General features: G+C 55.3%; 117 protein-coding genes, 4 tRNA genes, 1 CRISPR repeat array and 1 riboswitch (2 of these 123 only partly in view). Of the genes, 41 read left to right on the top strand and 80 right to left on the bottom strand.

Features of this window, described 5'->3' with window-relative positions; translation table 11 throughout:
* The 10 genes from J7J49_RS02625 to J7J49_RS02670 all read right to left on the bottom strand — a co-directional run.
* Positions 1-1,393, bottom strand: partial view of a VRR-NUC domain-containing protein gene (locus J7J49_RS02625; RefSeq protein WP_215089959.1) — the 5' portion only. 299 nt of this gene lie to the left of the window's left edge; only the first 1,393 of its 1,692 coding nucleotides appear in the window; the start codon lies at positions 1,391-1,393; its stop codon lies beyond the left edge, outside the window.
* 52 nt (positions 1,394-1,445) lie between these two features.
* Positions 1,446-3,221 carry a M14 family metallopeptidase gene (locus tag J7J49_RS02630; RefSeq protein WP_215089961.1) on the bottom strand — a complete coding sequence of 592 codons (1,776 nt, stop codon included), beginning with the start codon at positions 3,219-3,221 and terminating at the stop codon, positions 1,446-1,448.
* Positions 3,218-4,072: an ABC transporter permease gene (locus tag J7J49_RS02635; RefSeq protein ID WP_215089963.1), complete on the bottom strand. Its 855-nt coding sequence runs from the start codon at positions 4,070-4,072 to the stop codon at positions 3,218-3,220. The genes J7J49_RS02630 and J7J49_RS02635 overlap by 4 nt, the downstream gene beginning before the upstream one ends.
* Positions 4,073-4,074: 2 nt before the next feature.
* Entirely contained in the window at positions 4,075-4,998 is a 924-nt protein-coding gene (locus J7J49_RS02640) for an ABC transporter permease (protein ID WP_215089964.1), read from the bottom strand.
* Between the two features lie 95 nt (positions 4,999-5,093).
* Positions 5,094-6,623: an ABC transporter substrate-binding protein gene (locus tag J7J49_RS02645; RefSeq protein ID WP_215089966.1), complete on the bottom strand. Its 1,530-nt coding sequence runs from the start codon at positions 6,621-6,623 to the stop codon at positions 5,094-5,096.
* Positions 6,624-6,659: 36 nt separating this feature from the next.
* Positions 6,660-8,516: an ABC transporter ATP-binding protein gene (locus J7J49_RS02650; protein WP_215089968.1), complete on the bottom strand. Its 1,857-nt coding sequence runs from the start codon at positions 8,514-8,516 to the stop codon at positions 6,660-6,662.
* Positions 8,517-8,835: 319 nt separating this feature from the next.
* A complete protein-coding gene (locus tag J7J49_RS02655) occupies positions 8,836-9,171 on the bottom strand; it encodes a hypothetical protein (RefSeq protein ID WP_215089970.1) in 336 nt (111 codons plus the stop codon).
* A 102-nt stretch (positions 9,172-9,273) separates the two neighbouring features.
* Complete coding sequence (locus J7J49_RS02660) at positions 9,274-10,308, bottom strand: histone deacetylase family protein (protein WP_215089972.1); 1,035 nt, start codon at positions 10,306-10,308, stop codon at positions 9,274-9,276.
* A 9-nt stretch (positions 10,309-10,317) separates the two neighbouring features.
* Positions 10,318-10,617, bottom strand: coding sequence for a GIY-YIG nuclease family protein (locus J7J49_RS02665; protein WP_064235034.1), 300 nt, complete (start codon positions 10,615-10,617; stop codon positions 10,318-10,320).
* Positions 10,610-11,083, bottom strand: coding sequence for a YchJ family protein (locus tag J7J49_RS02670; RefSeq protein ID WP_215089974.1), 474 nt, complete (start codon positions 11,081-11,083; stop codon positions 10,610-10,612). Before J7J49_RS02670 ends, J7J49_RS02665 begins: the two co-directional genes overlap by 8 nt.
* A gap of 185 nt (positions 11,084-11,268) precedes the next feature.
* Between J7J49_RS02670 and J7J49_RS02675 the strand changes: the two genes are divergently transcribed.
* Positions 11,269-11,580, top strand: a complete 312-nt coding sequence (locus tag J7J49_RS02675; protein ID WP_064235036.1) for a hypothetical protein — start codon at positions 11,269-11,271, stop codon at positions 11,578-11,580.
* Between the two features lie 108 nt (positions 11,581-11,688).
* Here the strand turns inward: J7J49_RS02675 and argE are convergent, their stop codons facing one another.
* On the bottom strand, positions 11,689-12,852 hold the full coding sequence (gene argE, locus J7J49_RS02680) for an acetylornithine deacetylase (protein ID WP_215089976.1): 1,164 nt from the start codon (positions 12,850-12,852) through the stop codon (positions 11,689-11,691).
* A gap of 248 nt (positions 12,853-13,100) precedes the next feature.
* Here argE and ugpB point away from each other — a divergent pair, with 248 nt between their 5' ends.
* The 8 genes from ugpB (at position 13,101) to J7J49_RS02720 (ending at position 20,339) form a co-directional block, all read left to right on the top strand.
* On the top strand, positions 13,101-14,426 hold the full coding sequence (gene ugpB / locus J7J49_RS02685; RefSeq protein ID WP_215089978.1) for a sn-glycerol-3-phosphate ABC transporter substrate-binding protein UgpB: 1,326 nt from the start codon (positions 13,101-13,103) through the stop codon (positions 14,424-14,426).
* 66 nt (positions 14,427-14,492) lie between these two features.
* Positions 14,493-15,377, top strand: coding sequence for a sn-glycerol-3-phosphate ABC transporter permease UgpA (ugpA, locus tag J7J49_RS02690; RefSeq protein WP_064235039.1), 885 nt, complete (start codon positions 14,493-14,495; stop codon positions 15,375-15,377).
* Between the two features lie 11 nt (positions 15,378-15,388).
* Positions 15,389-16,231 (top strand): sn-glycerol-3-phosphate ABC transporter permease UgpE, encoded by an 843-nt coding sequence (gene ugpE, locus J7J49_RS02695; RefSeq protein ID WP_215089980.1) that lies wholly within the window; start codon positions 15,389-15,391, stop codon positions 16,229-16,231.
* Between the two features lies 1 nt (position 16,232).
* Positions 16,233-17,288: a sn-glycerol-3-phosphate import ATP-binding protein UgpC gene (locus J7J49_RS02700; RefSeq protein ID WP_215089982.1), complete on the top strand. Its 1,056-nt coding sequence runs from the start codon at positions 16,233-16,235 to the stop codon at positions 17,286-17,288.
* A gap of 128 nt (positions 17,289-17,416) precedes the next feature.
* Positions 17,417-18,661 (top strand): RNA polymerase sigma factor, encoded by a 1,245-nt coding sequence (locus J7J49_RS02705; RefSeq protein ID WP_215089984.1) that lies wholly within the window; start codon positions 17,417-17,419, stop codon positions 18,659-18,661.
* Positions 18,662-18,742: 81 nt separating this feature from the next.
* Positions 18,743-19,588 carry a YciI family protein gene (locus J7J49_RS02710; protein ID WP_064235043.1) on the top strand — a complete coding sequence of 282 codons (846 nt, stop codon included), beginning with the start codon at positions 18,743-18,745 and terminating at the stop codon, positions 19,586-19,588.
* Entirely contained in the window at positions 19,585-19,968 is a 384-nt protein-coding gene (locus tag J7J49_RS02715) for a YciI family protein (protein ID WP_215089986.1), read from the top strand. Before J7J49_RS02710 ends, J7J49_RS02715 begins: the two co-directional genes overlap by 4 nt.
* Before the next feature lie 2 nt (positions 19,969-19,970).
* Positions 19,971-20,339 (top strand): DUF1428 domain-containing protein, encoded by a 369-nt coding sequence (locus J7J49_RS02720; RefSeq protein WP_064235045.1) that lies wholly within the window; start codon positions 19,971-19,973, stop codon positions 20,337-20,339.
* A gap of 125 nt (positions 20,340-20,464) precedes the next feature.
* Here the strand turns inward: J7J49_RS02720 and J7J49_RS02725 are convergent, their stop codons facing one another.
* Positions 20,465-22,096: a bifunctional metallophosphatase/5'-nucleotidase gene (locus tag J7J49_RS02725; RefSeq protein WP_215089988.1), complete on the bottom strand. Its 1,632-nt coding sequence runs from the start codon at positions 22,094-22,096 to the stop codon at positions 20,465-20,467.
* A 230-nt stretch (positions 22,097-22,326) separates the two neighbouring features.
* The gene (locus tag J7J49_RS02730; protein WP_215089990.1) at positions 22,327-23,331 is read right to left on the bottom strand and encodes a porin; all 1,005 of its coding nucleotides are present in this window, start codon (positions 23,329-23,331) and stop codon (positions 22,327-22,329) included.
* Between the two features lie 382 nt (positions 23,332-23,713).
* Between J7J49_RS02730 and J7J49_RS02735 the strand changes: the two genes are divergently transcribed.
* From J7J49_RS02735 to J7J49_RS02765, 7 genes are all read left to right on the top strand, one after another.
* Positions 23,714-24,877: a glycosyltransferase family 4 protein gene (locus tag J7J49_RS02735; protein ID WP_215089992.1), complete on the top strand. Its 1,164-nt coding sequence runs from the start codon at positions 23,714-23,716 to the stop codon at positions 24,875-24,877.
* The gene (locus J7J49_RS02740) at positions 24,840-25,379 is read left to right on the top strand and encodes a phosphatase PAP2 family protein (RefSeq protein ID WP_215089994.1); all 540 of its coding nucleotides are present in this window, start codon (positions 24,840-24,842) and stop codon (positions 25,377-25,379) included. Before J7J49_RS02735 ends, J7J49_RS02740 begins: the two co-directional genes overlap by 38 nt.
* A gap of 171 nt (positions 25,380-25,550) precedes the next feature.
* Complete coding sequence (locus tag J7J49_RS02745; protein WP_215089996.1) at positions 25,551-27,002, top strand: sodium/glutamate symporter; 1,452 nt, start codon at positions 25,551-25,553, stop codon at positions 27,000-27,002.
* Between the two features lie 1,037 nt (positions 27,003-28,039).
* Complete coding sequence (locus J7J49_RS02750) at positions 28,040-28,168, top strand: entericidin A/B family lipoprotein (RefSeq protein ID WP_215089998.1); 129 nt, start codon at positions 28,040-28,042, stop codon at positions 28,166-28,168.
* Positions 28,169-28,173: 5 nt separating this feature from the next.
* Positions 28,174-28,704, top strand: a complete 531-nt coding sequence (locus J7J49_RS02755; protein ID WP_082906681.1) for a YqiA/YcfP family alpha/beta fold hydrolase — start codon at positions 28,174-28,176, stop codon at positions 28,702-28,704.
* Positions 28,705-28,823: 119 nt separating this feature from the next.
* The gene (locus J7J49_RS02760; protein ID WP_121499403.1) at positions 28,824-28,997 is read left to right on the top strand and encodes a DUF6435 family protein; all 174 of its coding nucleotides are present in this window, start codon (positions 28,824-28,826) and stop codon (positions 28,995-28,997) included.
* Positions 28,981-29,859 (top strand): ChaN family lipoprotein, encoded by an 879-nt coding sequence (locus J7J49_RS02765; RefSeq protein WP_251048106.1) that lies wholly within the window; start codon positions 28,981-28,983, stop codon positions 29,857-29,859. The genes J7J49_RS02760 and J7J49_RS02765 overlap by 17 nt, the downstream gene beginning before the upstream one ends.
* Positions 29,860-29,881: 22 nt before the next feature.
* Here the strand turns inward: J7J49_RS02765 and ntrC are convergent, their stop codons facing one another.
* The 4 genes from ntrC to glnA all read right to left on the bottom strand — a co-directional run bounded on the left by ntrC (position 29,882) and on the right by glnA (position 34,668).
* Positions 29,882-31,309 carry a nitrogen regulation protein NR(I) gene (gene ntrC / locus J7J49_RS02770; protein ID WP_035582763.1) on the bottom strand — a complete coding sequence of 476 codons (1,428 nt, stop codon included), beginning with the start codon at positions 31,307-31,309 and terminating at the stop codon, positions 29,882-29,884.
* On the bottom strand, positions 31,306-32,364 hold the full coding sequence (glnL, locus tag J7J49_RS02775) for a nitrogen regulation protein NR(II) (RefSeq protein ID WP_064235099.1): 1,059 nt from the start codon (positions 32,362-32,364) through the stop codon (positions 31,306-31,308). Before glnL ends, ntrC begins: the two co-directional genes overlap by 4 nt.
* Positions 32,365-32,627: 263 nt before the next feature.
* Positions 32,628-33,179 carry a DUF4124 domain-containing protein gene (locus J7J49_RS02780; protein WP_215090002.1) on the bottom strand — a complete coding sequence of 184 codons (552 nt, stop codon included), beginning with the start codon at positions 33,177-33,179 and terminating at the stop codon, positions 32,628-32,630.
* Positions 33,180-33,261: 82 nt separating this feature from the next.
* Entirely contained in the window at positions 33,262-34,668 is a 1,407-nt protein-coding gene (gene glnA / locus J7J49_RS02785; RefSeq protein ID WP_064235054.1) for a glutamate--ammonia ligase, read from the bottom strand.
* Between the two features lie 532 nt (positions 34,669-35,200).
* Here glnA and J7J49_RS02790 point away from each other — a divergent pair.
* Positions 35,201-35,824, top strand: a complete 624-nt coding sequence (locus tag J7J49_RS02790) for a glycosyltransferase family A protein (protein ID WP_215090004.1) — start codon at positions 35,201-35,203, stop codon at positions 35,822-35,824.
* Between the two features lie 148 nt (positions 35,825-35,972).
* Here the strand turns inward: J7J49_RS02790 and J7J49_RS02795 are convergent, their stop codons facing one another.
* Positions 35,973-37,001 (bottom strand): acyltransferase family protein, encoded by a 1,029-nt coding sequence (locus J7J49_RS02795; protein WP_215090006.1) that lies wholly within the window; start codon positions 36,999-37,001, stop codon positions 35,973-35,975.
* A gap of 152 nt (positions 37,002-37,153) precedes the next feature.
* Between J7J49_RS02795 and J7J49_RS02800 the strand changes: the two genes are divergently transcribed.
* The 3 genes from J7J49_RS02800 (at position 37,154) to J7J49_RS02810 (ending at position 39,523) form a co-directional block, all read left to right on the top strand.
* Complete coding sequence (locus tag J7J49_RS02800) at positions 37,154-38,110, top strand: alpha/beta hydrolase (protein ID WP_064235057.1); 957 nt, start codon at positions 37,154-37,156, stop codon at positions 38,108-38,110.
* Positions 38,111-38,190: 80 nt separating this feature from the next.
* The gene (locus J7J49_RS02805) at positions 38,191-38,496 is read left to right on the top strand and encodes a hypothetical protein (RefSeq protein ID WP_215090008.1); all 306 of its coding nucleotides are present in this window, start codon (positions 38,191-38,193) and stop codon (positions 38,494-38,496) included.
* Positions 38,497-39,202: 706 nt separating this feature from the next.
* Positions 39,203-39,523 (top strand): DUF29 domain-containing protein, encoded by a 321-nt coding sequence (locus J7J49_RS02810; protein ID WP_251048121.1) that lies wholly within the window; start codon positions 39,203-39,205, stop codon positions 39,521-39,523.
* 210 nt (positions 39,524-39,733) lie between these two features.
* A CRISPR array of direct repeats spans positions 39,734-41,383; the repeat unit is 28 nt; unit sequence TTTCTGAGCTGCCTGGGCGGCAGCGCAC.
* 129 nt (positions 41,384-41,512) lie between these two features.
* On the opposite strand, the gene cas6f is transcribed toward J7J49_RS02810, so the two are convergent.
* The 6 genes from cas6f to cas1f form a co-directional block, all read right to left on the bottom strand.
* Complete coding sequence (gene cas6f, locus J7J49_RS02815; protein WP_215090009.1) at positions 41,513-42,082, bottom strand: type I-F CRISPR-associated endoribonuclease Cas6/Csy4; 570 nt, start codon at positions 42,080-42,082, stop codon at positions 41,513-41,515.
* Positions 42,083-42,085: 3 nt separating this feature from the next.
* Positions 42,086-43,111 (bottom strand): type I-F CRISPR-associated protein Csy3, encoded by a 1,026-nt coding sequence (gene csy3 / locus J7J49_RS02820; RefSeq protein WP_215090011.1) that lies wholly within the window; start codon positions 43,109-43,111, stop codon positions 42,086-42,088.
* 15 nt (positions 43,112-43,126) lie between these two features.
* Positions 43,127-44,095 carry a type I-F CRISPR-associated protein Csy2 gene (csy2, locus tag J7J49_RS02825; protein WP_215090013.1) on the bottom strand — a complete coding sequence of 323 codons (969 nt, stop codon included), beginning with the start codon at positions 44,093-44,095 and terminating at the stop codon, positions 43,127-43,129.
* Positions 44,088-45,449: a type I-F CRISPR-associated protein Csy1 gene (gene csy1, locus J7J49_RS02830; protein ID WP_215090015.1), complete on the bottom strand. Its 1,362-nt coding sequence runs from the start codon at positions 45,447-45,449 to the stop codon at positions 44,088-44,090. Before csy1 ends, csy2 begins: the two co-directional genes overlap by 8 nt.
* A 397-nt stretch (positions 45,450-45,846) precedes the next feature.
* Positions 45,847-49,191 (bottom strand): type I-F CRISPR-associated helicase Cas3f, encoded by a 3,345-nt coding sequence (gene cas3f / locus J7J49_RS02835; protein ID WP_215090018.1) that lies wholly within the window; start codon positions 49,189-49,191, stop codon positions 45,847-45,849.
* Complete coding sequence (gene cas1f / locus J7J49_RS02840; RefSeq protein ID WP_215090253.1) at positions 49,188-50,162, bottom strand: type I-F CRISPR-associated endonuclease Cas1f; 975 nt, start codon at positions 50,160-50,162, stop codon at positions 49,188-49,190. Before cas1f ends, cas3f begins: the two co-directional genes overlap by 4 nt.
* Before the next feature lie 155 nt (positions 50,163-50,317).
* Between cas1f and J7J49_RS02845 the strand changes: the two genes are divergently transcribed.
* The 5 genes from J7J49_RS02845 (at position 50,318) to J7J49_RS02865 (ending at position 54,210) form a co-directional block, all read left to right on the top strand.
* Positions 50,318-51,007 (top strand): hypothetical protein, encoded by a 690-nt coding sequence (locus tag J7J49_RS02845; RefSeq protein ID WP_215090020.1) that lies wholly within the window; start codon positions 50,318-50,320, stop codon positions 51,005-51,007.
* A gap of 196 nt (positions 51,008-51,203) precedes the next feature.
* Positions 51,204-51,353, top strand: coding sequence for a hypothetical protein (locus tag J7J49_RS02850; RefSeq protein ID WP_007111964.1), 150 nt, complete (start codon positions 51,204-51,206; stop codon positions 51,351-51,353).
* Complete coding sequence (locus J7J49_RS02855) at positions 51,350-52,084, top strand: metal ABC transporter ATP-binding protein (RefSeq protein WP_215090022.1); 735 nt, start codon at positions 51,350-51,352, stop codon at positions 52,082-52,084. Before J7J49_RS02850 ends, J7J49_RS02855 begins: the two co-directional genes overlap by 4 nt.
* Positions 52,068-52,958, top strand: coding sequence for a metal ABC transporter permease (locus J7J49_RS02860; protein ID WP_064235071.1), 891 nt, complete (start codon positions 52,068-52,070; stop codon positions 52,956-52,958). The genes J7J49_RS02855 and J7J49_RS02860 overlap by 17 nt, the downstream gene beginning before the upstream one ends.
* Positions 52,959-53,031: 73 nt before the next feature.
* Positions 53,032-54,210, top strand: coding sequence for a metal ABC transporter solute-binding protein, Zn/Mn family (locus J7J49_RS02865; protein WP_215090024.1), 1,179 nt, complete (start codon positions 53,032-53,034; stop codon positions 54,208-54,210).
* A gap of 24 nt (positions 54,211-54,234) precedes the next feature.
* On the opposite strand, the gene J7J49_RS02870 is transcribed toward J7J49_RS02865, so the two are convergent.
* Positions 54,235-55,110: a LysR family transcriptional regulator gene (locus J7J49_RS02870; protein WP_064235073.1), complete on the bottom strand. Its 876-nt coding sequence runs from the start codon at positions 55,108-55,110 to the stop codon at positions 54,235-54,237.
* Positions 55,111-55,259: 149 nt separating this feature from the next.
* On the opposite strand from J7J49_RS02870, the gene ampC reads away from it, so the two are divergent.
* A complete protein-coding gene (gene ampC / locus J7J49_RS02875; protein ID WP_215090034.1) occupies positions 55,260-56,456 on the top strand; it encodes a class C beta-lactamase in 1,197 nt (398 codons plus the stop codon).
* A gap of 131 nt (positions 56,457-56,587) precedes the next feature.
* A complete protein-coding gene (locus J7J49_RS02880) occupies positions 56,588-57,253 on the top strand; it encodes a cupin domain-containing protein (RefSeq protein ID WP_215090035.1) in 666 nt (221 codons plus the stop codon).
* Here the strand turns inward: J7J49_RS02880 and J7J49_RS02885 are convergent.
* Entirely contained in the window at positions 57,250-57,618 is a 369-nt protein-coding gene (locus J7J49_RS02885) for a DUF6164 family protein (protein ID WP_215090037.1), read from the bottom strand. The genes J7J49_RS02880 and J7J49_RS02885 overlap by 4 nt on opposite strands.
* A 9-nt stretch (positions 57,619-57,627) precedes the next feature.
* The gene (gene gloA, locus J7J49_RS02890) at positions 57,628-58,164 is read right to left on the bottom strand and encodes a lactoylglutathione lyase (RefSeq protein WP_215090039.1); all 537 of its coding nucleotides are present in this window, start codon (positions 58,162-58,164) and stop codon (positions 57,628-57,630) included.
* 252 nt (positions 58,165-58,416) lie between these two features.
* On the opposite strand from gloA, the gene J7J49_RS02895 reads away from it, so the two are divergent.
* The 6 genes from J7J49_RS02895 (at position 58,417) to J7J49_RS02920 (ending at position 62,650) form a co-directional block, all read left to right on the top strand.
* On the top strand, positions 58,417-58,761 hold the full coding sequence (locus tag J7J49_RS02895) for a hypothetical protein (RefSeq protein ID WP_064235078.1): 345 nt from the start codon (positions 58,417-58,419) through the stop codon (positions 58,759-58,761).
* A gap of 54 nt (positions 58,762-58,815) precedes the next feature.
* Positions 58,816-58,914: riboswitch (TPP riboswitch) on the top strand.
* A gap of 23 nt (positions 58,915-58,937) precedes the next feature.
* Complete coding sequence (gene thiM / locus J7J49_RS02900; RefSeq protein ID WP_215090041.1) at positions 58,938-59,747, top strand: hydroxyethylthiazole kinase; 810 nt, start codon at positions 58,938-58,940, stop codon at positions 59,745-59,747.
* Positions 59,737-60,369, top strand: coding sequence for a thiamine phosphate synthase (gene thiE / locus J7J49_RS02905; RefSeq protein ID WP_215090043.1), 633 nt, complete (start codon positions 59,737-59,739; stop codon positions 60,367-60,369). Before thiM ends, thiE begins: the two co-directional genes overlap by 11 nt.
* A complete protein-coding gene (locus tag J7J49_RS02910; RefSeq protein ID WP_215090045.1) occupies positions 60,366-61,286 on the top strand; it encodes a LysR family transcriptional regulator in 921 nt (306 codons plus the stop codon). The genes thiE and J7J49_RS02910 overlap by 4 nt, the downstream gene beginning before the upstream one ends.
* A 78-nt stretch (positions 61,287-61,364) precedes the next feature.
* A complete protein-coding gene (locus J7J49_RS02915; protein WP_215090047.1) occupies positions 61,365-61,799 on the top strand; it encodes a DoxX family protein in 435 nt (144 codons plus the stop codon).
* A 113-nt stretch (positions 61,800-61,912) separates the two neighbouring features.
* Positions 61,913-62,650, top strand: coding sequence for a DODA-type extradiol aromatic ring-opening family dioxygenase (locus tag J7J49_RS02920; protein WP_215090049.1), 738 nt, complete (start codon positions 61,913-61,915; stop codon positions 62,648-62,650).
* 8 nt (positions 62,651-62,658) lie between these two features.
* On the opposite strand, the gene J7J49_RS02925 is transcribed toward J7J49_RS02920, so the two are convergent.
* The 48 genes from J7J49_RS02925 to J7J49_RS03160 all read right to left on the bottom strand — a co-directional run bounded on the left by J7J49_RS02925 (position 62,659) and on the right by J7J49_RS03160 (position 98,879).
* Positions 62,659-63,534 (bottom strand): DMT family transporter, encoded by an 876-nt coding sequence (locus J7J49_RS02925; RefSeq protein WP_353048328.1) that lies wholly within the window; start codon positions 63,532-63,534, stop codon positions 62,659-62,661.
* A gap of 81 nt (positions 63,535-63,615) precedes the next feature.
* Entirely contained in the window at positions 63,616-65,004 is a 1,389-nt protein-coding gene (locus J7J49_RS02930; RefSeq protein ID WP_251048107.1) for an SPOR domain-containing protein, read from the bottom strand.
* A gap of 276 nt (positions 65,005-65,280) precedes the next feature.
* A complete protein-coding gene (gene rplQ / locus J7J49_RS02935) occupies positions 65,281-65,667 on the bottom strand; it encodes a 50S ribosomal protein L17 (protein ID WP_008959150.1) in 387 nt (128 codons plus the stop codon).
* Positions 65,668-65,706: 39 nt separating this feature from the next.
* Entirely contained in the window at positions 65,707-66,702 is a 996-nt protein-coding gene (locus J7J49_RS02940) for a DNA-directed RNA polymerase subunit alpha (protein ID WP_064235085.1), read from the bottom strand.
* A 98-nt stretch (positions 66,703-66,800) separates the two neighbouring features.
* On the bottom strand, positions 66,801-67,421 hold the full coding sequence (gene rpsD / locus J7J49_RS02945; protein ID WP_008959152.1) for a 30S ribosomal protein S4: 621 nt from the start codon (positions 67,419-67,421) through the stop codon (positions 66,801-66,803).
* Between the two features lie 12 nt (positions 67,422-67,433).
* The gene (rpsK, locus tag J7J49_RS02950; RefSeq protein ID WP_007111985.1) at positions 67,434-67,820 is read right to left on the bottom strand and encodes a 30S ribosomal protein S11; all 387 of its coding nucleotides are present in this window, start codon (positions 67,818-67,820) and stop codon (positions 67,434-67,436) included.
* 39 nt (positions 67,821-67,859) lie between these two features.
* A complete protein-coding gene (gene rpsM, locus J7J49_RS02955; RefSeq protein WP_022520863.1) occupies positions 67,860-68,216 on the bottom strand; it encodes a 30S ribosomal protein S13 in 357 nt (118 codons plus the stop codon).
* Between the two features lie 122 nt (positions 68,217-68,338).
* On the bottom strand, positions 68,339-68,452 hold the full coding sequence (gene rpmJ / locus J7J49_RS02960; RefSeq protein WP_008959154.1) for a 50S ribosomal protein L36: 114 nt from the start codon (positions 68,450-68,452) through the stop codon (positions 68,339-68,341).
* A gap of 62 nt (positions 68,453-68,514) precedes the next feature.
* Positions 68,515-69,846: a preprotein translocase subunit SecY gene (gene secY, locus J7J49_RS02965; protein WP_064235086.1), complete on the bottom strand. Its 1,332-nt coding sequence runs from the start codon at positions 69,844-69,846 to the stop codon at positions 68,515-68,517.
* Positions 69,847-70,281 carry a 50S ribosomal protein L15 gene (gene rplO, locus J7J49_RS02970; protein ID WP_040479525.1) on the bottom strand — a complete coding sequence of 145 codons (435 nt, stop codon included), beginning with the start codon at positions 70,279-70,281 and terminating at the stop codon, positions 69,847-69,849. It abuts the gene before it with no gap.
* A gap of 3 nt (positions 70,282-70,284) precedes the next feature.
* Positions 70,285-70,467 carry a 50S ribosomal protein L30 gene (gene rpmD / locus J7J49_RS02975; RefSeq protein ID WP_064235087.1) on the bottom strand — a complete coding sequence of 61 codons (183 nt, stop codon included), beginning with the start codon at positions 70,465-70,467 and terminating at the stop codon, positions 70,285-70,287.
* A gap of 6 nt (positions 70,468-70,473) precedes the next feature.
* Positions 70,474-70,974: a 30S ribosomal protein S5 gene (gene rpsE / locus J7J49_RS02980; protein WP_007111990.1), complete on the bottom strand. Its 501-nt coding sequence runs from the start codon at positions 70,972-70,974 to the stop codon at positions 70,474-70,476.
* An 11-nt stretch (positions 70,975-70,985) separates the two neighbouring features.
* Positions 70,986-71,336 carry a 50S ribosomal protein L18 gene (gene rplR, locus J7J49_RS02985; RefSeq protein ID WP_008959159.1) on the bottom strand — a complete coding sequence of 117 codons (351 nt, stop codon included), beginning with the start codon at positions 71,334-71,336 and terminating at the stop codon, positions 70,986-70,988.
* Positions 71,337-71,345: 9 nt separating this feature from the next.
* A complete protein-coding gene (rplF, locus tag J7J49_RS02990; protein WP_215090051.1) occupies positions 71,346-71,876 on the bottom strand; it encodes a 50S ribosomal protein L6 in 531 nt (176 codons plus the stop codon).
* A gap of 9 nt (positions 71,877-71,885) precedes the next feature.
* Positions 71,886-72,278 (bottom strand): 30S ribosomal protein S8, encoded by a 393-nt coding sequence (gene rpsH / locus J7J49_RS02995; protein ID WP_035582690.1) that lies wholly within the window; start codon positions 72,276-72,278, stop codon positions 71,886-71,888.
* Between the two features lie 32 nt (positions 72,279-72,310).
* A complete protein-coding gene (rpsN, locus tag J7J49_RS03000) occupies positions 72,311-72,616 on the bottom strand; it encodes a 30S ribosomal protein S14 (RefSeq protein ID WP_022520866.1) in 306 nt (101 codons plus the stop codon).
* A gap of 10 nt (positions 72,617-72,626) precedes the next feature.
* Positions 72,627-73,166 (bottom strand): 50S ribosomal protein L5, encoded by a 540-nt coding sequence (rplE, locus tag J7J49_RS03005; RefSeq protein ID WP_007111995.1) that lies wholly within the window; start codon positions 73,164-73,166, stop codon positions 72,627-72,629.
* An 18-nt stretch (positions 73,167-73,184) separates the two neighbouring features.
* A complete protein-coding gene (gene rplX, locus J7J49_RS03010; RefSeq protein WP_007111996.1) occupies positions 73,185-73,499 on the bottom strand; it encodes a 50S ribosomal protein L24 in 315 nt (104 codons plus the stop codon).
* A 14-nt stretch (positions 73,500-73,513) separates the two neighbouring features.
* The gene (gene rplN / locus J7J49_RS03015; RefSeq protein WP_008959163.1) at positions 73,514-73,885 is read right to left on the bottom strand and encodes a 50S ribosomal protein L14; all 372 of its coding nucleotides are present in this window, start codon (positions 73,883-73,885) and stop codon (positions 73,514-73,516) included.
* Positions 73,886-73,934: 49 nt separating this feature from the next.
* Positions 73,935-74,195, bottom strand: a complete 261-nt coding sequence (rpsQ, locus tag J7J49_RS03020; RefSeq protein ID WP_007111998.1) for a 30S ribosomal protein S17 — start codon at positions 74,193-74,195, stop codon at positions 73,935-73,937.
* Between the two features lies 1 nt (position 74,196).
* Positions 74,197-74,388, bottom strand: a complete 192-nt coding sequence (gene rpmC, locus J7J49_RS03025) for a 50S ribosomal protein L29 (protein WP_007111999.1) — start codon at positions 74,386-74,388, stop codon at positions 74,197-74,199.
* On the bottom strand, positions 74,388-74,801 hold the full coding sequence (gene rplP, locus J7J49_RS03030) for a 50S ribosomal protein L16 (RefSeq protein WP_007112000.1): 414 nt from the start codon (positions 74,799-74,801) through the stop codon (positions 74,388-74,390). Before rplP ends, rpmC begins: the two co-directional genes overlap by 1 nt.
* Positions 74,802-74,816: 15 nt before the next feature.
* Positions 74,817-75,518: a 30S ribosomal protein S3 gene (gene rpsC / locus J7J49_RS03035; RefSeq protein ID WP_009288141.1), complete on the bottom strand. Its 702-nt coding sequence runs from the start codon at positions 75,516-75,518 to the stop codon at positions 74,817-74,819.
* Between the two features lie 10 nt (positions 75,519-75,528).
* On the bottom strand, positions 75,529-75,861 hold the full coding sequence (gene rplV / locus J7J49_RS03040) for a 50S ribosomal protein L22 (RefSeq protein WP_007112002.1): 333 nt from the start codon (positions 75,859-75,861) through the stop codon (positions 75,529-75,531).
* An 18-nt stretch (positions 75,862-75,879) separates the two neighbouring features.
* Positions 75,880-76,155 (bottom strand): 30S ribosomal protein S19, encoded by a 276-nt coding sequence (gene rpsS, locus J7J49_RS03045; protein WP_009098993.1) that lies wholly within the window; start codon positions 76,153-76,155, stop codon positions 75,880-75,882.
* A 33-nt stretch (positions 76,156-76,188) separates the two neighbouring features.
* The gene (rplB, locus tag J7J49_RS03050) at positions 76,189-77,019 is read right to left on the bottom strand and encodes a 50S ribosomal protein L2 (protein WP_008959166.1); all 831 of its coding nucleotides are present in this window, start codon (positions 77,017-77,019) and stop codon (positions 76,189-76,191) included.
* A 17-nt stretch (positions 77,020-77,036) separates the two neighbouring features.
* Complete coding sequence (gene rplW, locus J7J49_RS03055; RefSeq protein ID WP_008959167.1) at positions 77,037-77,333, bottom strand: 50S ribosomal protein L23; 297 nt, start codon at positions 77,331-77,333, stop codon at positions 77,037-77,039.
* Entirely contained in the window at positions 77,330-77,935 is a 606-nt protein-coding gene (gene rplD / locus J7J49_RS03060; protein ID WP_215090053.1) for a 50S ribosomal protein L4, read from the bottom strand. The genes rplW and rplD overlap by 4 nt, the downstream gene beginning before the upstream one ends.
* Positions 77,936-77,950: 15 nt before the next feature.
* Positions 77,951-78,589: a 50S ribosomal protein L3 gene (gene rplC, locus J7J49_RS03065; protein ID WP_215090054.1), complete on the bottom strand. Its 639-nt coding sequence runs from the start codon at positions 78,587-78,589 to the stop codon at positions 77,951-77,953.
* Positions 78,590-78,750: 161 nt separating this feature from the next.
* Positions 78,751-79,062 carry a 30S ribosomal protein S10 gene (rpsJ, locus tag J7J49_RS03070; RefSeq protein WP_007112007.1) on the bottom strand — a complete coding sequence of 104 codons (312 nt, stop codon included), beginning with the start codon at positions 79,060-79,062 and terminating at the stop codon, positions 78,751-78,753.
* Between the two features lie 159 nt (positions 79,063-79,221).
* Complete coding sequence (gene tuf / locus J7J49_RS03075; RefSeq protein WP_064235089.1) at positions 79,222-80,415, bottom strand: elongation factor Tu; 1,194 nt, start codon at positions 80,413-80,415, stop codon at positions 79,222-79,224.
* Between the two features lie 28 nt (positions 80,416-80,443).
* Positions 80,444-82,567 carry an elongation factor G gene (fusA, locus tag J7J49_RS03080; protein WP_064235090.1) on the bottom strand — a complete coding sequence of 708 codons (2,124 nt, stop codon included), beginning with the start codon at positions 82,565-82,567 and terminating at the stop codon, positions 80,444-80,446.
* Positions 82,568-82,797: 230 nt separating this feature from the next.
* On the bottom strand, positions 82,798-83,268 hold the full coding sequence (gene rpsG / locus J7J49_RS03085; RefSeq protein WP_008959172.1) for a 30S ribosomal protein S7: 471 nt from the start codon (positions 83,266-83,268) through the stop codon (positions 82,798-82,800).
* 172 nt (positions 83,269-83,440) lie between these two features.
* Positions 83,441-83,815, bottom strand: coding sequence for a 30S ribosomal protein S12 (rpsL, locus tag J7J49_RS03090; RefSeq protein WP_008959173.1), 375 nt, complete (start codon positions 83,813-83,815; stop codon positions 83,441-83,443).
* 228 nt (positions 83,816-84,043) lie between these two features.
* Positions 84,044-88,258, bottom strand: coding sequence for a DNA-directed RNA polymerase subunit beta' (gene rpoC, locus J7J49_RS03095; RefSeq protein ID WP_215090057.1), 4,215 nt, complete (start codon positions 88,256-88,258; stop codon positions 84,044-84,046).
* 10 nt (positions 88,259-88,268) lie between these two features.
* Entirely contained in the window at positions 88,269-92,345 is a 4,077-nt protein-coding gene (gene rpoB, locus J7J49_RS03100; protein WP_215090059.1) for a DNA-directed RNA polymerase subunit beta, read from the bottom strand.
* Positions 92,346-92,645: 300 nt separating this feature from the next.
* Positions 92,646-93,014, bottom strand: a complete 369-nt coding sequence (rplL, locus tag J7J49_RS03105) for a 50S ribosomal protein L7/L12 (RefSeq protein ID WP_133731701.1) — start codon at positions 93,012-93,014, stop codon at positions 92,646-92,648.
* A gap of 112 nt (positions 93,015-93,126) precedes the next feature.
* On the bottom strand, positions 93,127-93,633 hold the full coding sequence (gene rplJ, locus J7J49_RS03110) for a 50S ribosomal protein L10 (protein WP_133731702.1): 507 nt from the start codon (positions 93,631-93,633) through the stop codon (positions 93,127-93,129).
* Positions 93,634-93,953: 320 nt separating this feature from the next.
* Positions 93,954-94,646, bottom strand: a complete 693-nt coding sequence (rplA, locus tag J7J49_RS03115) for a 50S ribosomal protein L1 (protein WP_215090061.1) — start codon at positions 94,644-94,646, stop codon at positions 93,954-93,956.
* A gap of 2 nt (positions 94,647-94,648) precedes the next feature.
* Positions 94,649-95,080 carry a 50S ribosomal protein L11 gene (gene rplK / locus J7J49_RS03120; RefSeq protein ID WP_007112017.1) on the bottom strand — a complete coding sequence of 144 codons (432 nt, stop codon included), beginning with the start codon at positions 95,078-95,080 and terminating at the stop codon, positions 94,649-94,651.
* Between the two features lie 166 nt (positions 95,081-95,246).
* Entirely contained in the window at positions 95,247-95,780 is a 534-nt protein-coding gene (gene nusG / locus J7J49_RS03125; protein ID WP_215090063.1) for a transcription termination/antitermination protein NusG, read from the bottom strand.
* A gap of 8 nt (positions 95,781-95,788) precedes the next feature.
* Positions 95,789-96,172: a preprotein translocase subunit SecE gene (gene secE / locus J7J49_RS03130; RefSeq protein ID WP_022520874.1), complete on the bottom strand. Its 384-nt coding sequence runs from the start codon at positions 96,170-96,172 to the stop codon at positions 95,789-95,791.
* Between the two features lie 73 nt (positions 96,173-96,245).
* Positions 96,246-96,321, bottom strand: a tRNA-Trp gene (locus J7J49_RS03135).
* 196 nt (positions 96,322-96,517) lie between these two features.
* Positions 96,518-96,592: transfer RNA gene (locus J7J49_RS03140), tRNA-Thr, on the bottom strand.
* Positions 96,593-96,605: 13 nt separating this feature from the next.
* A tRNA-Gly gene (locus J7J49_RS03145) sits at positions 96,606-96,679 on the bottom strand.
* A gap of 134 nt (positions 96,680-96,813) precedes the next feature.
* Positions 96,814-96,897: transfer RNA gene (locus tag J7J49_RS03150), tRNA-Tyr, on the bottom strand.
* Positions 96,898-97,047: 150 nt separating this feature from the next.
* Complete coding sequence (locus J7J49_RS03155; RefSeq protein ID WP_215090065.1) at positions 97,048-97,887, bottom strand: type III pantothenate kinase; 840 nt, start codon at positions 97,885-97,887, stop codon at positions 97,048-97,050.
* Positions 97,884-98,879, bottom strand: coding sequence for a biotin--[acetyl-CoA-carboxylase] ligase (locus J7J49_RS03160; protein ID WP_215090067.1), 996 nt, complete (start codon positions 98,877-98,879; stop codon positions 97,884-97,886). The genes J7J49_RS03155 and J7J49_RS03160 overlap by 4 nt, the downstream gene beginning before the upstream one ends.
* 235 nt (positions 98,880-99,114) lie before the next feature.
* Here J7J49_RS03160 and typA point away from each other — a divergent pair, with 235 nt between their 5' ends.
* From typA to J7J49_RS03190, 6 genes are all read left to right on the top strand, one after another.
* Positions 99,115-100,965: a translational GTPase TypA gene (gene typA, locus J7J49_RS03165; RefSeq protein WP_215090069.1), complete on the top strand. Its 1,851-nt coding sequence runs from the start codon at positions 99,115-99,117 to the stop codon at positions 100,963-100,965.
* Positions 100,966-101,253: 288 nt separating this feature from the next.
* The gene (locus J7J49_RS03170; RefSeq protein ID WP_215090072.1) at positions 101,254-102,699 is read left to right on the top strand and encodes a sodium-dependent transporter; all 1,446 of its coding nucleotides are present in this window, start codon (positions 101,254-101,256) and stop codon (positions 102,697-102,699) included.
* 49 nt (positions 102,700-102,748) lie between these two features.
* Positions 102,749-103,519, top strand: a complete 771-nt coding sequence (locus J7J49_RS03175) for an ABC transporter ATP-binding protein (RefSeq protein WP_215090074.1) — start codon at positions 102,749-102,751, stop codon at positions 103,517-103,519.
* A gap of 77 nt (positions 103,520-103,596) precedes the next feature.
* Entirely contained in the window at positions 103,597-104,316 is a 720-nt protein-coding gene (locus tag J7J49_RS03180; RefSeq protein ID WP_088702061.1) for an ABC transporter ATP-binding protein, read from the top strand.
* Positions 104,317-104,332: 16 nt separating this feature from the next.
* On the top strand, positions 104,333-105,337 hold the full coding sequence (locus tag J7J49_RS03185; protein ID WP_215090076.1) for a branched-chain amino acid ABC transporter permease: 1,005 nt from the start codon (positions 104,333-104,335) through the stop codon (positions 105,335-105,337).
* The gene (locus J7J49_RS03190; protein WP_215090078.1) at positions 105,337-106,662 is read left to right on the top strand and encodes a branched-chain amino acid ABC transporter permease; all 1,326 of its coding nucleotides are present in this window, start codon (positions 105,337-105,339) and stop codon (positions 106,660-106,662) included. Before J7J49_RS03185 ends, J7J49_RS03190 begins: the two co-directional genes overlap by 1 nt.
* A gap of 112 nt (positions 106,663-106,774) precedes the next feature.
* On the opposite strand, the gene J7J49_RS03195 is transcribed toward J7J49_RS03190, so the two are convergent.
* From J7J49_RS03195 to J7J49_RS03215, 5 genes are all read right to left on the bottom strand, one after another.
* A complete protein-coding gene (locus J7J49_RS03195; protein ID WP_215090080.1) occupies positions 106,775-108,406 on the bottom strand; it encodes a dihydroxyacetone kinase subunit DhaK in 1,632 nt (543 codons plus the stop codon).
* 87 nt (positions 108,407-108,493) lie between these two features.
* A complete protein-coding gene (locus J7J49_RS03200) occupies positions 108,494-108,718 on the bottom strand; it encodes a winged helix-turn-helix transcriptional regulator (RefSeq protein ID WP_353048329.1) in 225 nt (74 codons plus the stop codon).
* A gap of 21 nt (positions 108,719-108,739) precedes the next feature.
* Positions 108,740-109,948 (bottom strand): ABC transporter substrate-binding protein, encoded by a 1,209-nt coding sequence (locus J7J49_RS03205; protein WP_215090082.1) that lies wholly within the window; start codon positions 109,946-109,948, stop codon positions 108,740-108,742.
* Positions 109,949-110,090: 142 nt separating this feature from the next.
* Positions 110,091-111,650: a phospholipase D-like domain-containing protein gene (locus tag J7J49_RS03210; protein ID WP_251048109.1), complete on the bottom strand. Its 1,560-nt coding sequence runs from the start codon at positions 111,648-111,650 to the stop codon at positions 110,091-110,093.
* Positions 111,625-111,879: a hypothetical protein gene (locus J7J49_RS03215; protein ID WP_215090084.1), complete on the bottom strand. Its 255-nt coding sequence runs from the start codon at positions 111,877-111,879 to the stop codon at positions 111,625-111,627. Before J7J49_RS03215 ends, J7J49_RS03210 begins: the two co-directional genes overlap by 26 nt.
* A 193-nt stretch (positions 111,880-112,072) precedes the next feature.
* On the opposite strand from J7J49_RS03215, the gene J7J49_RS03220 reads away from it, so the two are divergent.
* Positions 112,073-112,876, top strand: coding sequence for a TlpA disulfide reductase family protein (locus tag J7J49_RS03220; protein WP_215090086.1), 804 nt, complete (start codon positions 112,073-112,075; stop codon positions 112,874-112,876).
* A gap of 113 nt (positions 112,877-112,989) precedes the next feature.
* Positions 112,990-113,494, top strand: partial view of an RNA polymerase-associated protein RapA gene (gene rapA, locus J7J49_RS03225; RefSeq protein ID WP_215090088.1) — the start only. It continues 2,441 nt past the right edge of the window; the window shows 505 of its 2,946 coding nt (coding positions 1-505); its start codon is at positions 112,990-112,992; its stop codon lies off the right edge, out of view.

Raw genomic sequence — 113,494 nt, forward strand, 5'->3', positions numbered from 1 at the left:
TTGGCCAGTGGATAAAGGGCGATGCAAGACCAAACTTCTCTTGCCAGATCGCCTGAATCACCTCGCGGTAGCTGCCGTCTTCCAGCCGCGCCAGGCAGGCATCGAAGATGTCACGCCGCCGCGCCACGAAATCGTCGCGGTATAAATCCGCGGGGCCATGATGAAAGGGATGGAAGAAAGCACCGGGCAACGGCGCAAATATCGCGGGCCAGCAGAGCAGGCCAAACAGCCCGGTGATCAGGCTGTTTTCCACATAGTAGACCGGCGCGTGCGGCTCACTAAGGGCTTCCACCACAGCCCGCTCGACAAATTGCGCCCCCGGCAGGGTGAGATCCCAACGCTCATGGGCCGGCTCAATGTCGCTCGGCACAGCAGGCAGCTTAAGCCGCCGCCGCAGACGGGGCAGCATCCGCGCCAGCGCCTGGCGCTCGGTTTCGTTGGGGCTGCTCTCAAGAGCTTGGGTGGCCAGCTCAAACGCCGTTTGGTGCTCGCCCAACCGCTCCAGCACCCGCAGTTGGCGAATGCGTGCCTCACTACTGCCCGCTTCGTCATAGAGCGTCAACGCGAGCACCGATTCGCCACTACGCTCCGCCTCGCGGCCCAACTGCAACAACAGCCTTGCGCGCCGCGTGGCCAGCCAGCGGTTATCCGCAGGCGGCGGCACTTCAGGGTGAAGATCGGCGGGAAGCTCGCCCTCATCGAGACGTTGGCGCAAATAATGGAGCGCCAGGTAAGTATCGACTTCCTGGCGCGTTTGAAAGGCGCGGGATTGCGGCGTAAAAGGCACCACCTCAAACCGCTGCAGGCCAAGCTCGGTCAGCACGAACTCCGCCCAATCCTGGCGCAAGTTGCCAAAGAACATTAGGCGCAGCCGGTCACAAATCTCCATTACCTTGAGGCAGACGATTTTATCGTTGCTGTCGGGCCACCATGTTTGCAGCGGTGAGACGCGTGTCAGTTGGCTCGCTAAGGTGTCATAGAGTGCCGTTTTGGCACTCGACGCGCTAAGCCCAGCGGCACGTACCTCATCGGCTAAGATGTGGCGAAGTTCAGCCAGGCGCAGTTGATTAAACAGCTCGTCAATCCCCAGCGCTGGCTGATCATCGACCCACTCCAGCGCTATCAATGGCGCCATCGCAGTCGCGCTGTCGCCAATCTCGGCATAGCTGAGTTTGCTGAGCCGGAACAGCTCGCCTTTGCGCATCACCATGCGCACCAGCAGCGCCTGGGACGCGCGCGGCAAGTTGTCGAATTGATTCAGGAAGTCGCGCTCGCCTGCCGAAAGCAGATCAGCGTGGCGCTCCCCTACCCAATCCACAACGAAGCGGAAGTTCGTCAGGTAGTAGAAGGGATCATCAAGGGAGGCAGTAGGTGTCGCGAAAGCACTGTTCATTTATCCATTGTAACAGTGCGACGCCATTGTGACAGTCTCCCCGTCATGGAGATTAGCGATTCAATGTGAGCGTTTGAAAAGCGTTATAGGCCGCTACCACCGTTGCCATTTGCGCGCTATGCGCCTTTACAAACGGCTCGCCGGTCAGGGTCTCGTCAGGGTATTCGGTAATCAGCATCAGCGGCGTTAACTGATCGGTATCTTCGGATATCAGGTAAGGAAAACCATTTAATACCGGAAAAGTTAACGCGCCAGCGTGGGTTTCAAACAAGGCAATTTGCAGGGCATTAAACTCGACTAACCCAGGCACTTTAGCCAGTTCTTGGGTAACGGATTCAACTAACTGTTGGGCCGGCGATTCCCAACCCGGCTGATAGCGCAGAATCAAAAAGAAGCCCTTGGGGATCGTCCACATTTCAAAGCCGCGGGGCACGTAGCCGTTCAGCGGGCGCGTCCATTCGTGGGCGGGGTAGCCGTGCAAATTAACATGTAGTCCAGCGCCGCTGGCCGCGAATGCCTGTTCACGAATGGCGTGTTCGAAAGGTTGGCCCAACGGCTGGCTCTGTAAGTCATTACCAAACGCAGTGTAGCGCGCAGCATGGTGCATATGACGCGGTTGGGTGGCGATCAGCCTGCCCTGTAGTGCGTAGCCATCAGGGTTCTCTAGCGGCGAGATAACGAAATGGGCTTCTGGCTGACGACTAAGCGTTTGGGCTGCGCGCAAAGCCCCCACCACACCGGAGGTTTCGTTGGCATGCTGGCCAGCGCTGATGATCACAGCGCGGTCACACCCTTCCATATAGCGCGCTTCTACGACTCTGCCAGCTCGGGTGGTTGCATATAGCGATCGACCTTCAAGGGCCACCAGTAACTGCGTAATTTGCTCAGTACCGATGGCCTGCTGGGCGCTCTCCAGCTCGACCAATTCACGCTGGGGTTGGGAAGTACCCAAAGGCCGCAGGCTTACCCTCAAGTAGGGTTCGTTACCTTGAGTCAGCACCTCCGGCACAATCTGACCCGGTTGAATCGAGCGATCCCCCAGCGCTAAGCCTGCGCGGTGTTGGAAGTATTCCAACGTGGAGAAATACAACTCTTCATGGAGCGCTTCGGCGAGGCTGATATGTTCGTCAGCCCACGCTAAGCGGCGGTCTTGACAGGGTAAATGCACCGTGAAGTTGAGTTCTTCAAAGCAAGGAGACGCTGACTGCCATGGGGTTGAAGAGAGCAGTTCCATCGCTGTTCGGAATAGCGCCTCAACGTCGGTCTCGACGATTATTTCCCTAACATCGCCCTGGGGAGAAGTGAGCCGCAGCCATCCGCAGGGAGAGCACTGTGCTTCGCCTACATGATCTAAATGTTGGCGATTAGGCGCTTCAACAAGATAGGTCTCGTGACTCCCTGAAGTACGCTCCACTCGAACGCAATATTGAAGAGGTCTAGAGGCAATAAGTGTGGTCTCAACTTCCTCCCAGCGTAGCGATACGCCTTGGGGAATCAGCGCTGATAGCGGATAGGCTTCCAGTAAAAAGCGCCGCGGTGCTTGTTCCAATACCGGGTGCTCAATCACTAGCGACTGCAGCGAGTCCCAGGAGAATTCCTCTAAAAAGAAATGCACCAGGGGCTTATAGGCACTACGCAGGCGCGCGTTAATGCCAGCGGCATTGAACGCCGTTTCGGTCGCGTGGCGCTCGGCCTCGTCATCGAAGACCCACGCCTCCAACCGATAACCTTGATAGGCAGGTTTCGCGTACTCCTCAAGCAAACTACGCGTGGTGCGCGGGAAAGAGCGCTCTAGCAACGCCTCAATCTGAGAACTGTGGGTCGTCATAGGGAAGTACGTCCAGTGGGATCCAGAGCGTCGCGCAGCCAGTCACCGAGCAGGTTCAGCCCTAACACGGTTAACAAAATGGCCACACCAGGAAATACGCTAACCCACCATGCTGTTTGCAGATAAGTGCGCCCTTCCGCCAGCATGCCGCCCCAACTGGGAATCACCGGATCAACACCGAGCCCCAAAAACGTCAGGCTGCTCTCCAGCAGAATATTGTTAGCTACATTGAGCGTCATCAATACGATGACCGGGCCGATCAAATTGGGCAGCAAATGCTGGAACAGAATACGAATATCTTTCACGCCGATCGCTTTGGCCGCCAGAATGAATTCACGATCGCGCAGTGATAACACCGAGCCGCGCACCAAGCGAGCGTACTGTACCCACTGGGAAATAATCAGCAGGATGATCATATTGGTCAGCCCGCCACCAATCACGGCAATAAAGGTAATCGCCAGCAGGATAAAGGGCAGCGCCAGCTGCACATCGGCAAAGCGCATTACGATCATATCCAGAAAACCACCGTAGTAGCCGGATACCAAGCCCATAATGATACCGATCACCACCGCACCCAGGGCTGAGTAGACCCCGACCTTTAGCGAGATCTCTCCACCAATAATCACCCGCGCCAGCACATCTCTACCTAACGGGTCTGTGCCTAGGGGAAAGCCAGGCTCCACCAACGGTGGCGTTAACCGATAGGCTAGATTGAGCTCTGAACCACCGCCGGGGAATAGCCAGCCGGAGAAAATCACCGCCAAGCCAATACCGCCGACGAGTAGTACACCGAGGATAAACTCCAGGTTCTTAAAGCGTTTCAATTTGTTGGTTTTGATAGCTGCCGTCATGGTTATTCCTTACGCACCCTGGGGTCGACCAGGCCATAGGCGATATCAACGAGAAGGTTGATGAAGATGATCATTAGCGAGAGCACGGTGATAACGCCCTGTAAGACTGGATAGTCCCGGGCCGATACGGCTTCAAAGGCCAAGGTGCCAAGCCCCGGCCAGTTGAACACTCGCTCGACAACGACAATACCGCCCAGCAGCCCGCCGAACTGCAAACCAAAATAAGTGATCAACGGAATAGAGCAGTTACGCAGCGCATGCTTGTAGAGCACCACACTGTTGGAAAGACCTTTTGCACGCGCGACCATAATGTACTGGGAGCGCAAGGTATCCAGCATGGTGGTACGCACCAGGCGCACGTTGGTCGCGGTCAGAATTATACCCATCGTCGCGGCAGGCATAATGAAGCTAGCGAAGCCTTCCATACCGCTGGGCGGCAATAGGTTGAAGGTGATGGAGAGCAGTAGCACCAGCATGATAGCCAGCCAGAAATTGGGAAAAGAGAGTCCGATCAGGGAAAAAATCCTAATCATCTGATCGGGCCATCTTCCTCGCGACACTGCTGCTTTAATCCCCAGCGGAATCGATACCACGATAGACACAAATAGCGAAGCAAACGCTAGCGCCAAGGTGGCGGGCAAGGCACGAGCAATCAGGTCGCTGACGGGAGTGCCGCCCATAAAACTGCGACCAAAATCCCCCACTACCAGACCTTGCAGAAAGCCGATGTACTGAGCCAGGAAAGATTGATTCAATCCGAGGGCTTGACGGATTCTTTCCAGATCCGCCTCGGTAATACTGCCCGCCCCTTGGGCCAGCATCACCGCCGGATCACCGGTTAAACGGATCGCAAATGACACGATCAGCGTTACGGCGATCACCACAAAAATCGCCTGCAGTATTCGATACAAAAGGAACTTTGCCACTATGACCTCTTAGCTCTTAGTCCGTAACGCCATCAAACGGAGTGACTGTTGTTACTCTTCCGGCCGCTCTTTCAAGCGGCCGGAATAAGTCCCCGCTAGTCGGCGACATCTACGTCGGTCAAGCGCATGCGGTTATCCGGAGCCGGCTCGAAGTTCTCAACTCGGTCACTTACGCCATACAGGGCATTGATGCTGTACAGCGGCATTTCCAAGGCGCGATCCTGGGTGTACTGCGCAATGGCTTGGAGCAGCGTTTCACGCTCATCCTGGTCGGTGATACTGCGCTGGGCTTCGAGCATTTCATCTAACTCAGCGTCGCTATCATAAGGGTTCCAGCGCTCACCAGTGTGGTACATCAAGTAAGCAGTATTGTCGAAGTCAAACGTCCAACCACCCCACTTCTGCTGGAACATCTCACCAGTTCGGCCTGCCGGAATAATGTCGTTAAGCAGCACGTTGGTTTCATATGGCTGAATAGAGGCGGTAATACCTACTCCTTGTAAGTAGGAAGCGACCACCTGGGCAACTTCGCCAAAGGTTGCGTCGTTACCGCGCACATCAATCTGTACCGTGGCGCCGGGCTCTACCCCCGCTTCATCAAGCAGTTGGCGAGCCTGCTGCGGATCAAACGGCAGCGGCTCCATTTCCGGGTCGTTACCAAAAGATTGGGCGCCCTGGAAACTGGCGATCATCTCGCCTTCACCGGCCAGAATAGCGTCGATGATGGCCTGCCGATCCACAGCCATGATCATGGCTTTCCGTACACGTTCGTCGGCGGTGATACCTGACTGGGTGTTAAAGCGAAGCGCTTCCACGGTCGGCGAGGGTACGCTGACAATGCTGATACCATCGTGGTTATTGATCGTATCGATCATGCCAATAGGAATCGTCGGCGGAATAACGATATCGACCCGTCCAGCCTGCAACTCTGCTACGGCAGTAGAGGGCTCAGAGATAAAACGATAGGTCACCTCATCAAGCTTAGGTGCTCCGCCCCAGTGATCCGCGAAAGCCTCCAGTTGGACATCCTCACGAGGGTTGTACTCCACCACCTGAAATGGCCCGGTGCCTACCGGATGGGTATTGAAGTGGTCATCGCCATGCTCAGCCAAGTACTCTGGCGGCACAATCATCGCACCGTAGCCAGCCAGCTTGGTCAGCAGTACCGGATCGGGTTCATTGAGATGGAAGTCGACCGTGTAGTCATCAATCACTTCCACGCTTTCAATCGCCGTGTAGTTGGAGCGCTGCGGGCCTTGGGCACCTTCATCACCGAGTAGGCGATCAAAGGTGAACTTTACCGCTTCAGCATTGAAGGGTTCACCATTATGGAATGTGACGCCTTCGCGCAGGGTAAACCTGATGCGAGTGCCGTCATCCAGTTCTTCCCACTCGGTGGCAAGACCAGGCACCAACTCTAAATCAGGGCCTCGGTACGTCAAACCATCAAAGATATTAGTCGCCACCGACGCCCAGTTAACTAAAAAAGTATCGATAGGATCCCAAGTGCCCGGATCTTGTGGCGAGGCGACAGTTAACGAACCTGCTTGAGCAGAGGCAGAGAAAGCAACGCTCAGTGCCATACCTGCAAGTGCGCCATTGAGAACACGTTTATTTTTCTTCATCGGATTACTCCTGTTTTTGTATCATCTAAAGACCAACTATGACGCCAAACGCTCGGCACTGCTCACTTCCTGGGCAACGAAATGGCCTGGAGACATCTGCACTAACGGCAGATGCTCCGGTTCATCACCCACCTGGCGAATGGGACTGAGAATATCGCCTTGTAGCAGCGCCCGCTCTCGGCGCTGGCTAGGATCGGCCACGGGCACCGCACTTAAGAGTTTTCGGGTATAAGCGTGTTGAGGTGAATCAAACACCGCCCGACGTGCTCCTAACTCAACGATTTGACCAAGATGCAGCACCGCTACGCGGTGGCTCATTTTTTCCACCACCGCCATATCGTGGCTAATAAACAAATAGGCCAAGCCTTCCTCTTGCTGCAACTCCATCAGCAGATGAATAATCTGCGCCTGAATGGAAACATCCAGGGCGGATAGCGCCTCATCAGCGATGATCAACTTAGGTTTGGAGGCTAAAGCGCGAGCAATACAGATTCTTTGCCGCTGGCCGCCGGAGAACTCATGGGGGAAGCGTTCGGCTTGGTCAGCGCTTAAGCCAACGCGCTCCAGCAATTGGTCAACTCGTTGTCGAATGGCCTTTGAACCGTGCAGCAAGCTATGGGTAAGAATGGGTTCGGCAATCGAAAAGCCGACGGTCTTGCGTGGATCCAAGGAGGCAAAAGGATCTTGAAAAATGTACTGCACTTCCTGGCGCAGACGCATCTTCTCTGCTCGCGACATATCCGCCACCGCCTTACCGCCAAAACGTATCGTGCCGCTAGTACTTTCCTGCAGTTGCTGAATAGTGCGCCCGATGGTCGACTTGCCAGAGCCTGACTCTCCTACCAGCGCCAAAGTTTCGCCAGGAAAAATAGTGAAGCTAACATTTTCCACCGCGTGCACCCGGTGGCTAACTCCGCCAAAAAAGCCTTTACAAATATCGAAACGGGTAACTAAGTTTTCTACTTCCACGACAGGAGCGGCATCGGTTCTAGCGGTATCCTGCTTTCGGCTTTCACCACGCGTACGCGCAATATCACCCTCCAGCTCGACCAGTGGATCCATACGCGGTAAGTCTTCGCCCTGCATGCTTCCCAGTTTAGGGACTGCCGCCAGTAATGCTTGGGTATAAGAGTGTTGCGGGCGAGCGAAGATCTCCTCCACTGAGGCTTCTTCAACCTTTTCGCCATGACGCATGACCACCACTTGATCGGCCATTTCAGCCACCACCCCCATATCGTGGGTAATGAAAATGACCGCCATTCCCAGTTCCTGCTGCAGGTCGCGCATGATGGTTAGAATTTGCGCTTGAATGGTGACATCCAGTGCGGTTGTGGGCTCGTCCGCCACCAGTACTTTAGGACGGCAGGCCAATGCCATAGCGATCATTACCCGTTGACGCATGCCACCAGAAAGCTGGTGAGGATAGCGTTTTAACAGCGCTTCGGCATCGGCTAGCCGCACCAGCTTCAATAGTTTTACCGCTTCAGCGCGCGCCGAAGCTTGGGTATGCTTTTCATGCAAAACCAGCACTTCGGTAATCTGATCGCCGATAGTGTAAACAGGATTCAGCGACGTCATCGGTTCCTGAAAGATCATGGCAATTTCCTTACCACGTATCTGACGCATCGCCTTATCGGAAAGTTGGGTAAGATCCTGTGGTTGGGAGCCACCAACACCGCGTTGGAACAGTATCGTGCCGCTGGTAATCTCGGCGTTCATGTACTCCACCAAGCGCATAATAGCTAGTGAAGTAACCGATTTTCCTGAGCCAGATTCGCCAACGATGGCCGTCGTTTTACCTGGATAAACATCAAAACTCAGATTTTTTACAACCTGGTTGGAACCAAAATTAACGCTCAAGGAACGCACCGATAGCGCTGGTATAGTTGTCACAAGATTTCTTGCCCCCTGCCCTAGATAGCGTTTTTGTAGATGGAGTAGCGTTTTTATAAATTAGGACACTCAATACCGATTGCTTTTTAAATCACCTGCAAGCTTAGAACCTTTATAAAACGTTAGTCGTATATGCTTGCTACCTCAAACTACTCATCTTGTTAAACTATTGTCAACACATCATTATTAAGCGCCCACTAATCCACCTGCCCTTAAAAATTCTACTGTCCGCTGAGCAATACGCTTCACGAACAAAAAAGCCCCCACGATGGGAGCTTTGGATATCGTTGCTGGTTGATTAGCGCTACTTATTTGAACATCACCCCACCCGATGCTGCTTAAGCACGGTGAGGCTTCGCTCTTCTTCGTTTTGCGGCAGGGAGGGCGCTTGGCGGGTGCCGACCAGCACATACCACTCTGCCTCACTTAGATAGTTTTCGCACCAGCAGCCAAGGGCGGCGGCACTCTCTTCGCGGCTGGACTCACCGCAGCGGTAGTCGTTAGCCAGGTGGAGAAGATCTTGACGGGCGGTACGCGCACGGGCATTGCCACCGTGCACTTTTACCAGCGGGCAGCGTCTATCGTAGGCGGCGTTGGTTAACGCATTAAGCCAACGTTCCAGTTCGTGCGCCTGAATTCCACCATACACTGCCACGCTTGAGCTCCCTGCCCCGTTGAAAGGGCAATAGCCTGCCCGAATTAGGGGCCGCTGTCACGGTTAACCTTTACCCTTGTGTCAATGCTGTTCAAGACCTTGTTAAAGGGTCTGTTCAAAACCTTGTAACACGTTGACTACATTGACACCTATTTCATCTACCGCATAGCCCCCTTCCATCAGAAATACGCTGGGCAAGCCTGCTTGGGCCAAGCGTGCACCTAAAACGGTGAAATCTGCGCTGGTAAAGGTGAAGGCGCTGATCGGGTCATCCTCAAAGATATCGACCCCTAGCGATACAATCAGCAGCTCGCACTCGGCGGCTTTAATCTGCGCCAGCGCCTGTTCAAGTGTCGCCATCCACGTAGTCACGCTAGTGCCCGGCGGTAACGGGTAGTTGACGTTAAAGCCCTCGCCTCTGCCTTCGCCATTTTCATCAGCGTAGCCCAAATAGTAAGGAAAGGTGACCTCCGGGTCGCCGTGTAACGAAATGAACAGCACATCGTCACGCTGGTAGAAAATCTGCTGGGTGCCGTTGCCGTGGTGGAAATCGACGTCAAGAATCGCCACCCTGCGTTTGCCTGCATTCAGCGCTCGTTGGGCGGCAATGGCGGCGTTATTAAAAAAGCAGTAACCACCAAACTGATCAAAGGCGGCGTGGTGACCTGGCGGTCGGCATAAACCAAAACTGGGCTCGCCAGTTTGTAGCGTATGTTCTACCGCGCCTAACGCCACGTCTTTGCTCGCCATGGCGGCTTCAAAGGTACCTTCTGAGATCGACGTTTCTGCCGCCAACGCGTAGTAGCCTAATTGGCCGCCAATGGAACGCGGAATGCGGTCTCCTCGCATGGTGCGCGCAGGCCAAATATTGGGAATCGCCTCACCCTGATGCCCGGCCGCGCCCCATGCTTGCCAGCAGTTGGCTAGAAACGTCACGTAATCCTTATCGTGCACCGCCAACACCGGCGCTAGCCCATACACTTTGGGCGCACAAATATCGCCAAGCCCAGATTGGCGAAGGTGCTTAAGCACCAGATCAAGGCGTTCAGGGCACTCAAACGGGGTCACCAGCGCGCCGTCATGTAACTCGGTTCGCGCTTGGCGTAAACGGCTATCCTGTGAGTAAAAGGTCAGCATTGCGGCTCCTTAATCGGCATCTAGCTGGATAGGCCACTGTTTGGCCCAGCGACGTTTTTGGCTGGCGGTTTGTTGCTTTAACTGATATTCAGCCCGGCTTGCAGCGGCGCGATCTTCAAACGGTTCGGCGCCCAGCAGCGCGACAGGGGGATTTGCACGGGTATAACGCGCCCCTTTGCCTGTGCAGTGGGCTTGATAGCGCTTCGCCAGGTTATTGGTAATGCCCGTATAGGTGCCGCGCTGGCACTCCAGTAAATAGAGATACCACTGAGGTTCGGTTTTCTGAGGCTGAAAGATGCCACTATTCACCGCAACATACCTTTAATTTGCGCCCACTACCACATAAGCACGGGTCGTTTCGGCGTGGCTTCAGGCGGGTAAGCGTGGGGGTGCCATCGATATACCACCAGCGCTGTTGCTCTTTAACAAAGCGCGACACCTCGGCTAATACATGCCAGCCTTTTTGCGCTCGCCCTCGCCCATAAAAACAGGCGTTAAAATGTACATAACCGGTATTGTCGAGCGGCGGTTTTGCGCCAACAATGGATAGCGATTTCCACTCGGTTTCAGGATCAGGCGCGAGCTCTACCGGCCGAGTAGTGGGGTGCCATGTAGCTAACAGATAGTCATTGAGCCCAAGCACAAAAGCCGCATAGCGCGAGCGCATCAAGGCCTCAGGCGTGGGGGCAGGCTCGCCGTGATGATGACGGCCACAGCACTTATCTAGCGTTAATTGGCTGCCACAGGGGCAACGTTGATCCATCGTGGGGGTCATAAAGAAGCTCGTTAACTACATCACCTATAGCCTAACCGATACATCCTATGCACGTCGCCCGGCATATATCACTATTGTTTCGATATTTTTACTGAGTTAGGTATATAGTGGTCGAGCAACATATTCAGACGATGGGGTACAAATCACGATTGATCATTCTTTCCAAAATTTCTGGAGGTTCTCCTATGAAGGTCTTTAAACCGGAATGGCAGTGCACGTTTAGCGTAAACGAAGGCGCGGAAGAATCAGCAACTTGGAAAGAGAAAATCGCGTGGCGACTCAGGGGAGTTGCGGATCGGCTGGAAGGTGGCGGGCGCACGGTGAAAATCGATTACCGAGTGACGCCAGCGGTCAGCCAACATGAAGTCGACACTTGCTTAGGCAAGGGCTTCGAAGTAACTCAGCGTCTGCTGACGCAATTAGCCCAACAGCAGGCGTGCGAAGATGTGATGCGCCATGCCAAAGCTGAGCTGTTTGAAGAACATCCTCAGCACTGAAATAGCATTAAAATCAGCATGGTATAAAAGCAGTATGCAAGCGCTTTGAAAACAGTCCCACTCCTTAATAAAGGGGTGGGATTTTTTTTGAGCGGGCACTGGGTTTATTCAATCAGACCGTTCCAGCGCTTTGCCCATTTTGGCTAGGAAATCCTCACACGCTTCAAGCTGCTCAATATCAATATATTCATCGGGCTGGTGCGCCTGGGCAATGCTGCCAGGGCCGAGAATGATGGTTTGCAGGCCTTGGCCCTGGAACTGCCCCGCCTCCGTGGCGTAAGCCACCGCGTGGTTGCAGCAGGCGGTAGGCAAGTGATCTTTAGCCAGGCGAAGCACATGGTCATTATCACGGTCGGCCAGCCCCGGTACCGTTACATTAAGCGGCTCGGTGGTGATTTCCACCTGCTTGCCCTTGGCCTGTAGCTCAGCGCTTAGCTGGGCACAATAGGTCTCAAACCGCGCATAAATCTCGTCAAAAGTATCGGTCGGCAGATGGCGGATCTCCCACTCGAACTGGCACTCCCTGGCCATAATATTGATCGCCGTACCGCCTTTGATTTTACCAACGTGCAGGCTGGTGTGAGGCACATTAAATGCCTCATCGACTCGACCTTCTTCCACCAACGCCGCCATGGTGTCTTCAATAAAGGTGACCAAGCGCGCGGCGACATGAATGGCCGAAGTGCCCTGGTTGACCTGGCTGCTGTGCGCCTCTCGGCCTACCACCTTGGTACGCAGATTGGTGGCGCCCTTTTGCGCAACAACCGGCTGCATACTGGTGGGCTCGCCGACAATCACATGGGCGGTGGTGGAGTAGTGCTCGTAGAAGCGCTTGATCAGGCTCGGCGCACCCACGCAGCCAATCTCTTCATCGTAAGAGAAGCCAAGATAAATAGGCTGCTGCAACGGCGCTTTCGTCCAAGTGGGCACCATCGACAATACGCAGGCGATAAAGCCTTTCATATCGCAGGTACCACGCCCATAAAGTCGCCCATCGCCGCCATTGCGCAGAGCGAAGGGATCACTCGACCACGGCTGCCCCGCCACCGGCACCACATCGGTATGCCCGGAAAGCATCACACCGCCCGGCGCCGCTGGGCCAATTCTTGCGATCAGGTTGGCTTTGGTACCGCAGGGGCTCATCACCCGCTCGGCGATAACGCCGTACTCGGCCAAATAGCCTTCCACATACTCAATCAGCGCCAAATTGGATTCGCTGGAAGTGGTATCAAATGACACCAGCTTCGCCAGCAACGTGGTCACGTCAGTCATGCTGTTCTCGTTCGTTGGATTCTTTGTATCACCCTACCTTATATCACCCTATCACCGCCCTCTGTCTTTTCCTACTCAGCAGACCTGCTGGCAGCGTAATGTTGACTGTCACGACAGGTTCATCGTGCATTCACTAAAACGTCATCTACACTTCTTACTGTTCAGTGCATCTAAAAATCTTAACAAACGCATTGTCGCGAGCTTATGAGCTACTCAGCTGATTAAGCTCAATCCCACAAGGAGCTGTTATGTCTCGTTTTACACTACACGCGCTAGCCGTAGGGGTGGCGACGGCCAGCCTAAGCCTGTCTGCTCAGGCAGCAACGGAGATTAACTGGTGGCACGCCATGGGCGGCCAGCTAGGCGAAATTCTCGAAGAGATGACCCAGGACTTTAACGCGTCCCAGGATGATTACCACGTTACCCCCAGCTATCGCGGCACCTATACCGAAACGATGACGGGCGCGATCGCCGCCTTCCGTGCCAATGAGCAGCCGCATATCCTGCAGGTATTTGAGGTCGGCACGGGCACCATGATGAACGCCAAAGGCGCCATCTACCCAGTGTACGAGCTGATGGAAGAGCACGGCCGCGCTTTCGATAACGATGCCTTCCTGCCCGCCGTTGTCGGTTACTACACCGACACCAGCGGCAATATGCTGTCGTTCCCGTTCAACTCCTCTACGCCGATTATGTACTACAACCGGGACATGTTTGAGGAAGCGGGACTGGATCCCGAGCAGCCCCCACAAACCTGGGAAGAAGTGGCCGATTTTTCACGTCAAATCGTCGACGCTGGTGCAGCCAGCTGTGGTTTTACCACCTCCTGGCCTAGCTGGGTGATGCTGGAAAACTTCTCCGCTTGGCATAACGTGCCGCTAGGTACGTTGGAAAACGGTTTTGGCGGCATGGAAACCGAGCTGACCTTTAACAATGAGCTGGTCGCTCGCCATTGGGACAACCTCCACGACTGGCAGGAAGAAGGTGTCTTTAAATGGGGTGGCCCCGGTTCTGGCCCCGACTCAGAGCCGCTGTTCTACTCCCAGGACTGCGCGATTTTCTTCGGCTCTTCTGCTTCACGTGCGGACGTCGCCGCCAATTCAGAATTTGAAGTCGGCTTTGGCATGCAGCCCTACTACGACGACGTAGAAGGCGCACCACAAAACTCGATTATCGGCGGCGCCACCCTGTGGGCACTGCAGGGCCATAGCGACGATGAGTATGAGGCCGTTGCGGCGTTCTTTGAGTACCTCTCCCAGCCAGAAGTACAGGCGCAGTGGCATCAGCAAACCGGCTACTTGCCCATCACCCAAGCCGCTTGGGATTTGAGCAAAGAGCAGGGCTACTACGAAGAGAACCCCGGTGCGGATATTTCGCTTAAGCAGATGACGCTCAACGAGCCGACCGAGAACTCCAAAGGCTTACGTTTTGGTAACTTCGTGCAGATTCGCGACATCATCTCCGAAGAGATGGAAGCCGTGATGACCGGTGGCAAATCGGGCCAGGAAGCGGCTGACGACGCAGTGGCACGCGGCAATGATCTGCTGCGCGATTTCCAATCCGCTAACCAGTAAATAAGCACTCACTTCGCCGCTTACCCTTTTGGGTAGGCGGCGATTTCGTTTGGATGCGAGCTGCCCATGCAAACTAAACGCATGACCTACCCTGGTCGCTTTTTGCCCTACGCGCTGTTGGCGCCCCAGGTAATTGTGACGCTGATTTTCTTTATCTGGCCTGCGGGCCAGGCGCTGTATCAGTCGCTACTGCGCGAAGACGCCTTTGGGCTTCGATCGACGTTTGTGGGGCTTGAGAACTTTGCTCGCCTGTTCCGCGACGGCAGCTATGTCAATTCGCTATCGGTAACGGCGGTATTCGCCGTCGGCACCACACTGCTGTCAATGACGGTGGCGCTTTTATTGGCCAGCACCGTCAACCGGATGATTCGCTCACGCAGTACCTACACCACCCTACTGGTGTGGCCCTACGCCATTGCGCCTGCGCTGGCAGGCGTTTTGTGGTGGTTTATCTTCAACCCCTCCATCGGCATTGTGCCTTATATGCTGGAGATGGTGGGGTATCAGTGGAACCACCGTAACTCGGGGAATGATGCCATGCTGCTGGTGATTTTTGCCGCCGCCTGGAAGCAGATTTCCTATAACTTCCTGTTTTTCCTGGCGGGCTTACAGTCCATCCCACAATCGCTGATTGAAGCGGCCTCTATTGACGGCGCCAGCCCAACCAAGCGCTTCTGGACGATTATTTTCCCGCTGCTCACGCCGACCACCTTCTTCTTGTTGGTGGTTAACGTGGTGTACGCCATGTTCGACACCTTCGCGATCATTCATGCCACCACCGCGGGCGGCCCCGCTCAGGCCACTAACATACTGGTTTACAAAGTATATGCCGACGGTTTTGTAGGGCTCAACCTGGGTTCTTCTGCGGCTCAGTCGGTGATTCTGATGGTGATTGTGGTGGCGTTAACCATGATCCAGTTCCGCTTTATTGAGCGCCGAGTCAACTACTAGAGAGAACGTTAATGGTTGAAAACCGCCCTTGGGCTAACCTGATTGCCCATATTGTTTTGCTCTCTGGCGTCGCGCTGGTGGCTTTTCCGGTATATGTCGCGATTGTCGCCTCGACCCACTCCCTCTCGGGTTTACTGCAGGGCACGCTGCCGCTGCTGCCCGGCGGCCACGGGATCGAAAACTACACGCGCATGTGGCAGTCCGGCGTCTCTAATGCCGGTGCCCCGCCCGCCGCCCTAATGCTGTGGAACAGTTTTATCATGGCCATGGCGATCACCGTGGGTAAACTGTCTATTTCGCTGCTCTCCGCCTTTGCCATCGTCTACTTCCGTTTCCGCTTTCGGATGTTCTTTTTCTGGATCATCTTCATCACCTTGATGCTGCCGGTGGAAGTGCGCATTATTCCGACGTTTCAAGTGGTGGCGGATCTCAATATGCTCAATAGCTTTGCCGGGCTGTCGATTCCGCTGATTGCCTCGGCCACCGCGACGTTTCTGTTCCGCCAGTTCTTTATGACCATTCCCGAAGAGATGCTCGAAGCCGCTCGCGTCGACGGCGCCGGGCCGCTGAAGTTTTTTAAAGACATCTTGATGCCGCTATCGGTGACCAATATCGCCGCGCTGTTTGTGATCATGTTTATCTACGGCTGGAACCAGTACCTCTGGCCGCTGATTATCACCACCGACCCTGACTATTACACCATCGTTATGGGTATCCAGCGCATGACCTCGGAAGAGAACCCCCAGTGGCAACTCGTCATGGCGGCAGTCGTCATGGCAGCGCTACCGCCGGTATTAGTGATTCTGTTTATGCAACGCCTATTTGTGAAAGGCCTGACCGAGACGGAGAAATAGCATGGCCAGCATTACCTTGGAAGGGCTAAAGAAAACCTATAGCGGCGATGTTCACGCCGTCAAAGGCATCGACTTACAGATTGAGGATGGCGAGTTTGTGGTGCTGGTCGGGCCTTCCGGCTGCGGCAAATCCACCCTGCTACGCATGGTGGCAGGTTTGGAAACCATTACCGAAGGCACGCTCAAAATCGGCGATCGGGTGGTCAACAAGCTAGAACCCGCCGAGCGCGATATCGCCATGGTGTTCCAGAACTACGCGCTCTACCCGCATATGACGGTGTACAACAACCTCGCCTATGGGCTGAAAAACCGCGGCTTTAAAAAAGACGAGATTGATCAGCGCGTTCAAGTCGCTGCCAAAATGCTCGAGATCGAGGAGTTTCTAGAGCGCAAGCCGCGCAAGCTCTCCGGCGGCCAGCGGCAGCGCGTCGCCATGGGCCGTGCCCTGGTGCGCGACCCGGCGGCATTCTTATTCGATGAGCCACTCTCGAATCTGGATGCCAAACTGCGCGTGCAGATGCGTGTGGAGATCAAGCAGCTCCAGCGGCGTTTGAAAACCACCAGCCTGTATGTGACCCACGACCAGTTGGAAGCCATGACCCTGGGTGATCGTTTGGTCGTGCTCAACGCCGGGCAGATTGAGCAGGTGGGCACGCCCATGGAGATCTACGCCCGCCCCGCGACCATGTTTGTGGCCGGGTTTATCGGCTCCCCCGCCATGAACATGCTGCCTGTGGATTACCTGAAAACACCCGGCGCCAATGGCCTGCTGGATAACCTGCCCGAAGGCACCGATACCGTCGGCATTCGCCCGGATGATATGCACTTAACGCCGCCCGCAGCGCCTCACTTAACCGTCGACTCTACGCTTGCGCTGTTTGAAGCCGCCGGGGCCGAAAGCCACCTGTACGTGAACCTCGCCGGTAGCGACCAGCCCACGGTGATCCGCGTCTCGGGCCAACCCCCGGTCGCCGAAGGCGAAACCCTGCGATTTTTCGTGACCCGCGACGCGCTGCATCCTTTTAACAGCGCCACGGGTAAACGTACGGGGGATTGAAAGCTGATCACCAAAAAACAAGACAACAAAAACGAGTCAACGGCTAAACCATGCGCTACGTTTGAGATAACGAGCAGCACGCGTGTCGGCTGCTCACCTCGCCTGTTATCCAAGTAGCGTACGGATCGATGAGTACTGAACCTTTATACGTGGATGGCCTGTATCGCGATCACTCCCGGCGCGTGCAGGCTACGTTGATCCGGCTGCTGGGCGATTTTGAGCTTGCCGAAGAAGCCATGCAGGATGCTTTTGTGGCCGCTGTTCAGCAGTGGCCGGTTAACGGCACACCTGACAACCCCACGGCATGGCTCATTCGCACCGGCTACCACTGCGGAATCAATCAAATTCGCCAGCGCAGCACAGCACGCCGCCGGGCCCACTTGCTGCTACCCACAGAGTCGTTACTCTCAGAAGAGACGCCGGATCTTGAGCCCACCACCATCGAAGACGACGCCTTGCGGCTGCTGTTCACCTGCTGCCACCCAAGCCTAAGCATAGAAGCACGCATTGCCATGACCCTGCGTGAGATGTGCGGCCTCACCACCGAGCAGGTCGCCAGCGCCCTGCTGATGAAGCCCACGACGTTGGCACAGCGTATCGTGCGCGCCAAACGCAAGATTCGCGATGCACATATTCCTTATGCCGTGCCACCCCAGGAAGAGCTGCCCGAACGTTTGCCCGATGTGCTCCAAGTCATCTACCTGGTCTTCAATGAAGGTTACTCGCGCAGCACTGGCGCCAGCGTGGTCGATATCAGCCTAACCCAAGAGGCTATGCGGCTGGGCAATGAGCTGGCACGGCTACTGCCTCAGGGGGAAGTATTTGGGCTAATGGCCTTGATGCTGCTTAATGATGCCCGCCGGGATGCGCGCCAGGATAGCGACGGGGAGCTGGTCACCCTGGATGTGCAGGACAGGCGCCTATGGCGCCAGGAAGATATCCACGCAGGTATAGCGTGGTTGGAAAAAGCGCTGACGCTCACCCCTACCGGGTACTACACCCTTCAGGCGTCGATTGCCGCCGTACATGCCCAGGCCAGCCGAGCAGAGCAGACCGATTGGGGGCGTATCGTCAGGCTCTACGATGCTCTCTGCCGACGCTTTCCATCGCCGATCCTGGCGTTAAACCGTGCGGTCGCCATTGCCATGAATGGTGCGCCCGATGCCGGCCTGAAGCTACTCGACGACATCGCCCATCACCCACAACTGTCCCGCTATCATCTGTTTCATGCCGCTAAAGCGGATTTGCTGCGTCGCCAAGGCCAGCATGAAGCCGCGCGCAGTGCTTATCACCAAGCGCTGCAATTGGCCACCCTGGATCCAGAAAAGCGCTTTTTAAACAGACGGTTGGCAGAGCTCGAAAATATCCCATAAAAAATGCTCAGACTATGTCGATTCAAGACGCTGCCAAACGACTAAAGAGAGTCACTACCCTGACCAACCAGGAGACTCTCAATGAAATTCATGCTGATACGCCGTGCTGATGCCAGCACCGAGAATGGCGCTATGCCCTCTCAGGAGATGCTTGCCGACATGGCTGCTTATAACCAGCGCATGACCGAGGCAGGCGTGTTTTTGAGCGGCGATGGCTTACATCCGACCAGCAATGGGTGTCTGATCCGTTTCGAAAACGGTGAACCCACCATCATCCCCGGGCCGTTGTCGCCAGCCAGTGAGCGTATTGCCGGTTACAGCGTGCTAGAAGCCCCTTCCCTGCAGGCGGCCATTGAGTGGGCCCAACAATGGCCCACCCAGGATGCCGATGGCAACGTGACTCTTGAGCTACGGCGCTACTTTGCGCTGGAAGATTTCGAGCCCGGCGCCGGACTTGAGCAGCACCGCACCCTGGCGCGTGTACCCGATGCCATGAACGTGCACGTTGCCTTTCCCGGTACCTGTCGGGAAGCCATGCAGTTTTATGCCGACGTGACCGGCGGGCAGTTGGAGTGTCTGTTGACCTATGCTGACACGCCCGCCGCTGAACACTCCCCACCGGAACTCCATGACCGCATCATCCACGCCTCGCTGAACCTGCGTGGCCGTCGCTTAATGGGCGCGGATATGGCGGCTGACTGCTATACACCACCCCAAGGGGTAGAGGTTCAGTTGGAGTATCAGGATATAGAACAGGCCGCACGCACCTTTGCCCAACTGGCAGAGGGTGGAAAGATCACCATGCCGTTCGAAGCGACCTTCTGGTCACCTGGGTTCGGCATGACGGTAGATCGTTTTGGCGTGGGCTGGATGGTGAACGTTGCGTCAGATAACTGCCCCTTAGCCACTGAAGGAGATGCCCTATGAAGTACGTAGCGCTGGTGTATTACCAGGAACAGATTATCAACGCCATGAGCGAACAGGCGTGGCACGACCTTAACCAGGAGTGTATCGCCGGGGTAGAACGCCTAAGCGCCAGCGGCCACTACCTAGCCGGGCAGCCGTTACAACCGACGGAGACGGCGACCACCGTGCGCGTGCGCGATGGTGAAACGTTAATCTCGGACGGCCCCTTCGCCGAAACCAAAGAGCAATTGGCGGGTTTTTATCTGATTGAAGCCCACGACTTGAATGAGGCGCTGCAGCTGGCTAGCCGCATACCACCGGCCCGGCTGGGCAGCATTGAAGTACGCCCCGTTCGAGAACTGCCACCTAAAGCAGCACCACAAACAGAAATAGGAGAATAATCATGAATAATAACGCCTACCCCTATGTCGATGGTTTCGTCGCTGCCGTGCCCAACGCTAATAAAGCTGAATTTATTGAGCATGCCCGTGCCGCGGCCGTTGTGTTCAAGGAACACGGAGCGCTCCGCGTGGTGGAGTGCTGGGGCAACGATGTGCCCGAAGGAGAAGTGACCTCCTTCTCTATGGCGGTTAAGCGCAAGGATGACGAGACGGTTATTTTTTCCTGGATAGAGTGGCCATCCCGCGCCGTGCGCGATGAAGCCATGCCCAAAGTCATGCAGGATCCACGCTTACAAATGGACGTTAACCCGATGCCATTTGATGGCAAGCGGGTCATCTTTGGCGGCTTTGAAAGCGTCATTAATGAGTAAGCTTTAATAAGTGGCCCAGGAATTTACTCAGAATCATCCTGGGCCACATCCTCTTCAGCTACAGCCTCTCCAACTACAGCCTCTTCAGTTGCAGCCTCTTCAACTGTAGCCTCTAGAACTACAGCCTATTGAGCTACATCAGTGATCCGCCCTTCAACTTGGTAGAACACTTCTTTGCGTTCCAGCATATATTCGCGCAGCATTTCCCAATCCGTATTGCCGACAATGGTGTTACGGCCATCAGCGTAGGCTTCTCCGAGTACCGTATGGCTGTCCCCACCGGCGGCAGTAAAGTTATTGGTGGCGATGGTATAAGTACGCTCTGGATCAACCGCCTGCATCGCGCCTTCCCGGGCAATATTGAGGCTGATCACCCGCTCACCTGGTGGCTCGCTGCTGTCATAGGTCAACGCCACGCCTGCTGACACCTGCAGAAAACCGCCGTTCTCATCGGGCGCATTGGCCAGAGCAATTTCAAAGGTTTCCAGCAGTTCGGCGCCGGTGACGTCAAGCAGCGTTAGGCGATTGCCAAACGGCTGTACGGCGATTAAATCGCCTACGGACACATCGCCCCGCTCAATCGCTTCGCGGATACCGCCGCTATTTTGGATCGCCATGACCGTCTCGGGCGCCACCTGCTGCGCAGCATGCAGCTGGGCATCGGTGATTAAGTTGCCCAACGCTGTTTCATTGGCTCGCACACTCTGCTCATCACCGCTGCCGTGGCGGGGGTTGGGCAGCTCTGAGATTGCCTTGGCGCCAACCAAGGTATCCCGCAGTGTTTCAATCTCAGCGGTGTAAGGCTCAAGCCGCTGAGCCGCGTCAGAATCCGCCTCGCGGTCGTCGGCGGCGAGCAGCTCGCCGCTGGCATCCACCACCACGCCGTTCTCGTCGAAGGTGACCTGCATCACCCCAAGATGCTGGCCATACTCGCCTGCCTGGCAAATCACCGTGGGTGATGGGAGCGCCTCACCCGCGCGACTCTCACTAAGCAGTCTAGGCGGCGAAACCTGGCTATGGCTGTGGCCGCCAATAATAATGTCGATACCGTCAACGTGCTCCGCTAGCAGCAAGTCGTTACCCACGCTGGGGTCGCTGTCATAGCCCAGATGGGTAAGGGCAATAATCTTGTTAATCCCCTGCTCTTCAAAACTTGCCACCATGGCTTCAGCCGCCTGGCGATAATCGCTAATGGTGACGTGACCAGGACTGGAGATCGTCTCGCTGTCCTGGGTGCTTAACCCAAATATGCCGATTGGCTCACCGTTATGCTCAACCACAATACCGTCATAGAGCTGCCCGGCTTGCGGATCTGCGCTAATTGACTCACCCAGCATGTCAGCAAACTCAGGGCCTTCTGAGAAATCCAGGTTAGCGCCTAGAATGGGAAACTCGGCACCTGCAAAAAATGCCGCTAACGCCTGATGCCCCTCTTCTGGGTCACCCAAATCAAACTCATGGTTGCCGGGCACAAAGGCGTCGTAGCCCATTAAATTCATGAATTCGAGGGCATCCTGGCCCTGAAACTCAGTGAAATAGAGCGTGCCAGAAAAAATATCGCCCGCTTCCAGCAGTAATCCTTCGCCGTAGGTCTCCCGCGCCTCATTCAGCGTGGTGATCAAATGGGGATACTGATCGGTACGCCCGTGTAGATCATTGGTGTGAAACAGGGTAAGGGTGTAGTTATCGGCAAAGGCGGGGGGAACGGTGACGAATAACGCTGTCCCTAGCGCCATGCCATAGTGATGAAAACGCATTTAAATGACTCCTTTCATATCAGTGTTCAGACACCTTAGCAGTAAAGGTAGCCTACCAGCGACGTTTCGTCTCCATGATAATTACCACCTTCACTAAACGCCAAAAACCGGTGTGGAATTATCCACACCGGTAAAGATCGAAACATGCGAGCTAACTAAAAGCTAAAGAACTATTACAAAAGCGAATACAAAAAACTAAAGCAACACTATCGCTAACATCACGCTACGAATTAGAAGTGATAGCGAGCGCCTAATGCGTAGTACATATCTTCTTCAAAGTCATTAACAGCATCCAGGTTACGATCGTTCAGCTCAAGGAACATATCGAAATTGCTAGACAACTTGTACATGGAGCCTAGCGCCCAAGCGTTACGCTCATCGCTAGCGCCATCTACATCGATGTTGTAGTAATCGGCGAAGAACTTCCAGGAATCGATAGCGTATGTAGCACCAACGCCGATTTTATCGAAACCGCCACCGTTAACATCGTCATCACCGCGGGTTTCATAACCTACACGAGCAGCGAAAGAATCTGTAATAGCAAACTCGCCCGTAGCGCCATAACGCACTTCACCGTTGCCGCCACCGCGTACCGTATCTTCCACATAACCAAGCGCTAAACGAGCGGGGCCTGTTTCGTAAACAACACCACCCTGAGTGGCGATAACAGATCCTTCGGAAGTCTGCTGGGCTTCAGTCAAACCACGCTCAGAGAAGTGCTTGGCAGAAATAACCGCCTGAAAACCACTCATTTTAGGCGTTTTATAGCCAATCGAATCGCCGCGGGCCTGCAGGCCGCCACCAGCGAACTCGTAGCCGCGCTCAACGTAAACATCGAACGGCGTCATTACGTTTTTATCGTAGAAGCTATCGTAGTTACCGGCCATAAAGGTACCGAACTGCTGGCTTTCCAGACCCAGGTAGCTATTACGCACCTCATCGAAACCAGAGGATGTATTACGCTCATCCCCCGTAAAGCGCCACTCTACACGGGCGAACGCACGCAGATCAGAGGAGATCTGGTGGCCGGCGGTAATCCGTAAACGCGAGCCGAAATTGCGGAACTCTTCGCCGTTATCAACACCATTGTCGATACCGCCGCCTTCAATCCCCATAGCGATACGACCATAAATTTCCAGATCGGTACCGTCTTGATCATAAACGGTGGCGGCTTGTGCTGCAGAGGCTGCCAATAAACCGCTAACGGCTAACGCCAGTGTCGTTTTTTTAAACATGATTGTTCCCATTGAAGTAGTTAATGCTTGCGCTTTGCGAAGGCACAATGAAGGACGAATAACGCCTCAACGCAGGGAACCTTAAAGGAGTTATATTTCATTAATTTTAAAGTTTTATTTTTTAGGGAACTTATTTTCAATATACTTATTTAATAAAAATGCCATTCAAATTTAACATTTCACTGATATTAAGAACTGGTATTAAAATGGGCACTAAGCAATGACCCTAAGAACGGATGCTCAGCACTGACCTTCAAATAAAACAGTTGCCCTTATCCTACAACCTATTTAAGCGTGTCATCACTTATTCACTTGTTTGTCTCGGCAGTGTCATTCGCCCCGCCCACACTGTTTGAAAACGTGATAAAGGGATGAATCGCTTATGCGGCTCTGCATCGTTAGTGAAACATGGTCACCGGACATCAATGGCGTTGCCCATACGCTCAGCCGGCTAAGCTATGAACTTAACCGGCAAGGAGTGCCGGTTGATGTGGTTCGCCCACGCCCAAGGGGCGCGGGTAATGCGACCGGTATTAACCGCGAACTACAGGTGCAGCGCTTTGCCTTACCCGGTTACACCGATGTACAGGTGGGGCTAGTCAGGCCCGCCACGCTGCGCCGCTTTTGGCGTAAGCATCGGCCAAACATAATCTACGTTGCCACCCAGGGCCCTCTAGGCTGGGCGGCCCGCCAAGCGGCGCGGCAGCTCAATATTCCTTTGGTAGCGGGCTGGCACACTAACTTTGACCACTACTGTGAAGATTACGGCGTCAACTGGCTAGCCTCGACCACACGGCGCTACCTGCGCTACTTCCATAACGGCTGCGATCTGACCTTAGTGCCTACCCACCAGCAGGCAAAAGCGCTGCAGCGTCAGGGGATACGAGATGTCCATGTGCTGTCACGGGGCTTGGATGGTGAGCGCTTCTCACCCGCCCACCGTGACCCTGCATTACGCAAAGGCTGGGGGGTAAGCGAGCATCAGCCGGTGGCACTTTATGTTGGCCGATTAGCCGCAGAAAAAAACCTCACCTTGTTACATGAAAGCTTTCAGGCCATGCGCGAGGTGCGCCCCGATATCGCCCAGGTGATCGTCGGCGATGGCCCCGCACGGGCACAGTTGGAGAAGGCGCTTCCCGATGCCCATTTTACCGGTTTTGTGGGGCAAGAATCGCTTGCGCGCCACTATGCCAGCGCTGATATGTTTATTTTCCCTTCACTTTCCGAAACCTGGGGCAATGTGGTGGCAGAAGCCATGGCTAGCGGCTTGGCCGTGGTGGCCTATGACCATGCGGCCAGCGCCGAACTGATTCACAGCGGCCGTAACGGTGTCACCGTGCCGGCTGGCAATAGCAGCGCGTTTCAACAGGCCGCGGTGGAACTATGCCAACACCCCGCTGACTACGCTCGTTTAGGCCGAGTGGCGCGCTTACGCGCACTTGAGCAGAGTTGGACGGGTATTGCCGAGCAATTTTTGCGTTATTTAAACCAAGCCCAGGAGGCTCATCATGCGCCCGCGTCCGCTTGTCGTATTCGACCGTCTTGACCTGTTGGAGTGGCAGCTCTGCCAGCGAATATCGCGGCTATCGATCTACCGCCCCTGGCGCATCACGCTTCAGGCCGCCAGCCGTTTAGGCGATTGGCCTGTTTGGGTGCTACTGATTCTCGCCCAGCCCTGGCTTCAGCCCAATGGCGCCTGGCGTGTTTTGCAATACAGCGTTATCGCCCTGTTTGCCGTGGCCGTTTATCGGCTGGTGAAAACCCGCTTATGCCGTGAGCGCCCCTTTATTACTTACGCTGAAGGCATTGAGTGCTGTGAACCGGCCCGCGACCGTTACAGCTTCCCCAGCGGCCACACCATGCACGCGGTGATGTTTAGCGTCTTAGTCGCCGCCCACACGCCCTGGCTGCTGCCAGTGGTGTTGCCATTAACACTACTGATAGCGATCTCACGGGTCGGGTTAGGGCTGCACTACGTAAGCGATGTACTCGCAGGGGCCGCGATGGGCTACGCTTTTGCCTTGGCCAGCCTGTATTGGATGGGGTAATGCTCCCTGTTTTCCCATAACTGCATTTCCATAAATGCATTTCCATAACTGCTTTCGCATGACTGTTTTCGCGTAATTGGCCACTAAGCGCTATGGTTAATCCAACCTTGTCTTTTCTAAACGCACCCGCCCAGCATTAATCGCGGCGTGTCAGCATCAAGGAGTGATGTGATGACCATGACGGTTGGTGAATTATTTATAGCGCTAGTCACCATTGCGTTAGTGCTTTTAGCCAGTAATGTACTGCGTCTATGGCTTCCCTGGTTAAGACGACTCTTCCTACCTAGCTCCGTCATTGGCGGCTTACTGCTTTTACTAATGGGCCCTGATGTGCTGGGCCGAGCTCTACCCACTTTTTTTGAAGAAAGCCCCGGACTGTTTCCTGCCTATGTGCAGGAGAGCTGGGCAGCGCTGCCGGGGCTATTGATTAATGTTGTCTTCGCGGCATTGTTTATTGGAAAAGCGATTCCCGGACTCAGGACGATTTGGTTGCGCGCAGGGCCGCAAGTCGTCGTCGGCCAAACCATGGCGTGGGGCCAGTATGTGGTTGGGTTGAGCTTGGCGCTGCTGGTGTTGGTGCCGGTGTTTAATATGAACCCTATGGTGGGGGCATTAATCGAAATTGGCTTTGAAGGCGGCCATGGCACCGCAGCGGGCATGGCAGACACTTTCACTGAATTGGGCTTTGAAGAAGGCGCCGATCTAGCCCTAGGGCTGGCGACAGTAGGCATCGTCTCAGGGGTACTGATTGGTACGCTACTGATTAATATTGCCGCGCGTCGCGGCATCATCAAACTCAATGATGACAACCACCAGCCAGAAGATCCCGATGAGTTAATGCGTGAAGATGAGCGCCCTTCTACCGCAGAGTTCAGCGAATTTAAAAAAGACCTGGTGCAAGAGTCAGGCACCACCGATCCGCTCAGCCTACATATCGGTTTAGTGGGTATCGCTATTGTGATCGGCTGGCTAATACTGTCGGGCTTGCAATGGATTGAGCAAGTCACCTGGGCACGTGACGGCGGCTTGGAAATCCTCGCCCATGTGCCGCTTTTCCCTATTGCCATGATTGGTGGGGTAATTGTGCAACTGATTGTGATGCGGTTTGGATTAGAACGCCATGTATCTAGCCGTACCATGTCGCGCATTGCAGGTACCGCGCTGGACTTTACTATCGTGGCCGCACTCGCCACTCTTTCACTGACTACTTTAGGCGAGTACTTCCTGCCCTTTTTGCTGCTCGCTGTGACGGGAATTGCCTGGGGACTGTTCGTGCTGATCGTTATAGCGCCCCGAGTGATTCCAGAAAACTGGTTTGAGCGAGGGGTAGGCGATTTTGGGCAATCAATGGGGGTGACCGTTACCGGCCTGCTGTTGATGCGCATGGCAGACCCCAAGAACGAGTCTGGCGCGCTAGAGAGCTTTGGCTATAAACAGCTTATGTTTGAACCGATTGTGGGTGGTGGGCTTTTTACAGCCGCGGCCTTACCACTGATTGCCGAATTTGGCGCCTTAGCCGTACTGATTTTTGCCGCCTTATTAACAGTCGGATGGCTCGCGTTTGGCTTGCTCTATTTCGGACGCATGGTGCCAGATCGCGGGAAGGGCCGCTGGAAAAACTAACCCGATCCAAAAGTTCTATCCAAAAACTAAGCTCAAAAGCCCTGCCCAAAAGCTCGGCCTCAAAAACTGAAACGCCCGCATCAGCGGGCGTTTCAGTTTTTCCTTTCAAAGCAAAAAGTTAGATATCGGGCGGCATATCATCACACTCATCAGCTCTAGCCATGAATGATGTCTTAAACATCATATACACGCCCAGTCCTGAGAACCCTAAGAACAAAACAAACATGCACAACATCAATGCCATTGCCATAATCTTGTCCCTGATAGTAAGCGGTCGTTACGTTGACGTTTTCTAACCGCAGCATTTTGATTTCATCGAAGGATAGACTAAAACAATCCATTAATCTGTGCGGTAGCGATCCGTGCAGGTACCGCGCAACAAGATTCGTCGAAAAAGTAATTTAAAATTAATGACTTATTAAAAATTACGCACGCGAAAAAACCACCTCATTTTCATGAGATGGTCGTTTCGCATCAGTCCACTCCTGTGTTTGATGAACAGCGCCTCCCTGCGCTGTAACCAGTGAGTGGGCTAATTGTCCTTTAACATCCTGTTGGTCTTTCGGCGTCCTGCCTTCCTTTTGCTTGTCAGCCCACTCACTCAGTTACTGGTTAAACATTTCAAAATGGCTAGTGCTAAGTAACTGAATTTTTAGCTAACTGGCTAGCGCTTAAACACTCACATAAGTACATGCAGGCAGTGAGCCAACCCATGCCAATATAAACAAAATCTATTAATAAACAGAACCTTATAAAAATAAAAATTGATAAGAAAATCTATTTCAACCCTCTTTACCATGTATAGAAGTGACACATGCGACATGAGCACAGGCCTTAGGGGCACACTTTTCCAGCTGGGCTATAGCGAAAAGTCCGCGCAGGTATTATTTTGGCTAGGGCCTGTTGACGTTTCATCGCGGCCGTGAGTGAAACGTCAACAGGCCCTAAATTATCACTCAGCTTTTCACCAAATTTCAGGCTTCAAAAGCCGCCTCTTTACTTCCTACGGTTGACCCCATACGTTCGAGGAGAGCTATATGAAACGTCCAGTTGCTCTAAGCATACTCATCATCACCCTACTGCTGGTCAGTGGCTGTAATACCCTCCGCGGTGCGGGTGAAGACCTTGAACAGGGTGGCGAAGCTATCCAGCGTGCAGCGAGTTAAACGCTATGATGACTGTTTATTTATCCCATGGCCTTGAGAGCGGGCCAGGAGCACTAAAAACCCAGGCGCTGAAAGGCGTAGCGGAAAAGCTGGATGACTGTGAACCGGTGGTCATGGACTATCGAGACATAGCAGAGCCTAAGCTGCGCCTGCAACATCTGCTGAGGGTATTAGCCGAGCGCGGTGACGACCCTGCCCGGTGTGTGCTGGCAGGCTCAAGTTTGGGGGGCTGGCTAAGCGCCGCGGTGAGTGCACAACAGCCGGTGTTGGGCTGCTTTCTGCTGGCACCCGCGCTAGGCTTAGCCGACTACCCAGAAACGTCACCGACTATTCAGGCCCGGCACACGCATATCATTCACGGCTGGCGGGATGATGTCGTCGCCCCGGAACCGGTCATCGAGCGGGCCCGCCTGCAGCGTCTATCGCTGCGAATGGTAGACGACGATCATCGTTTGCATGCCAGCCTGGAGACTATTTTGTGCGATTTTGAGCGCTTTTTACGTCAGTGCAGCGCGCCTGAACAATACGCTTCGTAAACCTAGATAAAACAAACATTCGACACGAGCACTCAAAACCTATACAAATGGTGTACATAAAGCGGATATTGCACCAGAGTTTATATAGCTCTAGAGCTTATAGAGAAAGGAGATTGCTCATGTTAGGCATGTTTAAGCGCGACCCCAAAAAGAAACTTCAGCAAGAGTATGAGCGTAAACTTCAAGCGGCCATGGAGGCTTCACGCAATGGCGATATGCGCGCCAATGCCACGCTTACCGAAGAAGCAGAAGCGTTGCTTGCCGAGATACGGCGCATTGAAGCGACAGAATAGTCGTTTCGGCAGTAGACAACGCTACAGCTTACTCGCGGCTTTTGCGCTTGTTAGCCTACAGACCAGCGTAGCGCTGGCGGGGTGCCCCAGCCCAGGGCAGTGGTGGCAGAATGAGCGGCCGCTCGCGAACAGCGATTTGCTAACTACGGCGGCCCAGCAGCAGGTGGTATTGCTCGGTGAACAGCACGATGACATTGCCCATCACCGCTGGCAGTTGCATACCCTAGCGGGATTGCATGCCCTTCGCGATGATTTAGTGATTGGCCTGGAAATGCTACCGCGCAGCGCTCAGCCTGCTCTGGATGCCTGGATAGCCGGTGAATTGGATGACAATACGCTGCTTGAACAAACCCAGTGGGACGAGGCCTGGGGATTTGATTCAGCCCTGTATATGCCGATTTTAGCGTTTGCCCGAATGGCACAGATACCGTTGGTTGCGCTTAATATCGCCCCGGAGCTGCGCCAGCGGCTGGTCACTGATGGCTGGGAGCGCGTACCCGCGGATGAGCGCTTTGCGATCCCGCCGCCACAGCCCGCCAGCGCTAGTTACCGCTCACGGCTCACCGAGGTGTTTAATCAGCACGCCATGGGCGAGGATCCGGAGTCGCTTGAGCGTTTTATTCAGGCGCAGCTCACCTGGGATACCGCCATGGCCCAGCGCTTGGCCGAAGCCACAGAGAGCGGCGCCCTGGCGGTGGGCCTAATGGGGCTAGGCCATGTGATCTACAACGAAGGCGTTGCCTATCAGCTCAATGCCATGGGCATTAACGACACCGCTAGCCTGCTGCCCTGGCAAATGAGCAACTGCACCTTGCCCGACCCCACCCTAGCCGATGCGGTATATATACTCGCTGACGATTAGGAGTCTGTCTGACTTCTAACAATTACTCGTCAGCGAGTGCCGGTAGCAACGTTTTCAGTTTACGCGTGAGCGTATTGCGCCCCCAGCCTAGCAGCTCGGCGGCTTCACCTTTGCGTCCACCGGTGTGTTTTAACGCCGTCTCAATCAGAATCCGCTCAAAATCCGGCACCGCTTCTTCCAACAGGTGGGTATGGCCTTCAGCCAGAGCATGATCCGCCCAATCGCGAAACGCCGTGCGCCAATCGCCGTGGGCACTGCTTTCGGAAGCGCTGGGTGAGCGCAGTTCCGGGGGTAGATCTTCAACCAGAATTTCACGCCCCGAGGCCATCACGGTCAGCCAGCGGCAGATATTCTCTAACTGGCGCACGTTACCGGGCCACGGCAAGCGCGTCAGATGAGCCTCAGCTTCGCTGGTCAGCACCTTGATATCAGTGGTCAGTTCTTTCGCCGCCTCGGCTAAAAAGTGCCGTGTTAAGCGGGGAATATCTTCCCGCCGCTCGGCAAGCTTGGGCAGGTGAATACGGATTACGTTCAAGCGGTGAAACAAATCCTCCCGGAAGCGTCCGTCGTCCACCAGCACTTCTAGATTTTGGTGGGTAGCGGCGATGATACGTACGTCCACTTTGACCGGCGTATGCCCACCAACGCGATAGAACTCGCCATCGGCCAATACACGCAGTAAGCGCGTTTGGGTTTCAGACGGCATATCGCCAATTTCATCTAAAAACAGCGTGCCGCCATTGGCCTGTTCAAAGCGCCCCTGGCGCTGCTGGGCCGCCCCGGTAAACGCGCCCTTCTCGTGACCAAACAGCTCAGACTCTATTAGGTCGCGGGGGATCGCCGCCATGTTGAGGGCGATAAACGGCTTACCCGCCCGCGGGCTGTGCTGGTGAAGCGCCTGGGCAACGCGCTCTTTACCGGTACCCGACTCGCCGTTAATCAACACCGTGATATGGGAGTGGGAGAGGCGGCCAATGGCCCTAAACACCTCCTGCATCGCCGGCGCTTCGCCAATAATCTCAGCGTTTAACCCTTCCGGCACGGTGACCGGACGCTGACGTTCACGGGCGTGGGCCACGGCGCGACGCACCAGTGCCAGAGCCTCGTCAACATCAAACGGCTTGGGCAGGTATTCAAATGCCCCACCCTGATAAGAAGCCACGGCGCTGTCCAGGTCGGAGTGCGCGGTCATCACGATCACCGGCAGGTCGGGATGCGCCTCGCGCACGCGCGCCATCAGATCAAGTCCGTCGATACCCGGCATACGAATATCGGTGACCAGCACGTCCGGAGGGCTTTCCAGCAAACGCGTCAGGGCAACGTCGGCGCGCTCAATACACTCAACGTCCAGGTCGGGTTGCGCTAATGCGCGCTCCAGCACCCAGCGGATAGCGCGGTCATCATCGACAATGACCACCCGCGCAACATCATTACGTGCAGCCTCAGTCATGACGCTTCTCCGGTGAAATTAATAACCATGGGAATCAGTAAACGAAATTCGGTGTGTCCAGGGCGTGAGTCGCATTCGATCAATCCTTGATGTTGGTGCAAAATCGACTGGGCGATAGAGAGCCCAAGTCCGCTGCCTTCCGCACGCCCCGACACCATGGGGTAAAACAGCGTTTCCTGCAGCGCAACGGGAATGCCGGGGCCGTTATCGATCACCGCAACTTCACTGACCAGTCGGTGGCGTTCAGCGCCAAGGGTAAATTGGCGGCGGGCGCGGGTGCGCAGTATTAAAGAAGGCTCCGGCGTTTGCGCATCGCTCATGGCCTGCACCGCATTGCGAGCCACATTGAGCACCGCCTGAATCATTTGCGCCTCATCGCCGGAAAGGTCGGGCAGGCTGGGGTCATAATCGCGGCTGATCGTTACGCAAGGGTGCTCGGCAATCAGCAGCGCTCGCACACGCTCAAGCACTTTGTGAATATTGACCGGCTCGTGCTTAAGAATACGGTTAGGGCCAAGCATGGAGTCGACCAAATCGCGCAGTCTATCCACCTCTTCCACAATGATATGGGTATATTCGCGCAGCGCCGGGTCGTCCAGATCCCGCTCTAATAGCTGGGCGGCACCACGGATGCCGCCCAGGGGATTTTTGACTTCGTGGGCAAGCCCGCGGGCAAGCACCTTGATGGTCTCCTGACGGGTGGTGAGCGCTTCTTCACGGGAGATCTGCATCAAGCGATCCCGCGGCTCAACTTCTAACAGCAACTCATCGTCAGATAGCGGCGTCACCGTGTAGTCAACCGTAAGCGGTTCACTATTAAGCGGCGTAATGCGCGCTTCGCGCTGGGTATAAGGGTGAAACGCATCCCGCGCCTTAGCCAATACATCGTCAATGCTTTCATCCCCGCCGAGCAGCGTATCCAGGCTGATCCCGTGAACACGGCTAAGGCTGACCGCTAACAACGCTTCAGCGGCAGGGTTCATCCAGCGCACACGCAGCTCGCCGTCTAGCAGCAATACCGCCGTGGTGAGATGTTCAAGCAAACGCTGATGCATGGTGGTGTCCTGAAAAATCACGTCTTCCATCGCCGTTACAGACCTACAGGTGGATGATCAATGAGGGAACTGCAAAAAGCGCGCCAACTATGCATCTATGCCCAGTTGCACGGCTTGCGGGCATCGCCGGGTACAGGGACGAATCGTTTTAGCGCACCCACAACGGCAAATGCACCTATTGATGCACCACTTTAGTGCATACAGGCGATGGTAGGGAATTCTAATGCCGGATTTACTCATAAACCGCGTTTAAGAAACGAGCATTAAGGCACCGTAATCGTCACGGCTGCTGTACGGTGCTGCAAACGTTGGTGGCTATCCAGCAACTCTGCCTGAAGTTCGTGCCGCCCTGCGGCAAGCCCCGTTAGCCAGAAAACGTTGCTGTGCAGCGCTGTCTGGCTAATATCGCCATTCACTAGCAGCCGTACCTGGTGGTCGTCGCGCAGCGGTGGCGCAATAGCCACTTCCACCGCGGTCATACCGTTTTCCACCCGTGCGCCCTGCTGGGGCAGCGCAATCGAGAAGTGGTCATAGGGCATAAAGGGCTGCCCCGGTTTACCGCGCAGTCGTGCAGCAGCCGGTGTTGGGGCGCTAGGATTGGCGAGCGCAGCGTTTAACCCAGGCGGCAGGCTTGGCAACGGCGTCAACTCCAAGGCCTCGCCACCGCGGCCAGGGTTATCGGTGAAGGTAACGTTGCCGTGCTCATCGGTCACCCGGTAAACCGTTTGCCCGAACGCCGTTGCTGCACTGCCAGCGAGCGCTGCGCCCAACAGGGCTACCCGCACGCCGCGCATCGCTACTGTATTAATGCTCATCGCACCCCTTGCAGCGCTGCTCAGCCCCCAGTAATAAAAAACCCCGCCGGAGCGGGGTTCTATTAACAATCACCGTGACTCATTAACAGCTGTAGTACATATCAAACTCAATCGGGTGCGTGGTCATACGGATACGCTCCACTTCTTCCATCTTGAGTTCAATGTAGGCATCGATCATTTCGTCGGTGAACACGCCACCTTCGGTCAAGAATGCACGGTCAGCGTCGAGGGCTTCCAGTGCTTGATCCAGGCTGTGCGCGACAGTCGGTACTAACTTGCCTTCTTCTGGCGGCAGGTCGTACAGGTTTTTGTCCATGGCGTCGCCAGGATGGATCTTATTCTTGATGCCGTCGATACCGGCCATCAACATGGCAGAGAAGGCCAAGTAAGGGTTGGCGGTCGGATCAGGGAAGCGCGCTTCTACGCGTTTGCCTTTCGGGCTTGCCGTGTAGGGAATACGGATTGAAGCAGAACGGTTGCGGGCGCTGTAAGCCAGCATAACCGGCGCTTCAAAACCTGGCACCAAACGCTTGTAAGAGTTAGTAGAAGCGTTAGTAAAGGCGTTCAGTGCACGAGCGTGCTTGATGATGCCGCCGATATAGAAAAGCGCCATTTCAGACAGGCCAGCGTACTCGTCACCGGCAAACTGGTTTTGGCCATCTTTCCAGAACGACTGGTGCACGTGCATACCCGAACCGTTATCACCTACCAGCGGCTTCGGCATAAAGGTCGCCGTTTTGCCGTAAGCATGCGCTACGTTGTGGATCACGTACTTCATTTCCTGAACTTCGTCAGCTTTCTTCACCAGCGTGTTGAATTTGACGCCGATTTCGTTCTGACCCGCGTTAGCAACCTCGTGGTGGTGAACCTCGACGGTCTGACCAATCGCTTCCAGGGTATTACACATCGCACCACGAATATCGTGGAAGCTGTCCACCGGAGGAACCGGGAAGTAGCCGCCTTTAACGCGCGGACGGTGACCTAAGTTGCCGCCTTCTACCTGACTATTGGTTGCCCAGGCACCTTCGTCAGAAGTAATTTTATACATGGAACCCTGAATGTCAGACTTCCAATGCACTTCGTCAAAGATGAAAAACTCAGGCTCAGGACCGAAAAACGCGGTATCACCCAGACCCGTAGACTCTAGATAAGCTTCGGCGCGCTTGGCAATGGAGCGCGGATCACGATCGTAGCCCTGCATAGTGGCCGGCTCGATGATGTCGCAACGCAGAACCAGCGTTGCATCCTCGGTGAAGGGGTCGAGGTAGCCTGTACCATCTTCCGGGCTCAGAATCATGTCGGATTCGTTGATGCCCTTCCAACCTTCGATAGAAGAGCCATCAAACATTTGGCCATTCTCGAAAAATTCTTCGTTCACATCGCGAGCGGGCACGGTAACGTGCTGTTCTTTACCGCGCGTGTCGGTAAAACGCAGGTCTACCCATTTAACATCGTGTTCTTCAATTAGCGCGAGAGTCTTGGCTGACATAGTGTCCTCCGGTATGAGCGTGGCTTAAAGCTAACGACAGTAAGCTACCGATAAAAGTGTTGTTCGACAAAATACGTGCTAAACCGCACGTTTGTCATTCTTGTTCGCTCAACGTTTGCCTGACATTTTTCACAAATCGCTCAGCGAGCATTTCAGACCGGCTATCGTTTTAGCACGCCGCAAGGCTTATGCCTACGGCCCGCTAGCCGCTTCCAAATATAATGCAGAGAGCATGCCAACACTGCACCAATATGGCATAAAAAGACAACAACTAACTGTTTTATAACTATTAAAAAATGGATCTCAATGCCTCTTGATGACGCATAATTGTTAAAGCAGGCTTCTAAAGCCGCTTAAAAAAACCATAACGCACCAAAATAGAACAAAAATAATTCTTTATGCGCACTTTTAGTGCATTAAATATACTGAATACTCTTTTGGGGCTCGCAAGTTTTTTTACTTGCTACCCAAATAAACCAGATACTACAATAAATTACAATTTGATAGGTTTGCTCACAGTCGGAGTCGGCAAATGGGATCGGTCTGCTTTATTGTTGACGCCATGGTGACGGGTGAAATGTTGCCACGCCACTTAAAATCCATACGTGAATCCGGTGTTGCCGACCATTTGCTGCCTATTTTGGTGACGGCCACTCATGCCCAAGAACGGCTGAGTGCTATCGAGCAGCGTTACCACACTCACTCGCTAATTACCCCGGTGCGGCCCCTAGGGGCTCGCCTCAATAAAGCGGCGTCTGCCAGTCAAGCAGAGTGGCTAATCATTGCGCTGCAGAAAAAACCACTGCCATCCGACCTCTGGGGTGCGCTCTACCCACAGCTCAACACCTACAGTCTTGACGCCTTAATTATCGGTTTCACCCAACCATCGCTGCCGGAACGCATTCTACGGCGCTTATTGGTTAGCGCCTTGATATTCCCGCCCTACATTGCCGTTAGGCGAGCGTGGCTTGAACGCTTGGGCGGCTTTGACCCTGAGCTGGACGATAGCAGAGCGATAGATGATTTCCTGCAGCGTTTACACGCCTTCCCCACCCGTTTGAAAAGCTACAGCGGACATTTGCTTAGCCAAGCAGAAGAGCCAGCTACCCGCACGTTGCCTAACGCACCCGATACGATTTGCACGCCTCGTCCCTGATACGCTTTCTGCCGCTACTCACTAGCGCTTTCTTTACCGGCCTGTTTTAACTGGGCTGTCTTTACTGGCTTATCTTCACTAACCTAGCTTTACTAACCTAGCTTTACTAACCTAGCTTTACTAACCTTGTTTTACTAACCTTGCTTTACTAACTTACCTTCAACCGCTTGCCGAACAGCATCGCGCCAAGTGTGGTGGTATTAGCCAGCTTATTAAGCGACGCCGACCCCACTACGCCCACCACCAAAAGCACCAGGGCATACGCTCCTATCGGTAGCGACAAAGGCTCAATAGCCAGATCGGCAAGCACAAAGAACATCGGGTGAGCCAAGTAGATACCAAACGAATACGCATTGATGTGGCGCACCCACATAGGCGCAGGCCGCCCGGCCAAGTAACGCATGGCGCAAAGCGTAAATAGCACGAAGAAAGGAATCACCCACACCTCTTTAGAAGAGAATGCCAGCCAGCCCGCAAAGGTCGCGGCAATAATCAGCGCCACCAGCAGCGCCAGCCATACCGGGCGTGCCATTTGCTGCATCCAGGCAGGCCGCGCCAGAAACAAGCCCTCAGGAGCTAACGGGTAGTAGCGCACCAACACCAGCGCCAGGAAAAATACATAGATCCACCCCAGCGGGGCAATCCACAGCAGATAGCCGGGCCAGTCAACGTCAAACCAATAAGCCAGGCCCCAATACGCCATGCTGATGACACAAGCGCCCCACAGCCACGGCACCGGGTTCAAGCGCCACAGCTGCCAGCGGGTAAACAACCAATAGGCGGCATAAAACTGCATGGCAATGATTAGAAAATAGCCATGCCAGCCCGCATAAATATAATACTCAACAGCGTTGGCCACGAAGCCTACCGGCTCGTCTGATGCCTGCAACCTTACCCATTCAGCCGTCGAATAAATAAAGCCATACACAAAATACGGAACCATTACATACTTCACACGCTGGGCCAGAAAGCCTTCCGGCACGGCTTTGTCGTAGCGAACGGCAAACACAAAGACAGCAATAAACAGGAAAATCGGCGTGCCCAACACCAACGGTATGCGCATCAAATCGGTAGCAACGTTATCGAGGCGTTGATTGACGTGATCTAATAAATGAAACAAAAAAACGGCCATACAGCCGTAAGCACGCAACCAATAGATCTCTTCAATTTTCCGCATTGGGCCTCCCGCCGCTACCTATTCCTACCCTGGCATTTTGAATGGCGATGATGAATGACTATGCTAACTGACTGTCTTATATGGCTATGATGAACAATGAGGGCCTTCACGCTGTCCGACCCTATTGAACAGTTTTAATTCCCGGAGGAAACGTGTTCATCCCCAAGCCACCGCTGCTTTCGTACCGATTTAACGCCCTACTCACTGCATTTATTGGGTGGCTAACATTCAGTGGCCATAGTTTAGCCAGCGAGGTTGAGCACCATCAGTTTTTCTCGCCCACGCTAGGTTACGACTACCCCTACAGCGTTTATTTACCTGACAATTATGACGCCCAAGCGACAGACGCCTATCCCGTTGTGTATATGCTGCACGGCTCGTTTAATACTGACCGCGATTGGGTTTCTCGCGGCAACTTGCAGCAGGTGGCGGATAGGTTAATTAGCGCCGGACATATTCCTCCGGCCGTTTTCATTATGCCCGGCAGCCGCAGTTGGTGGGTGGATGGTCACAACGAACCTGCCCGTAGCGCGTTTTTTAACGACCTAATGCCTCACGTGGAAGCAACCTATCGCGTGGGACAAGAACGCCACCTGCGTGGCGTGGCGGGCTATTCGGCCGGCGGCTATGGGGCACTCAACTTCGCTCTGGAGCGGCCTGAGCTGTTTGCCGCAGTCGCCGTGTTAAGCCCCGCAAGCTACGCTCCCCTGCCGCCGCGTAACTCCACCGCCTGGCGCCACCCCTCATTTATCAATGATCAGGGGCGGTTTGATCGCGAACTTTGGCAAAGCCTTAACTACACCGCCTATTTGGAAGACTACCGCCTGCGCGTAACTCCCCGCGGTACTGAGGAAGAGGGCGATCTTCCCCCCGTGCCGCTGTATATCAGCGCGGGACGTAGCGACGTTTATGACGCGGAATTTCACGCGCGCATCCTGCGTCAAGCCATGGAACGCATCCAGCCCAACGATGTGCGGCTTGATCTCTACCCCGGCGGCCACACATGGCAGGTATGGCGCGCCAGCCTACCGGCAGCGCTTAACTTTCTATTTCAGTACGTGGGGCAGGAAAACAGCCCACCGGCGGTGGAAGAACAGAACCTTGGATAAACAGAACACAACCCCGTTGAAGGCACTACACTAAGGCAATGCGCTTCAAAAACACGCTTATTTAACCAAGGAAGACAGCGATGCATCAGCATATTGAATGGGACGAACCCGGCAACGCCAGTATTGTGCTGTACTTTAAAAAGCACCCGGAGCAGAGCGGCCAACCTGACCCAGGCGACATTATTTCCGCCCGCTATCAAGGCGCCATGGTTCGCGTCAAAGTAGAAGCCTACCGAGAAGATGACGCCGTCAGCATCGGCGAAGTCGCCGCGATCATCGATACCAAAGGCGGCCGCCACCAAAGCCACCACAAGCTGGAAGTCGGCCACATCGTCCGAGTACCCGACGATAAACGCGCCATGGAAACACCCCCACAAGAAGATTAGGGTTTTGCGTTTTCTAAACTCACCAGACAAGCCACCACCGCGGTGGCTTTTTTTGCGCAAAGTTAACCAACCAAGCAACACATCGAGTAGCGTCAGCGCAGCGGTGCCACGGGCACACACCTTAAAGCCAGCTTTAAAACTGCCTTGGCTGAAACGCACTGCGGATGGGGAGACTCGAACCCCCACATTTCTCCTAAGAATCCTGAGCAGCAACGCTCACTTGCCAATTATTACCCGTTATGCAGATTCCGAGTAGCGCGCGGTAAGCCTCAGGCGCACCCGCGAAAGCACCGCGCAGCGGTGCCAAGGGCACATATCTAACCACAACTGCCTGGGCGGCAGCGCACTGATCTCTTGAGGTGGGCCAACGTTTAGACATTTTCTGAGCTGTCTAGGCAGCAGCGAAAAGGATGCTGGGGTGATAGCTTTTGTCGCTTTGATTCTGAGCTGTCTGAGCATTAGCACAAAACTAATTATAACCACACAAATTAGCAGGCAGACTATCCCCGCATCCCGCTTTAACAGCAGTAAACAGAAGCCATCCCGTTAACTTATATTCACTTCAAGTTTTTCGCCGGCTGTCGTCTTACGTTTACACTAAACAGATGCAAAGCGGTTTTAGAGGAGTATCACTATGGCCGTACATTATGAACACGATGCCTAGGCCTGGGCGCTTGAGCAAGCAGGATTTCTGCGGGCAGGAAAACTGGAACAACTTGATCTTAAGCATCTGGCCGAGGAGATTGAAAGCATGGGCAAAACCGAACGGTGCGTGCTGGTCAGCCAAATGGCTCGCCTGTTAATGCACCTGCTTAAATGGGATCACCAGCCTGAACGGCGCCCACGTAGCTGGCGGTTGACCATCATCGATGCCCAAGCCAAAACAACCCGCCTGCTTAACGACAACCCCAGCTTGAAAGCATTACTACCTGAGCTGATGAACGAAGCGTATGGAGATGCCCGCCGCGCAGCAGCGATTGAGACTGGTAGCGAGCTTTCCAGAGCAATGCATGTACGGTTTCGATGAAGCAGTCACATTTCAATCTGTCGAGCATTAAGTCATATCATCGTTAACAGACCATCTTGCTCGCCCAATGCACATTCCGAGTAGCGCGTAAGCGTCAGTGCACCCACGGAAGCACCGCGCAGCGGTGCCAGATGCACATACCTTAAATCTATCTGAAACTGCCTGGGCGGCAGCGCACGGTGCCGCTAGAGCAACTACCGCTTACGGAGTTTTCTGAGCTGCCTGCGCGGCAGCGCACAGAAGGTTGGGGATTCCTGGCCGTACCCGCAATTTCTGAGCTGCCTGCACGGCAGCGAGCTCTAACACCGAAATGCACACCTCATGACGATATTTCTGAGCTGCCTGGGCGGCAGCGCACACTTCAAGCGCTTTTCGGGTTTCGGCGGGGCTTTTCTGAGCTGCCTGGGCGGCAGCGCACTGCGTTCGCAAGGCGACAGGCGGCTCTCTTGATTTCTGAGCTGCCTGGGCGGCAGCGCACGTACTCGTCAACACGGCAAAGCTGATCTACCATTTCTGAGCTGCCTGGGCGGCAGCGCACTCTCGGGCGAACTGCACTACTTCCATGAGTGCTTTCTGAGCTGCCTGGGCGGCAGCGCACGCGCACGGTGCCGAAGTTATTCAGCGTGGCTATTTCTGAGCTGCCTGGGCGGCAGCGCACAATTTTCTGGCAATGAAGATACCCAGGCTGCTTTTCTGAGCTGCCTGGGCGGCAGCGCACGGCGATTCAGCGGAAATTCGTCGGCTTGAGCTTTTCTGAGCTGCCTGGGCGGCAGCGCACTCTCAGTGTGATTATGCTTCCGCGCTGTTCGCTTTCTGAGCTGCCTGGGCGGCAGCGCACATGAACCCCTAAACCTGAACCCCTCTCTTCACTTTCTGAGCTGCCTGGGCGGCAGCGCACTTTGTTCATGCCCTAGCATCTGTTGAATAACGTTTCTGAGCTGCCTGGGCGGCAGCGCACGGATAGCTTCGTTGAACGCAATGTCGACGCTATTTCTGAGCTGCCTGGGCGGCAGCGCACCGGACACCCTTTGGCGTGCAGGTGAGCTCTTTTTTCTGAGCTGCCTGGGCGGCAGCGCACGACACCGGCGACACCCCTTGACTCTACCAATATTTCTGAGCTGCCTGGGCGGCAGCGCACCAGGGGTGCAACTGCGGACTCCTGGGGGCCATTTTCTGAGCTGCCTGGGCGGCAGCGCACTTTTTGCCATGCGCGCCGCGTTTTAGCCGGGGTTTTCTGAGCTGCCTGGGCGGCAGCGCACCTTGAGAGTGGCGTGTAGGGCAGCGTTACAGTTTTCTGAGCTGCCTGGGCGGCAGCGCACGATTTGACAAGTAATGCCGCCGAACATGAGCGTTTCTGAGCTGCCTGGGCGGCAGCGCACTCCGTTCCCGTAGCTCAAGCGCTTGGAGTGCATTTTCTGAGCTGCCTGGGCGGCAGCGCACCGGCATCATCCTCTAGCGTATCGAACAGACTGTTTCTGAGCTGCCTGGGCGGCAGCGCACCAGCAGGTGGCCGAAGATCGAGGCGTGGTGGCTTTCTGAGCTGCCTGGGCGGCAGCGCACTCAGTACCACTAGGGCCAACTAGATCCATATTTTTCTGAGCTGCCTGGGCGGCAGCGCACCGGCGATTCAACCAGAACCCCGCGCCCGTTCTTTTCTGAGCTGCCTGGGCGGCAGCGCACATCAATTACAGCGAGTTCAATAAAGCGTTTGATTTCTGAGCTGCCTGGGCGGCAGCGCACTGATTGATAGAGTCGGAGATAGTTTTAAGCGATTTCTGAGCTGCCTGGGCGGCAGCGCACCTTGTACTGCAGCATTCATGCGCAAAATCTCATTTCTGAGCTGCCTGGGCGGCAGCGCACTAGAGCATATCAAAATTAATGTGCTGATTGTTAAAGAGCTTTAGCCGAAAAAAGCGGTATCACCCTTTTTTGAGCGATACCGCTAAGTGGTTGATTATTGGTGGCCTAATTTATTGCTGAGAAAAAGGGTCAAAACCAGGGCACCGTGGCGTTGGGACTTAGCCCGTAATGGCTGAACGTGCCATCCGTGGCAGACGCGGCCGGTTTGCCATGTTCAATAAACAGGCTAAAACGCTGCTGTGTGGAGCGGCTATTGATCTGCACAAAGGGGAGCTCAATGCGCCGTTCGGCCAACTTAGCGTAAATTTTCCGCGCCTCTTCTTCGGAAATATCATGCCGTTTAGCGTAGCGCTTGGCTCGGCTTTCACTGCCCGTATTGAACTGCTTACGCGCCACGTTGACGTGTTGAGCATCAGCAGGTACTGCAAGCACCTCGCTCACCTGGGTGTGATCGCGCATACCCGTTAGCCAGTCGGCGCTCATTAGCTGCTGCAAACGCGCTTGCGTGCTGTGTAGGCGAAGATGGTCGCCTAGTGTCCGGGAACGAACACCGTGCTTATGGCCTGGGAAACTGACGCCTACATCCACAGCCTGAAAATCAAACAGCGCCCGGTGCAGCTTGTTATAAAGCGCGCCCATCAACATTGCCGGGGCGAAGTCAGGATCGGGCCTTAATCGGATATCGATATAGTGATCCATGGCTTACCCCGCTTCGCCGAATACGCCACCGCGAATCAGCGTTGCCATCACAAAGTGCTGATCCTCTTTGGAAGGCACTTGGTCTTTGATCATCCAGTTATCCAGCAGTGAGTAGAAATCAGCCTTCTGCTTGGGCTGGCGGTACGCTTTGCCCTGGGTAGTCACCGAACCATAGGGCTCCACAGCAATAGGCCCGAGGTCTTCATCGTTCTCATTGGGGTACCAGGTATCGATGGTGCGAATGGCGTTACCCAGTTTCTGCGAGTGAATACCGGCAATTTTGCTCACGTGATAAAGCGTTTTGCTCTTATCGCCTCGGCCCCGGTCTAGAATCAGCTCTTGAGATGGGAACACCTCTTGGCCACTGCCCACGCGCACATAGGCCACTACCTCTAGCAGCAAGTGCTGCTCACCGGCCAACGCGGCGGCGATAACATCGGCGAGTTCTTTAAGCTCGGCGGTATTCTCGAAAGCCCGCAACGAGAGCGACAGTGCATCAAACGTCCACTCTTTGGTGGTTTTGCCCTGGGCCAATTGGCGAACACTGACCTCGACTTGCTCTGCGCCCATGCGGTTGCGCCATAGGAACCGACCATTCGCGAGGTTATTGGCATAGCGATGCGCCAGCTCGCCAAAGCCTTGCGCCTGCTTATATTCGGCGACGGCTTGTTCCAGCTTGGCTTGGTACTCGGCGTTGTTACAGGCTGAAGGCGTTCCGGCACCGGCCAATACACGTAGCGTAAAACGAGTAACTAAAGTATCTGCATCGTGGGGCAGCGTGGCGACATCGACAGTTTGCAGGTTGGGATTTTCAATCGCCGCGTCTAGCTTAGCGGGGTCTTGGTCTTTGGCTTTCAGGCGGTTGGAAATGGTGCCGCGCACCGATTTTTCGCGCACTTCTACCGGCTGCCACTGCTGATCATCTTGCCGCTTTTCCCAGTTGCTGGCGTAAAGCAGGGCATCGGAAGGGTCAAGCTTGCGTTCAAAGGCGAGGACGGAAGCGGTTTTAAGGGTGTCGTTTTTAGCCATGATTAAGCTCCTTGTTTACTGTGCTGAGGCGCGAAGGTGGTAATCGTTGTTGAGTCGGTAAAGTCCCGCTTCTTCGTCGTTTTCAACGTACCAAAGCAGGTCTTCAGGTTGCTTCATGCGGTGGGGGCTGACCCATTCGCCAATGGAGTAGAGGCTTTCAACAAAGCGAAACTTAGTCTTGTTATCCCGGGCGTTAGCCACTTCTCCAGGATTAAAAAGATCAGAAATAGCGCCGTAACCTACGGGGATAGGCACCAGCCAGCCGCGATAGGGGCGCTGCACCTGCCAAACAGGCTTTTCGTTGGATTCACCTTTATTTTCAAGGGCGCAATAGTGGTTAAGCCGTGAAAGGTCTAGCCACGCATCCAGCAAACTGGCCTCCGGGTTTTGCTGTTGCAGCGTCTGATGGTGTTCGGTGAGATAGTCATCGCGCAGAGTTAACGCAAAGCCCGGCAGCCAGCGGCGTTTTAGGCGCGCGAACTGCTTTTGACGCTCGTCTTCATCGTCATCAAGTGTGACCCATTGCGGGCGTTGTTTGTGGCTTGGCACGGCGAGATTGGGGATGACGCTGCCTCCAGCAATACGCATACCCGCAACGATCTCACCAATTTTTTCGGCAATGTGCTCGTGCTCACTTTCCGCCGCCGCTGAATCAATTGTGAAGATCAGCGTAATATCCAGATGGACGCGCCCTTCTTCTACAATCGCTGCCGTGCCGCCGGTTTTATCCACTGGATTACGGGTCAGATGAAAGCCTCGGATATAGCCGCCCTCTGTGGCTTGGGCGTCAAAGTCGTGGCAAATAACGCCGACGTTACCGAGCGAAACGTTGATACCTGCTGCATAGAGTTTGCGCTCCAGGGCGTGCATCAAGCCTACAAAAGCACTCATGGCAGGAAAGCCCCAGGTCATTGGGCTGGAAATCGCGTTGGCGTTTTGTACCCGCAGGCGTGGTAGAACCAGGAGATTTTTTACTTCACTCATCGTCTAGCACTCCTTGCCATGCATCTAATTCTTTTTCCAGCGATGCCATCCAGCGGCGATCACGATCCAAAACGCGCTGATGGGTAGAGTCTTCTTTCAGTTTTTTCTGCCAATGGCGAAACTCAACATCACCTAAGCTCAGTTTTTTACTTAATTTTCCATTAAGCCAATTGGAAAACCTTTGGCGCACAGTAGTTGCCCAATCGGTGTTCTTGCGAGCTTGTCTAAACTGTTCATCATCTTCCGCACGCTCTGGATCAAGCCAGTAAGTTTCCTCGTCTGGCAACTTGCACTGGTCGTTATTACTCCAACCTGCTGGCAACTCATAAAACTGGCTTGTGAAAACCATCAGCTCATCTATCAGAGAGCCGTGAATATTATCCACCCGAGAACGGGTATGAACATTCGGGGATGGATCGCTTGCTAGGAACCAGGAGAGAGTGCTTAAAATTTTCTTAACGCTGTTTAATTTTTCAAAACGCTGAAAAATAGAATCCACGTTATATGGCGGGCTGACCTTTTGCTTTTCCCAACTAGGCGGCATTGAGGCTAAGAGATAATTATTGCCGCCCCGTTCGCTATTCAGTTGCGAAATATTCTGCGGCTTGGTGCCACCCATTTTCTGTACAGCTAAGTTGGGGTAGCTGTGCACGGGTTGCTCGGCGTATTTGCCTTCCCGCTTGGCTTTACGTGCCTCTTTAGCCTCTTCGCTAAAGCGGTCATGGTTAATGGTTTGGAATACGCGGTGGGCCAGCGAGGTGGCATAGAGTGGGGCTAGCAGATGGAAGTCTCCATTTTCCAAGGCCTCATCACCCACCAGCCAGTAGAGCTGTTTGCCTCGGGTATGTGAGGCGTGCTCACCGCGCGGCTCGGTAATCGCCGCAAAGGCGTTGATCCACACCTGGGCTTGTTCGGGTTTATCGCTTAATGCTTTGGCAAACTCGCTATCATTTTCTAGCGCACGCTCAAGAAGCGATTTTCCCTCGAACTGGAGCTTCAAGAACTTATACACATCCAAGGCTGCGGCGTTCCCAACAACATCGCCAGCAAAATCAGCGGGTAGCACGTGGCTGCCGACAAGACGATGGTTGATTAGCGATTCGGGAGGAGCGTAAAGGTTGGAGCCTTTGGCATCGGGGTGGATAGGTTTGAGGGAGTGGGTAACGACTTGCAGCTGACCAACGCGCCTTGCTGCATCGTTGATCCAGTTATCGAACTGGAACTGCTCAACCAGTGCCTGATATTTCGGATCATCGGGAAGTAGCTTTTCACTCTTTAAGCGAAAACGTTCGCCCAAAAACTCTTTTATTGTAAATTCTAAACTCGATTGTTGCTCACTTGCGGAATCAGACATAAAGCAGAGCCTCTTTGCATCAATGCGGATATCGTGCAAAATATGCCCCGAGGTCGAAACCTCTGGGCATAAGCGGGTTGTTAACTAACCCGCTGCTCTACTCTTCTAACGATGTGGTAATTAACCACACTAGCATCCTCCTTCTCTTCCTCAACTGGGAGAGTCAGATACAGTCAATTATTCCTTACTTTTTTTGCCCGTGAGCGTTGCAGCGCTCACGGGTTTACTTTAGTGTGCTCTAAGATCTACGTCAAGCACATTATGCTAACTAGATTGCATACGCACCTATAGGTGTAATGGATAAAAACCGAACAGGTAGCTTAGAAAATTACCCCTTTGGGTTCATTTGCTACGATACTCTGCCGCACAGGCAGCGGGCCGGTATCTTTACCGGCCCTCATTTGCTCCGCCAAAACCCCAACACTGGGTGATACCCCCACCGCTGGTTTCTAGCCGAGGCCGTTACCGTGCCGAAGGTTCGGGCGGCGCGATCCAGGGAGATATCCAGGTCTTCTGCTAAGTCGGCGAGCGCTGCTAAATAGTCGCTGGCACCCCAAGGCTGAATCCGCTCGCCCTGCTCTTTTGTTAGGTCTACTCGCACCAGCAGGCTCTCTTCTACCGGCACATAAAGCTTTTCACCCCGCCTTGCGCCGTCGTCTACGCGGTGTAGCGTCCAGCTTTCGCCGCCTTCATCGGGCAGCAGCGCTAGGGTTATTTCAGGTTCGAGCTGCTTGCGAAATGGATCACGCTGAATCAATACACCGGTTAAGTGCAGTTGCGGCATGACATGCCAGCTGTATGCGCCTAGCGGCGGTGGCTTGGGCTGCTTTTTTAATCTTATGTCTTTTTTGGTTAACGGCTCGGCGGGCTGTTCGATCATCAGTTGATGCAGCCGCTCATGCTCCAGATCGACGAGGCTCTCCTTGGCCTGCAGCGTTTCCCGCGCCAGCACGCGGGGGCGAGCATCAATCACCTGGTACTCATTCGGCGTTAACAAGGTGTTCAGTGAGTGGTTTTTGAGACGCCAGGTAGCGTTTGTTTCAAAGCCTGGCTTATGAAAAGCAGGTTCTCCCGGTCGCTCAAGGTCTTTTAGATTGGTCTCTAACAGCAAAATATTGGGTACTTCGCAGGACTGTTCACGGTGACGACGCACCCGGCCCGCTAACTGGATAATCGAGCGCATGGAAGAAGGTTCGACTATCGCCCAGTCGTAATCGTGGTCGCGACCGACTTCCGTGACCGGCGAGCCCAGCACAATAAACAGGTGGTCGTTTTCTTCGCTGCTATCCAGCAGGCGGCGGATATTGGGCTGCTGGAAAACGCGCTCGGGCTCGGCCCGTTGCAGCGTTTTATCCAACCGGCGTTCAATTTCCGAGCGCATCACCAACGGGTGACGAGAGTGGTAGACGCAGAGGTGGATGCGCACACCTTCAGGAGCGCCCTGCTGAAACAGCGCCCTGGCCACATCCACCCAGGGGTCGATATTGGCCATGCGAATCAAACCGAAACTGACGCGTTTGCTGGTGTGGGGATCAACGGAGTGGTGCTGCTGGTGCAGCGCCAGCGCATGCTCGCGTAGAAGCGCTGCAACTGCAGGCCTTATTTCTTCTGGCCGTTTACCCAGCGACGGCAACGCTAAAATCTCGCCACGGCGGCGCACCGGGCTAGTCGATAGACGCTCTAACCGACGCTTGGCAAAAGCATGATGCGCGGTCTTGAAGGTCTCACTACTGGCGCAGTTTTCATGCTGACGATCGTGCTCGTCGAACCAGGCGCAGCAGATATCCACTGCCAAGCCCGGTTCGCCTCGGTGGCGTTGAAAGGCTTCGCGGCCGCTGCGGTAGGCTTCATACAACCCTTCGACCAATGCGGGCGGCAAGGTGGCCGATGACAGCAGCACCCGCGATCCCAACAGCCCCGCCCAATTTACTAATCGAGTCAGTGCAGGCAGGTCGTTGATATCGAAATCGTCGATTTCATCGAGCACTAAATCACTGCTCATTAGCCGCAGCATGGGCACGATCTGCCGCCCGCCGCGGGTGCTCTCCGTAGCAGGCACCAGGTGGTCAACGGTACATACCAAAATGGGCGCGGCAATCAGGGCGCGGGTGCCCGGTTCATTATTCAGGCGGCGCAGCACCGGGTGATTATCGAAATTGCCGTCAAACACCACGTGGGCGTCTTCTTCGATCAGCGCCTGCTGAGACGCCGAGCCACTGGCTTCGGCTTCTTGTTCATAGTGCTCAAACAACGTTTTATTGGCACTACCACCCACACGAACAGCGAGTTCATCCTCCCCCAGATGCAAGCGTTCACGAAGAGCTTGACCGGTCTGCAGCGTTAACGTGCGCAGCCCCAGCGCAATGCTGAAGCGCGCGCCCTGCTGAGGGTCAGCCAGCGCGTACATAATGCGCCCATTCGCCAGGGTCTTACCGCAGCCAGTGGAGGCCATATTGATGCCAAAAAAACCTTGGCGCTGACTGCGTTCCCTTAGCGATTGAGCAAGGTCAAAGGCTTTATCCTGCCAGCGAAAGCGCGGGTGGCTGCTGCGTTTACGAAAGCCTTTATGGCGCGCTAAACGCGGCAGATGGCTGTCGACGCTAGGCAGTGCGCGAGCAATCGCGGCGGCGTGTTTTTCCACGCCCAATATATGTTCATCCAAGGGCTGATTGGGCTTGCCAGTTTTGCGCACGGTATTGGCTATTAGCGGATAGTTGGGTTCGCCACGCACGCGATGCTGTAGGTCTTCCAGGCTTGAGTAGTGATGGTCGGCGAGCATTAAGCTTAGCCGCGCCAAGTGCATGACGTAGTGACTTTCCAGCCAGTGACGATCCACTTTTAGCCGTGCCTGTAGCCGCGTGGCAAGTTTGGCGGCACGTTCACGCCAGCGTGACGTACTCAACGGCAACCCACCGCTGAATTTCCAGTACGGGGCGATACGCTTAGGGTCTTGGGTTTCGGGAATCTCATTCCACTCGGCATGAATAGACGCAAATAGCCCGCCCAGATGCTCCGCCTGAAGGGGCGCCTTTCCTCTTCCCCAGCGCCTTTCAGTATTGCCATCCTTTTCCGGCGGCTGTAACGGCAGGCGGTGGTGGCTAAGCACTAACCAACCCAGTGCAGCAGCCAGCGGCGGCAAGCGACTAAACACCGCCGAGGTGGGGCTATCTAATCCGTCACGCTCTAAACCCTCCAGCCAGTCCTGCTCTTGATAGCCGCCTTCGGCCAGTCGCGCCAACCAAGTAGCGTCGTCATCACTCCCCACAAACGCTTGGAACAGCCTTAACGATATCCACTCATGGCGGTATAAGTTGCGCCCTTCCAACTTGCCTTTAAGCCGCTGCTGAAAGGCGTCGCAGGCTTTGCCCAGGTCGTGCAATAACGCAGCAAGAGCGGTAAGCAGAAGAATATCTTCGCCGTTGTGCCAGTCGTTTTCATCCTGGCGGCGCAGAATATCCCGGGCAGTGGTATTGGTCGGTACTGCACCATTGAGATTGAACTGAGCGGCATCCCCCACCACCCACATCAGCTCGCTATGGTCGTGGCCTCGAATCCAGTGGCATGCAACGGCGGTATTCTTGCGGGCGGTTTTACGCAGCAGTTTGCGCAAGGTATCCAGCCCGGCTTGGGTGATCGGTGTCTGCCAGGTGCGGTCGCCACGGCGTTCGGCAAACTGATCTAGTACGCGGCGGGTTTGTTTGAGGGCGTTCTTGTTGCACTGGGAAATCAGCAGCACGTTCATACTTCGCCGCTCCCCAGCTCTTGGGCGACTTCTTTGAGCGTGTCGATCATAAAATCGAGGGATTCGGTGCGGGTTAAGCGCTCGATACAGGCTTGGCGAAACTCCTGCTCTTCATCGCCACGCATAGCAGAAATAAACGCCTGGGGCAGAATCACCCCGTCTTTGACTAAATCGGCCACATCAAACACTAAGCCACCCCGGCGGGTTTTACCGTGGAGTACCGCAAGCCCGTGTGGAATACCCAGCACCCAAGTGGCGGTTGCCGCCAGGCCGTAGGCTAAATAGTTGCCGTGATCGAGAAAGCGGTTAGCGGGGTCGGTGCCCGAACCTCGCTTGGCGCGGGTGAAGTCACCGTAGTCGACGGCGTTCACCGCCAGTTTGAACAGCGTTTTGGTTAACCGCGCTTCCAGGGTGAGCAGATCAACGGTGCTGGGGGCTTTTTTGATCGCTTCGCGGTGGTGAGTCAGTGCGCTGTGCAGGTGATCGGTGGAAATACTAAAGCCTGCGTCTTTCATCACGCGGCTTGTCCATAGGGCTTCGATGCGGGCAAGGCGGGCTTGCTGAAAGGCGCGGGCGGCATCCAGGCGTTTTACATCGTCAAACCAGAAGCGCACCCAATATTGCAGATATTCCGTGGGTCGGTACTCGCTTTGCGGGGTCAGCCAGGCAACGTCTACATCCACCTCATTGGCGGCAAATAGCGGCGTACCTCCACCACCGCAAAACCCGACCAATACACCGGCTTTAGCAAGCTCGCGCATCGCCGCCTGGGTAATCGAGGTGCCGGTGCCCAGCAATATCGAAGTAGTATTGGCAATGGGGATGTTCCAGTAGCGGGATTTGCTGCCCTCATCGGTGACGTACTCTACGCGACCACCGTTCACCAGCACCCGACAATGTTGCAGGTAATAGAGGTTGGCGCGCTTGGAGTGAAGAATGGTTTTTAGGTCACTGGGCGAAAAGTCATCCATGCGGCGCTCCTGGTTGTCATTTTCCATATCTAATCATCCTTTATAGTGCAACGCCATTGACCTTAGTCATACTTCGCCAACCTTCAATCCTCCTCGTCTGATTGGTTTTGCGTGCTACGCTTAGCGCTACTGCTCCCCTATATAGGCACCTCTTCATGCATGCTTCTCGTCTTCTCGCCGCGTTGGTGACCACCCTGGTGGTCGTTCTGCCTGTCTCTCTACAAGCACAAGCCCAGGCACAAACGCCGACTCAAACCGGCGTGCAGTGGAGTGAATACGATGCGGTATTTGAGAACGGCGCTAGCCACGCCAACGTTTGGCAGTGGGGCTGGACGGGCATTTACGCCACCAGCCTGGCGGTGAATGCGTACCAATCCAGCGAGGCGAGCGCCCCAGATGACCGCTTTGATGCCCGGGTAGGCGTGGTGAAATCAGCCCTGGCCGTGGCCGGTATGCTGACGGATCGCCAGCCGCACCCGGCGGCGTTGGCCGAGTATGAGCGTTTGAAAGCCAGCGGCGATTTAAGCGGCGTGCAGGCGCTGGGCTTGCAGCTCGCTCAAGCCGAGCGCGAGCGGCGTGGCTGGGGTGCTCGGGTAAGTTCGTTGTTGGTGAACGGTGTGGCGGGCGCGGTGATTGCCGCCGATGGCCGGGAAAGCGACGGCGCCATTAACTTTGCTACCGGCATGCTGGTCAATGAGGTGCAGATTTGGTCGCAGCCCAATCAGGCATCGTCAGCGATTAATCGCTTCCAGCCCGCCAACCTCTCGCTGGGGCCGATCACGATTCCCGGTGAATATGCGCTGCATGTGGCGCCTCAGCAAATTGGCGCTACCTGGCGTTACTAGCTTTCAGGCAAACGGCCTACGCCACTCCCCCCTTTTTTGTGCACCTCTAAAGCGCTGGCGGCAAATCGTCGCCAGCGCTTAATTATTGCCAGCTCGGTATGGAGGAGTACGGTATGGGGGAGTAAAATACCCAGCAATTTTTTGGCTTTGCCAAACGTTATGTTATAACCTATTCGCCATTATACGAGGCCGCTTGATGAGTGAGCATACGCACCGCCATAACAAGGAGGGCCCCTGCCACTTCTCCTTGATGTCGCTATCAGCTACTAAACGGCTGCTGTTTGTTGCCGTGCCGCTGTTGGCACTATGGGGTTTGGTGGTTTGGGCTGGCGGGTGGTTGGGATGAGACAGCGCGCTTTATCTCGCTTGCAGTTGCACAATCTGCACTTGGCCCAGGCGCGTCGCACGGTGCTGGAACACCTTGAGGGTGACTTCAAGCCGGGCGCCATTACCGCGCTGATCGGCGCCAACGGTGCCGGCAAAAGCACGCTAATTCAGGCCATTATGGGCGAACTTCGGCCCATTAGTGGCGAAGTGGTGTGCACCGTGCCCAAGGAGCGCCGGGCGTGGTTGCCCCAGCAGTTGGCGTTAGACCTGACCTTCCCCATGAGCGTGGAAGAGTTGGTGATGACGGGCAGTTGGCCCAGCCACGGCGCGTTAACCGGCTACTGTGCGGGGCATTACCGCAAAGGCCGCGAGATTATGGCGCGGCTGGGTATTTCCCATTTAGCCCACCGCCCGCTGGGCGAGCTTTCCGGCGGCCAGCGCCAGCGTGCCCTGATTGGCCGCACGCTAATGCAGGAAGCCGAGCTGTTACTGCTCGATGAACCGTTTGCCAATGTGGATAGTGAAACCGTGGATATTTTAATCCGTATCCTACGCCAGATGGCGGATGACGGTGCGACGATTATTGTCGTGCTCCACGATATGGATCACCTGCGCCGCCTGGCCGATGAAGTGCTGATGCTTAACGGCGGCCATGGCCGCTGGGTGGCGCCCAGTGCGCTTAATCCCCAACATGCACCTGCTCAAGTGGTGCCGTTTATCATGGGAGGACGCCATGTTGGATCTGCTTAACGCCTGGTTTGTCAGCCCGTTCGATTACGGTTTTATGCGCCGGGCGGTGGTGGGTGGTTTAGCGCTTTCGCTGGCCGCCCCGCCGCTGGGGGTATTTTTGGTACTGCGCGGCATGAGCCTGATTGGCGACGCCATGGCCCACGCGATTTTGCCCGGTGTGGCGCTGGGCTTCCTGCTGGCAGGGTTTTCGCTGCCGATTATGAGTATTGGCGGGGTGCTGTTTGGGTTAATGGTCGCGCTGCTGGCCGGGGCAGTGTCGAAAATGGGCGGCCAGCGTGAAGATGCCGCCATGGCGAGCTTTTTTATTATTTCACTAGCCGCGGGCGTGATGCTGATTTCGCTGGGCGGTAGCAGTGTTGATCTTACCCACGTGCTGTTTGGCTCGATTTTGGCGATCAACTCTACCGCGCTGCTGCTGATCGCGGGTATCAGCACGCTAATTGTGGTGACCCTGGCGGTGGTGTTCCGTGCCCTGGTCGTGGAGTGCCTTGACCCGCTGTTTTTACGCGGCCAGAGCCGTCGCAGTGGCTGGGTACACAGCGTGTTTTTAGGCCTGCTGGTGCTGAATCTAACCGCCGGTTTTCAAACCCTGGGTACGCTGATGGCAGTGGGGCTGATGATGCTGCCCGCCACTTCGGCGCGCTTTTGGAGCAAACGCTTAGAGGGCTTGATCGGCATTGCGATTGTGCTGGCCATGGTGGCGAGCACAGGCGGCCTGCTGCTGTCGTTTCATTTGGATATCCCTTCGGGCCCCAGCATTATTTTGCTGGCCGGGTTCGGTTACCTCTTCTCAGCCCTGTTTGGTCGTTACCACAGCTTGGCAGCCAAACTGCGGCGTAAAACAACGCCGCTAACTGTTGAGCACGGGGCTTAATTTTTAGCCCTTATGTTTACCTTATGTCTAAACATGAGGTTTAAACGTAAGGCTTCACTGTAAGGAGTGCTGTATGTCTTTTGCCTCTTCATCGCGCTGGTTAGTCGGCGTCTCCGCCATGCTGGCGCTGCCTGCGGCCGTCGCCAATGAGCGCGTTCAGGTGGTGACTAGCTTCTCTATCCTGGCGGATATGGTGAAAAACGTAGGCGGCGAGCACGTTGATGTGACCTCTCTGGTCGCTGCCGATGGCGACGCCCACGTTTACTCCCCTAGCCCTGGCGATGCCCGTTCCCTGGCCAATGCTGATTTAGTGGTTTTCAACGGCCTACTGTTTGAAGGCTGGATGGAGCGCTTAATTAGCGCCAGCGACTACTCGGGCGCGTTGGTCACCGCCACTGACGGTATTGAGCCGCTCTCCTACGCTGGGCATAACGAGCATGGGCATGACCATGAAGAGCATGCCCACGAAGAGCACGACCACGATCATGAAGACCATGACCATGACCATGACCATGATGAGCATGATCACGCAGAACATGCGGATGAGCACGCCGGTCACGATCATGGCAGTCAAGATCCCCACGCCTGGCAGGATATGCACCAGGCCGAGGTGTATGTGGCCAATATCCGCGATGGTTTAATCGCTGCGGACGCTGACAACGCCGACGAATATCGCGCCAACGCGGAGCAGTATTTACAGGAAATGGCTGAAGTAGACGCCGAGATTCGTGCGCTGATTGACGAGATCCCGGCCTCCACCAGCGTGATTACCGGCCACGACTCCTTTGGCTACTTCTCAAGCGCCTATGGGGTAACCTTCCTCTCTCCGGTAGGGCTTTCTACGGAAGCCGACCCCAGTGGCGCCAGCATGGCGGCGCTAGTGGATGTGATTGAGCAGGAGAACGTGCAGGCGCTGTTCCATGAAAACATGACCAATCAGTCGATCATCACCCAGCTCGCCGAAGAAACCGGCCTGCCGATCGCCGGCACGCTTTACGCCGATGCGTTAGCTTCGGAAGGCGAAGCCAGCACCTACCTGGGCATGATGCGCCACAATGCCCATGTGCTGCACGATGCGCTGGCCCAGCCTGGTGGTCATAAAGACGGGCATGAAGAGGCTGGCCATGACGATCATGCGCACAGTCACGATCACGAAGACCATGACCATGACCATGACCATGACCATGACCATGACCATGACCATGACCATGACCATGACCATGACCATGACCACAGTGAGCATAGCCACTAAGCGGGCCGGATAAACAAGCGCTGCTCAGGCATTAATCGCCGTGAGCAGCCACTCCCGGAAAGACGCCATAGCGCGGGTTTCCGGGCGTGTTTGCAGGCGAGTCAACCAGTAACCTCCCAAACTGACAGCAGTGTCAAAAGGCTGTACCAGCGCGCCGCTGCTCAGTTGGCGGGGGAACATAAGAGGTGGCGCCAGCGCCACGCCTACCCCTTGTATCGCGGCTTCTACCATGGCGATGGAAGAGTCGAACACAATGCCGTTGGTCATCGCAACGCTGCGCGGTAGCCCCGCCGCTAATAGCCACTCAGTCCACTCATCGGCGCGGTAAGAGCGCAGCCAGGTCTCGCCTAATAGATCGGCAGGCGTGTTAAGCCGTGCAGCAATGGTAGGCGTGCACATGACCGACAGTGACGCCGGTAGCAGCGGCTGCGCCGCGGTGCCGTGCCAGGCCCCCGTGCCAAAACGTATAGCAAAGTCGAGCCCTTCACCGGCAATATCTGCGCGGTTGTTATGGGTGGAAAGACGCAAATCGACAAACGGGTACTTGTCCTGAAAATCCGCCAGCCTTGGCAGCAGCCAGCCGACGGCAAAGGTTCCCACCACCCCGACGTTTAACACTTCCCGGTAGCTGCTCTCGCCCACCCGTTCCAGGGTATGGGAGATCTGATCAAATGAACTCTTCAATACCGGCAGCAGCAGCTCACCCTCCTGAGTCAGCATTAGCCCCCTAGGCAAGCGCTTGAACAGCGGCACCTTCAGCTGCGTTTCGAGCAGCTTGACCTGATGGCTGACCGCCGCCTGGGTGACATGCAGCTCTTCAGATGCTCGGGTAAAGCTTAGATGCCTGGCCGACGCTTCAAAGGCGCGCAACGCTTTTAACGGCAGGTAGGGACGCACCACCTTGACCCCCAAATTTTTCTAATAGCTCGGGCAAAATATCGCTGTTTGTGAATTCACACAGCGCGCCGTAAATTAACTCCTGCCACGCTCTTTACGGCGGGTGATAACACCCAGCTTTCTCTCAACGCTAAACACAACAGGATATTGGTATGGGTAAGATATTATCAGCAAAATCCGGACTTATCATGACAGGTTCTCTTCTTATCGGCAGCTATGCATGGGCATCTGATACTGCTGAAAACGCCGATGTCGAGGCGCTGGTGAACGACACTATTGCGCCTTTGATGGCGGAGCACCGTATTCCAGGCATGGCGGTCGCTGTGAGCATCGGTGGCCAACAGCATTACTTTAATTATGGGGAAGCTGACCAAGAAGCGGGCATTCCAGTTACCGATGAGACGCTGTTCGAGCTCGGCTCCATCAGTAAGATCTTCACGGCGGCGTTAACAGGCTATGCCCAGTCCAGCGGTGCCCTTTCGCTTTCCGACCCGGCCAGCCAGTATCTGCCCGCCCTTGAAGGCAGCGTCTTCGATGAGATCACCCTACTGGAACTGGGCACCTATACGGCAGGCGAGCTGCCGCTGCAGTTTCCTGATGCGGTACAAAGCGAAGCGCAAATGCTCGACTACTATCACCAGTGGCAGCCTGAATCTGCCCCCGGCAGCCAACGCCTCTACTCCAACCCGAGCATAGGCCTGATGGGCTATCTAACCGCCCAACGCCTTGGCAAACCGTTCGAGACGCTGATGGAAGAAGCAGTGTTCGCCCCGCTAGGGCTTGAGCATAGCTATTACCAGGTACCGGAAGCGCAGCAGGCGCACTACGCCTATGGTTACTCAAAAGAGGATAAGCCCATTCGGGTCAACCCAGGCATGCTGGATGCTCAAGCTTACGGTTTGAAATCAACAGCCGCCGACGTGCTGACGTTCGTGGAAGCCCATATGAGCGGCGCGGGGCTTGAGACAAAAGATGCGAGCACGCCCGACGAGACACTTAGCCAAGCCTTGGCAGCTACGCGCACAGGCTACTTTGAGTTCGGTGATATGACCCAAGGGCTGGGTTGGGAAAGCTATGCCTACCCGGTGGCTCTTGAGCAATTACTGGCGGGCAACTCGCTTGAGATGATTTTGCAGCCCAACCCTGCCAACCGCTTAACCCCGCCGCTCGCCCCCAGACAGCAAGCGCTCTACAACAAAACCGGCGCGACCAATGGCTTTGGCGGCTATGTGGCCTTTGTGCCCAGCGAGCAAATTGGTATTGTGCTGCTGGCCAACCGCAACTACCCCACCCCAGCACGCATCGAGGCAGCCCACCATATCCTTTCCGCGCTCACTGAAGCGCCCTGAATAAGCGTTCAGACACCTTGCCGCCGCCTTCGGGCGGCTTTTGGGTTGCATTTTTCGCTGTTGATAAGGAGACTAGCAGCCTGCTAACACCCCTTCCCGTTACTAACCTTCACCGCGAAGAGCCCTTTCCCATGCGTTTAAACGCCGATTTTAGCCACTTTGCCTGTGTTACCCCGGAAGAGTATCAGTGGGTCGACTCCCCCAGCGCGGGGGTAGAACGCATGATGTTTGACCGCATTGGCGACGAAGTAGCCCGCGCCACCAGCCTTGTTCGCTATGCCCCCAATACCCAGTTTGAGCGGCATACCCACGGCGGCGGCGAAGAGATTCTGGTACTGGAGGGCGTGTTCGCCGATGAGCATGGACGCTACGCGGCGGGCAGCTACCTAAGAAACCCCATCGGCACCGGGCATACGCCAACGATTGGAGAGGAGGGTGCGCTGATCTTTGTCAAACTACACCAGTTTGACCCTAACGACACGCTACAACTGGCGGTGCCTGCCCACCGACTGCCCTGGCAGCCAGACCGGCGCCCGCGCATTGCCTATAAGATGCTGCATACCTATAAACAGGAACGCACCAGTCTGGAACGCTGGTCGGCAGGCACGTCTATTGCCTACCCCACCCTGCGCGGCGGCCTGGAGTTTTTGATTCTGGAAGGCACACTGAGTGATAGCGAGCAGAGTTACACGGCGGGCACTTGGTGTCGTTACCCTAGCGGCGCGGCACCGGCGTTAACCGCCGGCGATGATGGCGTGATGATGTACCTCAAGCGTGGCCACCTGCCAACGGCTTAGGCACGCGACAGGCCCAGAAAGGGCAGCAGCGTTAGGGCCGCAATCAGGCCCACCGCTAACAGTACCAGCACCACCTGCAGCGGGTGGGCTGCCAAACGTTTCCATAGCGTCATTTGCTCGCCCCGCTCAACCGCTGCCTGATGTTCCCGCTGGGCACGCTCAAGGCGCTCCGCCTGATAGGCTTCTAACGCGGCGATGGCCGCGTCGTGCTGGTGCGGGTTGCGCAGCCAGATAGCATCAACGCCCAGGCGGAAAAAACCCGCCTGGGTTTCATAGGTATCGAAGCCATGGGCGGCGAGCAGGTCACGCACTTCCATGGCTTCTTCGTCGGTCACGTGGCGCAGCCGGAACAGTAGTTCAGCCATTGGTGTGCCTCAAGCGTCGCCCTTCCCCGCCATCAGGTCTGCCTGAATCACTTCGATCCAGTAGCCGTCAGGGTCTTTAACGAAGATAACATCTTTCATCTTGCCCTGATCGGCGCGTTTCACAAACGTGACATCATGCTGGTCAAACCACGCTTGGGCCGCCGCTAGATCCGGCACGTTAAAGCAGATATGTCCGAAGCCTTGGGGTTCGGCGTTGCCATCGTGGTAGGCAAAGTCGTCCTTATGCTCGGTGCCCCAGTTATGGGTCAACTCTAACAGCCCCTTCTGACTAAACGTCCAGGCAGTACGCGCTTGCGCATCTTCCGGCACGTTGTCGTTGGGCTCCACGTTGGCCAGGAAATACAGCGAGAACTGCATCTCTTCAAAATCCAGCCGCCGCATCACCTGCATGCCAAACACCTTTGAGTAGAACGCCAGCGCTTGCTCAGGGTCTTTCACCCTCAGCATGGTGTGGTTTAAGCGAAACCCTTGGGTTTGGGGTGGTGTGGCGACGACGCCGGGATGCTGCTCGCCTTGAAAACTCATTTCGCTCTCCTATCGTTGATGTGAACCATTCGTTGATGTGGATTATCGTCTCTTACATACCGCTTACCATGGGGGCTTTAGCACCATAATACCAGCCCCTACAAGCACATAGGCAGCGTCACATCAGACTACCAATAAGCGCACTGGCAATCATAAACAAAACCCCTACACTTATTATTCACAAGCTTTACAAAAATGGTGCCTGCCACATAAGCGACGCTCTTCATTGACAGCGTCCTCTAGGAGTTTTCCATGAGTGCAATTGATATGACGCTGGGTGACCAGCTGACGTTAAAGCAACTTTCCAATGCCCTGCATAACGGCTTTTCACCCATTGTAGAAGTCGAGTCCATGGATGGTATTTACAAAGTGCGCTTTCATCACGCTAACGGCGTGTCTGACCTGAGCGACAACAAGGGCCATGTCAGCACTTTTCTGGGTACGGGTGAGATACGCGACACCCTCGGCCAACTCGGCCTAACCCACGGCGTGCTGACCTTCGCCGACCAGTGCGGCGATGAGATGATTGGGGTTGAGGGTAAAGCCATAACACCTGACGAGATGCTCACCTACGGTACCCGTATTTCGTTTCGCTAGATGGCCATCGTCCGCATCCGGGGCTTTACAGGGCTACTTCAGGCAAGGATAGTAAGCCTTCGACAGGGGCGCCCTCCGTTACGGCTGGGCTGAGACGCACCCTTTGAACCTGAACCGGATAATACCGGCGTAGGGAGTCGTGGTACCGCTTACCACCTCCCTGCCGGGAGGATGCTATGACCCTACGCCCGCTTGGCGATCACCTTGAGACGCTGCGCGCAGTGACACCCCTGGTTCACTGCATGACCAACTATGTGGCCATGAACAGTACGGCCAACCTGCTGCTAGCCACTGGTGCATCGCCTGCTATGCTGCATGCGCCAGAAGAAGTCGCCGAATTTACGGCTATTTCTGCAGGGCTTTCCATTAATATCGGCACGATCTCTTCCCACTGGGCTGACGCGATGCTGACCGCCACAGCAACCGCCCATCGACACGCGATCCCCTGGGTATTAGACCCCGTCGCCGTTGGCGCGACGCGCTATCGCCAAACGCTCTGCACGCAGCTGCTTGCGTCTAAACCCAGCGTTATTCGCGGCAATGCGTCGGAAATCCTTGCCCTGAACGGCTTAGCCAGCCAAGGCCGCGGCGTGGATTCCACCGCTGCCACCGGCCAAGCCGTCGACGCAGCGATAGCGCTGGCGCAACAACACGGCTGTATTGTGGCGATGACCGGTGAAAGCGACTGGGTGACGGACGGCACGCAGCACTACCTTATTAATGGAGGGCACCCTTTGATGCCCCGCGTGACAACCCTAGGCTGTGGGCTAAGCGCGCTGGTAACGGCCTTTGTGGCTGCCAATCGTGAGGCACCTTTGGCAGCCACCACCGCCGCGCTGGCCTGCTTTGCTGTCGCAGGCGAGCGTGCCGGCAGCAACGCCCAGGGGCCTGGTAGCTTTCAGGTCGCACTGCTGGATGCGCTGTATCAACTCACCCCTGACGACCTCACCACCCATGCCCAGCTGGAGGCCCTTCATGCCGCTTGATCTATCGCTCTATTTAGTGACCGACGCAACGCTGTGCCGCAATATTGGCTTGGAGCAGACGGTCGAAGAAGCGGTAATGGGCGGCGTGACCATCGTGCAGTTGCGTGATAAGCATGCCAGCGATGAACACATGATTGCCCAAGCCAAACGGCTCAAAGCAGTGCTGGCGGGCACCGGTGTGCCGCTGATCATTAACGACCGCTTGCAAGTAGCGCTGGAAAGCCAAGCGGATGGCCTGCATGTCGGCCAGAGCGACGCCGCCGTTCAGGAAGCGCGCCGAGTGTTAGGCGAGCAGGCGATTATCGGCCTGTCGATCAATACTATCGCTCAGTTGCAAGCCACTCCGTTTGAGCTGCTTGATTATGTGGGGATTGGCCCAGTGTTTGCCACCGAGAGCAAGCAGGATCACGCCCAGCCTATCGGCTTTGGCGGCTTGGCATCGTTAGTCAAGGCCTGCCCGCTGCCCAGCGTCGCCATTGGCGGGTTGAAAGCCAACCATGCGATTAGCGTGCAGCGCGCGGGAGCCAACGGCCTGGCGGTAATCTCGGCTATTTGTGGCCAGCCCAACCCTTATCAGGCAGCGCGGGCTTTTCAGGTTTTTCAAGCCGTTACGGCGCCATGAACCAGCTAGAGCATATCGTCGCTTTTGTGCGGGTGGCCGAGCTGGGCAGCTATACCCGCGCTGCTGAAGCGCTGGATATTTCGCGCACCCGAGTATCCCGCCAGGTCATGGCACTGGAAGAGGCATTGGGGGCGCGACTGATACAGCGCACTACCCGGCGACTGCATCTCACGGAAGCCGGGGAGCGCTATTTAGCCCGCGCCCAAGGAGTGCTGCTAGCACTCGATGAAGCCGCCGCCGAAGTAGGCCAAGGCACCAGCGATGTGCGTGGGCGGCTGCGTGTTAATGGGCCGATGAGTTTTGGTACCCGCTACCTAGCGCCTCTTGTTGCTCAATTTATGCAGACCCATCCGGCGCTTGAAGTGCGCTTGGATCTAAATGACCGCCGCGTTGATCTGTTGGAAGAGGGTTACGACGTTGCAATTCGCATCGGCAGCCTTCCAGACTCAAGCCTGGTGGCGCGCCGCTTGACCCGTTGCCGTCTGCTGTTTTGCGCATCGCCTGAGTATCTTGCCACCTACGGTGAACCCAGCAGCGTTAAAGCCCTCGCTGAGCACCGCTGCCTACGCTATCGCAGCGGCCAGCAAAGCGCTGACTGGCAAATTGACACGCAGTCATTGGCAGTCAGTGGCCCGCTGGAAAGCAATAACGGCGATGTGCTCACCCACGCCGCAGAAGCGGGCCTAGGTATCGCTCAGCAGCCCAGCTTTCTGGTCACGGAGAGTATCGCCAGCGGGCGTTTAGTGCCCATTTTGATCAATGAGCCACCGGTGCGGCTCGATGTTCACGCGCTCTACCCCGCCCGGCGTTACCTGCCTGCCAAGGTGGAGCGCTTTATCGACCTGCTCACAGACGCGTGGGGCGATCCGCCGGTGTGGGAGCAGAACATTGGATTATCGCCAATATCGCAACAGTGATGTGCATAATGCGCTGATTATCCCGATCTTGTTCGGCTGTAAAGTAGCGTCATCAACCACTCGCTGGAAGCTACTACGATGACCACACATACTCACTCCTCCTCTCTACAGCCCTTTCTACAACCCTCTCTACAGACCCATGCCATCTCGCTACTGCGTATCGCATTGGGTGTTATGACCCTTTCCCACGGTTTACTCAAGGTGTTTGTGTTTACCCTGCCGGGCACCGTCGGCTATTTTGAATCACTGGGTTTACCAGGCTTTCTGGCCTACTTGACCATTGCTGCGGAAGTCGGCGGCGGTATCGCCCTGCTGCTTGGCGTGTATACCCGCTGGGTGAGCCTAGCCCTGGTGCCGGTGCTGCTTGGAGCTGCTTTGGTGCACTTTGGCAACGGTTGGATGTTTTCTAACCCCGGCGGCGGTTGGGAATTCCCCGTGTTCTGGGCAATTGCTCTGATCGTGCAAGCGGGGCTGGGTAGCGGCCGCTGGGTGATAAGCCCCCGCTTCGCCTAACACCTAACACCTAACACCTAACACCTAACACCTAACACCTAACACCTAACACCTAATCCTATCGCCAGCGCTTGCCTCACCGCCAGCGCTGGCACTGCGGTGGAGAGTGACGCATGTTACCTAGCCTATTTATTTCCCATGGTTCGCCTATGCTGGCGCTTAATAAAACACCGGCTCATGCCTTTTTACGCGAACTGGGCAAACAGCTTTCGCCCAAGGCAGTCGTAGTGGTCTCAGCGCACTGGGAGAGCCTGGCGCTCAAGGTCAGTATCAGTGCCAAGCCAGAAACCATTCACGACTTTGGCGGCTTCCCACGGGCGCTTTTCGAGTGCCAGTACCCTGCAATCGGCGCACCTGAACTGGCTGAGCGGCTGGCCGTGTCACTGGGCGCAGAGCGGGTAAAGCGCGGCCTTGATCACGGCGCCTGGGTGCCCCTTTCGCTGATGTTTCCTGATGCCACTGTGCCGGTTGTTTCGCTGTCGCTTCCGGTGCGCTGGAGCAATGCAGAGCTGATAACACTGGGCGAGCGCCTGTCGGCACTGCGGGAAGAAGAGATTTTGGTGATCGGTTCGGGCAGCCTGACCCATAACCTATATGAAATCATGCCTCAAGACAGCCCTATGCCCGCCTGGGTAGATGAATTTGCCACTTGGGTGAGCGACCGCCTTATCGCCAACGATCGTGAGGCACTGCTTAGCTGGGAGCGCGCACCCAACGCGCTGAAGAACCACCCGACCCCTGAACACTTCCAGCCGTTGATGGTGGCCATGGGGGCAGGAGGAGAAGCCCGCCAGCTACACCACAGCGTGGAGCACGGTGTGCTTGCTATGGACGTCTATCAATTCGCTTAAGCGTTTTGCTATGCGCTGGGGCGGCGTTTTAGGGTCGTCCGGCGGTCGTGGTACGCCACCGCTAGCCCGCTGCCCATTATTAAGGCGCTGCCTACCCAAACCCAGAGATCCGGCATTTCGCCCCAGAACCACCAGCCCAACAGTACCGCCCAGAGCATGGCGGTGTAATCAAACGGCGCGGCGATGGCCGCAGGCGCAAACCGAAAGGCCAAGGTGATAAAAGCAGTGGCAGCGACACCAAGCATGCCAGACGCGAAAAAACCCATCCAGTGCCAAGGCTGCGGCGTTTGCCACACCCACGGCAGAGTCAGTCCCGTCACGATTAATGGCACAAAGGTCATGTAAAACAGCATTGCCCATAAGTGCTCGCGAGCGCCGTAGCGACGAGCGGTAATCATCATCAGTGCATAAAATAGCGCGGCGGCCACGAGCACTAATGCGCCCACCTGAAAGGCATCACCGTTAGGGCGAACCACAATCAGTACCCCAGCAAACCCCACTAAAGACGCAATGAGAACCGGCGGATCAATTCGCTCACCCAACAATGGCACCGAGAGCAGGGTTACAAACAGCGGCGCCACAAAAGCGATGGCCGTGGCTTCAGCCAGGGGTAACAGCGTTAAGCCCCAAACGAAACAGACCATGGTGGCGGTATAAATTAATCCGCGCAAAAAGTGCACGCCCGGTCGTTTCGTTCGCAGCTTGCGCAAACCACCGGCAAAATGGGCCAACACTGCAATCATCGGTAGCGAGACTAACGCACGGAAAAAAATAATCTGCAGCGGCGAATGCACCTCGCCTAGCCATTTGGAAACGGCGTCGCCTAGGGCTAAAAACAGAACGCCCAAACACATGCAGAGTATGCCCTTGAGTGACGTTGTCACCGCAACCTCCTTTTTTATTATCGCTTAAAAGCAAAAAACCCCGCCAACTTGCCATTGGCGGGGTAATAGCCACACACCAGCTTATAGGCTGGCGTTAACCACCATACAGTCCATCCCCTGAGAGTGTAGTTCGCGACACGCTTGGCGGGCACGCTGTTCATCTAGCGCCATTAGCCGGGCGCGATACACCGGGGTTTGGCCCTCTACGGTGTCGACGGCTACTCGCCCACCTAAGTTCTGGGCGATGCGCTGAGCCGCCTGTTGAGCCAACTGACGCGCCTGGGCTTCTTGACTGAAGGCACCGACCTGCACACCCCAGGCTCCACCAGTTTGGTTGGCAGCAGCTAACTGCCGCTCGCGCTCAATAAAGGCCTGCAGTGGGTCGGGCTGCGGAGCCTCGCTTTCGGGGGCGGGCCGCTGAATCGTGGCGATACCTGCCAACTGCTCTTCAAGGTCTACAACGGGCGCGGCAGGTGCCACGTTCGCTGAGCGTGACAAGGTGGTGGTTTCGACAACGGCAAGCAAGGGTTGGCGTGGCGCAGGCTGCTGTGGCGAAACCGGCTGCGCACGTGGCGCGAAGGCCATAAATTCGCGCGCGAAATCAGTGTCGCCCATCCAGTTTTGCTGGTCGCGCAGCGAGGCACGTAGAAAGCTGCGATCGAGCAGGTTAGCCATATGGGTATCCCGGGACTGGGATGAAAAACCGCCCATTACAACGCCCACCAAACGCCGATTACCACGCATCGCAGTGGTCGCAACGTTAAACCCTGAGGCGCGAATAAAACCGGTTTTTAAGCCGTCGGCTCCTGGGTAATCACGTACCAACCGATTGTGGCTGGTATGCCGGGTACCCCGATAGCTGAACTCTTGGAGACCAAAATAGTGGTAGTACTGGGGGAAATCCTGCATCACCCTTACCGAGAGCGTTAACATATCCCGTGCGGTGGTAATTTGACCGTCATCCGGCAAGCCGGAGGCATTGCGAAAAGTAGTGGCGTGCATGCCTAATTCGCGCGCCTTGGTGGTCATCATTTGCGCAAAGTGCGCTTCACTGCCACCCAGCGCTTCGGCAACCACAGCGGCTACGTCATTGGCTGAGCGAACCGCGAGTGCGCGAATAGCAGTATCCACCGGGATAGAGCTACCTGCCGCCAACCACAGTTTGACGGCAGGTTTGGCGGCCGCATAAGGGGAAACAGGCAGGGGCTGATCTAAGCGCAGTGTCCCTTCCTCTAACGCTTCAAACGTCAGATAGAGCGTCATCATCTTAGTGAGTGACGCGGGATAGCGCTGATCGTCAATATTCTCGGCGTAGAGTACTTCACCGTTATCCAAGTCCACGACAATCCCCGCGTAGCGTGGGTTATCGGCCTGAACGCTGGAGGCCATCGCCAGCGTAAGCAGCAATGCCATACTCAGCGCCCATACCACCGACATTCCACCGGCGGTCTGTTTTACCCTCGCATACATATCTGCCCCTTGCCTGTTATCAATGCGCTAATTTCAATCTCTGTATAACCAATCCACCGACGCTTAACTACCATGCCACACTCTAGATACAACGCAAGGCTTTCCCCTGGCGGAAAGGTAACGCTCACTGCGTTTAATAATAAGCCGAGTATAGGTGATTAATACGTAGTTAAGCGTAGAAAAAACGCAGATAAATGGCGGCATAAAAAAATAAAAAAAACCGACCCTCAAGAGGGTCGGTTTTCATTCGCTACCAAAGAGGCCTAGCGCAGAGGATTACTCTTCTGCAGCGGCTTCTTCAACAACCGGACGGTCAACTAGTTCAACGAACGCCATAGGCGCGTTGTCACCGGTGCGGAAACCGCACTTGAGAATACGGACGTAACCGCCCGGACGCTCGGCATAACGCGGGCCTAGCTCGTTAAACAGTTTACCGACGGCTTCTTTAGAGCGCGTGCGGGCAAATGCCAAACGACGGTTTGCAACGCTATCCTGCTTAGACAAGGTGATCAGCGGCTCGATAACGCGACGCAGCTCCTTGGCTTTCGGCAGGGTTGTCTTAATGACTTCATGTTCGACCAGCGAGACAGACATGTTCTTGAACATGGCCTGACGATGCGAGCTGGTGCGATTCAGATGACGACCACTCTTACGATGACGCATGGTTGTAATTCCTTACCAAACTGGGACTCAAGTCGACGCTCACGCGGAGGCTTTGTCGTCCTTCAGGCTTGCCGGTGGCCAATTTTCCAACCGCATGCCGAGGGACAAGCCGCGAGCCGCCAATACGTCTTTAATTTCATTCAAAGACTTTTTACCGAGATTCGGTGTCTTCAACAGCTCAACTTCTGTGCGCTGAATAAGATCACCGATATAGTAAATATTCTCGGCTTTTAGGCAGTTCGCGCTGCGAACGGTCAACTCAAGATCGTCTACGGGGCGCAATAGAATTGGATCAACATGATCCTCTTCCTCTTCGACTTCCTGTTCTTTATCAGCTTCCAGGTCGACGAAGGCGGCCAGCTGCTCTTGCAGGATGGTCGCACTGCGACGGATAGCCTCTTCCGGATCCAGGGTACCGTCGGTTTCCAGATCGATAATTAACTTATCGAGATCGGTGCGCTGCTCTACACGAGCGGCTTCAACCGAGTAGGAAACACGGCGGACAGGGCTGAAGGTGGCATCCAGCTGCAGGCGGCCAATGGCACGTGTCTCTTCATCAGAGCCACGCGCGTCAGCCGGCTCGTAGCCACGACCCAGCGCTACCTTAAGCTGAATTTTCAGCTCGGCACCTTCATTGACATGAGCAATGACGTGATCCGGGTTGACGATTTCGACGCTATGATCAAGCGCAATGTCGCCAGCGGTGACGACGGCTGGGCCCTGCTTGTTCAGCGTGAGCACCGCCTCATCGCGGCTGTGCATCTTGATCGCAACATCTTTCAAGTTCAGGAGGATTTCAATGACATCTTCCTGCACCCCTTCGAGCGCACTGTATTCATGCTCGACGCCAGCAATTTCAGCCTCTACCACGGCACAGCCGGGCATAGACGAAAGCAGAATGCGACGCAGTGCATTCCCCAGGGTGTGACCAAAGCCACGCTCGAACGGTTCGAGCACGATTTTGGCGTGATGTGCGCTGATTTCTTCGACCTTGATGTCGCGAGGACGGAGAAACTCTGTCACTGAACGCTGCATATGAACACCTTTCAGGCTGCCAAACGGATACTTGGTACTCGGTACGATCTGGCACGGGTATTAAACCGGCACCAGACCGACAAGAAACAGAAAACTGCTTACTTGGAGTACAGCTCGACGATCAGGTTTTCGTTGATGTCGGCAGACAGGTCACCGCGTTCAGGCAGAGCCTTGAAAGTGCCTTCCATCTTCTTGGCGTCGATTTCGATCCAAGCGATATCGCCACGGTTGGCCGCAATGGACAACGCGCTTTGGATACGTGCTTGGTTTTTCGCCTTTTCGCGAATGGAAACAACGTCACCGGGCTTCACTTGATAGGAAGCTACGTTAACGGTGCGGCCGTTCACGGAAATCGCCTTGTGGCTGACCAGCTGACGCGCTTCAGAGCGAGTCGAGCCGAAGCCCATGCGGTAGACGACGTTATCCAGTCGGGATTCGAGCAACTGCAACAATACTTCACCGGTCGCACCTTTCAGGCGAGCGGCTTCTTTGTAGTAGTTACGGAACTGTTTTTCGAGTACGCCGTACATGCGACGTACTTTTTGCTTCTCGCGAAGCTGCAAGCCGTAGTCTGAAAGACGCTGACGACGCTGGCCGTGTACACCCGGGATTTGCTCGGATTTACACTTTTTCTCGAAGGGAGTCACACCACTCTTTAAAAAGAGGTCGGTGCCTTCACGACGAGACAGTTTGCACTTCGGTCCAATATAACGAGCCATGAATCTGTCTCCTTAAACGCGGCGTTTCTTCGGCGGACGGCAGCCATTATGGGGAATGGGCGTCGCGTCTACGATGCTTTGCACGCGGAAGCCGGCGGCATTCAGTGCGCGCACGGCGGATTCACGACCGGGACCTGGGCCTTTAACCAGTACGTCTACGTTTTTCACACCATACTCGGCTGCAGCAGTTGCTGCACGTTCGCTTGCCACTTGAGCAGCGAACGGGGTGCTCTTGCGAGAACCACGAAAACCCGAACCACCGGCTGTTGCCCATGAAAGAGCATTGCCCTGGCGGTCTGTGATCGTCACGATCGTGTTGTTAAAAGAGGCATGGATATGCGCAATCGCATCCACTACCTGCTTTTTAACCTTTTTACGGTTACTACGCGGGTTAGCCATGTTGATGTCTATTCCTGTCTTTACGCCAGAACGTGCGTGTTATTTGCGGATCGGCTTACGCGGACCCTTACGGGTGCGCGCGTTAGTCTTAGTCCGCTGACCACGCAGCGGAAGACTACGACGATGACGCAGACCACGGTAGCAGCCTAAGTCCATGAGACGCTTAATGTTAAGCGTGACATCACGACGAAGGTCGCCTTCTACGGTGTACTTACCAACTTCAGAACGCAGGGTGTCGACTTCTTCAGAAGACAGATCCTGGATCTTGGCAGTAGGCGCGATACCGGCTGCAGCACAGATGTGCTCAGCACGAGTACGGCCAATCCCGAAGATATAGGTCAGCGAGATCGCCGCATGCTTGTTGTCCGGGATATTGACGCCTGCAATACGGGCCATCAGCTTACTCCGAAATTTGAGCGGCTTGCTCGTTTATTCATCTACAAAAGGCGCAACAGCATACCCCTTTGGTTGCCCTAAGGCAAGGGGTATGCTGGCACCGCTAAATACAGCCCAGGCTATTAACCCTGGCGCTGTTTGTGCCGTGGCTCGCTGCAAATGACGCGGACAGCGCCATTGCGACGAATGATCTTGCAGTTACGGCACATTTTCTTTACGGAAGCTCGAACTTTCATCGATCTTTCTCCAAAAACCGGCTCGCGGCGCGCCCCTCTAACTTAATAGGGTGGACGGCGCCTCAGCGCATGATACCGCCGCTACCGTAGCCTTTCAGGTTGGACTTCTTCATCACTGAGTCATACTGATGCGACATGAGATGCGACTGCACCTGGGCCATGAAGTCCATGATGACCACGACTACGATTAACAACGAGGTACCGCCGAAGAAAAACGGCACGTTCCACGCCACAATCAAGAACTGGGGCATCAAGGAAACCGCAGTGATATACAAGGCACCGAACAGGGTCAGACGTGTCATGACCTTGTCGATATAGCGAGCGGTCTGCTCGCCGGGGCGAATGCCCGGCAGGAAAGCGCCTGACTTTTTAAGATTGTCAGCCACATCCTTGGGGTTGAAGACCAGCGCTGTGTAAAAGAAGCAGAAGAATACCACTGCCGCCGCGAAAAGCAAGATGTAAAGCGGTTGACCTGGACCTAATGCCTGAGATGCACGCTGCAACCACTCCATACCTTCACCTGCACCTACCCACTGACCAATAGAGGCCGGGAAGAGCAGAATACTGGAGGCAAAGATCGCCGGGATAACGCCGGCCATATTAACCTTCAAAGGCAGGTAGCTACTTTGCCCTGCATACATCTTATTGCCCACTTGCCGCCGAGGGTAGTTAACTTTGAGGCGGCGTTGGCCGCGTTCAATGAAAACCACAAAGGCGACTGTCGCAACACCTAACACTGACAGCGCTAACAGTGGCAGAACATTCCAGGCCCCTTCATTACGGGCAAGCTCAAACGCTTGGCCCACGGCACTGGGTAGTCCAGCAACAATACCGGCAAATATCAGCAGCGAAATACCGTTGCCGATGCCTTTCTCGGTAATCTGCTCACCTAGCCACATCATAAACACCGCACCTGATACAAAGGTAATCACGGCGGTGAAATAGAAGCTGAAGTCTGCAGTGTACGCGATGCCTTGGCTGGCCAGGCCGACGGACATGCCGACAGCCTGGACAAACGCCAGTATCACCGTGCCGTAGCGAGTGTACTGGCTAATCTTGCGGCGGCCAGCCTCACCCTCTTTCTTGAGCTGTTCAAGATGAGGGGAGACCGCAGTCATGAGCTGCATGATAATCGACGCTGAAATGTAGGGCATTATACCCAGGGCGAGGACACTCATGCGCTCCAGGGCGCCACCCGAGAACATGTTAAACATGCCCAAGATGGTGCCCTGTTGCTCCCTAAACAAGGCAGCAAGCTGGTCAGGATTGATACCGGGAACGGGAATGTGGGCACCAATACGGTACACCACGATGGCGAGGAGCACGAAGCGCAAACGCGCCCACAGTTCACTCAGACCGCTGCCCATCGCCGGCATGTTTCCTGACTTGGCCATTTAGTCCTCTACCTTGCCGCCAGCGGCTTCGATCGCTTCACGGGCACCTTTGGTGACCTTGATTCCGCGAACGGTAACCGCTGTTTTCAGTTCGCCAGAAAGGATGATCTTCGCGTGTAGCGTAGAATCCTTCAGCACGTTGGCTTCTTTCAAAGATGCCATGGTGACTTCGCCACCGGCAACTTTGGCCAGCTCAGCCAGGCGTACTTCTTCAGAGACCAGAGATTTTGCAGACGTAAAACCGAATTTCGGTAAACGACGCTGCAAAGGCATCTGACCGCCTTCGAAACCGGGCTTAACACTGCCGCCACTACGTGCTTTCTGACCTTTGTGACCACGGCCACCGGTCTTACCAAGACCGGAACCGATGCCACGACCCACACGCTTTGCGGCGTGCTTGGAGCCCGGAGCCGGGCTTAGGCTATTGAGTTTCATGGATTACTCTCCCTCAACGCGCACAAGGTAGTTCACCTTGTGGATCATGCCGCGTACGGCGGGGGTGTCTTCCAGTTCAACCGTATGACCGATGCGACGCAGACCCAAGCCCTTCATAGTAGCTTTGTGCTTGGGCATGATGCCGATGGTGCTCCGGATCTGGGTAAACTTGATCGTTGCTGCCATGGTGCCTTACCCCGTGATCGCTTCGACAGACAGACCGCGCTTAGCGGCCACGTCTTCCGGTGCTTGCATGGAGGAGAGACCTTTAACAGTCGCTCGTACCACGTTAACCGGGTTAGTGGAACCGTAGCACTTGGCCAGTACGTCGTGGACACCGGCGAGCTCTAGTACAGAGCGCATGGCGCCACCGGCGATGATACCGGTACCTTCGGAAGCCGGCTGCATGTACACCTTGGAAGCACCGTGACGGGCTTTGACCGGGTACTGCAGCGTATGGCCAGCAAGGTTCACCTTGACCATGTTGCGACGAGCTTGATCCATCGCTTTCTGGATTGCGACAGGCACTTCACGCGCCTTGCCACGACCGAAACCGACACGACCTTTACCATCACCAACGACGGTCAGTGCGGTGAAGCCGAAAATACGACCACCTTTGACCACCTTGGCGACGCGGTTGACCTGCACTAACTTCTCTTGCAGATCACCGCTTTGCTGTTCGTTCTTCGCCATCGTAAAACCCTTTAGAATTCCAGGCCGCCTTCACGTGCGGCGTCGGCCAGCGCCTTAACGCGGCCGTGATACTTAAAGCCAGCACGGTCGAAGGCCACCTGGGTGATGCCTGCTTCTTTAGCGCGTTCAGCAATCAGAGCACCCACTTTAGAGGCCGCATCTGAGTTGCCGGTCGCACCCTCGCGCAGTGCTTTGTCCAGCGTAGAAGCACTGGCTAGCACTTTGCCACCATCCGGCGAGATAATCTGCGCATAGATGTGACGCGGGGTACGGTTGACGCACAGGCGATACACGCCCAGCTCGCGGATCTTTGCGCGAGCGCGGCGGGCACGACGGAGACGAGATTCTTTCTTCGCGTTCATAACCCTGCCTTACTTCTTCTTGGCTTCTTTGCGACGCACCTGCTCGTCGGCGTACCGTACACCCTTGCCTTTATACGGCTCAGGGGGACGGAAGGCGCGGATTTCCGCGGCGCACTGGCCGAGCATCTGCTTATCCGCGCTTTTCAGCACGATAACGGTGTTCTTCGGCGTTTCCGCTGTAACACCTTTAGGCAGTTCATAGTCGACCGGGTGCGAGAAGCCCAGTGAAAGATTGAGCGTCTGGCCCTTAGCTTGGGCACGATAACCGACGCCAACAATTTCGAGGGATTTTGTGAAACCCTCGGATACGCCCGTTACCAGGTTCTGAACGAGGGCGCGGGTTGTACCGGCCATTGCCCAGCTCTTGGCAGTTTCGCTCGGGGCGAAGGTCAGCTGGCCATCTTCTTGACCGACCACTACATCAGAGTGGATGGTCATAGATAGCGTGCCCTGGCCGCCTTTGGCGGTCAGCTGGTCAGCATTGATTTTAATCTCAACGCCGGCAGGCACTTTAACCGGATATTTCGCAATGCGGGACATTCCAGCCTCCTAGAATACGGTGCAGATGACTTCGCCACCGACACCCGCTTGGCGCGCGGCACGATCGGTCATGACACCATTTGATGTGGTGACAATCGCGATACCCAGGCCATCGGCAACCTTAGGCAAGTTGTCCTTGCCCATGTAGCGGCGCAGGGACGGCTTGGAAACCCGCTGAATGTGCTCAATGACCGGCTTACCCTCAAAGTACTTGAGAGTTACGGTTAGCTCGGGCTTAACGCCCTCTGCAACCGCAAAGTCGGCAATGTAGCCTTCTTCCTTTAGCACTCGGGCCACTTGCACTTTCAGCTTGGAGGACGGCATGGTTGCCGTCTCCTTGGTGGCCATCTGCGCATTGCGGATACGGGTAAACATATCCGCCAGAGTATCTTGCATGCTCATTTAATGTGCGCTCCTGATAATTCTACGTGGCGTTACCAACTGGACTTTTTCAGTCCTGGAACGTCGCCACGCATGGCGGCTTCACGCAGCTTGTTACGGCCGAGGCCGAACTTGTTGTAAAAACCGTGCGGACGACCGGTGATACGGCAGCGGTTACGCTGACGCACCGGGCTTGAGTCGCGCGGCAGTTGCTGCAGCTTCAGCGTCGCCTCGAAGCGGTCTTCCTCAGACGTGTTCACGTCTGAGATGATCTTCTTGAGTTCAGCGCGCTTGGTCGCATACTTCGCGACCAGCTGAGTACGCTTAAGCTCACGCTCTACCATACTTTTCTTAGCCATGATCTCGCCCCTATTTCTTAAACGGGAAGTTCAGCGCGGTTAAAAGCGCACGACCTTCCTCGTCGGTTTTGGCGGTCGTAGTGATAGTGACGTCCAACCCCCGGATGCGATCGATTTTATCATACTCGATCTCCGGGAAGATGATCTGCTCACGCACACCCATGGAGTAATTACCACGACCGTCGAAAGACTTCGGGTTGAGACCACGGAAGTCACGCACGCGGGGAATCGCGATGTAAACCAAACGGTCCAAGAAGTCCCACATACGCTCAGCGCGCAGTGTTACTTTGATGCCGATTGGCCAACCTTCGCGCACCTTAAAGCCCGCGATGGACTTACGTGCTTTAGTCACCAACGGTTTTTGACCAGAGAGTTTCTCTAGGTCGCCGATGGCATTGTCAATCAACTTTTTATCGTTGACTGCTTCGCCGATACCCATGTTCAGAGTCACTTTCGTGATCCGGGGTACCTGCATAACGTTGGCATAGCTGAACTCTTCTTTGAGTTGAGCTGCTACCTCGTTTTGATAACGTTCTTTCAAGTTCGCCATTTTGCTACCCGACTCGCGTTAGGCGTCGATCTGCGTCTGCGTCGACTTGTAGATACGTACCTTGGTACCGTCTTCCTTCACTTGGAAGCCGACGCGATCCGCCTTACCGGTCTCCGAATTGAAGATGGCTACGTTGGACGCGTGAATCGGAGCCTCACGCTCGACGATACCGCCCTGATTACCCGCCATGGGATTTGGCTTGGTGTGACGTTTAATCATGTTCACACCGGACACCAAAAAGCGGTTTTCTAATACCCGCTTAACGGTGCCACGCTTGCCTTTATCCTTCCCGGCGATGACGATGACTTCATCGTCACGTTTGATCTTTTGCATATCCGCCTCGCTCCTTACAGCACTTCAGGCGCTAAGGAAATGATCTTCATGAACTTTTCATTACGAAGTTCACGAGTCACCGGCCCAAAAATACGGGTACCGATGGGCTGTTCGTTGGTGTTATTCAACAAAACTGCCGCATTTCCATCGAAACGGATGAGCGAACCGTCGGGACGACGGACGCCACTACGGGTCCGGACCACGACCGCTTTTAGCACCTGGCCTTTTTTGACCTTGCCACGCGGAATCGCTTCCTTAACCGTGACCTTGATGATATCACCAACGCGAGCGTAACGACGGTGTGAACCGCCTAACACCTTGATGCACTGCACCCGGCGCGCTCCGCTGTTGTCGGCGACATCCAGCATTGTCTGAGTCTGAATCATCGGTTTTCTCCAAACCTAATCTGACTGCACTGATTGACAAGCCTCGGGATTAACCCTTGGCGTGTTCAACCACCTCGACCAGCGTCCAAGCTTTTTTCTTGGAAAGCGGACGGCACTCTTGAATAGAGACCGTATCGCCTGCCTTAGCCTGGTTCGCCTCATCATGGGCGTGCAGCTTGGTGGAGCGCTTAACGTATTTTCCGTAGATCGGGTGACGCTCGCGCCGCTCGATCATGACGACGATGGACTTGTCCATCTTATCGCTCACCACTTTACCGGTGAGCGTACGCTTTGTGTTTTCTTCGGCCATCTCAATCACCTGCCTTCTCGTTGAGCAAAGTCTTTACGCGGGCAATATCCCGACGGACCTGCTTGAGCAGATGAGTCTGGCTCAGTTGGCCAGTGGCCTTCTGCATGCGCAGGTTAAACTGCTCGCGGAGGAGTTCGAGGAGTTGCTCCTGGAGCTCTCCTGCGGACTTTTCACGAATTTCCTGGGCTTTCATCACATCACCGTCCGTTTCGCAAAGGTGGTGGATAAGGGCATTTTCTGTGCGGCAAGCTCAAACGCTTCACGAGCGAGCTCTTCCGACACGCCTTCAATTTCATACAGGACCCGACCCGGTTGGATCTGGGCAACCCAGTACTCAACAGAACCTTTACCTTTACCCATACGAACTTCGAGCGGCTTCTTGGAGATCGGCTTATCAGGGAAGACGCGGATCCAAATCTTACCGCCACGCTTAACGTGACGTGTGATCGCACGACGGCCTGCTTCGATCTGACGCGCAGTGATGCGGCCGCGACCAGTAGCTTTTAGGCCGTATTCCCCGAAGCTGATCTTGCTTCCGCGATGCGCCAGGCCACGGTTGCGGCCTTTCATCATCTTACGGAATTTCATACGCTTGGGCTGTAACATCGACTCGCTCTCCCCTTACCTGGAACCTTTCTTCTTGGGCGCGTTGCCGGCAGGCTGTTGTTTAGCCTTGGCACGTACTTCCTCGATACCGCCGAGGATTTCACCCTTGAAGATCCACACTTTGACGCCGATAACGCCGTAGGTGGTGTGAGCTTCGTAAGTGGCGTAGTCGATATCCGCACGCAACGTGTGCAGCGGAACGCGACCTTCGCGGTACCATTCGGTACGTGCGATTTCAGCGCCACCAAGACGACCTGATAGCTGAATCTTGATGCCACCAGCGCCAAGACGCATTGCGTTCTGTACTGCGCGCTTCATAGCGCGACGGAACATTACGCGACGCTCAAGCTGACCCGCTACGTTAGCAGCGACTAGCTTGGCATCCAGCTCCGGCTTGCGAACTTCTTCGATGTTCACATGCACGGGTACACCCATCATCTGGGTGAGATCGCGACGCAAACGGTCGACATCTTCACCTTTCTTACCAATCACGATACCCGGACGGGCAGTGTGAATAGTGATGCGGGCGTTGTTCGCCGGACGCTCGATGTGGATGCGGCTAACAGAGGCGCTTTTAAGACGCTCTTCCAGGAAGCTACGCACTTCGAGATCGTTATTGAGCTTATCGGCGTAAGCGCCGCGCTCAGCATACCAGACAGAAGCATGGTCTTTGACGATGCCCAGTCGAATGCCTGTTGGATTGACTTTCTGACCCATCGGTCGACTCCTACTTCTCGGCTACCTTGACGGTGATGTGGCACGTGCGCTTCAAGATACGATCCGCACGCCCCTTGGCACGCGGCTTGATACGCTTGAGCGTCATGCCCTCATCGACGCAGATGGTCGAGACACGCAGCTCGTCAATATCCATGCCGTTATTTTCTTCCGCATTCGCAATCGCGGATTGCAGCACCTTCTTAACCAGCTTGGCAGCCTTCTTCGGTGAGAAGGTCAGCAGGTCGAGTGCCTCGGCGACAGGTTTACCGCGCACCTGGTCAGCCACCAAACGGGCCTTCTGGGCGGATAAACGAGCGCCAAGCAGCTTAGCTGTGACTTCCATCTCTCAATCCTCTCTGGCTTACCGTTTGGCTTTTTTATCCGCCGCATGCCCACGATAAGTGCGGGTAGCAGCGAATTCGCCCAATTTGTGGCCAACCATTTCCTCGGATACGTGCACCGGGACGTGTTGACGACCATTATGGACCGCGATAGTGAGGCCTACCATATTGGGCAGGATCATAGAACGACGCGACCAAGTCTTGATCGGTTTGCGATCGTTCTTCTCCACTGCAGCCTCTACCTTCTTCAAAAGATGAAGGTCAATGAAGGGACCTTTCTTTAGTGAACGTGGCACAGCCGTTACCTCTTAATGTCTTGGCAATTTAGATCAACGCGTCTTATTACGACGACGAATGATCAGCTTGTCGGTGCGCTTGTTCTTACGCGTCTTGTGACCCTTAGTCGGCACGCCCCATGGGGATACCGGGTGACGACCACCACTGGTGCGGCCTTCGCCACCACCGTGCGGGTGATCGACTGGGTTCATCGCGACACCGCGAACAGTCGGACGCACACCTCTCCAGCGCTTCGCACCGGCCTTGCCAAGTTGACGCAGGCTGTGCTCAGAGTTGCTCACTTCACCCAAGGTCGCGCGGCACTCGGCCAACACTTTACGCATTTCGCCAGAGCGAAGACGTAGGGTGGCATAGTTACCTTCACGAGCAACTAACTGGGCGCTTGTACCGGCACTGCGAGCAATCTGCGCACCTTTACCCGGCTTGAGTTCGATGCAGTGCACCGTAGAACCCAACGGGACGTTACGCAGCGGCAAGGCATTGCCTTTCTTGATTGACGCGTTAACACCAGATTCCAGCACGTCACCCGCGCTGACACCTTTCGGTGCAATGATGTAACGACGCTCACCATCGGCATACTTCAGCAGCGCAATGTGCGCACTGCGGTTGGGATCGTGCTCAAGACGCTCAACGGTGGCAGGAATGCCATCCTTGGTGCGTTTGAAATCGATCAACCGATAGTGGTGACGATGACCACCGCCCACGTGGCGGGTGGTGATACGACCGTAGTTGTTACGGCCGCCGGACTTGGACTGTTTTTCTAACAGCGGTGCATAAGCACGGCCTTTAAACAGTTCCTCGCCAACGATCTTGACGACGTGGCGACGACCGGCGGAGGTGGGTTTGGTCTTGACGATTGCCATTATCCGTACTCCTGCCCTTATTCGGCGCCAGAGAAGTCTTCGAGCGTTTCACCCGCAGCCAGGGTCACATACGCTTTGCGGTAACCCTTACGCAGGCCAACGCCGTTCGCAGTACGCTTCGTTTTACCCTTCATGTTCAGTACCTGAACACTGCCGACCTTCTTGCCGAAAAGTGCTTCAACGGCCTTCTTGATCTCGGGCTTGGTAGCATCAGATGCCACCTTGAAAACGTACTGGTTGCGCTCGGCTGCCATCGCGGCCTTTTCGGTCACGTGGGGCCCAAGCAGAACCTTAAATACGCGTTCCTGGTTCATGCCAGCTTCTCCTCGAATTTACGCAGGGCGGAGACGGTAATCAGCACCTTATCAAAGGCAACCAGACTTACCGGGTCAGCTGCCGCGACATCCACCACGTCAACGTGGGGGAGATTGCGTGCGGCTAAATAGAGCTTTTCGTCAACTTCTTCAGTCACGATCAACACTTTTTCAAGGTTGAGCTCTTTCAGCTTGGCAGCTACCTGCTTGGTCTTAGGCGCATCGACGATGAACTCTTCAATCGCGACTAAGCGCTCTTGACGTACCAGCTCTGACAAGATGGAGCGCATCGCTGCACGGTACATCTTGCGGTTAACCTTCTGGGTGTAGTCTTGCGGACGCGCCGCGAAGGTTACGCCACCACTACGCCATAGCGGAGAGCGGATGGTACCGGCACGTGCACGACCGGTGCCTTTCTGACGCCACGGCTTCTTACCACCGCCACGAACGTCGGAACGACTCTTTTGCGCGCGGGTTCCCTGACGACCAGCCGCCAAATAGGCAGTGACCACTTGGTGAACGAGCGCTTCGTTGAATTCTTTGCCAAAAGTGGCGTCGGCTACTTCAACGGTACCCGCGCCTGCAGCAAGATTCAGATTCATTGGTAATTATCCCCTTCAGCCTGCTTTCACGGCGCTGCGAACGATAACGTCACTACCGGGAGCACCCGGTACGGCGCCTTTAATCAGCAGCAGGTTACGCTCGGCGTCGACACGGACGATCTCAAGGCTCTGCACGGTGCAACGGGCGTTACCCATTTGACCGGCCATCTTTTTGCCTTTGAAAACGCGACCCGGTGTCTGACACATGCCGATAGAACCCGGCGCGCGATGCGACAGAGAGTTACCGTGAGTCATGTCTTGGGTACGGAAGTTCCAGCGCTTAACAGCACCCTGGAAACCTTTACCCTTAGAGGTGCCAGTCACGTCAACCATTTGACCAGCTTCGAAGAGGGATACGGTGATTTCGCCGCCGACTTCAGGAATCTCTTCGCCTTCTGTAAGACGAAATTCCATCAGTGCACGACCAGCTTCAACACCCGCCTTGGCAAACTGTCCCGCTTGCGCTTTGGTGAGGTGCTTAGCTTTACGAGAGCCAGATGTGACCTGAATCGCTGCGTAACCGTCAGATTCGACAGATTTAACGCGAGTAACACGATTAGGATCAACTTCAATAACGGTTACGGGCACAGACGCGCCGTCTTCGGTAAAGACACGGGTCATCCCGGCCTTTTTACCGACTAAACCGATAGTCATACTCAGTCTCCTATAGTGTACGGGGCTATCACCCGCTATGGCTGCCCTTTCCAGAGCATTCCACTAGCACATTGTATGGCGCCTCACGGCGCGGCGGCTGCTGCTCATGCTAACTTATTATAACAAGTGATGAGCGCTGGGCCGCAAAGTGACTAGTGTAATTAGTTGAGCTTGATTTGCACGTCAACGCCCGCGGCGAGATCAAGCTTCATCAAAGCATCAACAGTTTTTTCGGTCGGCTCAACAATGTCGAGCACACGCTTGTGCGTACGTATCTCATACTGGTCACGCGCATCTTTATTGACGTGCGGCGAGATCAGAATGGTGTAACGCTCGCGATTGGTCGGCAACGGAATCGGCCCACGAACCTGAGCACCAGTACGCTTAGCGGTTTCAACAATCTCCGCTGTAGACTGGTCGATCAGGCGATGGTCGAACGCTTTCAACCGAATGCGAATCTTTTGGTTCTGCATTTGCCCTAAACTCCAATGGATGTCGACGGCGCGAGCCGTCTACCCACGCATTCAAAGGATGCGCATTATAGGCACGCCATCTGCACATGTCAAACATTTGCTGATGGTGCGCAGAAAAGGGGGCTCATCAGAGCCCCCTTCATCACTCAAGCATGAAGCTTACTTGACGATCTTGGCCACAACGCCAGCACCGACAGTACGGCCGCCTTCACGAATAGCGAAGCGCAAGCCTTCGTCCATTGCGATCGGAGCGATCAAGGTAACAACCATTTGCACGTTGTCACCCGGCATGACCATTTCAACGCCTTCCGGCAGTTCACAGGTACCGGTTACGTCGGTGGTACGGAAGTAGAACTGTGGACGGTAGCCCTTGAAGAAAGGCGTGTGACGACCACCCTCTTCTTTGGACAGTACGTAAACTTCTGCTTCGAAGGTAGTGTGCGGGTTGATGGTGCCCGGCTTGGCCAGTACTTGGCCACGCTCGACGTCATCACGCTTAGTACCACGCAGCAGGGCGCCAACGTTCTCACCAGCACGACCTTCGTCGAGCAGCTTGCGGAACATTTCAACACCGGTAACGATCGTTTTAGTGGTGTCGCGGATACCCACGATTTCCACTTCTTCGCCCGCTTTCACGATGCCGCGCTCTACACGACCAGTAACAACAGTACCGCGGCCAGAGATAGAGAACACGTCTTCGATCGGCATCAGGAACGGCTGGTCGATAGCACGCTCCGGCTCAGGGATGTACTCATCCAGCGCTTTGATCAGATTGGCAACGGCAGTTGTACCCATGCCCTTGTCATCTTCACCGTTCAGCGCCATCAGCGCAGAACCAGTGATGATCGGCGTGTCGTCACCCGGGAAGTCGTACTGGTCGAGAAGTTCGCGAACTTCCATTTCTACCAGCTCGAGCAGCTCTTCGTCATCGACCATGTCCGCTTTGTTCAGGAACACAACGATGAACGGTACGCCAACCTGACGAGACAGCAGGATGTGCTCGCGAGTTTGCGGCATCGGGCCATCTGCGGCAGAACATACCAGGATAGCGCCGTCCATCTGCGCAGCACCGGTGATCATGTTCTTGACGTAGTCAGCGTGTCCTGGGCAGTCAACGTGAGCGTAGTGACGCTCTTCAGACTGATATTCCACGTGGGAAGTAGCGATAGTGATACCACGCTCACGCTCTTCAGGAGCGTTATCGATAGTATCAAACTCACGCCAGTCGCCGCCGAAAACCTCAGCAGACACGCGGGTTAGGGCCGCAGTCAGAGTCGTTTTACCGTGGTCGACGTGACCAATAGTGCCGACGTTGACGTGCGGTTTGGAACGTTCAAATTTTTCCTTAGCCACTGCTATAACCTCTTTACGTTGCTAACGGTTAACCGTTTTGATTGATGACGGCTTCAACGACGCTGGAGGGCGCCTCGTCGTACTTCGAGAACTCCATAGAGTAGCTCGCACGGCCCTGGGTCTGTGAGCGCAGATCGGTTGCATAACCGAACATCTCGCCCAGTGGCACCGTCGCACGAATGACTTTACCAGAAGAGGAGTCATCCATACCCTGCACCAGGCCGCGACGACGGCTCAGGTCACCCATGACGTCACCCATAAATTCTTCGGGGGTCACGATTTCGACCTTCATCACCGGCTCCAGCAGCACGGCCTTGGCTTTCCTGGCACCTTCTTTCACTGCCATAGAAGAAGCAATCTTAAACGCAGTCTCGTTAGAGTCTACGTCGTGGAAGGAGCCGTCAAACAGCGTCACTTTAACGTCGATCATCGGGTAACCCGCGATGACACCGTTTTTGAGCTGCTCAAATGCACCCTTCTCAACCGCAGGGACGTATTCCTTAGGAACCGTACCACCTACGATTTCAGAGTTGAATTTGAAGAATAATTCCTCTTCGCCTTCACCCTTCTCTTCTGCTGTCAGCGGCTCAATACGCAACCATACGTGACCGTACTGACCACGACCACCAGACTGACGAACAAACTTGCCTTCTTGCTCGATGCTGCCGCGAATGGTTTCACGGTAGGCAACCTGAGGCTTACCAATGTTAGCCTCAACGTTAAACTCGCGACGCATACGGTCAACAAGAATATCGAGGTGAAGCTCACCCATACCAGAAATAATCGTCTGACCAGTCTCTTCGTCGGTCTTAACCTGGAAGGAGGGATCCTCTTGAGCAAGCTTGCCCAGGGCGACACCCATCTTCTCTTGGTCTGCCTTAGATTTTGGCTCTACGGCAACCGAGATAACTGGATCCGGGAACTCCATGCGCTCGAGAACAATTTTGTTATCGATATCACACAGGGTATCACCGGTAGTGACGTCTTTCAGACCGATACAAGCAGCGATGTCGCCCGCCAGTACTTCCTTGATCTCTTCACGAGAGTTGGCGTGCATCTGAACGATACGGCCAACGCGCTCTTTTTTCTGTTTAACGGAGTTGTACACGCCGTCACCAGATTTCAGAACGCCCGAATAGACGCGGATAAAGGTCAGCGTTCCAACGAAGGGGTCAGTGGCAATTTTAAATGCCAAGGCCGCAAACGGAGCGCTATCGTCAGCAACACGCGTATCGACGGTGCCGTTTTTATCATCGAGCTCACCTTCGATCGCCTTAACTTCCGTCGGCGAAGGCATGAATTCGATAACACCGTCTAGCACTGCTTGAACGCCCTTATTTTTAAAGGCAGAACCACAGGTAACCAGGACGATATCATTAGCTAGAGTACGCGCGCGCAGACCAGCCTTGATCTCTTCAACCGTTAGCTCGCCGCCTTCAAGGTACTTGTCCATCAGCTCATCAGAGCCTTCGGCAGCCGCTTCGACCATTTCTTCGCGGTATTTTTCTGCTGTTTCTTGTAGCTCAGCAGGAATATCCACGAGGTCATAGGTCATACCCAGACTCTCTTCATCCCAAAGGATGGCCTTCATCTGGATAAGGTCGATAACGCCTTTAAAGTCTTCTTCTGTACCCCAGTTAATCTGGATCGGCACTGCTTTAGCACCCAGACGCTCTTTCAACTGGTTGACAACCATGAAGAAGTCAGCGCCGGTACGGTCCATCTTATTGACGAAAACCATACGTGGCACTTCGTACTTGTTAGCTTGGCGCCATACTGTTTCGGTCTGCGGCTGAACGCCGGAAGAGCCACACAGTACAACAACCGCGCCGTCGAGTACGCGCAAAGAACGCTCAACTTCAATCGTGAAGTCAACGTGCCCAGGCGTATCGATAATGTTGATACGATGCTCAGGGAACTGCTTATTCATGCCCTGCCAGAAACAGGTAGTTGCAGCTGAGGTGATAGTGATACCACGCTCCTGCTCCTGCTCCATCCAGTCCATGGTCGCAGCACCATCGTGCACTTCGCCCACTTTGTGGGAAAGGCCGGTGTAGAACAATACACGCTCAGTCGTCGTGGTTTTACCCGCGTCGACGTGAGCGACGATACCGATATTGCGGTAGCGATTTAGTGGAGTCTTGCGTGCCACGGTGAAACTCCCGTTTGTTGGCGATGCTCGTTAATTTAGCGGCGTATGCAAGCGAGGCTTATGCGACCGCCGCTACCACTGCATGGTAGCGGTTAGGTATTACAACAGAGCGACTCAGCAAACACTTCGCCATGCTGAACAACGTGCATATAAAAACCATAAAGCCGTACTTAAAAACGCCGTGCCTAGAAACGCAGGTTCTAGAAACGCTGACCTTAGAAACGCTGGCCTTAGAAACGGTAGTGCGAGAAGGCCTTGTTGGCTTCTGCCATGCGATGCACGTCTTCGCGCTTCTTAACGGCAGAACCTTTACCTTCAGCGGCATCCAGCATTTCACCCGCCAAACGCTGCACCATGGTTTTCTCACCGCGACGACGCGCCGCGTCTACCAGCCAGCGCATTGCCAGCGCTTGACGGCGAGACGGACGTACTTCAACCGGTACCTGATAGGTCGCACCACCCACGCGGCGCGACTTCACTTCGACCATGGGCTGGATGGCTTCCAACGCCTTGTCGAAGATCTCCAGCGGATCTTCTTTACTACGCTCGGCAACCTTATCCAACGCACCGTAGACGATACGCTCAGCTATGGACTTCTTGCCGCTGACCATCAGGTGGTTCATGAACTTCGCCAGACGCTCACTTCCGAACTTAGGATCCGGCAGGATGTCGCGTTTAGCTACTACTCTTCTTCTAGGCATGATAAGCCCTCAATTAAGGATCTTTCAGGTAAACCCGGAACTCCTGCAACCTGCGTACGATATTTCAGTACGCCAAGTGCCGCCCGACCTTACTCTTATCAGACCGTCAAATTCGTGAAATTCGGTACTCAACACCCGGCTGACCGGTCATGCTGCCAAGCCGTCTAGTCTATTAAGACTTAGGACGCTTAGTACCGTACTTAGAACGACCCTGACGACGGTTTTGTACGCCGGAGGTGTCAAGGGCGCCACGAACGGTGTGATAACGCACACCTGGCAAATCCTTTACACGGCCGCCGCGAATCAAAACGACAGAGTGTTCTTGAAGGTTGTGACCTTCACCACCGATGTAGGAAGACACTTCAAAGCCGTTGGTTAGGCGCACACGGCAAACCTTACGTAGGGCTGAGTTAGGCTTCTTCGGGGTGGTGGTGTAAACGCGTGTACATACGCCGCGTTTTTGCGGACAGGCCTGCAGCGCTGGCACGTCACTTTTGGTGACGGGGCGCTTGCGCGGCTTGCGCACTAGCTGATTAATCGTTGCCATGGTGTTTAGCTGACTCCAATGGTTGCCTTGCCTTTCAACAAGTAGCCTTTTTAACAAATACATGCAGCGGATGCGGGCGCACCCACCCCACTGTTAAAGGCTGCGCATTCTAAAGGCTGACCCTATGTTTCGTCAAGCCTTGCCGGCGGTTTTACCGGCAAGATGACGCTTTTCAGGTCAGCTACTCGTTTTACTTACTCATGTTACCTACTGCTTTAGGTACCAGATCTACAGCTCGTCGTCAGAGTCGAGAGCCGTCAACTGGGCACCTAGCTCCTGCTCTACTTCGGTAGCCGAAGGATTGAACAGTTGCTCAACGTCTTCGCGCTTGCGGCGACGTTCTGCGTGGTGAGTCAGACCAGTACCTGCTGGAATCAGACGACCCACTACGACGTTCTCTTTCAGGCCGCGCAGATAATCACGCTTGCCGGTCACCGCCGCTTCGGTCAGTACGCGAGTTGTCTCCTGGAAGGAGGCCGCAGAAATGAACGACTCAGTGGCCAAACTGGCCTTGGTGATACCCAGCAGCATACGCTGATACTTAGCCGGGAATTTCTTCTCTTTCTCGAGGCGATCATTCTGCTCCAACACCCGAACAAGCTCAGCTTGGTCGCCGGTAATGAAATCAGAGTCGCCTGAATCCGTAATTTCTACCTTGCGCAGCATCTGACGCACAATGACTTCGATGTGCTTGTCGTTGATGCCTACGCCTTGCAGACGGTAAACGTCCTGCACTTCGGCTGTGATGTACTTGGCAAGCTCCTCAACACCCAGCAGGCGCAGAATATCGTGAGGATTGCTCGGGCCATCGGAAATCACTTCGCCCTTCTCCACAGCTTCGCCTTCGAAGACCGCGATTTGACGCCATTTCGGAATCAGCGCCTCAAACGGATCGCCAGATTCCGGGGTAATGGTCAAGCGACGCTTACCCTTAGTCTCTTTACCGAAGCTGATCACACCGCTGATCTCGGCCAGGATAGAGGACTCTTTCGGCTTACGCGCTTCGAACAAGTCAGCAACCCGTGGCAGACCACCGGTGATATCTTTGTTCGCCGAGGCTTCTACCGGGATACGGGCAACCACTTCACCCACCCCGATTGTCACGCCATCGTCGACCGAAATAATCGAGTTGCCTGGCAGCAAGTACTGCACCGGGGTATTAGAGCCCGATACAGAGACGTACTCACCCGCGTTGTCTTGCAGCATAACCATCGGGCGCTTATCGCGACCGGCCATAGGACGTGCTGCGGACTCGATCACCTCGATAGAGGAGAGACCGGTCATCTCATCGACGCTACGGTGCATGGTGACACCTTCGTCAAGGTCGATGAACTGCGCCTTACCTTCTACTTCAGCAACGATCGGGTGGGTGTGCGGATCCCATTTAGCGACCGTCGCACCGGCATCAACCACGTCGCCGTCACGTACAGAAAGTTCAGCGCCGTAAGGCAGTTTGTAGTACTCACGCTCACGGCCATGGTCGTCAGCGACGGCCAATGCGCTGGAACGAGAGACAACGACCAGCTTGCCGTCGCCACGTTCAACGTGTTTCATATTGTGCAGACGAACTTTACCGCCGTGCTTAACCTGTACGCTATCAACTGCAGAAGAACGCGAAGCCGCACCACCGATGTGGAACGTACGCATGGTTAGCTGGGTACCCGGCTCACCGATGGATTGTGCGGCGATAACGCCCACTGCTTCACCGATGTTGACCTGGTGACCACGAGCCAAGTCACGACCGTAACAGGAGGCACACACGCCATGTGCGGTCTCACAGGTAATCGTGGAGCGTACGACGATCTCGTCGACACCCATGGTATCTAGCTCTGCACACCACTTCTCGTCGAGCAGCGTACCCTTCGCCAGCTGTACCTCACCGGTGCCGGGGTGCACGACATCCTGCGCCACCACGCGACCCAGTACGCGCTGGGAAAGCGGTACAATAATGTCGCCGCCTTCGATGATGGGGTGTAGGGTCAAGCCATTTTCGGTGCCACAGTCGACTTCGGTGATAACCAAATCTTGTGCCACGTCGACCAAGCGACGGGTCAGGTAACCGGAGTTGGCGGTTTTCAGTGCCGTATCCGCCAGACCTTTACGCGCACCGTGGGTCGAGATGAAGTACTGCAGTACGTTCAAACCTTCACGGAAGTTGGCGACGATGGGTGTTTCAATGATCGAGCCATCCGGCTTGGCCATCAGACCACGCATACCCGCCAGCTGACGAATCTGAGCAGCAGAACCACGCGCACCGGAGTCGGCCATGATGAAGACGCTGTTGAACGAGTCCTGCTCAACTTCGTTACCATCGCGGTCAATAACGGTCTCTTTAGAGATACCTACCATCATCGCCTTGGCGACTTTGTCGTTGGCCTTGGACCAGATATCAATAACCTTGTTGTACTTCTCACCCGCTGTTACCAGGCCAGAAGAGAACTGGTCTTCGATCTCTTTAACTTCCGCTTCCGCGGCATCAACGATTTCAGTTTTTGCTTCGGGGATAACGAAGTCGTTAACACCGATAGAAGCGCCCGACCAGGTCGCTAAGCGGAAGCCGGTATACATCAGTTGGTCAGCGAAGATGACGGTCGGCTTCAGACCAGCGCGACGATAAACTTCGTTGATTAGACTGGAGATTGCCTTCTTCTTCATCGGCTGATCGATCAGCTCGAAGGGCACACCTTCGGGCAGGATGCGGAACAGCAGTGCACGACCCACCGTGGTGTCGTAAATACGGCGATGGAAGCTGCGCTCGCCAGTCTCTTCTTCAATATCGATCTCGTCTAAACGCACCTTAACCCGAGCGTGTAGCGATACGGATTGAGTACCGAAGGCGCGCTCGACCTCATTGAGGTCAGAGAACACCATGCCTTCGCCTTTGGCGTTGATCTTTTCCCGGGTCATGTAGTAAAGACCCAGTACAACGTCTTGAGACGGCACGATGATCGGCTCGCCGTTAGCGGGCGACAGCACATTGTTGGTGGCCATCATCAGCGCACGGGCTTCAAGCTGGGCTTCCAGGGTCAGCGGTACGTGTACCGCCATCTGGTCACCGTCAAAGTCGGCGTTGTAGGCAGCACATACCAGCGGATGCAGCTGGATCGCTTTACCTTCGATCAACAGCGGTTCAAACGCCTGGATGCCCAAACGGTGCAGCGTCGGTGCGCGGTTAAGCAGTACCGGATGCTCGCGGATAACATCGGCAAGGATGTCCCACACTTCCGGCAGCTCGCGCTCAACCATCTTCTTGGCGGCTTTGATCGTTGAGGCGTAGCCCAGCGACTGCAGCTTGGAGTAGATAAACGGCTTGAACAGCTCAAGGGCCATTTTTTTCGGCAGACCACACTGGTGCAGACGCAAGGTCGGACCCACGGTAATGACCGAACGACCCGAGTAGTCGACGCGCTTACCCAACAAGTTCTGACGGAAGCGACCCTGCTTACCTTTGATCATGTCGGCAAGTGATTTCAGAGGACGCTTGTTAGAGCCCGTGATCGCACGGCCGCGACGACCGTTATCAAGCAGTGCATCGACCGCTTCCTGCAGCATACGTTTCTCGTTGCGCACGATAATGTCCGGCGCGTTGAGATCCAGCAGCCGCTTCAGGCGGTTGTTACGGTTGATCACACGACGGTAGAGGTCGTTAAGATCTGAGGTCGCGAAGCGGCCACCGTCGAGCGGTACCAGCGGACGCAGATCCGGCGGCAGCACGGGCAGCACTTCCATGACCATCCACGCCGGCGCATTGCCGGAGTGGTAGAACGCTTCAAGGAGTTTCAGGCGCTTGGAGAGCTTTTTGATCTTGGTCTCAGAGTTAGTCTGCGGAATCTCTTCACGCAGGTGGTTAATCTCTTCTTCCAGATCGATGTCTTTCAACAGCTCTTGAACGGCTTCGGCACCCATTCGAGCGTCAAAGTCGTCGCCAAACTCTTCAAGCGCTTCAAAGTACTGCTCGTCGTTCATCAGCTGACCACGCTCTAGCGTGGTCATGCCGGGATCGATAACGACAAAGGACTCAAAATACAGCACACGCTCGATATCACGCAGGGTCATATCGAGGAACATACCGATACGCGACGGCAGTGACTTCAAAAACCAGATGTGTGCGACCGGTGAAGCGAGCTCAATATGCCCCATGCGCTCACGGCGCACGGCGGCTTTGGTCACTTCTACGCCACACTTCTCGCAGATAATGCCGCGGTGCTTCATGCGTTTATATTTACCGCATAAGCACTCATAGTCTTTTACCGGGCCAAAAATCTTGGCACAGAACAGACCATCCCGCTCCGGTTTAAAGGTACGGTAGTTGATGGTCTCAGGCTTCTTCACCTCGCCAAACGACCAGGAGCGAATCATGTCCGGCGACGCCAGGGTAATCTTGATCGCGTCAAACTCTTCGGACTGAGATTGCGATTTGAGTACTTTCACCAAATCTTTCATGTGACGGCTCCTAGCTCTCTAACTCGATATCGATGCCCAGCGAGCGGATTTCTTTAACCAGTACGTTAAAGGATTCCGGCATGCCTGCCTGCATGGTGTGGTCGCCATCCACGATGTTTTTATACATCTTGGTGCGGCCTTCGACGTCGTCCGACTTGACGGTGAGCATCTCTTGTAGCGTGTACGCGGCGCCGTATGCTTCCAACGCCCACACTTCCATCTCACCGAAGCGCTGACCACCGAACTGCGCCTTACCACCCAAGGGCTGCTGGGTAACCAGCGAGTAAGAACCGGTAGAACGCGCATGCATCTTGTCGTCTACCAAGTGGTTAAGCTTCAGCATATACATGTAGCCAACGGTGACCGGACGATCAAAGGCGTCACCGGTACGGCCATCGAATAGGGCCATCTGACCCGATTCTGGGATATCCGCCAGCTTCAACAGATGCTTGATTTCGTGCTCTTTAGCACCGTCAAACACCGGCGTTGCCATCGGCACACCACCTTTTAGATTCTTCGCCAAAGCGATGATTTCATCGTCGGTCAGGGAATCGAGATCTTCAACGCGAGTACCTTGGGTATTGTAGATCTGCCCCAGGAAGTCACGAATTTCAGCGACTTGCTGACCGCGTGCATCGCGCAGCATAGCTTCGATCTTAACGCCCAAGCCACGCGCCGCCATGCCCAAGTGGGTTTCCAAAATCTGACCAACGTTCATCCGTGACGGTACGCCCAGCGGGTTTAGCACCACGTCAACCGACTCACCCTTCTCGTCAAACGGCATGTCTTCAATCGGCATAATCGCCGAGATAACACCTTTGTTACCGTGACGACCAGCCATTTTGTCGCCCGGTTGAATGCGACGCTTAACGGCCATGTAGACCTTGACGATTTTAAGCACGCCCGGTGCGAGATCATCGCCCTGGGTCAGCTTGCGCTTCTTATCTTCAAAGCGCTCGTCCATCTCTTTACGACGGATTTCCAACTGCTCATCGGCCTGAGCCAGTAGCTCATTAAACGACTCATCCTGTAGGCGCAGCTTGAACCACTGTTGACGCGGCAGTTCGTCGAGGTAATCCTCGTCTAGCACATCGCCTTTCTTGAGATTCGGACCGCCATTAACGGCTTGGCCGTCAAGGGTGCGCTTTAGACGCTCAAAAGTGGCATCTTCAGCAATACGGTAAGTCTCTTGGAGATCCTTACGAACTTCGTCAAGCTGAGTGCGCTCGATTGACAGGGCGCGTGAATCTTTCTCAACGCCGTCACGAGTAAACACCTGAACGTCGATGACCGTACCTTTCATGCCGGTGGGGGCACGCAGTGATGTGTCTTTAACGTCAGACGCTTTCTCGCCGAAGATGGCACGTAGCAGCTTCTCTTCAGGCGTCAGCTGGGTTTCACCCTTCGGCGTTACCTTACCGACCAGAATGTCGCCCGGGCCGACTTCAGCACCGATGTAGACAACGCCCGCTTCATCCAGCTTGGAGAGCGCAGACTCGCCCACGTTGGGGATATCGGCGGTAATCTCTTCGGAACCTAACTTGGTGTCACGAGACACACAGGTCAGCTCCTGAATGTGAATCGTGGTGAAACGGTCTTCTTGAACCACCCGCTCAGAAAGCAGAATGGAGTCCTCGAAGTTGTAGCCGTTCCAGGGCATAAAGGCGATGCGCATGTTCTGGCCCAGCGCCAAGTCGCCCATATCCACTGACGGGCCGTCGGCGAGAATATCGCCACGCGCCACGTTATCACCAGGCCGCACGATGGGACGCTGGTTCATACAGGTGTTCTGGTTCGAGCGGGTGTACTTAGTCAGGTTGTAGATATCAACCCCGGCTTCACCGCCGATGATTTCATCTTCATTAACCCGTACCACCACACGACGCGCGTCAACGGAGTCAATCACGCCGCCGCGATTTGCCACCGCACAGACACCGGAGTCACGAGCCACAAAGCGCTCCATGCCGGTACCGACAAGCGGCTTGTCGGCACGCAGGGTCGGTACCGCCTGACGCTGCATGTTCGAGCCCATCAAGGCACGGTTAGCATCATCGTGCTCAAGGAACGGGATCAATGCCGCGGCGACGGAGACGACCTGACGTGGCGATACGTCCATCAGCGTCACTTGCTCAGGACGCATAAAGGTCGTTTCACCGCGATGACGAACCTGAACCAGGTCATCACTTAGCTTGTTGGACTCATCTACCGCTGCCGACGCCTGAGCGATAACAAAATCACCCTCTTCGATGGCTGACAGGTGAACGATGTCGTCGGTCAACTGGCGGTCAACCACTTTACGGTACGGCGTTTCTAGGAAACCGTAGCTGTTAGTGTGGCTGTAAGTTGCCAGCGAGTTGATCAGACCAATGTTCGGGCCTTCTGGCGTTTCGATTGGACATAGACGACCGTAGTGCGTGGCGTGTACGTCACGTACTTCGAAGCCAGCACGCTCACGGGTCAAGCCACCGGGGCCGAGTGCCGACACACGACGCTTGTGGGTAACTTCCGAAAGCGGGTTGTTCTGATCCATAAACTGCGAAAGCTGGCTGGAACCAAAGAACTCTTTCACCGCCGCCGCAACCGGCTTGGCGTTGATTAAGTCTTGGGGCATCAGGCCTTCACTTTCCGCCATGGAAAGACGCTCTTTTACCGCACGCTCCACGCGTACCAAGCCAACGCGGAACTGGTTCTCAGCCATTTCGCCAACACAGCGAATACGACGGTTACCCAGGTGATCGATATCGTCAACGTCACCGAAGCCGTTACGGATACTGATCAGCTCGCGAAGCACGTCGAGGATGTCTTTACGATCAAGCACACCGGAACCCGTGTCGGTATCACGACGCAGGCGACGGTTGAACTTCATGCGGCCAACGCCAGAGAGGTCGTAGCGGTCTTCGCTGAAGAACAAGTTGTTAAACAGCGTTTCGGCAGACTCTTTGGTGGGCGGCTCGCCGGGGCGCATCATGCGATAGATTTCCACCAAGGCTTCGAGCGCGGAGTTAGTCGCGTCTAGCTTCAAGGTGTCAGAAATGAATGAGCCGCAGTCAAGGTCATTGGTGTAGAGCGTTTCTACCAGGGTAATGCCACCTTGGGCCATGCGTTCAAGCACTTCAGGCGTGATTTCGGTATTACACGGACAGATCAGCTCGCCAGTCTTGGAATCGATTTGATCTTTGGCCAGGGTCTTGCCGAACAGGTACTCCATCGGCACATCCAGACGCTCCAGGCCAGCTTTTTCAAGCAGGCGGATGTGCTTCTGGGTAATCCGGCGCCCCTCTTCAACGATCACATTTCCTTCGCCATCTTTGATGTCGAAAGTGGCCGTTTCGCCGCGCAGACGCGACGGCACCAGCTCCACATAGAAGCCGGATTTCTCAATATGGAAAACGCTGGTTTCAAAGAACTCGGCGAGGATCTCTTCGGTGTTCATACCCAACGCACGCATCAGTACCGAAGCCGGCAGTTTGCGGCGACGGTCAATACGTACAAAGACGTTGTCTTTGGGGTCAAACTCGAAGTCTAACCAGGAGCCACGGTAAGGAATCACACGAGCCGAGTAGAGCAGTTTGCCAGAGGAGTGGCTCTTACCTTTATCGTGATCGAAGAACACACCGGGCGAGCGGTGGAGCTGGGATACGATAACCCGCTCAGTACCGTTAATCACAAAGGTACCGTTCTCAGTCATCAGGGGGATTTCCCCCATGTAGACTTCTTGCTCTTTGATATCTTTAATGGCTTTGTTCGAGGAGTCGCGATCATAGATGATCAAGCGAACCTTGACGCGCAGCGGGGCGGAGTAAGTCACGCCGCGCAGCTGGCACTCCTTAACATCGAACGCCGGCGTACCGAAGCGATAGCTGACATACTCAAGCGCTGCATTGCCGGAGAAGCTCTCAATCGGAAACACGGACTTGAATGCCGCGTGCAGACCGACCTCGTGACGCTCGTCGGGCGAACGATCTTGCTGGAGGAAGTCGTAATAGGAATCAAGCTGGATCGCCAGCAAGTAAGGCACATCCATCACTTGGGGCAGTTTGCCGAAATCCTTGCGGATGCGTTTTTTCTCAGTATATGAGTAAGCCATCTGTATTCCCCAGCTTGTTCACCATGGGTGACCGATGCGTGGTCATCGCTGCCCGGCGGGCTTCGTCAGACGCAGACAGCAAGCTCCTAAATCGGTAGCTCGCCGTCGAAAATCTAGTTCGATAACACTGTAGTCGATAACACTATATTCAATAACGCTGTTACTTTTCTGTCGTTTCCGCTATTTGACAACAGCACTGCTGCTATTAAACATCAGTTACAACAGAAAAAGGCCGGCAGCGGGATATCCCGCCGCCAGCCGTGGAAGCTTACGCAGCGCGTAAAGCCGTCCGCACAAGGCTTACTTGAGCTCGACGGTTGCGCCCGCTTCTTCCAGCTTAGCTTTTGCTGCTTCAGCGTCGTCTTTAGACAGACCTTCTTTGATGGTCGCCGGAGCGCCGTCAACAGCACCTTTAGCTTCTTTCAAGCCAAGGCCGGTGATCTCACGTACTGCTTTGATCACGTTTACTTTCTTGTCGCCAGCAGCGGTCAGAACAACGTCAAACTCAGTTTGCTCTTCAGCAGCTTCGCCAGCAGCAGCCGGACCAGCCATAACTGCAGCAGCGGCAGAAACGCCGAACTTCTCTTCCATTGCTTCGATCAGCTCGACAACTTCCATTACGGACATGTCGGCTACAGCATTGATGATATCGTCTTTAGACAGTGCCATTGTTTCATTCCTAACTTTGCGGGAGTCTCGGTCAGCCGAGGACTCGGGGTTCATTGCTCGGTTCAGGCAGCATATCGATGTGATCGTTCACGCCGCCTGCAAGAAACGCTGCTTAAGCAGCTTCTGCTTCTTGCTTCTGGTCGCGCAGAGCGGCCAGAGTACGAACCAGCTTGCCAGCGGAGGCTTCTTTCATTACCGACATCAACTTGGCAATTGCCTCGTCGTGAGTCGGTAGGGTTGCCAGACGGTCGATGTCAGCAGCCGGAATCAGCTCACCTTCGTAGGCCAACGCTTTTACTTCGAAGTTCTTGTCCGTTTTAGCAAACTCTTTGAACAGACGAGCGGCAGCGCCCGGATGATCAGTAGAGAAAGCCAACAACGTAGGACCAACGAAGCTATCGTTCAAGCACTCCCACTGAGTGCCCTCGAGAGCGCGGCGAGCCAGCGTATTACGTACAACACGCAGCTCCACACCATTCTCACGCGCCTGCTTACGCAGATCGGTCATTTTACCAACCGTAACGCCGCGAGAATCAGCAACTACGACGGAGAGTGCGCCCTTGGCCGCTTCACTGACCTCGGCAACAATCGCTTTCTTGCCTTCAAGTGCTAGTGGCACAGTGATCACTCCTTCGTGCCGGAACCCAGGAAGGTTCCGGTGGTTACCATCTCTTCCCACTCGACGCTACATAAACGTGCTGCAGAGCGGGAAGCCTTGGGGATGGTGCTCACCAGAAAGCCGTTAAGCTAAACCAACTGGCGGCCACACCATCTGCGCAGGCGCTTAGGGCAATTAAGCCGCCCTCGTAAGCAAATAGAGCCTACTTACTGAGCGCGGCACCTGCGGTCTTTGACGATGCCCCGGCCAGTGATAGCCACCAAACGGGGGACCGCAAAGTTCTTGCTCGGTTCCTACAAAAAAACCAACGATCTACCCGCTTATGCGAAAGCTGAGTGATCGATTGTTAAACCTGGGCCCATGGTAGTGGACAAGGTCATTTTTTTGAAGTAAATGCCTTTCGACGCGCTCGGCTTGAGGCGCTTCAAGTCAGCAACCAATGCTTCCAGGTTGCCGTTAATTGCTGCTGCGTCAAAATCCACTTTACCCAGTGTAGTGTGGATGATGCCGTTTTTGTCGGTACGGAAACGTACCTGACCCGCTTTTGCATTCTTGACCGCTGTTGCCACATCAGGCGTTACGGTGCCCACTTTCGGGTTAGGCATCAGGCCACGCGGGCCTAGAATCTGACCCAGCTGACCTACAACGCGCATAGCGTCAGGAGAAGCGATAACGACGTCAAAATCCATCACGCCTTTTTTCACTTGCTCAGCTAAGTCGTCCATACCTACGATGTCGGCGCCGGCTTCTTTAGCGGCATCGGCATTAGCACCTTGAGTGAAAACCGCAACGCGCACGTCTTTACCGGTACCGTTAGGCATGACGGTAGCGCCACGCACAACTTGGTCGGATTTACGCGGGTCAACGCCCAAGTTGATGGCGACATCAACGGACTCTTTGAATTTAACCGTAGACAGCTCGGCGAGCAGCGCTACCGCTTCTTCAATAGAGTAGGCTTTAGTGGCGTCTACTTTTTCGCGAATGATTTTCGCACGCTTAGACAGTTTAGCCATGATCAGAGACCCTCCACGTTTAGGCCCATGCTGCGAGCGCTGCCAGCAATGGTGCGTACAGCGGCATCGAGATTCGCAGCCGTCAGATCAGGCTCTTTGGTTTTGGCGATCTCTTCAAGCTGTTCACGCGTCACGGTGCCGACTTTCTTCTTGTTCGGCTCACCAGAACCCGACTTGATACCAGCCGCTTTTTTCAGCAGCACGGCAGCAGGCGGCGTCTTGGTGACGAACGTGAAGCTACGATCAGAGTAGACAGTGATCACGACTGGCGTCGGCAGACCCGGCTCAATTTCTTGAGTCGCGGCGTTGAACGCCTTACAGAATTCCATGATATTCACGCCGTGTTGACCCAGTGCAGGGCCTACCGGCGGACTTGGATTGGCTTTACCTGCAGCAACCTGCAGTTTGATGTAAGCCTGTACTTTCTTGGCCATCGTTTATGCTCCAATTGGGTAATAGCGCCCGAAGGCTCCCCGGTACCAGTGAAACAGCTGAACCAGCCATTTCACACGAATTAAAACTTAACGCTTACTTACTATTCACTACTAGCTATTTACTACTAGCTATTTATTACCAGCTATTCTTTCTCAACCTGCGAGCTTATTCCTTCTCGACCTGCGAGAACTCTAACTCAACAGGTGTAGAACGCCCGAAGATCAGCACACTGACATGCAGGCGACTCTTCTCATAGTTAACTTCTTCGACAACACCGTTGAAATCGGCAAACGGCCCGTCAACAACACGCACTGATTGGCCCGGCTCAAACATCGTTTTAGGCCGCGGCTTGTCAGTACCGTCTTTAACACGCAGCAAAATGGCATCTGCTTCGCGGGAAGTAATTGCTGCTGGCTTCTCTTTTGTTCCACCGATGAAGCCCATGACACGCGGCGTCTCATTAACGAGGTGCCATGTTTCGTCGACCATTTCCATCTCGACTAATACATAACCGGGATAAAATTTGCGCTCACTCTTGCGCCGCTTGCCGTCACGCATCTCTACGACTTCTTCGGTTGGCACCAGAATTTCGCCAAAGCGATCTTCCATACCATACATTTTCACACGCTCGATCAACGAGCGCATGACATGCTTTTCAAAGCCGGAATAAGCGTGAACGACGTACCAACGTTTGGACATGAAAGCTCCTAACCAATGACGCCGGACATCGCCCAGCCAAGAAGAGTGTCGATCAACCACAGCATTAGCCCCACCACCAAAACGGCCACTAGCACAATGGCCGTGGTCTGAATGGTTTCGGGTCGGGTCGGCCATACAACGCGCTGAATCTCTTTCTTGGCGCTTCTGGCAAGCTCTACTAAATCACGACCTTTGGTAGTGGTTAGCGCGATCAAACCCGCAATCACACACAACACTACTACACCAAGCACGCGGTAGAGCAGGCCAATATCGGCGAAATAGGTATTACCAACAACAGCAACGACAAGCAGCGCTACGACCGCCGCCCACTTGAGCCCGTCATGGCGCGTCTGTTGCACCTCGGCGCCATGTTTTACAGAACCAGGCTTCATAAAAACGAGACTCCTCAGGGTGCGGCGAACGATAAAAGAATTTTGGAAAAAGACATACCAACCTGGGGAAGGTTGGCAGGCCAGGAGGGAATCGAACCCCCAACCTGCGGTTTTGGAGACCGCTGCTCTGCCAATTGAGCTACTGGCCTGTATTGTCGTACTGACTTTCTACAACAACTATCTATATCTATCGATAAGCGTCTTTTTCAATCGCCTATACAACAGCGGGCGCCATGGTAGCGAAGAAAGCCACTTCTGACAACCCCTTCTTTACGCTCAGACGCCACTCAAGCCACCTGACCGCAGAGACAAAAAAAGCGAGCTTCGCTCGCTTTATCTGCAATATGGAGCTCATGGACGGAATTGAACCGTCGACCTCACCCTTACCAAGGGTGTGCTCTACCCCTGAGCTACATGAGCTAAACACATCAACTGGAGCGGGCGGCGGGAATCGAACCCGCACCATCAGCTTGGAAGGCTGAGGTTCTACCGTTGAACTACGCCCGCAGAACCTGTCCTGAATGACAATCCGCTACGCGCCGCCTTATAGCCCTTACCTTTTACCAAGCTATAAATCGTAGACAATGCCCGCTACCGGCTTTTCATTCAGCCGCATCGATCAAATCGCTGCGACTTAATTCTGGTGGAGAGAGAAGGATTCGAACCTTCGAAGCTTTCGCGGCAGATTTACAGTCTGCTCCCTTTGGCCACTCGGGAATCTCTCCAACGTGGCGGCATATTATGCCAGCCCTCAAAATTGTGTCAAGCCTGAGATAGTGTTAGCTATGAAAAGCTTAGCTTATCATCACTTTTAATATCAGTACTTTCAACACCGCGAGACGCTTATGTCTCGCCTTCGAACGCGCTGCATTCTGTCAAAGCAGCATTGAGAATGCAAGTCCCGCGCGAATCTTTTCTAGCGCCACAGGCTCAGGCACCCGCGGCGCGCCCGACATTTTGCCCGCACGTTCAGCAAAGGTCATCGGAAAACACGCTTCTAGGCCACCATATACCATGTCCGGCCATACCGCATGGGGCACCTGCACGCCTCTTGAGACGACCCGCGCATCGCCCCCCGTTAATAGCATTGGCAGCGCCACGCCCTCCTGATCACACACTTCGCTATAAATGCGATTAATAGCACTGACGGCGGCCATATAGATACCATGATTGACCGCATCAACGGTACGCCGCCCAGGCTCTAGCAGCTCATCGGCCTCGCTTTCAGGGTCGATGGCCACATTGCGGGTTCCGAGCTTCAAACTCTCTTTCATCAGGCGAAGACCGGGGATAATAAAGCCGCCAAGGTGCTGGCCACCTGGCAGCACAAAATCGATGGTAATCGCGCTACCACAATCCACCGCGCAGCAACCGCCCGCTAATTGATAACCCGCCAGCGCCCCCATCCAGCGATCAACGCCTAAGCGCCCCGGCTCTTCATAGCCGTTAACCACGCCTAACGCCTCATGGGTAGAGCGCGCCACGTACACATGGCGCACCCGGCGACGCAACAAGGCGACCGTCTCTTCAAGTACGGCCGCTCTGGCGACGCTGGATATACGCACCGCCTCGACCACATCAAGATCGGGGATATCAGCCCCTGGACGCCACTCTTCCCGGGTCCACACCGCCCCGCGGGAGCGTATCTCGCTACTCTCGGCATCCTTGAGCCGCCACTTAGACAGCGTGTTGCCGATATCAAGATCCAGAATCATAAACGCCTGCGTACGCTAATCTCACCGCCGGCTAGGCGTCGCGAGTGACCATTTTCGGTAACCCATAGGTTACCACTCTCATCCACATCTCCTGCGACGGCATCGCTGGTCTGCTGCCCCTGGATCACCCGAATCGGCAACCCTGCATAGGCGTGGCGTTCATTCCAGGCATCACGCCAGGCACTAAAACCGTCCTGCTCAAAGTTAGCCAGCATGGCCAACAGGCCTGCCACCTCCTCTGAGGCCAGCTGGTTGCGTGAGATATTCGGCAGCCGCTCGAAAAGCGCTGCCACGGGCTGGTCGATGGCGGCTCGCTGCGCCTCGGGTAGCCATAGATTCATACCAATACCGATAACTACCTCACAGGGGCCTGCCGCATCCCCGGTCACTTCGATAAGAATACCGGCCAGCTTGCCTAGCTCATCACCCGGCCCATCCCCCTGCTCGGAGAGCAGAATATCGTTAGGCCACTTTAGCTTCGGTGCTACACCGTGCTGTTCGAGCACTTGGGCAACGACAACGCCCACCGCCAGACTCAAGCCTTCCAACACAGCTACACCCGATTCAAAGCGCCAGCCCAGCGAGAGCATTAGGCTCTGCCCCCAGGGCGTCGACCAGACACGGCCGCGCCGTCCACGCCCCGCCGTCTGCAGCTCAACCAAGCAGACCTCCCCATGTCCGGCGCCCTGTTCGAAGCGTTGACGCAGATATTCGTTGCTGGAGGGTAGCTGATCTTCAACAAACAGACGGGAAAGATGGTGGCGCGCCTGAGCGGGCAACTGCTCAACGATTTTGGCGCCTTCCAAGGGCTCCAGACGCTGCGAAAGTTGGTAGCCACGGCCTTTCACAGCGACAATTTCTACCCCGAGCGCTTCCAGTTTTTTTAACTGTTTCCACACCGCCGCACGAGAAATACCTAGCGTTTCACCCAGCTGCTCGCCAGAGTGAACCTCGCCATCGCTTAACAAACGCATCAGGTTGCCGATGGTCATGCTCCTGCCCCAGTGGGAAAAGCGCTATTCTAGCGGATGAAGGTTCGCGGCGAAAACTTTCCCGGGGGCGACCAAGGTCGATAAGCACTCCAGTAATATCAGCGAAGCCTTCGACATGGTAGAATGGTTGCTGGACGCAAGCCCTGAGCCAAGATGGTCGGCAAATTGCCAGCCCTTGCGACCCGCATTTTCCGACCCGTGGACAAACGGGTGTTCACAAGAGTTCTCTCTCAGCATGCAAAACCAGCAAAACTCCAGCGCGGTTAATAACCTGCGCAACGTCGCGATCATAGCCCACGTTGACCATGGTAAAACCACTCTGGTCGACAAACTCCTGAGCCAGTCCGGCACCCTTGACCGTAAAGCAGAAGGTCAAGAGCGCGTCATGGACTCAAACGATCAGGAAAAAGAGCGTGGCATTACCATTTTGGCCAAAAATACGGCCATTCAATGGAAAGATAGCCATGGTCACGATTACCACATCAATATCGTGGATACGCCTGGGCACGCCGATTTCGGTGGTGAAGTTGAGCGCGTCATGTCGATGGTCGATTCGGTACTACTTCTGGTAGACGCCGTTGATGGCCCAATGCCGCAAACTCGCTTCGTCACCCAGAAGGCATTCGCCCAGGGCCTGAAGCCGATTGTAGTGGTCAACAAAATTGACCGTCCCGGCGCTCGCCCAGATTGGGTTATCGACCAGATTTTTGATCTGTTTGACAACCTTGGCGCGTCCGACGAACAGCTCGATTTCCCGATCATCTATTGCTCTGCCCTAAACGGCATTGCCGGTATGGATCCTGAAGAGCTGGCGGACAACATGGATCCCATGTTCCAAGCCATCGTCGATATTGTTGAGCCGCCGCAAGTAGAGCTCAACGGCCCCTTCCAGATGCAGATCTCCGCACTGGATTACAACAGCTACGTTGGCGTTATCGGCCTTGGCCGCATCAAGCGCGGCGCGGTGAAACCGAACCAGCAGATCTCGGTCATCGGCGTCGACGGCAATGTGCGTAAGGGCAAAATCGGTCAGGTCATGACTCATATGGGCCTTGATCGTGTGCAAACCGACGAAGCGACGGCGGGCGATATCGTCTGCATCACCGGTATTGATGACCTGTCGATTTCTGACACGTTATGCGATCCGGCAAACGTCCAAGCACTGCCGCCGCTATCTGTCGACGAACCGACCGTCTCAATGACCTTCCAGGTCAACGATTCACCGTTCGCCGGTAAAGACGGCAAGTTTGTGACCAGCCGTAATATCAAGGATCGCCTTGATCAAGAGCTGATTCACAACGTGGCACTGCGCGTTGAGCAGGGCGAAACCCCTGAGAAGTTCAAGGTGTCTGGCCGTGGCGAGCTGCACCTCTCGGTGTTGATCGAAACCATGCGTCGTGAAGGCTTTGAGCTGGCTGTTGGCCGTCCGGAAGTGATCATCAAAGAAATCGACGGTGAGAAGCAGGAGCCCTACGAAGAAGTCATCATCGACTGTGAAGAGCAGCACCAGGGCTCAATCATGGAAGAGCTGGGCTACCGTAAAGGTGAGATGACCAACATGCTGCCGGACGGTAAAGGCCGGGTTCGCCTGGACTTCATCATTCCCGCCCGCGGCTTGATCGGTTTCCGTGGCCAGTTTCTGACCCTGACCTCCGGCACAGGCATCCTGACCAGCCGCTTTGATCACTACGGCCCGCTGAAGCCCGACGCCTCTATCGAGCGCCGTAACGGCGTATTGGTTTCAATGGTTGACGGTAAAGCGCTTGCTTACGCGCTTTATGCACTGCAAGAGCGCGGCAAGCTGATTATCGATCACGCCACGGAAGTTTACGAAGGCATGCTGATCGGTATCAACAACCGCGCTAACGATATGGTGGTTAACCCCACTAAAGGCAAGAAGCTCGACAACATGCGCTCCACCGGCAACGATGAGAACATCGTATTGACCCCGCCGGTTAAGTTCTCCCTGGAGCAGGCCATCGAGTTCCTCGACTCCGACGAACTCGTCGAAGTCACGCCGGTGCATATCCGCCTGCGTAAAAAGCTGCTGAAAGAGACCGAGCGTAAGCGTTTTAGCAAGAAGTAAACCAACCGCTCTAAGCAGTTAGCTGTCTAAAAACCCGCGCAAGCGGGTTTTTTTATGCCCGCTCGCCTCTGTGCTAACTTCAGTCCCCAGCGCTCTCCCCTTTGCCAAGATCTTTGCCAAGATAGCGCCCTAAACGCAGCCTAAACGCTAATACGCTGGAAAGGAGTCGCGTTCTATCGCACAGTAACCGTTAATTCAGCGCGTCCAAGGCACGCTGCTATCACCATATTCATACAGGTGTTTGGATACTACCCCCATCCTGACACCCAAATACGGACACTCTCACCCATGAGCGGTCATAACGTCTGGACGCATAAAGGCACCTTTCTACTCGCCGCCGTTGGCTCCGCAGTCGGTCTTGGTAATCTGTGGCGTTTCCCCTACCTGACCGGTGAGAACGGTGGCGGCGCCTTTATATTGGTCTACGCCTTGACAATCTTTGCCGTCGGCATACCGATCCTGATTGCCGAGATCATGCTGGGGCGCACCAGCCGCCAGAGCCCGATTATGGGTATGCGCCACCTGACCAAAACCCACGGCACCTCGCGGGCTTGGGAAACCATCGGCTGGCTGGGCGCCGCCTCGGCGTTTTTGATTTTAAGCTTCTACTCGGTGATTGCCGGCTGGGCGATTCACTACACTTGGCTAATGCTGACCGGCTCGCTGGTGGGCGCCGATGCGCAAACCATTAGCGATGGCTTTGACGCTCTGCTAGCCGCCCCTGGTTTAATGACGCTCTATCACACCCTTTTCATTGCCGCGTCAGCGCTGATCGTTGGTATGGGTATTCATAAAGGCATCGAATCGGGCCTACGCATTATGATGCCTGCGCTGTTTGTCATTCTGCTGGTAGTACTGGCTTACGGCGTAATTAATGGCGATGTGGGCGCCGCTGCAAATTTCCTTTTCACCTTTAACATCGCCGATCTTAGCCTTGAGGGCTGGCTACAGGCCATGGGCCAATCATTTTTCACCCTTAGCCTAGGCATGGGGGCCATCATGGCTTACGGCGCCTATATGCCCAGCGACGTATCACTGACCCGCACCGCCTTTGCCGTTGCCATTGTCGATACCGCCGTCGCCATGGTGGCGGGCCTGGCCATCTTTGCGCTGGTGTTTGGCGCTGGGTTGGAAACCGGACAAGGCCCCGGGCTGATGTTTGTTACCCTGCCGCTGGCATTTGCCGAGATGCCATTTGGCGCTTTGATCGGCGGTGTATTCTTTATTCTGGTGCTTGGCGCCGCTATCAGCTCCTCTATTTCGCTAATCGAGCCCGTCGCCGCCTACCTAGTGGAACGCTTTGATATGACCCGGCCCCAGGCAGTCGTGATCATGGTGATCGCGGCCTGGGCAATGGGTTTACTGACGGTGGTTAGCTTCAACATCTGGGCTGAAGGAACGATTTTCCACACCCTGTTTGGGCGCACGGCTTTCGACTTTATCGAGCTCCTGACCAATATCTTTATGCCGGTGGGCGGCCTGCTAATAGCGCTATTCGCAGGCTGGTCGCTAACCCAGAGCGAAGTGATGAAAGAGCTGGGCAGCAGTGTCACCTGGTTTAAGATCTGGCGTTTCCTAGTACGCTTTGTGGCGCCTGCCGCCGTAGCCTTTGTGTTTTTGCGCACCCTTCCTCAGGTGGAGGGCTACCTTATTCCCACCCTCGGCGCACTGCTCATTATCGGTGCCTTTGCAGCCAGCCAGCGGTGGCTAAAAAAACCACGACAAACAACTTAATAAACAGTGCGCAGGCGGCTTTTAGCCGCCTGTGTCGCGTGGAGACACCATGACCCCTCTTATTGATGTACAACGAGTCAACAAAGCGTTCGGCGGCCTAAAGGTGATTAACGACTGCTCCATTCAAGTGGAGAAAGGCTCCATTACCGGCATGATAGGGCCCAACGGTGCGGGCAAATCCACTCTTTTCAATCTGATTGCCGGCGCTTTAGCCCCGGATAGCGGTCGCGTTCTGCTCGATGGTGAAGACATTACCTCGCTCAGCGCCGACCAGCGCTTTCATCGCGGGCTACTGCGCACCTTTCAGATCGCCCACGAGTTCAGCCAGATGAGCGCGCTGGAAAACTTGATGATGGTGCCGCCCAACCAGGCGGGAGAAAGCCTTTTCAGCGCCTGGTTAAAGCCAGGCCTAGTGCGCAAGGAAGAGGACGAGGTACGCCGACGCGCCCTGGAGGTGATCGACTTCGTGGGCCTACACCATGTGCGCAACGAACTGGCGGGTAATCTCTCTGGTGGACAAAAGAAGCTGCTGGAACTTGGCCGTACCATGATGACCGACGCCAAGGTGGTGCTGCTTGACGAGATCGCCGCCGGGGTTAACCGCACTCTACTGGGCGACTTGATCGGTAATATTGAGCGCCTCAACCGCGAAATGGGTTACACCTTCCTGGTCATTGAGCATGATATGGAGATGATTGCTCGTCTTTGCGACCCAGTGATTGTGCTGGCCCAAGGTAGCGTTATGGTGGAAGGCCATATTAACGATATCCAGAATAACCCTGAGGTCATCGAGGCCTACTTTGGTACCGATGCCGCTTAAGTGTGACGTTTTCTCTACTAGCCAACTACTACAATGATGTCGCTTTAAGACAGCGACCTTGCTGAGACACTTTGCTTATGTCATCAACAACCAGGCCATTAATCGACGCACGGGATGTGCACGGCGGCTATGGCGGCATGAACATCCTAAATGGGGTGAACATGACGCTGGAAGCCGATGAAGTCGGGGTTATCGTCGGTCCTAACGGGGCGGGCAAATCCACCATGCTGAAAGCGGTCTTTGGCCTGCTGCACGTCAATCAGGGCGAGATACTGCTTAACGGTCAGCCGATCCAAAACTTACCCCCTAACCAGCTGGTACAGCGGGGCATGGGCTTTGTGCCCCAGGAAAAGAACGTTTTCCCCAGCCTTTCGGTGCAAGAGAACCTGGAGATGGGCGCTTTTTTAAAGCCGCAGAACGTTAAGCGCATGCTCGCTCAGGTGTATGAGTTTTTTCCACCGCTGTATGAGAAGCGCCGCCAGCCCGCTGGTGAGCTTTCCGGCGGACAGCGCCAGATGGTCGCCATGGGGCGCGCCTTGATGGCCGAGCCAAGCCTGCTACTACTTGATGAGCCCACTGCAGGGCTTTCTCCGCTGTACATGAATGAAATCTTTGACCGCGTCAAACAGATCAACGCCGCTGGCGTGGGTATTTTGATGGTGGAACAGAACGCCAAACAGGCACTCGCGATCGCCGATAAAGGCTTTGTGCTGGCCGCTGGCCAAAACCGCTTTACCGACACAGGGGCGGCATTACTTGCCGACCCCGATGTCGCCAAAAGCTTTTTGGGCGGCTAGCCCCAGGGAGATAGACGTGAACGAACTGGTTTTTTTCATCAATAATGTGGTGATTTCGGGCAGTGTAAGCGGTTCTATTTATGCGATCGGCGCCATTGGGGTAACGCTGATTTTTAGCATTATGCGCTTTGCCCACTTCGCCCATGCCGACATGATGACCTTCGGCGCCTTTATGGTACTGCTGCTGACCACGCTGTTCCCGGCAGCGGGCGCCAGCATTGGCGTGCCAACGGCGGTGTTAATGCTGCCGCTGGCGATGCTGCTCACCGCCGCCTTAGCGGTGGGTATCGACAAAACCTTCTATAAGCCGCTACGCGCTCATGGGGTAAAGCCCATCGTGTTGGTGATTGGCTCACTGGGTGTCACCTTGATTCTTCAGGGGCTGATCCGGCTGTTTTCCGGCACCGGCGGGCAGAGCCTCTACGTGGATGACCGCAAAGAGATTTTTCGCCTGGCGCTGCCCTTTGAGGGCGTCCGGGCACCTATCGTGGTGACCGAACCGCAAATCTACCTGTTTGTGATCACCATCGTCGCCGTGGTGGCGCTGCACCTTTTCCTTAACCGTTCACGGTTAGGCAAGGCGATGCGCGCCATGTCGGATAATCCTGAGCTTGCCCAGGCTTCGGGGATCAATACCAATACCATTGTGGCGGTCACCTGGATAATTGCCGGGGCGTTGGCCGCCATTGCTGGCACACTGCTCTCCCTGGATGTCACTTTCAAACCCGACTTAAGCTTCTTCTTGCTGTTGCCTATCTTCGCTGCCGCCATTGTCGGCGGCGTTGGCCACCCTTACGGGGCCATTGTCGGTGGCTTCGTGGTTGGCTTTGCCGAGACACTGGCGGTGTTTAACTGGAACGTGCTGCTGCGCCCCTTCCGCGACAGCCTGCCCGCCTGGCTTGAACTGCCTTCAAACCTGGCCTTCGTGGGCACCGAGTACAAAATTGTGGTGCCGTTTTTCATTCTGGTGGCCATTCTGGTGTGGCGCCCTACCGGACTCTTTAAGGGCAAGGTGATCTAATGAGCAATTCAGAAGAAACGCGCAACCCTGCCTACACACCCAAAGACGCTACTCAAGGGAGCCGCTTTCCACTGCGAGAGCTCATCCTGTTTGGCATGCTGTTAGTCGCTATTTTAGCGGTTTACGCCATTATGGGGGCAGCTTACAGCACGCGCATGCTGGTTGAAGCCGCTTGTTACGCGATTCTTGCGCTGGGGTTAACCATTCAGTGGGGCTACGCTGGGCAGTTCAACGCAGGGGTAATGGGCTTTGTCGCCCTAGGCGGCTTCTGTGCGATGTTCTTTAGCGTGCCGGTCAACGATGCTTTCTGGGGTACTGCGCTACCTGGAGAATTTGGCCGCGTGCTGCTATACGGTGCCGCCGCCATCCTACTGATCGTAGGTGCCAGCAAGCTGGATCGCCTGGGCGTGCCCAAGCCCCTGCGTACCTTTATCGCGGTGATATTGGGTATCGTGCTTTACCTGGTGGTGATTAGCCAGCTGCGCGAAGTCACTGATGCAATTGAAAGCCAGGCAGGTTTTGTCGGTGGGCTAGGCTTACCGCCCTGGATTGGCTGGATTGTCGGTGGCGCGTTGGCGGGGGGCGTTGGCTACTTTATCGGTCATATCTGCCTCGGTTTACGCAGCGACTACCTAGCCATTGCCACCCTGGGCATTGCCGAAATCATCAAGGCGTTCCTAAAGAACTCAGATTGGCTTACCCGCGGCACCGCCACGGTTTCCCCACTTCCCTGGCCAACACCGGGGCCTGCCGAACTGGGCTTCACTCTTTCACGAGCCATTTACCTGTCGTTTACCGCGGTGATCATTGCGGTGATTTTCTTTCTGCTCAATCGCGCCTACAACGCCCCTTGGGGGCGGATGATACGGGCAATTCGCGATAACGAAGTGTCTTCGGCCGCGATGGGTAAAGACATTAACAAACGACGCCTGGAGATCTTCGTGCTGGGCTGCATTCTGATGGGCTTAGGCGGCGGCATACTGGGCACCTTCAACAGCCTCTTCGACCCTCAAGGCTACCTGCCGCTCAACCATACGTTCTTGGTGCTGGTGATGGTGATTCTTGGCGGGCCGGGCAACAACCTGGGCACCATTTTCGGCGCCGTGGCGGTATACATCATCTGGATTATGTCCGAGCCGCTGGCGCTGTTTTTGATGCAGTTAGCCGTAGCATTCGGCGAAGGAGCGTTCGGATGGGATGCCCCAAGCAATATGGATAGCCGCGCCCTGCAGGCAAGGGTGCTGGTGATTGGCTTGCTGATTACCATGGTGCTGCGCTTTGCCCCCAAAGGGCTGCTACCCGAGAAGATCAAAAGCCATAGCTGAGGGGGCAATTGGTATGACTGACAAGCTAAGCCCGGCAGGTAGCGGCGTTTGCTGCGAACTACACACAGCGGCGGGCGCCAAATCTGGCGCGATAATGATGCTAACGATCACACTACTTCGCTGACTGCACTTCCAGCTCTTCAAACAATCGCGCCACTGCTTCAGCTCCGGGATCAATATGCCCCCGGAGCTGTTCGGCGTTGATATAGGCGGCGCGCCCCGCATTTGCCTTTACAATGGTAGCGGTATGAATTGCCCCTTTCCGCGCCGCTCTGGCGGCGGAGGCGATGCTATCGTCGAGAGCATCTAAGGCGGGTTTGAGGGCATCTACCATGGTTCTGTCGCCTAACGTCGCGCCCCCAATTTGCTGCATCCGATTGAGCCCCTCCTTCAGTGCAACGACCCTGGGTAGTCCGCTGGACGCAGCATCTCCTGCCGCGGAGAAGAAAATAGCCAGCAACACACCAGATGAGCCACCCATGGTCTGGCTAAGCACCTGTCCTATAGCGCGATAAAGCTGGGGATGATCGGCCAGGGGCATTCTATCCAGCGCGTTTAATAAGGCTCTGGCGGCTCCAGCGAGGGTTGAGCCGGTATCACCGTCACCGGATTTGGCATCCAGTGCATTCAGATCTGCTTCAGAATCAATTAGCACCTGACACCAGCTCGTCAGCACGTTGGCGGTCTGATCATGCCAGGACGGGATAGGTTGAATAGGCAGCAAACCATCGGGAAGCTCTCGTGTAGTGATTGGCTTGATACTCTTGCAGCCAGGCCAGGCAGTGGGATCACAGGCGGCAACGAGTAAGGCCTCATCCTCCTGGGTGAGCGGATACACCGATACGGAAAACCCCTGCATGTTCAGTGATGTCATCATGGGCGCTGGCCCGATAATGAGTTTCAGGCTGCTGGCAATAGAAGACGTCAAAAGCTCGTTGGCGAGGACCGCCATTTCCAGTGCCGACGCGCCGCCGAGGTTGTTCAGCAGGACAGCATGGGGCTGTTTATCCATGACGGTGGTCAGCTTTGCGGCGACGGCGGCAATGGCGTTTTTTGCGCTGTCGTAAGCAATCTGCTCAACACCTGCCTCGCCGTGGATGCCAAGCCCCAGCTCTGCCATCCCCGGGGGAATACGCTGCTCTTTAGGCGAGCCGGGCACGCTGCAGGTATCCAATGACATACCGATGCTGTGAGTGTTTGCGATCACTCTCTTAGCGGCATTGGTCAGGGTTTCAAGCTCGGCACCCTGTTCGGCCAGTGCCCCGGCTATCTTATGAACAAAGAGTGTACCCGCCACACCCCGTGCCTGCGGGAGGTCGGGCAAGGCAATATCGTCGTCGACCACCACCATGCTCACCTTGTGCCCTAAGGCACGGGCACGCTCGGCGGCCAGCCCGAAATTGAGGCGGTCACCGGTGTAATTCTTGACGATCAGCAAGCAGCCCGCCGGCCCGGTAACCGCCAGTATTGCGGCCAGAACCGCATCGACCGAGGGTGAGGCGAAGACGTCACCGCAGACAGCCGCGGTTAGCATGCCTTTGCCGACGAAGCCGGCATGAGCCGGTTCGTGACCAGAGCCTCCGCCGGAAACCAATGCCACTTGGGACTTATCCCAGTCGGATCGCACCACAACGCGAATATGAGGATAGCCATCCAGGCGTGCCAACTGGCCACCGGATGCCCTGATCAGGCCGTCGATCGCGTCGGTAACGGCGTCTTCTTTGCTGTTGATAAATTGCGTCATGATCTCGTCACCTCTGGTTACGGACGTCATGGGAGCATCGGCTAGCGAGCTTTTTTTGCTGCACCAAGCATGGCGCTGGCTGGGGGCTCACTCATTGATAACCTCCCAATGGCCAGACTTATCTGACCCTACTCTTCTCAACCTGCCCGCTTGCTGTAACTTGGCCATCGCACGGCCAATAGTACGTATGTCTTTCCCTAGGGTATCGGCTATTTGCTGGCGAGTAATCGCCGGGTTGTGCTGAATTAACGCCATAAGGCAACAAGGTGAACCATACCAAATAAAAAATGCCCGGCTTAATAAGCCAGGCATTTTTAACACTAAGCCTGAGAATTAAAGATCAACCTGCCCTTTGCTAGTAAAGGTGCCGTCTTCAACCACCATCTCGACAACGACGCCAGGTACATCGCCGTTTTCATCAAACTCGTGGGAGCCGGAAGCGCCTTCGTAGTTGATCTCGGTACCTGCGGCAATCAGCTCAACCGCCTTCTCCCACTCGCCGGGCAAAATCACTTCGCCGGGGGCGCTGGAAACGCTGCGCAGAGCTTCGGAAAGTCCTTCGCGCTCTGCACTGCCGTTTTGCTCAATCGCTAACGCGATCAGGAAAGCAGCGTCGTAAGCCTGGGCAGCAAACACGGCGCTGGGGTCTAGATCAGCAGCTTCGGCGGCTTCGATAAAGATATCGGTACCGGGCAGGTCAGGGCTGCCGGGGCGCGTGGCGATCATGCCATCCAGTACGTCTGCACCGATGGCGTTGATCAGACTGTCGCCGACCATACCGTCAGCACCTACGTACTGGGTAAACATGCCGCTTTCATAGGCTTGGCGAAGTACGGTCTGGCCCGACGTGTCGGCGTAGGCCAGTACGACGAGGGTATCAACGCCACTCACAGAGAGTGAGCCTAGCTCAGAGCGATAGTCGGCGCGGTTATCTTCATGGGCGAGGTTTTCGGTAATCTCGCCGCCACCAGCCTCAAAAGCAGCGCTAAAGGCGTCAGATAGGCCTTGACCATAATCGTTATTCACGTAGGTCACCGCTACGGCATCAATGCCTTTTTCGAGCAGCAGCTTAGCAAGAATTTCACCCTGGAACGCGTCTGACGGCACGGTACGGAAGACGAGATCATTATCGTCCAGCTCCGATACCGCAGGTGCCGTAGAAGCAGGCGACACCATCAACACGCCACCGGGAATGGCGGCGTTATTAGCCGCGGCAATGGTCGCACCAGTACACAGCGCACCAACAATCGCCGTGACATTTTCAGAGTTGACCATGCGGTCGGCAGCGTTCGAGGCAGCCGAGGCATCGGAACAGGTCGTATCGCCAGATGGCATCACCAAGGTTTGGCCGTCTAAAATTCCGCCCTGCTCGTTGATCTGCTCAACGGCTAGCTGCGCCCCTTCAAAGATAGGTGGCGTTAAACTTTCAATTCCCCCGGTAAAGCCGCCCAAGAAGCCAACTTTGACCTCTGCCTGTGCGAACCCGGTCATTGCCAGGGTTGAGGCCGCCACAGCGGTGGCTAATGCGCGCTTATTGATCATGTTGTTTGTCGCTCCCAGTGAGATAGAAATTTGTGCACTTTGTTAGTGTGCCTCAGCGGTCAATCGTTAAGGCTGCTACTAATCTGGAACTGGAACGCCAAAAACACAAGCTGCGGTTTCTAACGCTACTTCGCGAAAGGTGCTATAGCCAGCGCTCAAACTTAAGCGTGTGGCTTAACCAGGCGTTGAAATGGCGCCAAAAACTACCGGGCTCAGCGGTTAAAACTTCCATTTCACCATCGCGCTCTAGGTGCCAGTTCAGCTCTCGTTCTGACGTGAGATCAACGCGATAGCTCAACGAAGGCTCTTGACCGATGGCAACCAGATCATTAAATGCCTGCATCAGCGATTCGCTGCGTGCCAGCACGCCAATTTCCGTATTCCAGTAGATTGATCTAGGGTCAGCGTTAAATGACCCCACGAACAACTGATCGTCAAAGCTCAAGGCCTTGATATGCAGCGCCGAGGCCGAGGCCCCAGGCACCGCCATATCTTCATCGCTACCCGCTTCTTGCTCGGGGCGCAGTTCATAAAGAGCGACCCCGTGCGCTAGCAGCTTTTCACGCCAGGGTGCATAAGCGCCGTGCACCATGGCAGCGTCAGTGGACTCCAGTGAATTGGTAATAATTTCGACGGCCACGCCCCGGTCAGCAAGCTCGGTTAGGTTTCTCACCCCCCACTCAGTGGGTACAAAGTAGGCCGAAATAACCACCAGCCTGTCGTTAAGCTCAATGCTCTCGGTTAATTCACCTAGCAGGGTATCGCGCCATTCGGGCGTTCCAGATGATAGCTTGCCGGGGGTATCCCACATCGCTTGCCCTTCGCCCCAGTGCAACGTCTCCCAGGGCGGTGAGCCGCGTGACTGACGGCGCAGCTCGGTGAAATATTGCGAGTCAGCATGATCGTCTAACCACTCCTCCAACTCGGTTTTGAGCGTTAGCCAAGCGCTATCCGCTGCTCGGTGATAGCGCTCAATGGGCTGTGCCAGGCCATGGTTCCAATACATATCAAAGCTGCGCGAAAGCTCGGGCACCACATCGCCAATGGCCGCAAAGTCCAAATCGGCAAAGTTGCGCGAGTCGTTGGCATCAAAATACTCGTCGCCCAGATTACGCCCGCCCACAATGGCAACACTGTTATCAGCCACCCACAGTTTGTTGTGCATGCGCCGATGCTGCTGAGTCGGATTAACCGCAGACGCTAAAACCCGCGTGAACATATGCCCACGCCCAACCGGCAGCGGGTTATAGACCCGGACATAGATACCAGGATGACTCGCCAGCGCTGCTAAGCGATCGCCCTGGCCAACCGCGCCTATATCGTCGATCAGCAAGCGTACCCGAACGCCCTCTTCCGCCGCTTTAATCAGCTGCGCCAGGATCAAGCGCGTGGTTTGGCCATCGCCCAACAGGTAGGTTTGAATATCCAGCTCACGCTGCGCTTGGCGAATCAGCCTCACTCTGGCGGCAAACGCATCTTTACCGTCGGCCAGGAGCGCAAAGCCATCTGGGTCGGTCTGTTCTGCCAGCGCCTGATGCGCCTGACCACCCAGCCATGTATTACGTGCGTCTGATGGAGCAAGCGCGGTGTGATGCTCGCGCACCACCGCGTGGGTGCACCCCACCAACAGGCCACTCAGCACCAGCAGGCCCAGCCAGAGAAGCCAACGATAGGGGCTAGGCATCATCATGATCATTGTCATGAGCACCGTCTTCAAGGCACTCGGCCCAACGCTTGCGAGCTAGATTGCGGCGATAAAGCCGCACCAGCGCAATCGTTAACGCCGTGATCAGCATGGCGGCCAGCACCACACCCTGCCAGGGGCGTGCAGCATCACCCATCACGGTTTCCAGGGTAATAATCAGTATTAAGCCAATCGCTTGGGAGCCGATCGCTAGCGCGCGCAGCTTATCGAAAGCGGGTGGGGGCATAACGTCTCCGTAATTTTCAGCTCGCATGATATGGTCTGCCAGTGTACCTGCTTCACGGCATGCTTAACGGGAAAGCAGAATTAAAAACATGAGCTAAAATCCCGTATTTTAAACCTGTATTTAAAACCTTGTATTTAAAACCTATGTTAAAACCTAAGCTAAAACCCAAGTTAAAAACCTGAATTGGAACGCCATGAACGCCATTGCTCTCGGCCCGCTACTGATTTCGCTACCCCGCCTTTACGCCGTTGGCTGCGCGCTGCTACTGCTGCTCTGCGCTCGGTTTTTATTAGGGCTGCCACGCCCGGCTCAACAGCGCTGGTTTACCGGGCTTATTATTATTTGGTTAGTCGGCGCTCGGGTGGGCCATATTGTGCTCAATCTGGAGAGCTATAGCGCCGCCCCGCTGGAAGCGCTCAAGGTCTGGCAACCGGGCTACCACGGCCTATGGGGAATGGCCGCTGGCTTGGTATGGACGGGCTGGGCGCTGCGCGCACGACTGTTAGCCATGGGCGGCGCAATGGCGCTGCTAATAGCCGCCTCCAGCCTGTGGCTGGTGCTGGTCACGTTGGCCCCGCTGGGCAATGACTTTGCTGTGGACGCTCTGCCAGACGTCACTTTAGAAGATATTGAGGGTAACCAAGTAGCGCTGACATCGCTCACCGAAAGCGGAGACCTAATTATCGTAAACCTGTGGGCCACCTGGTGCCCGCCCTGCCTGCGCGAAATGCCCCTGCTGGAAGAAGCCGCCCAGCGCGACGGCGTCAGCGTGGTGGTCGCCAACCAGGGCGAGGATCTGCTACCCATGGTGCGCTATTTGGATGAGCAGCAGCTTGAGTTCCGTTATGCCCTGCGTGACCCCAGCCAGCAGCTTATGGCGCTTTTTCAAGCACCTGGGCTACCCACCACCGTGCTGTTCGACGGCCAGGGCAACACCCTGGATGTCCATGTTGGCGAGCTTACTCGCGCCCATCTGGATCGCTGGTTAAAAGATTGATGCCGATACACCTTAATCCCCCCGCTGCTTTGCGTTAGAATCCCCCGCCCTGTTGCCGCCGGTGCTCCCCTCCGGCGGCAGACGACCCGTTTTGCAGACTCCTCCGAGGCATCATGAGCGATTTTTCTCCCGGCCAACGCTGGATTAGCGACGGCGAAGCTGAGCTTGGGCTCGGCACCGTGCTTAACTGCGACGCCCGTAGCGTTACCATCTTGTTCAGTGCCAGCCAGGAAACCCGTACCTACAATACCCGCCAGGCCCCGCTTACCCGCGTTATGTTCGGCAGTGGCGACCGCGTGCTGTCAGCCGACGGCTGGCAGATCGTCGTCGATGACAGCAAAGAGTCCGGCGGCCTGATCACCTATATCGGTGAAGACAAAGAGGGCAATCTGCGCGAACTGCCCGAGGCCAAACTCGCCGACACCATGCAGTTCGATCAGGCCCGCGACCGCCTGCTGACCGGCCAGGTCGATCGCAACGACTGGTTTGATTTGCGCTTTCGAACCCTGCACCACTATCAGCGTATAGAGCAGCACAACGCGCTGGGCTTCTCTGGGCCGCGCATCGACCTAATCCCGCACCAGCTCTACATTGCCAATGAAGTCGCCAACCGCCATG

It is taken from the genome of Halomonas sp. ISL-56 (assembly GCF_018612805.1).
Taxonomy (GTDB): domain Bacteria; phylum Pseudomonadota; class Gammaproteobacteria; order Pseudomonadales; family Halomonadaceae; genus Vreelandella.

Excerpts from the sequence above, each read along its gene's own strand:
- J7J49_RS02850 (WP_007111964.1), top strand. The coding sequence starts at position 51,204 with ATGAGTGAGCATACGCACCGCCATAACAAGGAGGGCCCCTGCCACTTC.
- rpsK (WP_007111985.1), bottom strand. The coding sequence starts at position 67,820 with ATGGCTAACCCGCGTAGTAACCGTAAAAAGGTTAAAAAGCAGGTAGTG.
- J7J49_RS02865 (WP_215090024.1), top strand. The coding sequence starts at position 53,032 with ATGTCTTTTGCCTCTTCATCGCGCTGGTTAGTCGGCGTCTCCGCCATG.
- J7J49_RS02710 (WP_064235043.1), top strand. The coding sequence starts at position 18,743 with ATGAAATTCATGCTGATACGCCGTGCTGATGCCAGCACCGAGAATGGC.
- rplE (WP_007111995.1), bottom strand. The coding sequence starts at position 73,166 with ATGGCGAACTTGAAAGAACGTTATCAAAACGAGGTAGCAGCTCAACTC.
- argE (WP_215089976.1), bottom strand. The coding sequence starts at position 12,852 with ATGACTGACGTGACCACGTTGCTGGCGAAGCTGGTGTCATTTGATACC.
- J7J49_RS02730 (WP_215089990.1), bottom strand. The coding sequence starts at position 23,331 with ATGTTTAAAAAAACGACACTGGCGTTAGCCGTTAGCGGTTTATTGGCA.
- rpsN (WP_022520866.1), bottom strand. The coding sequence starts at position 72,616 with ATGGCTAAGAAAAGTATGGTAGAGCGTGAGCTTAAGCGTACTCAGCTG.
- rpsG (WP_008959172.1), bottom strand. The coding sequence starts at position 83,268 with ATGCCTAGAAGAAGAGTAGTAGCTAAACGCGACATCCTGCCGGATCCT.
- ugpE (WP_215089980.1), top strand. The coding sequence starts at position 15,389 with ATGGTTGAAAACCGCCCTTGGGCTAACCTGATTGCCCATATTGTTTTG.
- J7J49_RS02645 (WP_215089966.1), bottom strand. The coding sequence starts at position 6,623 with ATGAAGAAAAATAAACGTGTTCTCAATGGCGCACTTGCAGGTATGGCA.
- J7J49_RS02725 (WP_215089988.1), bottom strand. The coding sequence starts at position 22,096 with ATGCGTTTTCATCACTATGGCATGGCGCTAGGGACAGCGTTATTCGTC.
- rplP (WP_007112000.1), bottom strand. The coding sequence starts at position 74,801 with ATGTTACAGCCCAAGCGTATGAAATTCCGTAAGATGATGAAAGGCCGC.
- rpsC (WP_009288141.1), bottom strand. The coding sequence starts at position 75,518 with ATGGGTCAGAAAGTCAATCCAACAGGCATTCGACTGGGCATCGTCAAA.
- thiE (WP_215090043.1), top strand. The coding sequence starts at position 59,737 with ATGCCGCTTGATCTATCGCTCTATTTAGTGACCGACGCAACGCTGTGC.
- rpmJ (WP_008959154.1), bottom strand. The coding sequence starts at position 68,452 with ATGAAAGTTCGAGCTTCCGTAAAGAAAATGTGCCGTAACTGCAAGATC.
- J7J49_RS02720 (WP_064235045.1), top strand. The coding sequence starts at position 19,971 with ATGAATAATAACGCCTACCCCTATGTCGATGGTTTCGTCGCTGCCGTG.
- thiM (WP_215090041.1), top strand. The coding sequence starts at position 58,938 with ATGACCCTACGCCCGCTTGGCGATCACCTTGAGACGCTGCGCGCAGTG.
- rplN (WP_008959163.1), bottom strand. The coding sequence starts at position 73,885 with ATGATTCAGACTCAGACAATGCTGGATGTCGCCGACAACAGCGGAGCG.
- J7J49_RS03205 (WP_215090082.1), bottom strand. The coding sequence starts at position 109,948 with ATGATCAATAAGCGCGCATTAGCCACCGCTGTGGCGGCCTCAACCCTG.
- rplQ (WP_008959150.1), bottom strand. The coding sequence starts at position 65,667 with ATGCGTCATCGTAAGAGTGGTCGTCATCTGAATCGCACCAGCTCGCAT.
- J7J49_RS02915 (WP_215090047.1), top strand. The coding sequence starts at position 61,365 with ATGACCACACATACTCACTCCTCCTCTCTACAGCCCTTTCTACAACCC.
- glnA (WP_064235054.1), bottom strand. The coding sequence starts at position 34,668 with ATGTCAGCCAAGACTCTCGCGCTAATTGAAGAACACGATGTTAAATGG.
- J7J49_RS03215 (WP_215090084.1), bottom strand. The coding sequence starts at position 111,879 with ATGCCCCCACCCGCTTTCGATAAGCTGCGCGCGCTAGCGATCGGCTCC.
- J7J49_RS02635 (WP_215089963.1), bottom strand. The coding sequence starts at position 4,072 with ATGACGGCAGCTATCAAAACCAACAAATTGAAACGCTTTAAGAACCTG.
- rpsL (WP_008959173.1), bottom strand. The coding sequence starts at position 83,815 with ATGGCAACGATTAATCAGCTAGTGCGCAAGCCGCGCAAGCGCCCCGTC.
- rplF (WP_215090051.1), bottom strand. The coding sequence starts at position 71,876 with ATGTCCCGCATTGCGAAATATCCGGTTAAAGTGCCTGCCGGCGTTGAG.
- J7J49_RS02630 (WP_215089961.1), bottom strand. The coding sequence starts at position 3,221 with ATGACGACCCACAGTTCTCAGATTGAGGCGTTGCTAGAGCGCTCTTTC.
- secE (WP_022520874.1), bottom strand. The coding sequence starts at position 96,172 with ATGAAGCCTGGTTCTGTAAAACATGGCGCCGAGGTGCAACAGACGCGC.
- rpmD (WP_064235087.1), bottom strand. The coding sequence starts at position 70,467 with ATGGCAGCAACGATCAAGTTTACCCAGATCCGGAGCACCATCGGCATC.
- J7J49_RS02930 (WP_251048107.1), bottom strand. The coding sequence starts at position 65,004 with ATGTATGCGAGGGTAAAACAGACCGCCGGTGGAATGTCGGTGGTATGG.
- rplC (WP_215090054.1), bottom strand. The coding sequence starts at position 78,589 with ATGACTATCGGTTTAGTCGGTAAAAAGGCCGGGATGACCCGTGTCTTT.
- nusG (WP_215090063.1), bottom strand. The coding sequence starts at position 95,780 with ATGTCCAAACGTTGGTACGTCGTTCACGCTTATTCCGGCTTTGAAAAG.
- J7J49_RS03195 (WP_215090080.1), bottom strand. The coding sequence starts at position 108,406 with ATGACGCAATTTATCAACAGCAAAGAAGACGCCGTTACCGACGCGATC.
- J7J49_RS02740 (WP_215089994.1), top strand. The coding sequence starts at position 24,840 with ATGCGCCCGCGTCCGCTTGTCGTATTCGACCGTCTTGACCTGTTGGAG.
- J7J49_RS03175 (WP_215090074.1), top strand. The coding sequence starts at position 102,749 with ATGACCCCTCTTATTGATGTACAACGAGTCAACAAAGCGTTCGGCGGC.
- rpsQ (WP_007111998.1), bottom strand. The coding sequence starts at position 74,195 with ATGGCCGAAGAAAACACAAAGCGTACGCTCACCGGTAAAGTGGTGAGC.
- J7J49_RS02790 (WP_215090004.1), top strand. The coding sequence starts at position 35,201 with ATGGGATCGGTCTGCTTTATTGTTGACGCCATGGTGACGGGTGAAATG.
- rplX (WP_007111996.1), bottom strand. The coding sequence starts at position 73,499 with ATGCAAAAGATCAAACGTGACGATGAAGTCATCGTCATCGCCGGGAAG.
- J7J49_RS02705 (WP_215089984.1), top strand. The coding sequence starts at position 17,417 with ATGAGTACTGAACCTTTATACGTGGATGGCCTGTATCGCGATCACTCC.
- J7J49_RS02675 (WP_064235036.1), top strand. The coding sequence starts at position 11,269 with ATGAAGGTCTTTAAACCGGAATGGCAGTGCACGTTTAGCGTAAACGAA.
- J7J49_RS02885 (WP_215090037.1), bottom strand. The coding sequence starts at position 57,618 with ATGGCTGAACTACTGTTCCGGCTGCGCCACGTGACCGACGAAGAAGCC.
- J7J49_RS02880 (WP_215090035.1), top strand. The coding sequence starts at position 56,588 with ATGCGTTTAAACGCCGATTTTAGCCACTTTGCCTGTGTTACCCCGGAA.
- J7J49_RS02855 (WP_215090022.1), top strand. The coding sequence starts at position 51,350 with ATGAGACAGCGCGCTTTATCTCGCTTGCAGTTGCACAATCTGCACTTG.
- rplB (WP_008959166.1), bottom strand. The coding sequence starts at position 77,019 with ATGGCAATCGTCAAGACCAAACCCACCTCCGCCGGTCGTCGCCACGTC.
- J7J49_RS02700 (WP_215089982.1), top strand. The coding sequence starts at position 16,233 with ATGGCCAGCATTACCTTGGAAGGGCTAAAGAAAACCTATAGCGGCGAT.
- J7J49_RS02940 (WP_064235085.1), bottom strand. The coding sequence starts at position 66,702 with ATGCAGCGTTCAGTGACAGAGTTTCTCCGTCCTCGCGACATCAAGGTC.
- rpsH (WP_035582690.1), bottom strand. The coding sequence starts at position 72,278 with ATGAGCATGCAAGATACTCTGGCGGATATGTTTACCCGTATCCGCAAT.
- csy2 (WP_215090013.1), bottom strand. The coding sequence starts at position 44,095 with ATGAGTGAAGTAAAAAATCTCCTGGTTCTACCACGCCTGCGGGTACAA.
- typA (WP_215090069.1), top strand. The coding sequence starts at position 99,115 with ATGCAAAACCAGCAAAACTCCAGCGCGGTTAATAACCTGCGCAACGTC.
- J7J49_RS02760 (WP_121499403.1), top strand. The coding sequence starts at position 28,824 with ATGTTAGGCATGTTTAAGCGCGACCCCAAAAAGAAACTTCAGCAAGAG.
- rplL (WP_133731701.1), bottom strand. The coding sequence starts at position 93,014 with ATGGCACTGTCTAAAGACGATATCATCAATGCTGTAGCCGACATGTCC.
- J7J49_RS02755 (WP_082906681.1), top strand. The coding sequence starts at position 28,174 with ATGATGACTGTTTATTTATCCCATGGCCTTGAGAGCGGGCCAGGAGCA.
- rpoB (WP_215090059.1), bottom strand. The coding sequence starts at position 92,345 with ATGGCTTACTCATATACTGAGAAAAAACGCATCCGCAAGGATTTCGGC.
- J7J49_RS02860 (WP_064235071.1), top strand. The coding sequence starts at position 52,068 with ATGTTGGATCTGCTTAACGCCTGGTTTGTCAGCCCGTTCGATTACGGT.
- rplR (WP_008959159.1), bottom strand. The coding sequence starts at position 71,336 with ATGAACGCGAAGAAAGAATCTCGTCTCCGTCGTGCCCGCCGCGCTCGC.
- J7J49_RS02920 (WP_215090049.1), top strand. The coding sequence starts at position 61,913 with ATGTTACCTAGCCTATTTATTTCCCATGGTTCGCCTATGCTGGCGCTT.
- gloA (WP_215090039.1), bottom strand. The coding sequence starts at position 58,164 with ATGAGTTTTCAAGGCGAGCAGCATCCCGGCGTCGTCGCCACACCACCC.
- rplA (WP_215090061.1), bottom strand. The coding sequence starts at position 94,646 with ATGGCTAAACTGTCTAAGCGTGCGAAAATCATTCGCGAAAAAGTAGAC.
- J7J49_RS02780 (WP_215090002.1), bottom strand. The coding sequence starts at position 33,179 with ATGAGCATTAATACAGTAGCGATGCGCGGCGTGCGGGTAGCCCTGTTG.
- J7J49_RS03220 (WP_215090086.1), top strand. The coding sequence starts at position 112,073 with ATGAACGCCATTGCTCTCGGCCCGCTACTGATTTCGCTACCCCGCCTT.
- J7J49_RS02910 (WP_215090045.1), top strand. The coding sequence starts at position 60,366 with ATGAACCAGCTAGAGCATATCGTCGCTTTTGTGCGGGTGGCCGAGCTG.
- J7J49_RS03190 (WP_215090078.1), top strand. The coding sequence starts at position 105,337 with ATGAGCAATTCAGAAGAAACGCGCAACCCTGCCTACACACCCAAAGAC.
- rplK (WP_007112017.1), bottom strand. The coding sequence starts at position 95,080 with ATGGCCAAGAAAGTACAGGCTTACATCAAACTGCAGGTTGCTGCAGGT.
- J7J49_RS02670 (WP_215089974.1), bottom strand. The coding sequence starts at position 11,083 with ATGACCCCCACGATGGATCAACGTTGCCCCTGTGGCAGCCAATTAACG.
- csy3 (WP_215090011.1), bottom strand. The coding sequence starts at position 43,111 with ATGGCTAAAAACGACACCCTTAAAACCGCTTCCGTCCTCGCCTTTGAA.
- rpmC (WP_007111999.1), bottom strand. The coding sequence starts at position 74,388 with ATGAAAGCCCAGGAAATTCGTGAAAAGTCCGCAGGAGAGCTCCAGGAG.
- J7J49_RS02715 (WP_215089986.1), top strand. The coding sequence starts at position 19,585 with ATGAAGTACGTAGCGCTGGTGTATTACCAGGAACAGATTATCAACGCC.
- cas1f (WP_215090253.1), bottom strand. The coding sequence starts at position 50,162 with ATGGATGACTTTTCGCCCAGTGACCTAAAAACCATTCTTCACTCCAAG.
- rplV (WP_007112002.1), bottom strand. The coding sequence starts at position 75,861 with ATGGAAGTCACAGCTAAGCTGCTTGGCGCTCGTTTATCCGCCCAGAAG.
- J7J49_RS02660 (WP_215089972.1), bottom strand. The coding sequence starts at position 10,308 with ATGCTGACCTTTTACTCACAGGATAGCCGTTTACGCCAAGCGCGAACC.
- J7J49_RS03155 (WP_215090065.1), bottom strand. The coding sequence starts at position 97,887 with ATGATTCTGGATCTTGATATCGGCAACACGCTGTCTAAGTGGCGGCTC.
- glnL (WP_064235099.1), bottom strand. The coding sequence starts at position 32,364 with ATGCATCAGCGTTTGCTTGAACATCTCACCACGGCGGTATTGCTGCTA.
- ntrC (WP_035582763.1), bottom strand. The coding sequence starts at position 31,309 with ATGACTGAGGCTGCACGTAATGATGTTGCGCGGGTGGTCATTGTCGAT.
- cas3f (WP_215090018.1), bottom strand. The coding sequence starts at position 49,191 with ATGAACGTGCTGCTGATTTCCCAGTGCAACAAGAACGCCCTCAAACAA.
- J7J49_RS03200 (WP_353048329.1), bottom strand. The coding sequence starts at position 108,718 with ATGCCTGGCTTATTAAGCCGGGCATTTTTTATTTGGTATGGTTCACCT.
- J7J49_RS02845 (WP_215090020.1), top strand. The coding sequence starts at position 50,318 with ATGCATGCTTCTCGTCTTCTCGCCGCGTTGGTGACCACCCTGGTGGTC.
- J7J49_RS02895 (WP_064235078.1), top strand. The coding sequence starts at position 58,417 with ATGAGTGCAATTGATATGACGCTGGGTGACCAGCTGACGTTAAAGCAA.
- ampC (WP_215090034.1), top strand. The coding sequence starts at position 55,260 with ATGGGTAAGATATTATCAGCAAAATCCGGACTTATCATGACAGGTTCT.
- J7J49_RS03170 (WP_215090072.1), top strand. The coding sequence starts at position 101,254 with ATGAGCGGTCATAACGTCTGGACGCATAAAGGCACCTTTCTACTCGCC.
- rpsD (WP_008959152.1), bottom strand. The coding sequence starts at position 67,421 with ATGGCTCGTTATATTGGACCGAAGTGCAAACTGTCTCGTCGTGAAGGC.
- rplW (WP_008959167.1), bottom strand. The coding sequence starts at position 77,333 with ATGAACCAGGAACGCGTATTTAAGGTTCTGCTTGGGCCCCACGTGACC.
- cas6f (WP_215090009.1), bottom strand. The coding sequence starts at position 42,082 with ATGGATCACTATATCGATATCCGATTAAGGCCCGATCCTGACTTCGCC.
- J7J49_RS03160 (WP_215090067.1), bottom strand. The coding sequence starts at position 98,879 with ATGACCATCGGCAACCTGATGCGTTTGTTAAGCGATGGCGAGGTTCAC.
- ugpA (WP_064235039.1), top strand. The coding sequence starts at position 14,493 with ATGCAAACTAAACGCATGACCTACCCTGGTCGCTTTTTGCCCTACGCG.
- rpsE (WP_007111990.1), bottom strand. The coding sequence starts at position 70,974 with ATGGCGAAGAACGAACAGCAAAGCGGTGATCTGCAAGAGAAGTTAGTG.
- J7J49_RS03210 (WP_251048109.1), bottom strand. The coding sequence starts at position 111,650 with ATGACAATGATCATGATGATGCCTAGCCCCTATCGTTGGCTTCTCTGG.
- rpsJ (WP_007112007.1), bottom strand. The coding sequence starts at position 79,062 with ATGCAGAACCAAAAGATTCGCATTCGGTTGAAAGCGTTCGACCATCGC.
- rpoC (WP_215090057.1), bottom strand. The coding sequence starts at position 88,258 with ATGAAAGATTTGGTGAAAGTACTCAAATCGCAATCTCAGTCCGAAGAG.
- J7J49_RS02745 (WP_215089996.1), top strand. The coding sequence starts at position 25,551 with ATGACCATGACGGTTGGTGAATTATTTATAGCGCTAGTCACCATTGCG.
- J7J49_RS02805 (WP_215090008.1), top strand. The coding sequence starts at position 38,191 with ATGCATCAGCATATTGAATGGGACGAACCCGGCAACGCCAGTATTGTG.
- secY (WP_064235086.1), bottom strand. The coding sequence starts at position 69,846 with ATGGCCAAGTCAGGAAACATGCCGGCGATGGGCAGCGGTCTGAGTGAA.
- csy1 (WP_215090015.1), bottom strand. The coding sequence starts at position 45,449 with ATGTCTGATTCCGCAAGTGAGCAACAATCGAGTTTAGAATTTACAATA.
- J7J49_RS03180 (WP_088702061.1), top strand. The coding sequence starts at position 103,597 with ATGTCATCAACAACCAGGCCATTAATCGACGCACGGGATGTGCACGGC.
- J7J49_RS02735 (WP_215089992.1), top strand. The coding sequence starts at position 23,714 with ATGCGGCTCTGCATCGTTAGTGAAACATGGTCACCGGACATCAATGGC.
- rplO (WP_040479525.1), bottom strand. The coding sequence starts at position 70,281 with ATGAAACTCAATAGCCTAAGCCCGGCTCCGGGCTCCAAGCACGCCGCA.
- ugpB (WP_215089978.1), top strand. The coding sequence starts at position 13,101 with ATGTCTCGTTTTACACTACACGCGCTAGCCGTAGGGGTGGCGACGGCC.
- J7J49_RS02750 (WP_215089998.1), top strand. The coding sequence starts at position 28,040 with ATGAAACGTCCAGTTGCTCTAAGCATACTCATCATCACCCTACTGCTG.
- rpsM (WP_022520863.1), bottom strand. The coding sequence starts at position 68,216 with ATGGCCCGTATTGCAGGCGTCAATATCCCGGACAACAAGCATGCGGCG.
- rplD (WP_215090053.1), bottom strand. The coding sequence starts at position 77,935 with ATGAATCTGAATCTTGCTGCAGGCGCGGGTACCGTTGAAGTAGCCGAC.
- J7J49_RS02795 (WP_215090006.1), bottom strand. The coding sequence starts at position 37,001 with ATGCGGAAAATTGAAGAGATCTATTGGTTGCGTGCTTACGGCTGTATG.